Raw genomic sequence first — 111,123 nt, 5'->3', positions numbered from 1 at the left:
CTTGAGCTTCGGCGCGAGCATCGTGCCGCGGCACTTACGCGCCCCGCATCGGCACGCATATTCCTTCTTGAGCTTCTTCGTGTGCCGCTCGTCGATGACGAGACCGTAATCGTAGAAAAGCTCTTCGTCGGCTGTGACGTCGCGCAGCGCGTGGATGAAAACGCGCCCGTCGATTTCCTCGGCCTCGCAGTTCGGCGCGCACGAGTGGTTGATCCAGCGCGCGCTGTTGCCGTTCACATTGCCGTCGATCACGCGCCCGTCTTCGAGCGCGAAATAGAACGTGTGGTTCGGCTCGTCCGGATTATGGGGATGGCGGCGCACGGCCTCCTTCCACGAGATCCGTTCGCCTTTGTATTCCACCAGTCGCTCACCGGCTTTGATCCGCGCAGCGGCAAAAACGCCCTTGCCATGCACACCCGAGCGGCGCACGGCCAACTTGCGTGAACTCATCGATGAATCCTCTGAATAGCTTCAATGCCGCTACCGCGGCGCGGTAGTGTCGCTGCACAAGCGAGCGTTTCGATCACGGGATATGAAACACGGCGCCGAGCGGCGCCGCGTCGACAAGTGACTGGCAAACGTCACAAAACGAAATCGTACACGTTGACGATATGTTCGTTCAATGCTTCGTTCAATGTTTTCTCACAAAAACACCCACGCCGTGGCGCTCACGCTTGCTCCGAGAAGATCTTCCAGATCCTTTTTTGCGTGGCGAGGTCGGCTTCCACGTGCCGTTCGCAATCGAGCCGCAACTCGATATTGTCGATAGGCTGATCGAACGAGATGCATCGATGCGGCACCTTTCTCGCGTTCTTGCTCGGATCGAAATGGCTGCAGGACATGCACATCCGGTTGGCCGGCATATCGCCTTGCACCTCAAGCTGGCGAATCATCTTGAGCAGCGTGCGATAGAACACCGCCTGCTCGTCGTCGCCGAGCTTGTCGATGGCCGCGTTGAGGAACTCCGGCCATTGCTGCGCGCGCTTGGCCGCACTACGGCCTCGCGCTGTCAGGCGCACGGCGAGCGCACGGCCGTCATCGAACGCGCGACGCTTTTCGATCAGCCCCTTGGCCTCCAGCGTGCTGACGGCATCGCTGGTCGTCGCCGCTGTCAAAGCCGTCTCGCGAGCAATCTCGCTCAGGCGCAGCGGCGTCTTGCGTTGCACGAGAAGCATCAGGATCTCGCCTTGCGTCGGCGTCAATCCGACACTCTCGGCCCATTCCCACGCTTGGCTGCGCATTGCCGTGCCGAGCCGCAGCAGGCTGTGGGTCACGCGCCCTCTCGCCTGCTCTTCGTATAAACCTTCGCTCATAGTTTTTCTTCGCTATTTCGCCATTGGCAGCGTCGCGCTGCTGGTTCCGATTGCCGGCATGCGTTGCCTTGCGACATGCCGCAACCACCGTGGGTCCCTCGCCTCTCTCTCAAGCGAGCCGATTTTACGCTTCGAACTGCATTGCCCGATCGAAGAGAAATCGCATTCATGCAACGCGGTTATCGACGACACGTGATATGTCAGATACATGTCACGTCGATACGCATTCCGAACGTGGCCGCAGCTTACGCGCATCAATCAGCCAAGAACGACAAAGGCGCTATTTTAAGCGAGTCAGCAATCGCACAGCGAAGTTATTCGCGAAAATCTGTGGATAACGCATGTATAACCGCAGGGAGCGGCTGTGATGCTTTTCTGGATAACGCGAGACCGAGCCGAATTCGGCAGCAGGTTATCCGCTCGTCAATCCGTCTGCGCACCGCGGTACCACTGGGTTATCGATTCGGCATCTTGCTGATTAGACAACGTATTCCCGGGTTATCCACAGACGGACCAGCTTATTGTTAACCACTACTACAAATGTATATGAGTAAACATTAGAAAAGCTAAGCCGTACGCCACCGCACACACTGTTGGCGCACCGCTTCATGCAGAGACTTCTCTTTCGCGACCACGCTGCGCAACCAGCTCGCATCGTTCATTTGCTCTTTTGCGATACGTCCGATTTCCAGTAACGCCGCTTCCGATTGAAGCGCGCGCGCATGAGGCGCAATCACATCGAGCGTCGCGAGGATATCTTCGAATATCGTGCGCCGTTCACCGGTTTGAGGGTTGATACAGGTCCCGCCCAGGCCAAATCGGCACGCTTCGAACCGATTGAACGTGTAGACGAGGTAATCATCTTCCTTCGGCACAAACGGCTTGTCGGTCAGCAAATGGCGCGCGAGTGCCTGGATATAGCAAGCGATCGCGGCCGCGCGGTCGATGGAAAGCGGCGTATCCATGACACGCACTTCGATGGTGCCGTAGCCTGGTTTTGGGCGGATGTCCCAGTAGAAATCCTTCATGCTGTTGACGACGCCGGTGGCGACCATCTTCGAAAAATATTGTTCGAAGCCTTCCCAGGTGAGGACGAACGGCGCCCGGCCCGACAGCGGAAACGCAAACACCGAGTTCAGCCGCGCCGAATGAAATCCGGTGTCGACGCCTTGTACATAGGGTGACGAAGCCGATAGCGCGATGAAATGCGGAATGAAACGCGACATGGCGTGCAGCAGGAACAGCGCGCTATCGGGATCGGGACAGCCGATATGCACGTGCTGGCCGAACACCGTGAATTGCTTCGCCAAGTAGCCGTAAAGCTCCGAAAGATATTGAAAGCGCGGCGCGTCGAAGATCTGCCGCTCGCTCCATTGCTGAAATGCGTGCGTGCCGCCGCCGCCCAGCCCCACGTTGAGTTGATCCGCCGCTGCAACGAGCGTGTCGCGAATCGAGCGCAACTGCGCCAGCGCTTCCTCGTGTGACGTGCAAATGCCCGTCGAGAGCTCGATCATGCTTTCGGTGATCTCGGGCGTGATGTTGCCCGGGCCGTCGTAGTCCTTGACGAGCCGCATCAGATCCGACGAGGCTTTGGTGAGATCGTAGTCATGCGTGTTGACTATCTGGATCTCGAGCTCCACGCCGAACGTAAATGGTTTGGAATTAATGAAGGGTTCAAGTGCCATATGCGTTTCCTCTTATGCGTACCTTCATTCGCGCCGCTCGCCGACAAGCGTCAAGCTACGATAGACAATCCAAGGCCCCACGAGCTGCAGCACCACGATCGAGCACATGACGACCGCACGCAACGTTGGGTCGAACTGCGGATAGAGCTGATAGGTATCGTCGACGAGCAGATAGGCCAGCGCGGACATCGGTGCAAGCGACAAGCCCAGCGCCATGCCCTGTTTCCAATCGAGCCCGCTCGGCTTGGCGAACGCGAGCACGCCAACGAGCTTGGCCACGAAGCGCGCGGCAATCAGGCCGAGCGCTGCAATGCCGCCCAGCGCGACGTGGTGCCATTCGAACGATGTCAGCGTCAGCACGAACAAAATGACGGTCAAGAGCCAGCCAGCCGTGCCGAAATGCTGCGGCCACAACTGCGGTTTTTCTTCGAGATTTTTGACGATGATGCCCGCGGCCAGCAAGCTCAGTATCGTCGAAAGCTTGAAAACGTTCGCAATTGCAATCGCGAGCAATACGAGGCCGAACAATGCCACGAACGAATGTTCGTCCTGCATGTTCATGCGCCGGTAAAAGAACATGCAGGCGCGCGCCAGCAGATAGGCCACGATAAGCGAGCCGGCCAGCAGGTAAAGCGGCTGCAAGATCGTCGCGAAGACGTTGCCATAGACTTCCTGGTGCAGCCAGCCCGATACGAGCTTTTCGACGACCACCGCATACATGCTGTTGAGCGCCGTCAGCGTAAGCAGCCGCTGTGTTACCTGCCCCTCCGCGCGTAACTCCGTTTTCAGCTGTATGACCATTGCCGGCGAGGTCGACATCGAGATCGCGGCCAGCACCGTGGCAACGGGCGGCGTCACGTTCGCGAACAGCAGTACGACCAGCACTAGCACGAACGTCAGCGTCGCTTCGGCAAGACTCGACGCGATCAGCCACGGGTTGCGATGAATCCAGCGCAAATCGAGACGGCTGCCGAGTTCGAAGAGCAGCAGGCCGAGTGCCACGTCGAGCAACAGTCGCGAGGTGGCGCCCATGGCGGCGTCGATTGCGCCCACCCCGGCCGCGCCGGCAATGAGGCCGATGACGGCATAGCCCGAGATGCGCGGCACGCGCCACGCACGGTAGCAAAGCTCGCCGCACAGGCCCGCCACGAGCAAAGCGAGTCCTGCCCAGAAGACCGCATTGGGTGCGAACGGCCAGCTCGGAAGGAAGGAAAACGCCGATTTCATGAGATAGCTTCTCCTTTGCAGACAGGCCACCCCTCTCCCATTGGAGCAGCGGCATGTCGGATGCGTGTGCTTGCCCGATCGAGCGAGAACGCCGTCGGACTCGGTGATGGTTGCCGGCGCCCGGCGCAAAGCCGGATGGCGGCGTCGATGTGCCAGCTTGCTTGACGCACGCCCGGCGCGCTCGCAGCTTTAGCGAGATGAAAGGAACGGACGCGGCCGCTCTGTCTGTGATTCCGATCGGGCTAATGCCGTTCCGTTGACGTACCGTCGTTCGGCGCGTCAGCGTGCAACTCGTGCAGGAAGAACGCGGATTGTGCCACAGCTTGTGTGATTGGGAACGAATTCAGATGGTACGGGCTTTCATTTCGGTAGAAATGAACGACAACGCGGTTCAACCAGCAAAAATTATCCGATGACTACGAAGTCGCGCAGCGTGATTCGGACAGTTTGCAGGGAGAAACGGTCGATGCCGGCCGTTTTCTTCGCCGACTGGACGGTTTTAGGATTTTCGAATCGGGGCGGGTCCGAGCGCTGTCGGTTAGGGTTTACTCGTTTACGTATGTATACATGTAGTAGCAGTTAACAAAGGCCCGGCAATTCTGTGGACAACCCGTGTTTACCGAGGCGAATCAGGTCGTTGCGACACGCATAACCGGATGGGCAGCATGTGCGCGCCTGCTCGCATTCGAGGAACAACTTTTTGCGCCGATGCGGTTTAGCGTGAGTTGTCCCGTTTACGTCCACATGCACTGCACACGAATTGAGCCGCGGTTTCACCCGGTTATCCACAACTTGTAGTGGATAACCGGCCTGCCATCGCCTCGGGTCGATCAATTGATGGGTCGATGGGTCGATTAGTCGAGCAGGCGCTGTCGCAAGGCCCGCAACAGGTAGCGTGCGGGGTCGAGATGTTCAGCCAAATCGCGTTCCAGCGGCCACGGTTCGCCTTCGAGTTGAGAGACGACGAGTTCGGCGGCGAGCGTGGACCAGACGAGCCCGCGCGAGCCGAGCGCAAAGAGGCCAAAGAGCCCCGTCGAACGCGGCAGATCGAGTGGCCATGCGCCATTGAGCGAGCCGGCTTGGCGCACGCATTCGGCTTCGTCGGCCAGAGGGCCGGCCATCGGCAAACGGTCGCTCGTCAGACAGCGAAACCCGACGCGCGCACGCAGCGTGGAGGCGTCGAGCCGCGTCAGCTCGTGCGCGAGATGCGGCAGCAGACGTTCAAGCCGGAGCAGGTTCTCGGCGTTGCCCGATGCGCGGACGGTGGTATCGGTATCGTCGAGCTCGTAGGTGGCACCGGTGAGCAAGCCGTCGGCGAGCGGCACGGCGTAACCGTCGCCGATCAGCGGGACATGCAGATCCGCTGCCGTCTGTGCCGACAGGCGGGTCAGTTGGCCGCGCACGACATGCGTAGGCGCATGACGCAGCCCTGCTACCCGCGCGGCTTCGTGCGCATTGGCGAAGATGACAACGCCCGCGCGCGCGAGCGTCGCGCCGTTCGCGTCGAGCACGGCCCATGTCTGGCCGTCGCGTTCGATACGTGCGGCGCTCGCGCCGGTCCGCCATGTCAATGCATCGCCTGCCTGCGCGCACAGCGCGGCACACAGCGCGGCGGGGTCGAGTGAGCCGCCTTGTGGGTAACACCACCCGCCGCGCTCGAGCGGCACGCCGGCAAGCTCGGAGCAATCGGCGCGCGATAGCGGTTGCACGAAGGCGTTCGGGTAGCCTTGTGTGCCAATGGCTTCCGTTAATCCACGAGCCTCGTCATCGTCGCTCGATATCTGCAGCAGGCCGTGCGTGCTGCGTTTGAAGTCGTGGCCCGCGGCTTCGAGCGCCCGCCAGCGCTGCAGTGCCATCAAGAACCCGGCGCGTGTAATGCGCGTCGCCACACTTTCGTCGCGCGAGAGCAAAGGATGAAATACACCGGCTGGGTTACCCGATGTTTCATTGGCCACCCGCGCGTGGCGTTCGAGCAGGGTAACCCGCCACCCGCGTGCAGCCAAACGTTCCACCAGCGCGCAGCCGGCAAGCCCCGCTCCGATGACGATCGCGTGACGTTCGTCGAGCGCAAGCGGCACAGGCGGCTCGTGCCGGCGCACACGCCAGCGCGGCGCGAAGCGGCCGACCAGCATTTCGCGCTTGTCTGCGAACCCGGGCGCCTTGGCGCACACGAAGCCGACCGCTTCGAGGCCGCGTCGAATCTGGCCGGCGCAGCTATAAGTGGCAAACGTGGCCTGCTCGCCCGCCAGACGCGCCATCGCCTTGAAAACCGGCTGTGACCAAAGTTCGGGGTTTTTGGCCGGCGCAAAGCCGTCGAGATAGAAGGCGTCCGCGCGCAGCCAGAGTCTGGGCAGCATGTCGAGCGCATCGCCGAGGGCGATCGTCAGCGTGACGCGTCCGCCGTCGAACTCGAGGCGATGAATGCCTGGAACGAGCAGCGGCCAAGCATCGGCAAGTTGCGCCGCGAGGGGCGATACGGTTGCGTCGACAACGAAGCGCGCGTGTAAGCTTCGCAGATCGTCGGCCGAGAACGGATGTTTTTCGATCGAAACGAAGGCGAGCCGCTCGGCGTGCGCCGGGTCGGCGCGCCAGGCGGCCCAGGTCGCGAGAAAGTTGGTACCAATCCCAAAACCGGTTTCCAGCACGGTAAAGAGGCGTCGGCCGCGCCAGCGTTCGACGAGCCGATTGCCATCGACGAAAACATGGCGAGCCTCAGCCAACGCGCCTGACGCGCTGCGGTAGATATCGTCGTAGCGCGGCGAATACGGTGTGCCGTCGCCGCGAAAGGCAAGCGTGGCGGGCGCGAGCGGTTGCGTCATAGTAAAGAGATCATGCGTCGAAATGTGACACTCAAGGCCCTGGGATGACCGGCCCACGGCAAACCATCCGCACTTTCCCAAACGTTGGCAAAATCCAACGTCCGCGCTGCTAACGACCCCGAAAGCCCTTGGCAGCGGGGGTTTGCGAGTACGACAATGCGTGAAACCCAGCGCCGATAAGGTTAAGAAGCGTTAAATTCTTCCAGAGCCTTGCCGTTATTGGGTTTGCGCTGAGCTATCATAGCAAGCGCCGCATGACGGTCGCACGGGGCATTCGCGCGACGGCCGGTGGCGCTTGCTTCGCCACTGCTACTCGACGGCACAGCTTGCGTACGTATAATCGGCGCGTTTTCGCGCTGTCCGTGTCACATCAATCTGATAAAGAGGAACCTTAATGAACAAACAGGAACTGATCGACGCCGTCGCAGCGCAGACGGGCGCTAGCAAAGCTCAAACGGGCGAAACGCTGGATACGCTTCTCGAAGTCATCAAGAAGGCTGTGTCGAAAGGCGATGCGGTTCAGTTGATCGGCTTCGGCAGCTTTGGCTCGGGCAAGCGCGCAGCTCGCACCGGCCGCAACCCGAAGACCGGCGAAAGCATCAAGATTCCCGCTGCCAAGACCGTCAAGTTCACGGCTGGCAAGGCATTCAAGGACGCCGTCAATAAGCGTTGAGCCTTTGCGGCCAAGCGCTTGGTCGACACCCGCCCAAGGCGGGTTTTTTTCGCAGGCCTCACCGATAGCGTGTCGGTGTCGGCGCTGGTGTCGGCTTCGCGCGAGTGTCGAGCGCAGCTATGCGTTCGGCCCTAACGGGTGCGTCGCATCATCGTGACGCACCGCTCGCCGCATAGCGGGCGTTCCCTACCGTACGATCTGTCCGGTACCGCCGTGGTCTTCGTCTTCAGCATCGAGGTCCCACGCCGGGAACGGGTCGGCGAAATCAACCCAGCCCGCCGCGCCGAGCGCGTATTCATCGTTGGTCAGCAAGCATGCATCGAGCTTCGCGCGCCAGTGCGCCGCATCGAGCCCGGTGCCGATCATCACGAGTTCCTGACGCCGGTCGCCCACCGAGGTGTCGTCGGCCGGGCCGTACCATTCGGCCGCGATCTCGTCGGCCATCGCCTCGTCTTCAGGCCATTCATCCCTCGGTTGAGCCGCCCACCAGAAACCGGCCGGCCCGTGCCGGCATGCGCCGCCTGCCTGTGAAAGCGAGCCGGCAACATCGTTACGCGTAGCCAGCCAAAAAAAGCCTTTGCTGCGAAGCACGCCGCGCCACTGTCCTTCTTCATGCAGCAACGCCCACATCCGTTCGGGATGAAACGGCCGCCGTGCGCGATAGACGAAACTGCTGATGCCGTATTTGTCGGCTTCGCCATGTGGCGCGTGGCCATCGGCGTGCTGATGGTCGTGGTCGTGCTCGTGATTGAGCGAAGCCAACCACCCGGGCGCGCTTGCCGCCGCATCGAAATCGAAACGCCGCGTGTTCAGCACCTGATCGAGCGCAACGGTGCCGAAACGGCTCACGAGTTGCACAGCACGCGGGTTGAGCCGCGCGAGAATGCCCTGTAAGCGCGCGAGCGCTTCGCTCTCGACGAGATCGGCCTTGTTGACGACCAGCACATCACAGAATTCCACTTGCTCGACGAGCAATTCGACGAGCGTGCGATCGTCCTCATCGTGGCTGGCCAGGCCGCGTTGCGCAAGCGCATCGGACGACTCGTAATCGCGCAGAAAATTGAACGCATCGACAACGGTGACCATGGTGTCGAGACGCGCGACATCGGCGAGTGCGGTGCCGTCGTCGCCATCGAATGTGAAGGTTTCGGCAATCGGCATGGGCTCGGCGATGCCGGTCGATTCGATAACGATCGCGTCGATTCGGCCTTCCGCGGCCAGACGCCGCACCTCGATCAACAGGTCGTCGCGCAACGTGCAGCAAATGCAGCCGTTCGACATCTCGACGAGGCGCTCTTCCACGCGCGAGAGCGTGGCTGCTTCGCGCACGAGCGCGGCATCGATGTTGACCGCCGCCAGATCGTTGACGATGACGGCCACACGCAGTCCGGCGCGATTCGCGAGGATATGGTTGAGCAAGGTGGTTTTGCCCGCGCCGAGAAAACCCGACAGGACGGTGACGGGCAATGGGGGCTGTTTCATGACGGTGGACATCGAGTGCGCGAAAAAAGCGGAAGACGCCCGAAAGAGGCGCGGCAGTGCGCATTGTGCACCAAACGTCGGCCCCGCGCGTCACGCGCGGGTTTAGCGCTTGGCGTCGAGCAGCTTCCAGCGGCTCAGGATGTCGGTGATCTGGCGCGCGTAGCGATCGCGCAGGGCGGGCGTTTCGGAATGGTAGGCGCCGACAGCATGCCAGCTGTTGCCGTATTTGTTCATCTTTTGGCGCAAATGCCAGGCGGCGATATAGACGTTCTTGCAGGGCTCCATCAGCGTTCCGGTGGAGATGCCGTATTGAGAGAGCGTGGGCAGATGAATCGAGTTGATCTGCATGAGCCCGTAATCCACCGAACCATTGTCGTTCTTGTGCAGCGCGTCGGGGTGATTATGCGATTCCTGCCAGGCAATGGCGCGCAAGATCAGCGGATTCACCTTCTGGTAACGGGCCGCTTCGTCGAAACAATCCGCGCGCGCGCCGGCGCTCGCGAGCGATGCGCCGATGCTTGCCGCCAGAACGAGAATTGCCCGTTTCATTGCCGAATCGATCCGCCGATGGTTATTCTTTCGAGTTGACCGGTTAGGCGTCGTGCCTTTCAGCGCGCTTGCGACATTAGCCATTCAAGTATTCGGCTATTCGGGGAAAACCCGGGTTGGTGGTGCCGGTAACATCCACAAACCCGCTCGTATCATAGCGGGTGGCACAATGCGCGCAAAGTCGGCCGGCGGACATAGGACTGTTGGCTACCGACAAAATTGTCACCGCGTTTTTTCGTATAGTGGCCCGCGTCCATTGCGAGCCAGTTAGGCTACCCGGCAATTCAGTGGGTGAAAACGAACGGAGGCTCCAGGTTTTGTGATTATCGGGACATAAAAAGCTGCTAATGTTCGTTTCTCGAAACGGCAGCGACCGAGCCGGCGGCGTGCAGGGCTGCCGCGAGCCGGCGGCCGCCACCTGGCACTTTCGCATTGAACTCCTATTCCATGATAAGAAATCGTAAGGCACTGCGCCGGATCGCAACCGCGTTGCTGACGGTTGGTTTAGTCACGGCGCAAAGCGCGTATGCCGAGGTCACGCTCAATTTCGTCAACGCCGACATCGATCAGGTCGCCAAGGCGATCGGTGCGGCGACGCGCAAAACGATCATCGTCGATCCGCGTGTGAAAGGGCAACTGAACCTCGTATCGGAGAATCCCGTTCCCGAGGACCAAGCGATCAAAACGCTCGAAGCGGCGCTGCGCATGCAAGGCTTTTCGCTCGTGCAGGATCACGGCGTATTGAAGGTTGTGCCCGAGGCCGACGCGAAGCTTCAAGGCGTGCCCACCTATTTCGGCAATACCACCTCCGCGCGCGGCGATCAGGTCATCACGCAAGTGTTCGAGTTGCACAACGAATCGGCCAACAACTTGCTGCCGGTGCTGCGCCCGCTGATCTCGCCGAACAATACGATCGCCGCGTATCCAGCCAATAACACGCTCGTCGTCACCGATTATGCCGACAACGTAAGACGTATCGCCGCAATCATCGCAGGCATAGACAGTGCGGCCGGGCGGCAGGTCGAAGTCGTGGCGCTCAAAAACGCTAATGCAATCGATGCCGCTCAGCAACTCTCGAAGCTGCTCGATCCCGGCTCCATCGGCAGCACCGACGCAACGCTCAAGGTATCGGTCACCGCTGAGCCGCGTACTAACTCGCTGTTGCTGCGCGCGTCGAACAAGGCGCGGCTGCAGGCGGCGAAAAGGCTGGCGCTGCAGCTCGACGCGCCAAGCTCCGAGCCCGGCAACATGCATGTGGTGCATCTGCACAATGCGAATGCCGTGCAGCTCGCGAAGACGCTGCGCGGCATGATGGGCAAGGGAGGCTCCGAAGGCACGAGCGGCGCGAGCGCCGAGTCGAACAATGCGAGCGGCATCAACGAAAGTTCGGCGGGTGGCAATGCTTCTTCGACCGGTACGGCCGGTATGCCGCCGTTGCCCGGGTCGTACGGCAGCTCGCAAGGCAGCACCGGCTCGTTATCGGGCAGCGGCAGCGGCAGCGGTAGCGGTAGCGGTAGCGCGGGCCTCGGCAACCGCAGCTTTTCGTCGAACAAACAAGGTTCCGGCAACGACGATAACCCGCCGGGAGGCATGATCCAGGCCGACGCGGCCACCAATTCGCTGATCGTCACGGCCTCGGACCCGGTCTACCGGAACCTGCGGTCCGTCATCGACCAGCTCGACGCGCGTCGCGCGCAGGTCTATATCGAAGCGTTGATCGTCGAGCTCACGGCCACGCGTTCGTCGAACCTCGGTATCCAATGGCAGGGTGCGTTGCTTTCGAATAACAACGGCGTCTATGCCGGGTCGAACTTCGGTACAGGCAACAGCAACATCGTCAACCTGACGGCGACCGGTGCCGGAATTGCCACATCGGGTAATTTGTCGAGCGCGTTGGCGGGCTTGCAGACTTCGGGCAACAATTCGCTGTTGGGCAACGGGCTGAACATCGGCCTGTTGCATCGCTTCGGCAGTATCTTCGGGCTCGGCGGGTTGCTGCAGGCGCTTAGCTCGACCACCGACGCGAACGTGCTGTCGTCGCCGAACCTGATGACGCTCGATAACGAAGAAGCCCGCATCATCGTCGGCCAGAACGTGCCGATTCCGTCGGGGTCGTACACGACAAATACGAGTTCGGCGAGCGGCGTCAACGCGTTCAATACGTTCGATCGGCAAGACGTTGGCACGGTACTGCACATCAAGCCGCAAATCACCGAGGGCGGTTCGCTGAAACTGCAGCTTTACACCGAAGTCTCCGCGATCGACCAAACGACGCTGAACAATAGCGCGTCGAATGGCGGCGTCTCGATCAACAAACGGTCGGTTCAATCGACGGTGTTGGCCGACGACGGTTCGATCATCGCAATCGGCGGCCTCATTGGCGACAACTACAGCGCCGGCAATTCCAAAGTCCCGCTGCTGGGCGATATCCCCTGGCTCGGTCAACTGTTTCGCTCCGAAAGCAAATCGCGGCAGAAGGACAATCTGATGATTTTCCTGCGCCCGATCGTCGTGCGCGATCAGGACGACAGCACGACGATTGCCGGAAATCGATACGGCGTGATGCGTGAGGAACAGCAGGGCTATCAGACCGATAACCGGCTCATCAAGGACAACAACGTTCCGGTCCTGCCGCCGATGCCGCCCGGCCCAAGCCAAGGCGCACGGCCGGCAGACAACCTGTTCGATATCCGCGGCATGACGCGGCAGCCGGACACGACCGCTTCCGGCGCTACGGCCGCACCGGTGCAGCCGCAACCACAGCAGCAACCGCAGCAACAAAGTCCCGCAGCCGCGCCAGGAGGTAATTGATGAGCACGCCCGGGCCATCGCAAGCGGTGGGCGAGCGCCAAGCGCCTTCACCGCTTGCCGCTCGCCTGGTGCCCTACGGCTTCGCGCGTAACGGCCAGATTCTCGTCGCACAGCAGCGGCCGGACGGCATCGAGGTATGGATCAGCGAGCGCACGAACGGCGCGGCGCTGGCAGAGGTCGCGCGCAATTTCGGCACGCTCACCGCGCATCGGATGCCGGCCGACGAACTCGCGCAGGCCATCAACCAAGCCTATGCGCGCAATGACGGCAGCGCGGCGCAAGTGGTGGGCGAAGTCGAGGGCGAGGTCGATTTATCTCGTCTGATGCAAGACATCCCCGAGGTCGAGGATCTACTCGAGTCGGAGGACGACGCACCGATCATCCGCATGATCAACGCGCTGCTCACGCAGGCCGCGCGCGAGCACGCCTCCGATATCCACATCGAGCCGTTCGAGAATGCGTCGGTGGTGCGGTTTCGCGTCGACGGCACGCTGCGCGACGTCGTGCGGCCCAAAAAAGAGCTGCATGGCGCGCTGATCTCGCGCATCAAGATCATGGCGCAGCTCGATATCGCCGAAAAACGGCTGCCGCAGGACGGGCGCATCACGTTGCGCGTCGGCGGGCGCGCGGTCGACGTGCGCGTGTCGACGCTACCGACCGGGCATGGCGAGCGGGCCGTGCTGCGCCTGCTCGAAAAGGACGCACAACATCTGAACCTCGAAGCGCTGGGCATGGCACCCGATACGCTTGGTCACTTCGATAAGCTGATCTCGCGGCCGCACGGCATCGTGCTCGTGACCGGGCCCACGGGCTCGGGCAAGACGACGACGCTCTACGCCTCGCTCTCGCGGCTCGAGACGGCATCGACGAACATCATGACCGTCGAAGATCCGATCGAATACGATTTGCCCGGCATCGGCCAAACGCAGGTCAACGAGCGCATCAGCATGACGTTCGCGCGCGCGCTGCGCTCGATTTTGCGGCAAGACCCGGACATCATCATGATCGGCGAGATCCGCGATCTCGAAACGGCACAGATCGCCGTGCAGGCGTCGCTCACGGGCCACCTCGTGCTCGCGACGCTGCACACGAACGATGCGGCATCGGCCGTCACGCGGCTGACCGACATGGGCGTCGAGCCGTATCTGCTGGCCTCGTCGCTGCTCGGCGTGCTGGCACAGCGGCTCGTGCGGCGGCTGTGCCCGGTCTGCAAGGAAGAGCATGTCGAAGAGGGGCGCACGCACTGGCATCCGGTAGGTTGCGACAAGTGCGCCCGCTCGGGTTATGCGGGGCGGCGCGGTGTTTACGAGCTGCTCGTTCTCGATGATGCAATCAGGGCGATGATTCACCGCAATGCATCGGACGCCGAGATCCTCGCCGCCGGGCGCGCGCGAGGCATGCGTTCGCTGCGTGAGGACGGCGACCGGTGGATTGCCTCGGGTGTGACATCGCTCGAAGAACTGATACGCGTGACGGGCGGGGCCTGAACGCATGCCGGCATTCCGATTCGAAGCGATCGATACCGCTGGGCATACTCAAAAGGGTGTGCTCGATGCGGACAGTGCGCGCTCGGCGCGGGCTCAGTTGCGCACGCAAGGCTTGACGCCGCTCGTCGTCGAGCCGGCCAGCAGCGCCGCGCGCGGCGAACGCACGCGGCGTCTTGCGCTCGGGCGCAAGCTCTCGCAGCGCGAGCAAGCCATTCTCACACGCCAATTGGCAAGCCTGTTGATCGCGGGGCTGCCGCTCGACGAAGCGCTCACGGTGCTGACCGACCAGTCCGAGCGCGATTACATCCGCGAGCTCGTTGCCGCCATTCGCGCCGAGGTACTGGGCGGCCATTCGTTCGCGAATGCGCTCGAGCAGCATCCGCGCGATTTTCCGGACATCTACCGTGCACTCGTCGCGGCGGGCGAGCATACCGGCAAACTGGGGCTCGTGCTGTCGCGGCTGGCCGATTACATCGAGCAGCGCAACGCGCTCAAGCAAAAAATCGTGCTCGCTTTCACGTATCCGGCAATCGTGACGATTATCGCGCTAGGTATCGTGACGTTTCTGCTCAGCTACGTCGTGCCGCAAGTCGTGAACGTGTTCGCCAGCACGAAACAGCACTTGCCGTTTTTAACGGTGCTGATGATGGCGTTGTCCGGTTTTGTGCGGCATTGGTGGTGGGCCATCCTGATCGGCGTGGCGCTTGCCGCGTATAGCGCGCGCACGGTGTTGGCGCAGGCCGGCCCGCGCCTTGCGTTCGACCGCTGGCTACTGACCGCGCCGCTTGCCGGCAAGCTCGTGCGCGGCTATAACACCGTGCGCTTCGCAAGCACGCTATCCATTTTGACGGCGGCCGGCGTGCCGATCTTGCGTGCGCTGCAAGCCGCCGGCGAGACGCTCAGCAACCGCGCGATGCTGACCAACATCGACGATGCGATCGTGCGGGTGCGCGAAGGTACCTCGCTCTCGCGCGCGCTTGGCAATACGAAGGCGTTTCCTCCGGTGCTCGTGCACTTGATTCGCTCGGGCGAAGCGACCGGCGACGTGACAACCATGCTCGAGCGCGCGGCCGACGGCGAGGCGCGCGAACTCGAGCGGCGCACGATGTTTTTGACGAGCCTGCTCGAGCCGCTTTTGATTCTCGCGATGGGGGGCGTGGTACTGGTGATCGTGCTCGCGGTCATGCTGCCGATCATCGATCTGAACAACATGGTGCAGTAGCGGACCGGCTCAGCGCACGTAGATGGTCGGGCCGCTGCCGTTGGCCGGTAAAAAGACTTCGGAGCGCGCGCCGTTGTTGTCGATGATGATCGAGCGGGCGCGTACTTCGGCGAGCTTGCCGCCTTCCCCGATTCTGTCGCCGAGCGCAATCGCATGCGGCGGCTCGTCGCCGACGCTGACGATTGCCGCGGCGCCGGCGTGCAGTGCGAGGATGCCGAAGAGCTTGATGCTGCGGTTCACGTCGCGTGTGAGCCTGCCGCCGAAAAGCGTGGTGGCATCTTCGACCGACACGCTCGGGGCGACCGCCGCGGCGCTCGGCGCAGCGGGCGGCCGGGCGGTAAGCAAGATGACCCAGTAGGTGAGCGTTGCGCAAAAAATCGCGAACGTCACGAATGACAGCAGGCGAACTTGGAGGGTATTCATGCGCGCCATTGTACGGACTATTCGTCAATTTGAGCACGTGCGCGGGCATAGGCCGCGGGGAGTAGTGCTTGAACAGACATTACAATCACCGGCCGGATGAAGCGCCGCGCACGCGGTGTTTTTCGGCAATCTTTTTCGGATGAGGTAGGAATTATGCATATGTGGAACCGTCCTCGAATGGAGCTCGCGGCGTCGCGGGCGGGACGCCAGCGCGGCTTCACGCTGATCGAAATCATGGTCGTCATCGCGATTCTCGGCATCCTGGCCGCGCTGATCGTGCCGAAGATCATGAGCCGTCCCGACGAAGCGCGGCGCGTGGCGGCACGGCAGGATATCGGCTCGATCCGGCAAGCGCTCGATCTGTACCGTCTCGATAACGGCCGCTATCCGTCCCAGGATCAGGGCTTGCAGGCGCTCGTCGCCAAGCCGACAACCGAACCGGTGCCGAACAACTGGAAAGATGGCGGCTATCTCGATAAGCTGCCGGGCGACCCGTGGGGGCATCCCTATCAGTACCTGAACCCCGGCGTGCATGGGGAAATCGACGTCTTCAGCTACGGCTCGGACAGCAAGGCCGGTGGCGAAGGCAACGATGCCGACATCGGCTCCTGGCAGTAGGCGCACCGTCGTCATGCTCCGATCGAGTAGCCGCTCCTGTCTGTCCCGCTCGCGCCGCTCAAGGCCCGCGTGCGGTCATGGCACGGCCGGCTTTACGCTGCTCGAAATGCTCGTGGTGCTCGTCATCGCGGGGCTCGTCGTATCGCTTACGTCGCTTTCCATATCGCGCAATCCGCGTACCGATCTGAACGAGCAGGCCCAGCGCCTCGCGTTGCTGTTCGAATCAGCTGCTGACGAAGCGCAAGTGCGGGCACGGCCCATTGCTTGGCAGCCGGTGGCAGGCGGGTATCGGTTCGACATTCGCACCGACGACGGCTGGCGGCCGTTGCAGCGCGACACGTTCTTGCGCGAGCGGCGTTGGGAAGGCGGCGTCACGGACGTCGCCATTGCCTATCCGGGCACGGACCTGCATCCCGATCGGATCGTCTTCGGTAAGGAGAGCATTAGTGCAGCGGTAACGGTCACCCTTTATTCGGCAGTCGGCCGCGCGACGATCGTCGGCACCGGCAACGGCCGCTACGACGTCCGATGACCATGCGCCGAGCGTCCTCACGGCTTCTTCCTCGCCCTCTTGTGCGTGGTTGCTCTCGCCGTGCCAGCCTCGCTACGCGCGGCTTCACGATGATCGAGGTGCTCGTCGCGCTGGCGATCATCGCCGTTGCGCTCGCGGCCGCCCTGCGCGCGAGCGCGATGTTGGCTACCGACGAAGCGGGTCTGCATCGGCGTCTGCTTGCCGGCTGGAGTGCGGAGAACGCGCTGGCGCAGCTTTATTTGTCGCGCCAATGGCCCGACATCGGCTCGCGCAGCTTCGATTGCTCCCAAGGCAACCAGCCGCTGCTGTGCACCGAGCGCGTGAGTGCCACGCCGAACCCGGTGTTCCGGCGTGTCGAGGTGTCGGTTGGGGTGCCGGACGAAAATGGCGTGCTCGCGCAGCTTGTCACGGTGGTTGCCAATGAAACGAACCGCGCGCTCTGACGGCGCCAGGCGCGCGAGGCGCCCAGGCGGCTTCACGCTGATCGAGCTGATGGTGGCCATCGCTATTCTCGCTGTGATCGCGGTGCTGTCGTGGCGCGGGCTCGAACAAATCATCCGCGCGCGCGCGACGATCACCAATGCGATGGAAGACGAACGCGTCTTCGCGCAGTTCTTCGATCAGGTGCGCATCGACGCGCGCGAAGCGGCCACCGACGATGAAGTGGGTCAGCCGGCCGTATCGATCAGCGGCGGCACGCTGCAGATCGTGCGGCGCTTCGAGATGGCGGGTGCGGCGCTGCGGCTACAGGTGGTCCGCTATCAAGTGACGAATGGGCGCATTACGCGTTACGCGTCGCCACCGGTGGCGATGGTCGGCGATTTACGGCGGCTGCTTTCGGGCTCCGCCGGCGGCGGGGAATGGAGCGCGGTGCCGCTGATCGGCGGCGTCGGCGCGATCACGGCGCGGCTATACGTGCCGCGTGTCGGCTGGACGACAGAGATGGCGCAAGTCAGCGACGAGATCGCGCGCAATGCGAACAACGTCAAGGTGCCCCAGTTCGGCAATGCGCCGCTCGAGCGGGCGGTCAAGGGGCTCGAGATCGGCATTGGAGCGACCTCGCTGCATACGCGTATCACGCGTGTCTTTCTGGTGGGGGAATGACGATGCGCGCGCGTCGGTTCATCCTTCAACTTGCTGCGAAACGTGTGCCCAAGCACGTGCCCAGGCGCGGGCGCGAGCAAGGCGCGGCGATCATCACCGCGCTTTTCGTGGTTGCGCTCGCGGCCATTCTGGTCGCGGGCGTGCTCTGGCGGCAGCAGGTGCAGGTTCGCCGTATCGAAAATCAGCGTCTGCTTGCGCAGGCGCAGTGGGTGTCGCGCGGTGCGCTCGATTGGACGCGGCTCATCTTGCGCGCCGAAGCGGATACCGCGCCGACCATCACGTATCTTGGCGGCGTCTGGGCCGTACCGATTGCAAGGACGCGCCTGTCCGATTTTCTCGGCAAGATCGGCGTCGCGCAGCGAGACCAAGCCGACGAAACCTATTTGTCGGGATCGATCGAAGATGCGCAAAGCAAGTTCAATCTGCGCAACCTCGTTGCCGTGCCGGCGCCGGGGCAATTGCAGCTCGACATGTCGCAGACGCTTGCGTTCGGGCGCTTGCTGCGCTCGCTCGGCTTTAACAGCCAGCTCGCGCAAAAGGCTGCGCTTTATGTCCGGAGCTCGCTCAGGCAGTCGGCCACACGCTTTCAGACGCCGAACAATCTGCTTGGCGGTGCGGCGCCCCCGCAGCAGCTCGGCGGTGCTGTCGGCGGCAGCGACTATACCGACAAGCCGGGCTTGCAAGACGGCAATGACGATTCCCAAGCGGCGCCGTTGCAGATGGTCACGGCCGATTCGCTGCTGAACGTGCCCGGTTTCACGCCTGAGATCGTCGCGCGGCTGCGCCCGTTTGTGACCGTGTTGCCGACCCAAACGGCGATCAACATGAATACGGCATCGGCCGAAGTCATTGCTGCGATCACACCGGGCATGTCGGTGTCGAGTGCGCAGGCGCTCGTTTCGCGGCGCGAAACAGTCTTTTTTCGCAATACCAGCGATGTCACGCTGGCATTGCGCGGGGCCGGTGCTCCGCCTACGCTTGCCGACACCAGCCAGATTCCCATCGACGTGACGACGAGCTATTTTTTCGTGCATGGCCGCGTGCAGCACCAGCGGGCCGAAGTGGACCGCACGACGCTCGTCTATCGCGATCCGCTCACGCATTCGACGCGCATCGTGCGCGTGAGCGATGCGTCATGAGTCGGATCGGGGAAACGCTGAGCCAACCAGGAGAAAACGGCCTTTGAGCACGTTGATCGTTTTTTTGCCGCCGCGAGACCCCGCGGTTCCGTCGCAGGAATGGCAACTGCCCGACATGCCCTTTGTGCTGCTCGACAAGAGCGGCCGCAAAGAGCGCGCAGGACGGGCCGCGCTCGCCTTTTTGCCGCGCGCGTCGACGACGATACTGATCGTCGCCGCGCGCGACGTCGTGATGCTGGCCGCCTCGCTGCCGCCGCTCAAGGGGCCGCGGCTCAAGCAGGCGTTGCCGAACATCGTCGAGGATCAGCTGATTCAGGACGCGCAGACCTGCCATATCGCACTTGATCCGCAACCGCTTCCGAGCGGCGCGCGCGTGCTTGCGGTGATCGATCGCGGGTGGTTCCGCTTCATCGTCGAAGCGTTTGCGGCGGCCGGTCACCGCAATCTGCGCGCGGTACCGGTCACGCGGTGTTTGCCCGCCGTAGCGGATGCGGATCACGCGGCTGCGTTAGCGGCGCGCGAGCCGGTGCACGGCGAGCCTGCCCTGCCGCCTCAAGAAAGGCGCGAGCCGCAGGCGTTGAAGGCCGTTGCCGAGCATCCGCCGCTGGTGGCGGCGCTGCTCGGTGTGGCGGGCGAAACGGCACCGGCGATTCTTGCTGAGTCGGCGGCGGCCGCCGCGACGCCGCCGCTCGCGGCGAGCGAATTGCGCATCGAAGTGGCGATTGCACGCGGCGCGCTCGGCGAGGGGCTCGCCGTGCCCGCGTCGATGCTGGCGAGCACGCTCTCGGCCCTCGCAGGCGACGCCGCGCTCACGCTGTTCGCGCTCGTCGGGCTGCCTGGCGAGCCTCATCTCGAAGGCGAGGCGTCTGCGGTTGATGACGCTCACCTGGCAGCGATGGTCGACGCGCAGCCGCTGCCGTTCGACACGGTCGCGCTCGCCGCGCTTGCTTGCCGCTTCGACCTGTGCCAATTCGATTTCGAGTCGCGGCCCTGGCGGCTCGATCGCGCGACGATGCGGCGGCTGCGCGTGCCCATTGCGTTGGTGGCGGCATCGCTCGTCGTCGCCGTCATCGGCGCGAACGTGCACTGGCTCATGCTTGTGCGCGAGCGCGATGCACTGAACGCGCAGATGACGGAACTGTTGCTCAATGCGTTTCCAAAGACGGCGGCCGTGCTCGACGCGCCGGCGCAGATGAAAACGCAACTCGAGCGACTGCGGCTCGCGGCGGGCCAACTGTCGCCCGACGATTACCTCTCGCTTGCGGCGCGCGTGGCGCCTGCGCTCGGACCCCTGCCCGTCAACGGTATTGCGGCGCTCGATTACCATGATCGTCGGCTCGATCTGACGTTCAAGCCGCAGGTGACGGCGGACCCGGACTTCACGAAGCGTCTTGCGCAAAACGGCCTGGCTGGCGAGCTCGACAGTAATACGGGCAAATGGACCATCAGAAACCGGAGCGGACAATGAAGAGCATGACGGTGCTGACCGATGTGTGGGGCGGCTTCTGGGCCGCGCGCACGGCGCGCGAAAAGACGCTGTTGACGTGGGGCGGCCTGGCCATTGGTGTGGTGCTCGCCTATTCGGTGCTGTGGTCGCCCGCGCAGGAAGGCCGGGCTCAGTTGCGCGAGAGCTTGCCCGCGATGCAGCGTGAACTGGCACAAATGACGGCCGAGGCGGATGAAGCCCGTTCGCTCGCCCCTGCCGCGCAGAGCGCGGCGCCAACCGGCAACGCGCTCAAAGAGGCGCTCGCCGCTTCACTCGCACAAGGCGGTTTTGCGGGGGCGCAAGTCCAGATAGCGGGCGATGCTGTGCGCGTCGAGATGAAGAACGCGTCATTCCCGACATGGACGATGTGGCTCGACGACGCGCGCAAGCAGTTCAAGGTGAAGGTCATCGAGGCGCATGCGAGCGCGCTCAAGGTCGATGGGCAAGTGGATGTCACCGCGACGCTGCAGCCAGCCGTGGCCGTGCGCGCGGCGCACTGACAAGCCCCCGCACCCGATGCCTTATTCCCGAGAAAATTGCGCATGAACATCCGGCTGGGGCGAATGGCGGCCTTGCTGCCATGGCTTGCCATCGCGTTGGTATCGAGTGCTGCTGTGCTGCTCGCGCTGCTGCCGGCGTCGTGGGTGACGCCGCAGTTCGCTCGCGCGACGCAAGGTCACGTCAACTTGATCGACCCGGCGGGCTCGCTGTGGCACGGCTCGGCGACGCTGATGCTTGCCGCGGGCACCGATGCGAGCGCGGCGACGGTTTTGCCCGGCCGCGTCGAATGGCAAACGGCGTTCTGGCCGCTATTACGCGGACGGCTGCAGATGAGCATGCGGCAAACCGTGGCGATGCCGGAGCCCGTTGCGCTTGACGCATCGTACGACGGCGCCACGCTGTCGCCGGGCAACATCGCCGTGCCAGCCGCGTTATTGACGGGCCTTGGGGCGCCGTTCAACACGCTCGATCCGCAAGGCGATGTTCGCCTGGGCTGGACGCAATGGCACCTGATTCGCACGAACGCCTTTGGCCGCCTCGATATCACGCTTGCCGACATGGTCTCGCGCGTATCGCAGGTCAAGCCGCTTGGCTCCTATCGGGTCGTCTTCCAGGCACAAGGCGCGACTTCGACGATCGATCTGTCGACGCTGAAAGGGCCGCTGCTGCTAAGCGGCCATGGGTCGGTCGCCGGGAGCGCCGTCTCGTTTCATGGCGAGGCGAGCGCCGCGCCGCAAGCGCGCGACAATCTTGCGGGGCTGCTGAATCTGCTCGGCCGCCCGACGGGCGCTGGGACCGTGGCGCTCGATTACATGCGTTGACCAGCCGGCCGTGCGCGAGGCCGGCGCGTTATTGATGTTGATGCGCCGCAAGCGGCGCCGAAGCCGGCAACGCGGCCGAAGCGGCCTTCGCGTTACCGGTTTCATTGCCGATCTGAGCCACATCCCATCCGCCGCCGAGCGCCTTGACGAGCCCGACCGATGACACCATTCGCTGCCCGGCCAGGCTGGCCAGTTTCTGCTCCGCCGAAAATGCCGTTGTCTGCGCCGTTAGCACGTTGACGTAGCCGACGGTGCCCGCTTTGTACTCGTTGGTCACGATGGCAAGCGCCTGGCGTGCCGAATCGACCGCCTGCCTTTGCACGACGATCTCGCGCGCCAGAATGCGCTGAGACGCGAAGTTATCCTCGACGTTCTGAAAGGCCGCAAGCACGGTTTGCCGGTAGAGCGCCACTTGTTGATCGTAGGCGGCGCGTGCGGCCTCCGTCTGCGCATGCCGCAGGCCGGCATCGAATAGCGTCGCCGCGAGCGAGGGGCCGACGGTCCAAAAACGCGACGGCAACGTGAGCAGATTCGAGAGCACCGAACTTTGGAAGCCGCCTTGCGCGGAAAGGGTGAGCGACGGAAAGTACGCCGCCATCGCCACGCCGATCTGCTCGTTCGCCGCGGCAGCGCGGCGTTCGGCGGCGGCGATATCGGGGCGCCGCTCCAACAGCACGGACGGCAATTCGACCGGCACTTCCGGCGGCTGGGCATCGAGCGGATCGGGGGCCATCGCAAACGTCGAGGCCGGTTCGCCCACGAGCACGGCGATCGCATGCTCGTCTTGGGCACGGGCCACGCCGTTGTCGATTGCGGCCGCCTGTGCCGACTGCAGTTGTGTTTGCGCCTGAATGACGTCCGAGCGCGCCGCGACGCCTTGCGCGTATTGATTCTGAGCGAGCTTGAGCGCCTGCTCGTACGCCGTGACCGTATCGTCGAGCAGCTTTTGCTGCGAGTCGAGCGCGCGTAACTGGAAGTAGGTCTGCGCGAGCGTGGCTTGTGCCGAAAGCCGCGCATTCGCGAGATCGGCCGCCGCGCCTTCGGCGCCTGCGCGCTGGGCACTGACCGTACGGCTGACCTTGCCCCAGAGATCGGGCTCCCACGAAGCGTCGAGCGAAAGATCGAAATTGTTCGACACGCGCGAGTTTGTCGTACCGAAGGCGCTGCTGCCCGATGAGCGCGACAGTTGCTGACCCGAGCGCGTGGCCGAAGCCGAGAGCCCGAGCGTCGGAAAATACGCTGCGCGCGCCTCGGAGACGAGCGCGCGCGCCTGCCGATAGGCGGCGGCGAATTGCGCGACCGACTGATTGGCGGTGTTGAGCTTCGTCATCAGCGCGTCGAGTTGCGGGTCGTCGTAGATGGACCACCAGGCGCCGCGCTCGGCACGATCGGCCGGCTGCGCGACCTTCCAGCCCGGCGGCGCTTCCTTGTACGAGGCGGGTACGGCGGCATCCGGCCGCCGATAATCGGGGCCGACGGCGCAACTGCTGAGCGCGAGCACCGCTGCCGCAGCCAGCGCGGCGGAGATGCAATTTCGAGATGGCAACATGCTGATCGATGTTCGTACGATGCAGCGATGGTAGCGCAGCGCCGCCGTTGCCTGAGTTACCGGGCATTACATCGGGTTAGCGGCGTTACCCGCGGAGCATACCGATTACCGATATCGCCATCAAAATGACGTTGAACGCCGCCTTGCCCTCATTGCGTAGGCGCATGTTCCGCCCCCGCTTTCACGTATTGTTTGAAATCGGCGCCGGCTTTCCACGGGTCGGGTTGGCAGCCGACCATGCTGTCGCAATGGGCGGCGAAGCCGATCGTGGCCGAGCCGTCGGCGTTGAGCGTCTTGGTGATCTGATAGGCCAGTTTGCCGCTGCCGCCTTCCGGGCCTGCTGTCTCGATCAGCGTGTCGTTGGCGGTTTGCAGCTTGTAGGCGCCATGGCGGGTCACCCACTCCTGCGCGCGGGTCCACCAGCGGTCGCATTCGTCTGCGTTGCGGCATACGAGCGGCGTGGTGGCGATTTGCATTGTCTCGGGGCTGACATGGTCCGCGCTGGAGCAGCCCGCGAGGAGCGCGCAGGCGGCGGCCCATCTGATCGATTTCATGGCAACGCCCTCTTTTCAGTGGGAATACCGGTTCGACGCGCCGCGCCCGCGTCCGTTCGCACGGAATCGATCGAAGAAAGAAGCTTCAGACGCTGAAGCGCTCGAGCGTGTAGCCGCGATACGCTGCAACGAAAGCGTCGAACGAATCGGGTGCCTCGTCGCGCTCGAGCTCGGCTTGCTGTGCGAGCGAACGCGCGGCGAGTTCGTCCGCAGCGCGGGCCGTGGCGGCGTCGAGCGGGCGCGCGCGAAAATAAGCGGCATGCGCCTCGCTTTGCGCCAGACCGAAGGCGAAGAAGCTTTGACCGCGTTCGCGCATCGTGCGCAGTACACGTGCCGATGGCGTCGCTTCCGGGTCGGCAAGCTTGGCGCGCTGTGCCGCTAGCGCGCGCACGTGGGCGTCGCCGCCCGAAACGACATCGAGCGCGCGCGCGGCGCGTTCCATTTTGTCGAGCAGCTCATTGCCCCATTGGACGAGAGGTACCTCGTGGCCGTCGCGCGTCAGCGCGAGGCCGGGTTTGCGGCCCTCGAGCGTGACGCGTCCGAAGTTCGCGTTCGCTTCGGCTTGGGCCTCGCCGGGCAGCGGCGGGCTATCGTCGAGCGCACAAACGAGCGCATAGGCATCGAGAAAACGCGCCGCTTCGAGTGAGATCCCGCATGGCTCGAACGGATCGATATCGAGACAACGAATTTCGACGTATTGGACGCCGCGCGCGGCTAGCGCATGCAACGGGCGCTCGCCCGATTGCGCAATGCGCTTCGGACGGATCGTCGAATAGAACTCGTTTTCGATCTGCAGCACGTTCGTGTTGATCTGCATCCACTCGCCGTTGCGATGGGTGCCGATGGCCTCGTATGGCGCATAGGGTTCGCTGACCGCGCGCGCCAGCGCATCGAGGTAGCCGCTCAACGTGTCGTAGTCGGGCCGCAAGGCCGCCTGCGCCGTCGTGTTCGAATAGCCGAGATCGCTCATGCGCAGGCTCGTCGCGTAGGGACGGTAGAGCGTGTCGGCATCGAACGTTTCGAGCGTGTGCGGCTTGCCGCGCAAAAAGCCGCGATCGAGTGCCGGCGAGGCGCCGAACAAGTACATGAGCAGCCAACTCGTGCGGCGGAAATTGCGGATCAGCGCGAAATACCGTGCCGATTGGTAGTCGATAGCGGTCGCGGGCGACGGCTCAGCCGCATGAAGCAGCCGCCACGCTTCTTCGTTGAGCGAATAGTTGTAGTGGATGCCGGCGATGCACTGCATCGTGCGGCCGTAGCGCAGCGCGAGGCCTTGACGATAGACATGCTTGAGCCGGCCGATGTTCGAGGTGCCGTATTCGGCGATCGGTATTTCGTTGTCTTCGGGGAGCCGGCCGGGCATCGAATGCGTCCACAGCAACTCTTCGCCGAGGTGCGCATAGACGAAGCGATGCAGTTCGTCGAGTTGCGCGAGCGTCAGCGCCGCATCGTGCTCGGTCGCGGTGATCAACTCGATCAGCGCTTCGGAATAGTCGGTCGTCAGCAACGGATGCGTCAGTGCCGAGCCGAGCTCACGCGGATGCGGCGTCATGGCGAGCGAGCCGCCCGGCACGACGCGCAAGCTCTCCTTTTCGATGCCGCGCAGGCCGCGCGCGAGCACGTCGCCTACGGCGGGCGACGTCAGCACGTGCAAGCGCCGCGCGAATGTCTCGGAAACGGTGGGGGATCGGTTGTCTGACATCGAAGCGGGCCTGGGCGCCGCGCGAGTGCACGACGCCCTCGAGCGCAAGTGTTTTTAAGGTAGCGGGCACTTTAACACTGCGCCGGGAAGTGCGCTTGAGGCCCCGCCCGCGGGCGGTTTCGCGAACGTGGGCCAAGGCTGGGCGGGCATTGGCGACGTGCTTCGAGCGGCGCCGACGTGAGCTGTTTTATCCGCCGCGCGCACCGCTTGCGCGGTCCGCTATTTCATTCCACAGATGCATGGCCGCGTAGGCGCGCCAGGGGCGCCACGGCTCGGTGCGAGTGCGCTGTGCCGCCGCTCGTGTGCACGCTGCATCGCGTGCGGCGATCGACTGCATCAGCACCAAGTCGCTCGCGGGCCACGCGTCGGCGTCGCGCCACGCGCGCATCGCGATGTATTCCACCGTCCATGGGCCGATGCCGGGCAATGCAAGCAACGCGGCGCGCATGGCCGTAAGCGACGCGGCGTTCAACTCGACAGCCGAGCTTTCGCGTTCGATGACGAGCGCACCGGAGGCCACTGCCTGCGCGAGGCCTTGCAGCGCCGCTACGCGCTTGCCGGGCATGCCAATTTGGGCTAGGTCCGCAGCCGCAAGCGCGGCCGGGGTCGGGAAGCGCCACGCCGTTCCGGGATGCGGATGATCTTCGATCAGCGCGCCGGCGCGCACCACCAGCCGGCCGATCAGCGTGGTCGCCGCTTTTACGCTGACTTGTTGGCCGACGACCGCGCGCACGACGAGTTCGAACGCGGACCAGGCGCCCGGCACGCGCAAGCCGGGCGCAGCGTCGACTAGCGGTGCGAGCCACGGATCGCGCGCGAGATGCGAGCCGATTGCGCGTGGGTCGGCGCCGACGTCGAACATCGTTGCCACATGCGGCGCGAGCGTGTCCGCATGTTCGCTCGCAGGGCCTTCGACATCGACGACGAGGGTGCGTCTGCGCGCGTGCCGCCGCACCGTCAGCGTACCGCTTTCGCCTTGCCATTCAATGGCGCGCCGGTAAGCGCCATCCGCCACGGCTTCGACGCCCGGCGTCGCGCGGCCGGCGAAAAAGCGCAGCACGCGTGGCCAGTCGTAGGGCGCCTTGAACGGCAACTCGAACGTGACCGTCGGCGTGGTGCTCAAGCGGCGTCGTCCAACTCGGCGCTGCCGGTACCGGTATCCGTGCCTGCACTCGTCGCACCCGTCGTGCCGCGACGGGCCTCGGCTTCGAGCAGCACGGCCTTGCGCGGCAAACCCCAGCGATACCCTGCCAGCGCACCGCTCTTTTGTATGACCCGATGGCACGGAATTGCCAGTGCGATCCGGTTCGACGCGCAGGCGCTGGCGACCGCGCGCACCGAGCGCGGCTCACCGAGCGCTTCGGCGATCTCCGTATAGGTTCGCGTTTCGCCGTAGGGAATGCGCCGCAGCGCGTCCCAGACTCGCTGGCGAAACGCAGTTGCCGCAACGTCGAGCGGCAAGTCGAACGTTTCGCGCGACCCATTCAGATACGCATCGATTTGTGCGATGAAAGGCGCCATGCGGGCTGCGTCCTCGTGCAGCTCGGCGTGGGCGAGCGTACGGCGCAGCTCGTCGATCAGCGTGGCATCGTCGTCGCCGAACGCGATTCGGCAGATGCCTTTGTCCGTGGCGGCAACCAGCACGTGTCCGAGCGGCGTCTCGGCGCAGGCGTAGTGCACGGCGACGCCCGCCCCTTTTTTGCGATAAGCGGAAGGCGTCATTCCGAGTTCGTTGGGAACATTGCTGTAAAGACGTGACGGCGAACCAAAGCCGGCATCGACGGCTGCGCGCGTGACCGCGCCGCCTCGCTGCAGCGCATCGCGCAGCGCGCCGCCGCGCTGCAGCGCATCGCGCAGCGCGCCGCCGCGCCGGGCAGCTTGATACTGACGCGGCGAAAGGCCGATCACGCGTGTGAAGAGCCGCTGCAGGTGAAACGGACTGACGTGCACGACTTCGCTCAGTTGAGCGAGGGTCATGCGGGTATCGGGGGCGGCGTCCAACGCGGCGCAGGCGCGCTCGATGATGGCAAGCTCGCGCGGCAGGCCGCCGGGCTGACAGCGTTTGCATTCTCGATATCCGGCGGCTCGTGCCGCATCGACGGTCTCGAAAAAGGCGACGTTTTGCCGCCGCGGCACCCGCGACGCGCAAGACGGCCGGCAAAACACGCCGGTGGTCGCGACGCCGTAAAAGAAAGCACCGTCCGCGCGTGCATCGTGCGAGAGCACAGCGCTCCAGCGTTCGTCGTCCGTTGCGTAAGCGGGTTCGGATAGATAGGTGGATTGCATCGTATTCCTCGGCAATGGAGCGGTACACGAGCCTTACTGTAGGCGCCGGTGCACCCGCTGGCGCGCCGAATCTTGCGGTCTGATTCGGGCCTTTGCGCTAGGGTTCGGCACCTCGCCTCGCTCCTGCTTCACGCACATTTTTAATTCTCCGACAAAAACATAGGTCGCGGACAAATAGGCCTGTCCGGTTTTGGAGCAAAATGTCCGCATATTGGTGGGGCGGCAAATCGACGTAAGGCGTAGCCCAAAGCCAGTTGTTGCCGCCGCAGCTGTCTGGCAGACCCTCACGCAGCCAACTGGATTGGTGCGTTGACGTTTGTCCTGCCAGTCCGTGTAGACCTCTTCGAATCTCATTTTCCGGGTGTCCTGTAACCAGCGTGCCCGGCTTACGGGTGAGTCCATACCGCACCCAAAAACCGGACACATTACGCGCTACAGACCCGGACAATTCATTTGCTCGCGACACGACCCAGAATTAGGCTTGCCTAACCCGACCATCGGCTCCATAATTACCGATAAGTGGACTGGGAGTGCCCGGTCGGCGTCGCAGCCTCGGTGAGTTTCATCGGGGCTTTTCGCTTTCTGGGGCCGGATAAATCTTGAGTCCCCAATTCTCGTACCCTTCGCCTAGCCGCTCACGGCCGCCTGAACAATAGAATTTCCGTTTGAGGCTATCGAAAGCCCGGTTCGGCTGATCCGGGCGCATGACGTTCATGCCCACCGGCCGAGCGACCAAATCTGCAAGCTGCAGCCCGGGTGAGTCGACTTTCTTGTCAGCGAAAATGACATCGAACGGAAGCTGAATCCCGAGCCGGTTGGCACCATCGCAGATACGCCTGAATTCCAGTTCCAGTTCGTTGTCCTCTCTCTTCCCGCGGCATTCGACGATGACGTGAGTCAACGCCGTATGCTGCTTCTTCTCCTCGAGAAATTCATACAAGGTTTCAAGACAAAAACTGAGCGCCAGATGATAGGGATTGTCGCTTGTCTCGCCCTTGTCACGCAGACGCCCTTTGTCGACCACGCAGCTAATCAGGATAAAGTTGCTCTCCTCGATGATCCGGGTGAGTTCGAAAATGAAGCGCTTCTTGTGCCCCTGTTCGCAAAAAACCTAAAGGCGCCTTCTTCCTTACGGATCTCACGCTCGTGCAAAACAACCAGATCGTGCCCGAAATGATTGAACTTGAACTTGTGTAGCGCCGGTACGATCTTCTCGCTGTAGTGGCGCTTATAGAAAACACAGAATGCGAGAACGAAAACGGGGTAGTTTGCATCGAGCGTCTGCATCCCATGGTCGCCGCTTTCGTCCACGTACACCACAAAATTGCTGTATTTGCCGACTGCGGAAGGATCGTCGGCAGCCCCATCCGTTGGAGGCGCCTCCATTTCGAACAGAGAGAACTGCTGTGGCACCAGCAGGTCCGAGCTACTCATCGACCGTTCTTCCCTTCACTGTTAGTCCTTCTGTTCATTGACGATTGCTTACGGATCTTCTGGCGCGCAGTCAATTGGATAACGCATGCTGCACCACATCTGGCAATTTAACGTCCACGCGCCGAGTTATCCAGTGGAATGCCGCCCTCGGATTATGCCCCGCTTGCGTTTCGGTTTGCGCACGGGATGTCTCGCCCTGTAATGCAACTACCTCGAAGCTCGCGATCGAAGGCTGTATACCACCAGCGGAAAGCGCGACGTAGGCGTCAGGAAGCGCTTCAGCAGGGCTGCGCGACTAGGGCGGGGACGTCTCGAGGCCGTGCACCAGCCGCGCCTGCGGCCGTACAGTATCTCGCGTATGGGACTGCATTTGCTGCGCCACGCCCATGCCAACCATGCTTTCGGAACGCCGGCATACGATTTGCTCGCGACACGCCGACAAAAAAACATATTGCATTGCACCATTGTTTTGTGTATAGTTTGTCTTGTCTCCTCCATGTCTCCTCCTGATATGGATTCACCCGCTCTTATTAGAGCGGGTTTTTTTTGCCCGCCATATTTGTCCTGTCTCGCGGCGCTTCGCCTTACCCTCTACACTCCACAAGCCGGGCGATATTCGAGTCATACGCGCATTCAGCACAGTACGTTCAGCGCACTCGGATCGCCACGGCCATTCCGACACGAAGGAGGAATCGCAGGTGAAATCATTGACCATTCGTGGGCTCGACCATGTCGTGATCCGTTGCGCTGACGTGGACGTCATGAAGCGTTTTTATTGCGACGTGCTTGCGTGTACCGTTGAGAAAGAGCAACCAGAGTTCGGCCTCACTCAACTGCGGGCGGGCGCTTCGATGATCGATCTGCTCGCCGTCGGCGGCAAGCTCGATCGGCCGGACAGTGGCGCGCCGGGTGCCGGGCGCAACATGGATCACTTCTGCCTGCGCATCGAAGATTACGATGTCGACGCATTGGCTGCCGAGTTACGCGCATGCGGTGCGCGCGTGGGTGAGCGCGGGCGTCGCTATGGCGCCGATGGCTACGGCCAGTCGCTTTATCTGTTCGACCCGGAGGGCAACATGGTCGAGCTGAAAGGGCCGCCCGATGCAAGCCCGCCTGGCTAGCAAGCGCCAGCCTTCCCCGCTGCGACGCTTTCACGCTTACGCGGCGGGCGCCTTCAGCACCGTCCATTCGATGGCAACCGGCTCGGCATCGGTGCTGCCGACCCATGCGGCGCCGTCTTGTATCGTCACCTGAAGACGCATCGTGCGCGCGGCCAGGCTCGCGAGCGCCTCTGCGGTACCGGGCGCGAGCGACCACACGCGCACGTTGCGCAGGCGTTCGATTTTGCCGCGTACCGCTTGCCACCAAATGTCCGACGTCTTGCCGCCGTACGCGATGACGACCACATCGTCCGCACGTGAGCTCGCTTTCGCAATGCGCTTCTCGTCCGGCTGGCCGGCTTCGATCCATTTCTGGACGGCGCCGGTGAGGTCCTTTTGCCAGAGGTCGGGCTCGTCCGTATCGGAGAGCCCTTTGGCAAATTCGAGTCGTTCGTGCGCAAAAAGGGCGAATGCGACCAGGCGCACCATCATGCGTTCATCGGTTTCCGAGGGATGACGCGCGACCGTGAGTGCGTGATCGGCATAGTAATGCCGATCCATGTCTGCAATTTGCAGTTCCGCTTTATAGATCGTGGATTTGAGAGCCATACGGCACCGTGAGAGAACGTTTCGCGGGCCGCTCAAGCGCTTCTTCCCTGCAAACGAGGAAAGAGAACGCACGACGCCGCGCCGGCATGGCACGCCGGCGCGTGATGATAGCGAATTACGAAAGGCCGCCGCTATTTTGCGGCTGCTGTGTGCTGTCTTGTTTTCGGTTTGCTATTGCTTGATAAACCGATCGTGAGCCCAAAGACCTTGCGTATCGCTATTGCCCGCGTTCACGAATTCGACGTCGTGGCCGACCACGCGCACTACGCGAAAATCGGACTGCTCGGGCGTCGATAGCGACAGACAGTCGTAGCCGGTGAAGTATTGCTGCATTTTCTGCTGTTCGCCCGCTTGTGCGTGCTGATCCGCTGCGTCGAGCTTATCTTTCGACAAGCACCCATAGGCGCCTTGTCTGAATTGGATTGTTTGCTGGGGCTTGAGAACCACATCTTGCGCTTGCGCAACCGAAGCCGCGGCGGCAAAACCAACCAACATAAAAAGCATCCCGACTTGTTTTCTCATGTCCTGCCTCCATGCGGGTTTTTACTTAGGTTAGCTATGTGTTTAAATGCAATTTAAAACCCGCGCGTTTGAGATTAGAACATTCGTGTGAAATCACAAGCACATTTTGTGTGCACTTGCAAAAGCGACGGATTGTCGCACCGCTGCGCGGCAACAACCGCATGCGAATCGCGTGGTCACAGGCCCCGCACGGCGGGTAGCCGTTGGCATCGCCCAAACGACAAAGCCATGATGGATAAGGCGGATTAGGGTTGACCTTAGTATGCGGCGAGAAATGCAATTAAGCAGTTTAATAAATAAAAACGGTATTGATGCAGCGCACACAAAGCACTGCTTCCAGCCGCATGTCCGCGCTAATAAAAAAGATCAGACTACGCGCCAAAAATAATGCCAGCTTCGGCTTGATCCCCAATATAGCGTTCCGAATACGTACCCCGAACGATTCGCAGCAAACGTGTGCGCCGCGCTTTTTGCACTTGCGCGCGACACCGGGTCGTGGATAAATCGGGTTTTCGTCGAGGAGCGTTTCCATGAGTCTTGCACATTGGCTGCCGTTTGCTATTGCTTCGGCCATCGTCATCATCATTCCGGGGCCGACCGTCTTGCTCGTCGTTTCCTATGCGCTGGGTCACGGCCGCCGTTACGCGTTCGCGACGACAGCAGGGGTTGCGTTAGGCGATCTCACATCGATGACGGCTTCGATGCTCGGTCTGGGTGCCGTGCTGGCCACATCCGCCGCCTTGTTTACCGCACTCAAGTGGGTCGGCGCGGCGTATCTTGTCTATCTCGGCGTCAAGCTATGGCGCGCGCCGGTGAGCGACGCGCAGACACCCGACATTTCGGAAACGCGCGCGAGCAAGGTCTTCGCCCACGCCTATGCTGTCACGACGCTGAACCCGAAGAGCATCGTGTTCTTCGTCGCGTTCGTTCCACAGTTCATGGATCTGCACGCAAGCGCATGGCCGCAAATCCCGATTCTCGAGGCCACCTTCATCGGGCTCGCCACGCTCAACGCATTTGGCTACGCGCTGCTCGCATCGAGTGCACGCCGCGCGATCAAAAGCCGCACGGTTCAGCGCGCCGTCAATCGCACCGGCGGCTCCATGCTGATCGGCGCCGGCGTGCTGGCGGCGACCTGGAAGTCCGCCAGCGTCTGAGTCAATTGGAACGCGCGCTGCGAATGCGCGCGGCGCCACGTGCGCCGTAGGAAGCGTCACGTCCAATCGCCCGGCTAGTTCTACAATGACTTTCATCGTCGCACTGATGCAGCACGGGAGAGTGATCGTGATCGAGCGTTTGATACTGGGTGCCTTCCTCATGCTGCCCCTGCTGATCGTTGCGTTTCTTTTTTCCGACGAACTCTGGCAGGAACATCAAAAACAAACGCGCGTGGACAGCGCGCGGCGCATCGACTGGCGCCATCCATTGCGCAGCCTGTTGCATCGGCATTGATAGTTTTTATATCCGCAGCGTTCAAGCATCCAATCCCACTTACCTCCCGCCGCTCGATCGTTAGCACACCTAAATGCTGACTGATCGCAGCCGCGCGCGTCGATTTTGCGTCAGGGTCATGTAGGCGGAGTCTTACATAGCCTGGCGTTTTATTCTGACGCCGCCCCGCCTTAAGATTTTTTCGTCATTTAGTCGTACTAAATGCTCAAGGCGCTGTATCCGCCTGCCGTAGACCTGCCTGTAGCCGAGAGAGCGGCTGCCACGCCCGATGACGCTGAGAGAGCGGCGGTCACGGATTTAGCGTGCTCGCAGGGACTTTTAAAAAAGGTTGCAGAGATGAACTTATCCCACATGAAGGTGGCGACTCGGCTCGGCATTGGTTTCAGCCTCGTGTCGTGCCTGTTGGTTCTGGTTACCGCGTTTGCGCTTGTTCGCATGGCTCAACTCGAGTCATCCATGAGCGACATCACCGATGTCAACGCAGTGGAGGCCGGCTTGGCGAACCGGCTCGATCAGAGCATTTCCAATCGCGCGCTCGCGTTGCGCAACTTGATCTTGCTGCAGGCCGATCAACAAGACGAGATTACGACCGAGACCACGCGCTTCGAGAAGGAAACCAAAGCATACGACGACGCGCGCGCCAAGCTCGTCACCATGTTCCAGAGCGCGGACGCCAAGCCAGACGAGCGCACGCTGATCGAACAAATTCGTCAGCAAGGCGAAGCGGCGCTCCCATTGATGCTCAAGGCCAAAGAGCTTGCACTGTCCGGGCAGCGCGAGACGGCTTATCACTTGCTGCGTTTCGAACTGCGCCCCGTGCAAGCGAAGTGGTGGGGCTATGTGCGCGCACTGCGCGAATTCGAGCGCAATCAAAACGATGAGGAAACGGCCGCGGCCAAGCAGCTGTATTCGGCAAGCCGCACGCTGATGATCGCACTGGCGACGCTGGCGCTTGCGCTCAGCATCGTCTCGGCACTCATCATCACGCGCAGCATTCTCAAGCAACTGGGCGGCGAACCCGCCGTTGCGGCCGATGCGGCCAACCGTGTGGCCACCGGCGATTTGACGGTCGAACTCGTGACGAGCGAGGATAACCCTACGAGCCTCATGTATGCGATGAAAACGATGCGCGAAAGCCTCGTCGGCATCGTGGGTCAGGTTCACCACAGCACAGGCGCCATTGCGACGGCCGCGGGGCAAATCGCGAGCGGCAATCTAGATTTGTCCTCGCGCACCGAACAGCAGGCTGCTTCGCTCGAAGAAACGGCGGCGTCGATGGAAGAACTCACGGCCACCGTGCGTCGCAATTCGGAGCACGCGCGCCAAGCCAATGAGCTCGCCTCGTGTGCGTCGAGTGTTTCCGAGCGCGCCGGCTCCGTCGTGGCGCAAGTGGTAAGCACGATGAGCGCCATCAACGATGCGTCGCAAAAGATCGTCGAAATCATCGCTGTGATCGACGGCATCGCGTTCCAGACCAATATTCTCGCGCTCAACGCGGCAGTGGAAGCCGCGCGCGCCGGTGAGCAGGGCCGCGGCTTTGCGGTGGTGGCAAGCGAAGTGCGTTCGCTCGCGCAACGCTCGGCCACGGCCGCCAAAGAAATCAAGGCGCTGATTGGCGGCTCGGTCGAGCAAGTCGGGCACGGCAACAAGCTCGTGCAAGAAGCCGGCTCGACGATGAGCGAAGTGATGGACAGCGTCAAGCGCGTGACGCAAATCATGGCCCACATCATGAGCGCAGGCGAAGAGCAGACGAGCGGAATCGAGCAGATCAATCAGGCGCTCACGCAAATGGACCAGGTGACGCAGCAAAACGCTGCGCTCGTCGAAGAGGCGGCCGCGGCGGCCGAATCGATGCGCGAGCAGGCTGCGGCGCTCGTGGAGGCCGTCGGCGTGTTCCGCCTTGGTTCGAGCGACGCGCCGAGGCTCGCCGTCACCGAACGGAGCGCGATGCATGCTCCCGCACGCGCACGTCTCGAGCAGCCGGCCATGCGCCGCGCGCTCCCGACGCACGACATGCACGACGCTCAGCCCGCGTAACGCCGCAGGCCACCCTCTCTTATTCTGACCAGCACCGGCGCCGCCGCAGCGAAACGCTGCGGCGTGCCGCGACCGCGCTCGTCTTGAATGCGAATTCATAAAGGGACCGCTCATGAGTTGCAAAGCGCCGCCTTATTCGTTGCGTGCCGAGAAAAACGTGTCGGACGTGCATGTACCGCACGATGCCCGCACCGAGCCTTATCCGCCCACGGCGTCCTCCAATGTCTTTTGGCATGCCGGCAGCGTGCCCGGAGACGCGCGTGCGCGGCAATTCTGCCGGCAACCGTTGACGTTCTGGCTGACGGGCCTAAGCGGCGCCGGCAAATCGACGATTGCCTACGCGTTCGAGCAACTGCTGATGCGCGAGCGGCAGCCGTGCGCCGTGCTCGACGGCGACAACTTGCGGCATCGGCTGAACTGCGACCTCGGTTTTTCCGAACGCGACCGCCGCGAGAACGTAAGACGCGCGGCCGAAGTCGCGAGATTGATGAACGAGGCCGGTCTCGTTGTCGTGGCCTCGCTCGTTTCGCCTTATCGGGAGGACCGTGCCGCGGCCAAGGACATCATCGGTGAGGCAAGCTTTGCCGAGGTGTATGTCAGCACGTCGCTGGCCGTGTGCGAATCGCGAGATCCGAAAGGGCTGTATCGCCGCGCGCGCCGTGGCGAGATTGCGGATTTCACCGGCATCTCTTCGCCTTACGAGCCGCCCGGGGCATCGGCTTTGATGCTCGACACCGCTGCGCTGTCCACGGACCGCGCAGCTTCGATATTGCATGCCTACTGGCGCGAGCGTAATGGCATGGGAGCGGTCGATCATGCTTCGCGCTGAAACGCAGCCTGCGAGCGCAGCTTACGATGTCTTCAACGGCGATGCCGACGGTATCTGCGCGCTGCATCAGCTGAGGCTCGCGTGCCCGCGCGAGGCGGTGCTCGTGACGGGCGTGAAGCGCGATATCGCGCTGTTGCAGCGGGTGCCGTGTGCTTCCGGCACCGCAGTCACCGTGCTCGACATCTCGCTCGACGCGAATTACGCGCCACTCGTCGCACTGCTCGACGCCGGCGCACACGTGACCTATTACGATCATCATGCCGCGAACCGTGCATTTGCGCATCCCGGTCTGCGCCTTCGATGGGACGACGCGCCGGACACCTGCACGAGCCTCATCGTCGATCGCGAACTGAAGGGCCGGTTCCGCCGCTGGGCGATTGTGGCGGCCTTCGGCGACAACCTCGATGCGCGTGCATACGCGCTCGCAGCCGAAAGCGGATGCTTGGCACACGAGACCGATACGCTCGCAGCGCTGGGGCGCGCGCTCAACTACAACGCATACGGCGAAAACATTGCCGATCTGCACGTGCCGTCCGAGCGGCTCTATCGCGAACTGCACGCCTATGACGCGCCGCTTGCTTTCATCGCGCACGCGGCCTGCTACCGGGCGCTCGCCGATGGCTATCAAAGCGATACGGCGCAAGCGGCCTCGATCACGCCACATCACCGCTTCGATGGCGGTGCTGTCTACGTGCTGCCCAATGCCGGCTGGGCGCGTCGAGTGTCGGGTGTGTTCGCCAACGGCCTCGTTCAGCGCGAGCCCGGCAAATCCTTCGCAGTCCTAACTGAATTGGGCAATGGCGCTTACACCGCGAGTATCCGCTCGGGCGATCCTGCATTGCTACCGGCCAATGCGTTTTGCGAGCGCTTTGCGAACGGCGGCGGCCGGCGCGCCGCGGCAGGCATCAACGGCTTGCCGGCTAGCGAAGTCGAAGCATTTTGCCAAGCATTTCGCCGATGTGCGGGCGACCAAGCGGTATCTCTTCATCACACCATCCGTAACGAACGATAAGGACTCCTGTCCATGAACACGAGTACAAAGACCGAGGAAAACCGCAACCGGCCGATGCCGGTACTGATGATTCCGCTGCGCCGCTGCGGCTCGCATGCGCTGCGGCTGAGGCTCAATTTCAATCCGCAGTTCTATTCGCCCTATCCGCTGCATATCGTCGATTTCGTGCCGATGCTGCCGCTGTACGGCGATCTCGCCGATGATCGAATGTATTTTCGCCTGGTCAGCGATGTGATCGGCCTGCAGGCTGTCAGCATGGTCAAATGGCCCGGCATGGTGTTCGATCCCGTGGAGATCTTCGAGGCAATTCGCCATGAGCCGCGCAGCGTGCACCGGGTTGTATGGGAGCTGCTGCTGCGCGCAGGCGAAGGGCAGGGCGCGCGCGTCGTGATGGACAAGTCGCTGGACAGCGTGCATTACGCCGACGAGTTGATGCAACTGATGCCGCAGATGCGCTTCTTGAACGTGGTGCGCGACCCGCGCGCGCAGATTGCTTCGATGAACAAGGCGATCATTCACGATTTCGACACCCTGCTCAACACGCGCGCATGGATCGAAGCGCATCGTGCGGCAGATGTGCTGATCGAGCGATATCCGGAGCGCGTGATGACGATTCGCTACGAGGATTTTCTCTACGATCAGGAAGCGACGCTCAAAAAGGTGTGCGCGTTTTTGGCCATCGACTATTTGCCCGCCATGCTCGACATTTCGCGTTCGGCCGAGGCCAAGCAGATTTCGCAGATGTCGGCACTGTGGTCATCGAACTGCTTCGCACCGATTGCCGCGAACATCGACAAATACAAGCGGCAGCTATCAAACGAGGAAATCGCGCTGATCGAAACGATGACCGCGCGCTACATGCAGCGTTACGGCTACGAGCGCGCGACCGAGGGTGTGCTCGATATCGAGGCTGCGGCATACGATAGTGCACGTCGTCGTTCCGCGCTTGCGAAGGATGATGCATGGCGCAGGCTCGAAGCGGCGAACTTCCGCGACTTCGTGCTGCGCCAGCATCGCGCCGAGTATTTGCATGCGGTTCGCGAGCGCATGGAGCGTCACGCCGCTGCGCGAGCAGCAGGCGGCGCGGCGGCCTTGGCGTTGAGCTCGGCCTCGACTCAGCTTGACGAACTCGACGCCCCGTTCGAAGTGACCGATTGATCCAGAGCGAACCCATGTCTTTGTCATTGTCGTGGTTCAACGCGCAGATCATGCTGGCAAGCATGTCTGGCTTGTCGATCGGGTTCATGCTCGGGCTCGTTGGCGGCGGCGCCGGCATGCTGGCGGTGCCGTTGCTGTTGTATGTCGTGAAGGTCGGCGATGCGCATCTGGCGATCGGCACTACCGCTGTCTCGATCGCACTGACCGCGTTGGCGAACCTCGTGACGTATGCGCGTGCCGGGCTCGTGCGATGGCGGGTGGCGTCGCTTTTCGCGGCGGCCGGCGTGAGCGGTGCGTTCGCCGGATCGACGTGGTCGCTGCGTGTCGGCGGGGGCGGGCTGATGCTGCTGCTTGCTGGCATCGTCGCGTCAGTTGGTGTGCTGATGTACGCGCGTGCGCATCGTAAGACCGAGGTGCCACTCGGCCCCGCGCCGCTTGGGCGCGGCTTTGCCACCGCGGGCGCGGGCGTGGCTGTCGGCAGTATGGCCGGATTTTTCGGCGTAAGCGGAGGCTTTCTTTCCGTACCCGCCCTGCATTTGATTGCGCGTATTCCGATGCTCGAAGCGGTGGCATCCTCGCTACTGTCGGTGGTCGTTTTCGCCTCGACGACGGGCCTGAATTATGCGAGGGCGGGCAAGGTAAGCATGCCGCTCGCGTTGGCGCTCGTCGCGGGCGGCATGCTGGGCGGACGGGGCGGAATGTGCGCAGCGAAGCTGCTGGCGCATCGTGGACCTACGCTGCGGCGCACGTTCGCCGTTATGCTGATGATCATTGCCGTGTACATCGCCTATCGTAGTTTGAAGGTCGTCTGAGTGCAGCCCTGAGTGCGCTCGGACACGACCAGCTAGAGAACAATAGAACCTGAGAGATGACCGATGAACCTATCTTGTGAAGCGGCCAACCCCGCAACGACCCCGCTCACCGTAAGCTCGACCCGCATGGATCACCTCGACTGGCTCGAAGCGGAATCGATCCACATTCTGCGCGAGTTGGTGGCCGAGTGTGCCAAGCCTGCACTGCTGTTTTCGGGCGGCAAGGATTCGGTGGTTGTGCTGCATCTGGCGCTCAAGGCGTTCGGCCTGGGCGCGCACCGCAAGACGGCATTGCCGTTTCCGCTTGTGCACATCGACACGGGCCATAACTACGACGAGGTGATCGACTTTCGCGATCGGCGTGCGCAGCAAATCGGCGCGCAACTCGTGGTCGGGCATGTCGAAGATTCGATCAAGCGCGGCACGGTACGCCTGCGCCGCGAGACCGATTCGCGCAACGCCGCGCAAGCGGTGACGCTGCTCGAAACGATTGCGCAGCACGGGTTCACGGCGATGATTGGCGGGGCGCGGCGCGACGAAGAAAAAGCGCGCGCCAAAGAGCGCATCTTCTCGTTTCGCGACGAGTTCGGCCAATGGGACCCGAAGGCGCAACGCCCGGAGCTGTGGAGCCTGTATAACGCGCGTTTGCATCAAGGCGAGCATCTGCGCGTGTTTCCGATTTCGAACTGGACCGAGCTGGATGTGTGGCAGTACATCGCGCGCGAGGGGCTCGAGCTGCCGTCGATTTACTACGCGCATCGCCGCGAGATCGTGCGACGCAATGGGCTGCTCGTGCCGGTGACGCCGCTCACGCCGATGCGTGAGGGCGAGGTGAGCGAACAAGCGCTGGTGCGCTTTAGGACGGTGGGCGATATCAGCTGCACATGCCCGGTGGAAAGTGATGCGGACGACCTCGAGAAGATCATCGCCGAGACGGCGGTGACCGATATCACCGAGCGCGGTGCCACGCGCATGGACGATCAGGCGTCGGAAGCCGCGATGGAGCAGCGCAAGAAGCAGGGCTACTTCTGATTGCTCAGGACTGCTAACGAACGCTTAAGCGAAGTCGCGCACACGTACACGCACACACATGCACACGGAAACACACAAGGCAGGACCTATGAACACACATGAACCGGCGGATCTCGGCGTGCTGCGCTTTATCACCGCGGGCAGCGTCGACGACGGCAAGAGCACGCTGATTGGGCGCCTGTTATACGACAGCAAGGCGATCCTCTCGGACCAACTCTCCGCGCTCTCGCGCGCGAAGATGAAGCGCACGGTGGGCGACGAGATCGATTTGTCGCTGCTGACCGACGGCTTGGAAGCGGAGCGCGAGCAGGGCATCACGATCGATGTGGCGTATCGCTATTTCGCCACGGCCAAGCGCAAGTTCATCATTGCCGACACGCCGGGCCACGAGCAGTACACGCGCAACATGGTGACGGGCGCGTCGACCGCGCATGCGGCGATCGTGCTGATCGACGCCACGCGCGTGACGTTCGAGCAGGGCGCGGCCGTTTTGCTGCCGCAAACGAAGCGTCATAGTGCGATTGTGAAGCTGCTGGGTTTGCAGCATGTGATCGTCGCGATCAACAAGATGGATTTGGTGGAATTCAGCGAGGCGCGCTTTAACGAGATTCGCGATGCGTACGTGCAGCTCGCGCAGCAATTAGGCTTGGTGGATGTGCGGTTCGTGCCGGTATCGGCGCTCAAGGGCGACAACATCGTGACGGCGAGCGAGCGGATGCCGTGGTATGCGGGCGAGCCGCTATTGGACGTGCTCGAAGCCTTGCCGGTGGCGCAGCCCACGGGTGAGGCGCTGCGCTTTCCGGTGCAGTGGGTGGCGCGTCAGGACGGCGCGAGCGCGGACGATTTCCGCGGCTACATGGGCCGCGTGGAAGCGGGCGAGGTGCGCGTGGGCGATGCGCTGACCGTGTTGCCGGCGGGGCGCGCGGCGACGGTGGCGGAAATCATCGCACCGGTGCCGGGCGGCACGGCCGCGGTGACGCGCGCGTTTGCGGGGCAGACGGTGACGATCCGTCTGACCGAGGACGTGGACGTATCGCGCGGTGACACGTTCGTGGGCGCGCAGGCGGCGTTGCAGCCGGCGAAGAAGTTGGAAGCGGATTTGTGCTGGTTCGACGAGGAGCCGCTCTCGACGCAGCGCAAGTATTTGCTCAAGCAAACGACGAATACGGTGTTCGCGCGCGTGTCGGCCGTCAACGAAGTGCTCGACGTGCATACGCTCGCGCATTCGAGCGAGCGTCACAATCTGACGATGAACGATATTGGGCGTGTGGCGCTGACGCTGCAAAAGCCGGTGGTGTGCGATGCGTACGACGAGCATGCGGGCACCGGTGCGTTCGTGTTGATCGACGAAGCCACACATCATACGGTGGCGGCCGGCATGATTCGTCGGTTCGAATCGTAGCGCAGACGTTCCAATAAAGAGGGGCGCCGTTTATGTGCGCCCCTCGCGGCTTTTTTACCATCGACATGATGGTTTTATTTGCCCAACTCATAGCCGACAATACCGCCTGCGACTGCGCCGCCGACCGTGCCGGCCGTGCTGCCATGCGTCAGTTTATTGCCGGCATAGCCTCCCACTGCGGCTCCGCCGAGCGTGCAACCGCACAATAACGACAGCACTGCTATCACAGCACCTGTCCGTATTCGTGTAAGTCGTCTCCATTGCATCATGATGCAGCCTCCGCATCGATAAACCCATTACCTTCAAAGCAAGGTGCATGCCGTCGTCGATGAATTCCTTCGACGAATCATTAGTTCGGACTCCTATGCAATGCAGTGGGAATGCAGAAAAAGCGTTGCACGCACCCTTGCCAATCAGCATCGAGCGTAGGCCGCCTGTTGCAAACGCGGTAAATCGAGAATACGCACTTCCTTGCCGTTGACTTCGATAAGCCCGTCCTTTTGGAAGCGCGACAACGTGCGGCTGACGGTTTCAAGCTTGATGCCAAGCAAGCTGCCCGTTTCTTCGCGGGTCATGCGCAACATGAACTGAGTCGGCGAATAGGCGCGCTGCTGCCAGCGACTCGAAAGATCGAGCAGGAAGTTAGCCACGCGTTCGTCCGCCGTCATCGTACCGAGCAGCATCATCCAGCCGCTTTCGCGCACGAGTTCGGCGGAAAGCAGGCGATAGATGTGGTGCTGCACCGCCTTTACTTCACGGCTCAGTAGTTCGAGCAATTCGAACGGCATGACGCACACGCTGCTGTCTTCGAGCGCAACGGCGTCGCTTGCGCACTGACCGGTCGAAATGCCATCGAGGCCGAGAGGCTCGCCGCACAGATAAAAGCCGGTCACTTGCTCGCGCCCGTCCGCAAGCAGTGTCAGTTTTTTGAAGGAGCCGGTGCGCACGGCATAAATATTCTTGAAGTCATCGCCGACGCGATAAAGTGCCTCGCCCCTTTTGACGTGGCGATGACCAAGGACGAGATCGTCCATTTCCTGCGTGCAGGCAAATTCGTCTGGGTTCATCGTGCAGAACTGGCGCATTGCGCAGCGCTTGCATGGATCGCCGTTGTTGATTGTTGCCGGCATTGACCCCGGCATCCCGCGCGGTAGCAACGCGTTATGCCGGGCGGACTGGACCAGGCGTTCACTTGCAACGGACATTTCGTTCTCCTTATCAACTCGCCCAGCTAGCTTCGCTCTTCCCCTCACCGTTGTCACTCGACGAGCCGCGGCGAACCGTCGCACGACCGATATCAAAAAGGACCCGGTGCGTTCTCGCGCTGCCGTGACCGCCAGGCGGCCCGTGGCTTTGTTGCCGAACCTGCGGCAAATCGGCGCGACCCATGATTTGCATCAAAGAAGCGCGACGGCGGTCTTGGTCTAATGGCGCAGTTTTGCTCAACGGTCGCATTCCGGTCTGGTACGTGCTCTGCGCCATGGACGCGACGTGCCGGCGAGCTATTTGCAGGTGGGACAAGCTTTTGCTGTTGCCATGCCATTGACTACAATCGTTCGCACAGCCAGAAAAAGTAGCATTGCCATTCCGGTTCGCACCGCTTGCGAGCATCCAGCTTCGCACGCGTATTGCGTATCGAGCCGTCGCCGGAGACGATGACTGATGCTGAGAAGAATTGGTGTAATTGCTTTGTCGTGCCTCGTGGCAATGAGTGTTGCCAAAGCGCAGGACGCCGCTGCAGAGCGCGCGCCGGACACGATGGAAGCACGCGTTCTCGGGTGCGCCGCCTGCCATGGTGCGCACGGTGAAGGCACCAATAACGATTACTTTCCCCGCTTGTCGAGCAAACCGGCCGGTTACCTTTATAACCAGTTGATCGCATTTCGCGACGGGCAGCGGCAATACCCGCCGATGAACTACCTGCTCGCTTACATGCCCGACGCCTACTTGCATAAGATCGCCGAGTATTTCGCACAGCAGCGGCCACCCTATCCGCCGCCGGTAGCGCCGAGCGTCTCTGCGGCGCTGGTCAGGCGCGGCGAGCAGCTAGTCAAGGAGGGCGATGCGGCCAACCAGATTCCCGCCTGCACCGCCTGCCATGGCGCGGCGCTGACCGGCCGAGAGCCCGGCATTCCGGGTCTGCTCGGTCTGCATGCCGAGTACGTTAGCGCCCAGCTCGGTGCTTGGCGCTACGGCACGCGCAAATCGATCGCCCCCGATTGCATGCATGATGTTGCTTCACGCCTGTCCAACGACGATATCTCGGCCGTGGCAGCTTGGCTTGCGGCGTCTCCAGGGCCGGCCAATCCTGCGCCGGCGGCACGGGGCAGCATGAAGCTGCCGCTTGCCTGCGGGAGTGAACCGCAATGACGGCGCACTCGATCTCCGCTTTTCTTTCGTTTCGCCGCATCGGCGCAGGCTTGGCATTAGTTGCATCGGCCACGCTTGCGCTCGCTCAGGCGCCGAGCCCGTCGTCCGCCGATACGATCAAACGCGGCGAATATCTGGCTCGTGCGGGCGACTGCGTTGCCTGTCATACGATGCCCGGCGATAAACTCTTCAGCGGCGGCCGCGCGATGCCCACTCCGTTCGGCACGCTCTACTCGCCTAATATCACGCCCGACGGCGAGACGGGCATCGGACAGTGGAGCGCCGACGAGTTTTACGCAATGATGCATACGGGCCGTTCACGCGACGGTCAACTGCTCTACCCGGCGATGCCGTTCGGCGCGTATACCAAAGTGACGCGAGGCGATTCCGATGCGATCTTCGCGTACCTGCGCTCGGTGCCACCCGTGCGTCAGCCGAATCGTCCCCATGAACTGCGCTTTCCCTACAACAACCGACAACTGCTGATTGGCTGGCGCACGCTCTATTTCCGTGAAGGCGAATATCGACCCAATCCCACGCGTTCAGTCGAGTGGAACCGCGGCGCTTATCTCGTCGAAGGACTGGGCCATTGTTCGATGTGTCATACCGCAATCAATGCGCTGGGCGGTAGTTCGGAGTCCAAAGCATTCGAGGGCGGCCTGATTCCAATGCAGGACTGGTACGCACCCTCGCTTACCTCGAACAAGGAAGCGGGCCTTGGCGATTGGAGCATCGCTGACATCGCCGATCTGTTGCAAAAGGGCGCGTCTCGACGTGGTGCTGTGTATGGGCCGATGGCCGAGGTCGTTTACAACAGCTTGCAGTATCTCTCGGACGAAGATGTGCGCGCCATGGCGGTCTATTTGAAATCGTTGCCGCAGCATGGCGGATCAAGCGGTGGTTCCAGCGCATCGATGTCAAAAGAGGAACAGGGGCTGCTGTCGTCGCTCGGCAGCAAGGTCTATCAGGCGCAGTGCGCGAACTGCCACGGCAAATCGGGCGAGGGCAAGCTGCCCGAGTTTCCTCCGCTCACCAACAATCAGTCCATCCAGATGACCTCGGCCGTCAATCCGATCCGAATGGTGCTCAATGGCGGCTACGCGCCGGGCACGATTCGCAACCCGATGCCGTATGGCATGCCGCCGTTTGCACAGTCGTTGACTGATGATGAAGTGGCTGCTGTCGTGACCTATATCCGCACCGCCTGGGGTAATCGCGGCACGCCTGTGTCGGCGAAGGAGGCCAACGCATTGCGCTCGTCCCCTTTGTACTGACTGGAGAGAAGCCATGAACACAAGCAACGACGCACGAGCGCCGGCCGAGCCGAGTGACGCGCACCGAGTCGACGAGATTGTCCGCTCGGGGCCGGCAGGCGCACTTGCTGTTGCCGGCATTGCGACAGCGATCGTCGTCGCGCTCTGGTTCGCTTTCTATTTCCTGGTTTTTTTGCCTCGCGGCGTCATTTACTGATCGGGCGGATCGAGCGATATGTCGAACCTTCCACATTCGGACCATACGCATGGTGCCGACGTCGCGGTGCGCGTCGAACGCACATGGGCGATGGTCGCTGTCGGCATCATCATCTTGCTCATTGCGATGGTCATCTACACCGGCGTGCATTGGTCGATGATGCCGCCATCGCGCGTCGAGCTCGCCGATCCAACGACGCTGCACGTATCGGGCGAATTCATCGAGAGCAACCTGGGCACCGCGCGCGAAGCCGATGGCTCGGTCACTGTGCGCGTCGTCGCGCAGCAATATTCGTTCACGCCGCAGTGCATTCTCGTTCCCGCGAACACGCCAATCACGTTTCGCGCGACGAGCGCCGATGTCGTACATGGTTTTCTCGTGATGGATACCAATATCAATTCGATGGTCGAGCCGGGTTTCATTTCGACTTTCAACACCCGGTTTAACCGGCCCGCGGAGCATTTGATGCCTTGCCACGAATACTGCGGTACCGGGCACGAAGCCATGTGGGCCAACGTGAAGGTCATCGATCCCGCCGAATTCAATAAGCTCGCGGCCACTGCCCGGAGACTCAGCTGTGTTAAATAACCGACGACTCGTGCTCGCGCATTTCTGGCTCGCGTTCGCAGCATTTGGCGTTGCGGTGTTACTCGGCGCGTGGCAGATGTATGTGCGCAGTCCGCTGCATCCGTGGCTCCGCCAGCCCGAGCTTTACTATCGCTCCGTAACGGCGCACGGATCCGTGATGGCCTATGTGCTGCCGACGCTCGTCGCAATGGGCTTCGGCTATGCGATCACCGAACTCTCGCTCGAGCAGACGTTACGCGGCAGGCGCTGGGCCTGGGCTGGCTGGTGGCTGATCGTCGTCGGCGCGGTGATGGCGATGGTGCCCGTTTCGCTCGGTCAGGCCTCGGTGCTCTACACGTTCTATCCGCCGATGATTGGCAGTCCTTACTATTATCTCGGTGTCGTGCTCGTCGTCGTGGGATCGTGGATCTGGGTCGCGCTGATGTCGATCAACCTGCACGTGTGGAAGCGCGCGAATCCGGGTAAGCCGGTGCCGCTGCCGATGTTCGCGAATGTCGCCGGTTCGTATCTCTGGGGCTGGACCGCCGTGGGGGCCGCGCTCGAAATTCTTTTTCAGATTCTGCCTGTGGCATTGGGTCTCAAATCGACGATCGATGCCGGGCTCGCGCGCGTGTTTTTCTCGTGGACGCTGCATGCGATCGTTTATTTCTGGCTGATGCCTGCTTATATCGCGTATTACACGCTCGTGCCGCGGGCCGTCGGTGGACGGCTATATAGCGACGGCATGGCGCGTATCTCGTTCATTCTATTTCTCGTCGTGGCGATGCCGATCGGCATTCATCACCTGTTTGCCGACCCGCAGGTCGGTTCGGGCTTCAAGTTCCTGCAATCGGTGTTTACTGGGCTCGTATCGGTGCCCACACTTTTGACGGTCTTCACCATTTGTGCCTCGGTGGAAATTGCCGGGCGGCTGCGAGGGGGGCGCGGCGCATTCGGCTGGCTACTCGCGCTGCCGTGGCATGAGCCGATGATGCTTGCCGTCGCGTTCTCGTTCGTGATGCTTGGTTTTGGCGGCGCGGGCGGCTTGATCAACATGAGCTACCAGCTCGATTCGACGATACACAACACGCAATGGATTACGGGGCACTTCCACCTGATCTTCGGTGGCGCCATCGTCATCATGTACTTTGCGATTGCCTATGAACTGTGGCCGCAACTGACTGGCCGCGTGCTGGCCAGTGTGACGCTGATCAAATGGCAGCTATGGCTTTGGTTCATCGGCATGATCGTGACCACATTTCCTTGGCACTACGCGGGCATCCTCGGCATGCCGCGGCGGATGGCCTACTTCGACTACAGCAATCCGGCGATTGCGCCCGAAGCGTGGACCGTCATCATGTCGTTGATTGGCGCACTTGTTCTCGTCGTATCGACGGCCCTCTTTTTGATCGTTCTGGCTCGCGGGCATCGAGGCGCGCGTGCCGTTCCGCCCAAATTCGAATTCGCTACCGCGGTGCATCCGCCCGTCACGCTGCCTGTCGCGCTCAACGGATTCGGGCTGTGGATCGCGCTGATGATTGGACTGACGGTGGTGAACTATGGCTATCCGATCGCACAGTTGCTGGTCTTGAAGCAAAGCTCGGTGCCCGCTGTCTGGATAGGAGGCCCGCGATGACGACGGAACGTCTCTTCTCGCTGCGCAATCGCTGGTTCACGATCAGCGTTGCATTGACGCTCGGCGTGGCAGCTATAGCGTTCGTCATCGGATTCGTCTGGTTACCCTCTGTGCAACGTGATGCGTCGTTCACCGGTGTGTGGAATGCCATCTGCAGCGCGGCGGGCGTACCGCGGAAATGGTTGATCTCCACACCGGCGAGCTCGAGGGTGAAGACAAGCGACGTCGTACTGACGCCCGCGACGTTTGCGAATGCGGATGCCTTGTCGATTGGGCGCGGGGCGACGCTCGCGTTGCGTTGCACGATGTGTCATGGGGCACAGGGCGTGAGCCAGGCCAATTCGCCTAATCTCGCGGGGCAGTACGCGCCAATGATCTACAAGCAGTTGCGAGATTTTCAGACCGGCGCGCGCACGAACGCGGTGATGGCGCCGATGGCAGCAACGCTCAGCGATCAGCAGATGCGAGAGCTCGCCGCCTACTACGCTTATTTGCCGCGTGTGACGGGGTATCATCCCGCGGCGCAACTGGTGCCCGATATCGTCGCCGTTGGTGCGCCGATGCGCAATGTTGCGCCGTGCGCGTCGTGTCATGGAGCAGCCGATCACAAGGTCGGCGCACCGTGGCTCGAAGGACAGCCCGCTGTTTATCTCCGTGCGCAGTTGCAGGCGTTCGCCGCGGGCGACCGGCACAACGATACGAGCCAGCAAATGCGCAATATTGCCAGGCAGATGACATCGGCGGAGATCGAGGCGGCCGCGCGGTATTACGCAAGCCAGCAGCCGTAGACCTCATCATTCGCTGCGCGCCATGCTCCGTGTTTTTGCGTTTGCCGCAACGTGATCGAGCGGCAGGGCCGTGGTCTGTTTGACGACTTCCATTGCAAAGCTCGCGCTGACGTCGAGCAGTTCTGCCGCCTTGATGAGCCGTTTGTAGACGCTGTCGTAGCCCGCGATATCGGGCACGACGACTTTGAGCAGATAGTCGACATCGCCCGTCATGCGATAGATTTCGACGATTTCCGGCACTTCGGTCACGCCTTTCAGAAATCGCGCAGTCCATGCGTCGTTGTGCTGATTCGCGCGAATCGTCACGAATGCCGTGAGCCCGAGGTTGAGTTTGGCGGGATCGCACAATACGACTTGTTTGCGAATGACGCCTTCTTCGCGCAGCTTTTGAATGCGCCGCCAGCAAGGAGTGGGCGATAGATTGACCGCGCTTGCGATTTCATTGAGCCCAAGCGAAGCGTCCTGTTGCAAGAGCGTGAGAATCTGCGCGTCTATTCTGTCCATGACGGCCCCATTGAAAAAGATTTCCAAGTATAGGGTAGCCGTGATGCGAGTTATCCGCTATTCGAGTCATTGATGCAGCGGTATTGCAGCAGCGGTGACTTTTGAGCATGCATTGCGTCATGCGTTCGCAAACTTATATTGCCTTTCGCGCGAAGGGGCTAGTCGGGCCGGGACCACGCGTAAATTCCGCGGCATCGCAATCTAACCGTACGAGAGGAAGACATGACCAATGTAAGTGGCGCTGGGGGCTCCAATCATGCTGATTGGTCCTCGGCCGTGCAGGGAGACGCGGATCAGTCATCAGCCACTGGCGCACCCGCTGAGGGCGAAGCGCGACCGCAGAGTCGCGGATTTACACTCGACGCCCTCGCCGCATTGGGTGGAGAACTCGCAAATCGGATGGGCCGCCTCGCGACGGGCGACGGCTCTGATGTGGAAAGTGTCACAGTAGCAGGCATGGTGGAACTGCCGTCTCAGGACGGTGGCCCCGGGCCGCAAGTACGAGTCAAACTGCGATATGACGCGGTGCCGCCGAAAGAGGCAGACCCGGTAGAGCCGGCCGACACCGAAGCTGAGGGCCAGGGATAGTCTGCTTGCCTACTCGGCGGTGCTGATATCAGACTTTGATGCACACTGCCAAGCCTGCGCTAAATGCAGATGTCAACGAACCCATGGAGGTGAATGATGTCGTTCTCGGTCTATTGCGCGTTCTTGCTAGCTTGCATCGTGGTGATGATTGTTCCAGGGCCGGCTGTGACAGTGGTGCTGGCAAACGGTCTGCGACACGGCCGCCGCGCGGGTCTGCTCAATGTGGCTGGCATTCAACGCGCTGGCATTGCCCTTTCGCGCCGTCGCGTGCGGTTGATGACGCGCGCGAGCGGCGTCACGCTGATCGGCGGCGGCCTGTGGCTTGCGCTTTCTCGCGCGAAGTGAGCGCTTGGCTCAGTCCGTGAGCACCGCGATATTGCTGCTGCTTTGCCTCGGGCAGGCGCTCGTCGGCGGCGTGTTCTTTGCGTTTTCGACCTTCGTCATGAAGGCGCTCGCACGACTGCCGAGGCAGGAGGGCATCGCCGCGATGCAACAGATCAACGTCGTCGTGCTCAATCCGTTATTTCTCGGCGTCTTCATTGGCGCCGCGCTGTTTTCTTTGGGATGCGCCATTGCCGGGCTGGTGCTTTGGAGTGCACCGCGCGCAGATTTATTGATGATCGGCTCCGCATCCTATCTGGTCGGATCGTTCGGCGTAACGATGCTATTCAACGTTCCGCGCAACGAGCGGCTCGCGCGCATGGCAAGCGAATCCGACGAGGCGAGCGCGTATTGGCCGATCTATCTGCGCGAATGGCTGAGGTGGAATCATCTGCGCACGGTCGCGTCCGTTTGCTCGGCTGCGTGCACGGCGGCCGCGGCGGTGATTTAGCCGGATGGTAGCGCGCAGTCGATGCGCGGCCACGATGCGCAAGAGGGGCAATGAGCGCTTACGCTGCCGGAAGGCTCGAATTGACAATAATCGCCACAACCAATCAGCACGCGTTTGGTGCGTCGGTCGCAGCCTCTTAGCGGCGCCTGCCCGACGTATCGCGCAGCGTTTCCCGCACCCGCTTGGCGACGAGCACGCTCATGTAATCCATGATCCGTGCGTCAGCGCTGTACTCGGCCCACGTCTGCGCATACATTCGTTGGACGATTTCCTGCGGCGTGCGGGTATCCGCGGCGATCGATTTGACGATGTCGTCGACGTTCGGCTGGCGCATGACTTGCTCCTTCTGTCGCAAATGAACCGGCGGGGGAACGCACATTAGACGCCGTTGTCCGCGACGACGCAAGACTGCATTCGTTCGATCGTAAACGGTATATACTGTTTGTATCGTTTAACTGATAGGAGATGCTCATGGGCAATGCCCCCAGCGGAAAAACGGCAGTCAAAAAGTCGGCGCGCGTTGCCAAGCATGTGAACGGACAGGCCAGCATGCCGATAGGCGCCGGTGTGGCCGCGGCGGTCGAAACAGCGAGCGCAAAAGCAACGCGCAAGGCAGCACCCGTCAAGTCAGCGACAACGGCTGCGACAGCCGCTCCGGCGACACCAACGGCATCGGTGAGCGACAAAGCGAAACGTCAGAAGAAAGAAAAGGTGGTGCGCGACAGCTTTACGATGCCGAAAAGGGAGTACGAGACGATCGCCAAGCTCAAGCAAAAATGCCTTGATGCCGGCATCGCGGTGAAGAAGAGCGAATTGCTGCGTGCCGGGCTGCTATTGCTCGATGCGCTACCGGCCAAGCGGCTGGCCGCAGCGGTGGCGCATGTCGAAACGGTCAAGACCGGACGTCCGTCGACGAACTAATGCTGGCGCATCACTCGCTTAATTAGACTCACTTAGTTAGTTCTCCTATCGAACTCCATCGCACCTGACCGATGCGCACGCAACGATAAAAAAACGGCAGCCCGCTGTAACCGCACGTATGCCGGACGCGAATTAACTGGCGGTACCGCTCGCCATACGTGCGCCATCATCGGAAATGTCGGTATGAAAACGCTCAAAGCCGTTATCGCATTGGCGACATATGCCGCCAGCGTCTTTGTGTATGGGTTTGCGTATGCGGGTCACGCTTGTTCTGCCACGAGCGGTGCGCTCACGGCTGCACTCGTCGAGCTTTACACAAGCGAAGGCTGCTCGAGTTGTCCGCCGGCCGACCGGTACTTGAGTGAATTGAACGTGAAACCCGGGATGGGTCTCGTGATTCCGATAGGGCTGCACGTCACCTACTGGGACGCGCTGGGATGGAAAGATGTGGCGGCGCAACGCCTGTTCGACGAGCGGCAGGCCGCCCTCGTCGCCGCGCATCGTGGCCGGCTCGTTTATACGCCGCAGTTCTTTCTAAACGGTGTCGAGTTGCGTGCGTGGCAAGATGCGTTGCCCGCAGCCATTCATCGCGCGAATGCGCGCTCCGCTCCGATCGTCATCACGTTGCATGCGGCGGCCGAAAAATCGAGCGACACGCTCGCGCTCGATGTTCATATCGCACCACATGGCAGCGCTCGAATCGACGGGGCGCTCTATTTGGCGTTGACCGAAAGCGCGCTGGTATCGCATGTCGTGCGTGGCGAAAACCAGGGCGCCACGCTGTCGCACGACAACGTTGCGCGTGTGCTGATCGGGCCGATCGCTCTCGATCAAACTCAAACTCAAGCTCGAGCTGCGGGTATCGACATACGAAGGCGTGTTCGGCTCTCGCCGCAATGGCAGCGCACACATCTGCGCATCGTCGCCTTCGTACAGGACGCGCGCGGCGATATTGTGCAAGCGCTCAGCGTGGGGCCATGCGAATCAGAAGGCTGACGCTGCGCGAATTTTCGCCGCGAGCGCTTTGAGACCGCGATGCACGCCGACCTTCACCGCGGATTCGGACAGGCCTGTGAGCCGCGCGGTTTGCGCCACCGAAAGCCCTTCGAGCTTCACATGGACGATCGGCAGCCGCTGTTTGTCGGGCAATTGCTCGAGTAGCTTGCCGACGTCGTGGCGCGCCGCAGCGGGTTCGTCATCGGAGACCGCGAAGATATCGATATAGTCGTCGATAGGTTCGTTGAGCGACTCGCGCCGTGCGTGTGCGCGGAAGAAGTCCATCAGCTTGTAGCGTGCAATGGCATGCACCCACGCAGTCAGCGGCTCGTCGGGCCGATAGGTGTGGCGTCCGTTGTGAACGGCGAGCAGAATTTCCTGCACGAGATCTTCGACGTCTTCGGGGCGTTGCGGAATGCGTCTGCGCAAGAAGCCGCGAACATGCCGGGTCAACTCGCTCAGAAATGTTTTGTATGCCGCGGCATCGCCGGCCAATGCGCCGATCAGCAATTCCCGCAGGCGGTCTTCTACCGAGTGCACGATGTGTCCTTCATGGTCACGGCGCGGCGCATTGAAGAAGGAATTCGAAACGCAGCGCTCAAGCATAGCGCAATGCCGGAGGCTGTCTATTGTGACGCCGGGGAATGCATGACATGAAATGAATGGCGCGCGCAGCGAAGCGGGGTTTTATAGTTGAAAACGAGATGCCTGCGGAGGTTGATGAAAAACGGCGCGGGCACGCCTCACCAGCGCAACCAGTGTGGGCCTGCGAGCGCGCCTGCCGCGGTAGGCAAGAGCATGCCGAGCATATACCAGACGCCCCAGAACGGCACACCCATTTCGGGGCAGTGAAGGCAGTAGGCGATCGTTGCTGTCGCGCCGGCCATCAGCCCGGCTGCGGCGCCTGCCAGCCGTAGACGGGTTGGTGCCAGCCCTCGGAGCGCGACGAATGCGGCGACGAACCCGGGAATCGACAGGAACGCGATGTTAAATGGGCATGAGCGCCACGTTTGCCCCATGATCAGCGGGAGGCGCGTTCCGGCTGGTGCGGCGAACAAGATCGCGATGGCCGCGAGCCAGACGATGGCGGCCGGTGCGCCGATGCCCGACCATGCAAGCCCGACGGTAACGCCGGGGCGCGACAAACGCGCCGTGACGGCAACGGCGCCGGCAGCCAGCGTGAGGGGAAGCGCCACCTTCGCCCAGAAAAGCGGGGTCGCGAACATGGTGCCGATATCCGGGCGCACGCCGTAGAAGAGCACGACGAGCAGCGTCGCGCCGAGCGCGCCTGCGGCGAGCGCCCAGCTAAAACGGCGGGCGAGGACGTGCGGAGCGGTGGGGGTTACGCCGGTCGCGAGCAGCGAGACCAGACGGTCGGTTTCCATATTCGTTGTACCTCGGTTCATCCAAGTAGTTCGGCGCTGGTGCCAATTCGGTTACAGATTATCGTCTGAAAACGTTTTGGCGGTCCTCGGGCGCGTGTCTGCGTGGATCGGGGGTCCGACCATCCATATGAGCCGATATCGCTTGCATGCATCGCCTAGACTTAGAAATGCCATTCATCGGCCGCGTTGACGGCTTCGACGAATCGGGCGCCGTGGCCGACCCGACGCGCCAAGCCGGCGAATGACGACGGACGGTATCCACAAGGACTGTCCGGGCTCATCTGGAACTAACGTCAGAAGGAGTCAAATCATGCTGCAAACCAGCGAGATCCAGAAGCGCTTCAGTCATATACAGCAAACCATTGGCGAGGCTGCGCGCACTTGCCAATCGCAAAGCTCCGTTCCGCAAGAATTGGCGGATTGCGTTGACGAGTTGAACAAGCAGTGTCAATCGGCTCAATCGATCATGAGCTCGCAAGATCGCGATCGCATGCGCCAATGCGTGGACAAAATGGAAGCGCTCGGCGACAAGGCTGAACGTGCGTGCAAGAGTGCGAGTGGAATCGATGCGAAGATGAAACAGTGTGTTGATTCGGTCCATTCGGAGTTGTCCGAGTTGAAGCATCAACTGCATTGACGCGCGTCGAGCGCGAGAGGTTCTGTCACCGCGCCGTTCTGGTCTTGAGTTGCTGTCGATTGGAGCGCGGTGACGGAGGTGAGGTGACTTTCCCGTACCACTGATAAAATTCGCAATCTATTCGAGCCTTGATACCACCGATATTTGCCATGAGCCAGAAGGTTGCGCTTGTCACTGGCGCCGCGAAGCGTACTGGAAGAGTTATCGCCGAGCATCTTGGCGCGCAGGGCTACGCGGTTGCGGTTCACGCCCATCGATCCATCGGCGACGCCAGCGAAGTCGCTCGCGGCATCGAAGCGCGCGGCGGTAGAGCGTTTGTTGTTGCTGCGAATCTATCTAATGCTGATGAGGCGGAAGGGCTCGTCGGAAAAGTTTTTGCAGAGTACGGCGGACTGGATCTATTGGTGAACAACGCCGCCGTTTTTTGGCAGGAGCATTTCCCGGACTTCACGATCGAGCAACTCGACGAAGCTTGGGCCGTGAACTGCCGTGCCCCGATTATTCTCACTCGCGCATTTTATAGGCTGGCGAAAGAGGCGTCGTCGACGGGCGCGGTGATCAATATCGTCGATCAAAAGGTGAAGCAGAATTTTCATCGCGATCATTTCAGCTATACGGTGGGTAAGACGGCTATTGGCAATCTTACTGAGATGTTGGCTATCTCGGCCGACCCGGTGCTAAGAGTGAATGCGATATTTCCCGGTTTGATGCTGCCAAGTGACGATCAGACGCAAGCCGACTTCGAATATGCAAGCAAGGCCGGGAACCTGCTGGGCAGAGTGGCGGGGCCGCAGGATATCGCCGACGCTGTTCTGCTTCTCGCTTCGCCTGCGTATAACGGCACTGATTTCGTCGTCGATAGCGGCCAGAATTTGATACCGGTTGCCAAGGACGTTTTGTATTTGCATAAGGCGCCGTTGGGGTAGGCGTTGGCTGGACATCGTTGGTTGTTCATTAGGCGACATGATCCCTGGCACTGGCGGGCTTCGCAAAGTGCGTTGGTCGCGCGCGGGCACGGGGAAGCGGGGCGGTGCTCGCGTGATCTACTACAACGTATCCGTCAGCGCATCTCATCTTGAACGCACGTAATCGCGGTGCGAAGGTGTTGCCATCGTAACGAACGGCGTCTGGGTTGACCACCGCGCCGGCGGTCGTGTTCGAGTTCGCCGAATTGCGCTCGGGCTCGCATCTGCTGCGGTACCTGCAAAAATACAAAGGCTATCTGCAGGCGGACGCGGACAGTGGACATGGCGCGCTTTACGAAACCGGAAACATCGTCGAGGTCGGATGCTGGGCACATTGCCGGCGACGCTTCTTCGAAATCGCGAAGGCGCGGAGCAAACCGGGACTTGCGGCGCAGGCTCTGCAGTGGATTGCCAGTCTGTATGCGATCGAGTCGCTGCTGTCGTATCCTGTCAATCGCGCGCACGAACTGTTGCCGCTCGCCCGTTAAACGCCTTCACGTTCATGGACATTCTCGACTCGCTTCGGCAGGCGCCCAGCGCTGAGCTGTATCGCCTTTATCTCGCTATCGGAAAAATGCTCGATGACCCTCGGCGCATTCTGGAAGTACGTCAGCGTCTGCACCTCGGAATGGCCGTCAGTTATATCGGTGACAATCCGCTAGGATCTCCGTCGCAGGGCACCGTCGTCGAGCTTCGACACGCACAGGCGATCGTTCAGGACAGTGTGGGCCAGCGGCGCTGGGCGCTACCGTATGCGGCGATCGTTCCCGATAGCACAGCCGCCCCGATTCATCCCGAACCGGCACCGTCATCGCGCGCACGACGCGCAGAGTTCTTCGTCGGCGACACCGTTGGTTTCACCGACAAGCACCTGAGCGAGCGGGTTGGCACCATCGTCAGGCTGAACCCGAAAACTGCCTCGATTGCCGTGACAGATTCCGAAGGACACTGGCGCGTTTCCTACGGCCTGCTTCGGCGTATCGTCGACCTATAACCCCATCTTTTCCGATCACCGTACAAGATCATGGCCAGGACCAAAATCAACGCGGAACGTGAACATCGCATCGCGATGGAGGTGGTCGTCGACGCCTATACCGAGGAAGAGCAGGCGACGTCGTGGCACGGCTATCTGGAAGAACAACTCTCGTTTCCATTCGAGGCCGGCATTCGCAAAGCAATGGCCTCTTCACCCCTGCGCCCGGGTGAAGACGTCTCGGTCACAGGACTCGCTCATGAAGACCTGTGTCGGGTTGGCATCTTCGTCTGGGTTCGGTGGGGCCAACGCGACGTGGTGGCACCCCTGGCCCAGATCGCTCCCGCGAGCTGCGATGAACCGACACAAGTAGCCGTCGCTGACTGGCACTACTGGCATGATCAAGGTTACGCGTTCTGACATCCAGAAAGCCGTCGCACTGTCGCAGTGGGATCTCGCTCACCTCGTCCTGATCTTTCGCAGCGTTGTTCGTCCCGTACTAAATTCCAACTTCTGACAGGTTACGCTGACGGATGCCGCAAAACGATTCGTTTGTGACAATTAACCCGAAGTAACATCATCCCGTGAGGTAGCACGGCGGCGGTTGTAGTTGACGTCGGACAGATGTAGGCGGCAGCCCTTACGGCACCGACATCCACGCGCGCTATAACCCGTGGGTTTCGGCCGATTTTGGCTGGATGGCCAACGACGATTGACCCTCCCTAGCCCTACCGCTGCATGTTGCCTCGGCGAGTGAATGACCGTTCCACGCCGAGACGCTATCATCGCGAGTTAGTCGAATGACCAGCGATGGAATCCAGGAGCCCCCCGGTGAACGACACCTCAGCCCAGTCCCAACATAAACGAGAAGCGGTGCAACGTCCTGGCCTGCCGGACGTAACGGGCTTGAACATTTTCAGCTCGGGCAACATGGAACAGGAGTCGGCCGAAGGAGAAGACCTGCCGCGCGGGATGCTTGACATGGACCACGAGCCACATATTTTGGAGGTGGCGTAATGGCCATCCTCGAAGGGATTCAAATCCAAAATTTCCGGGCCTTGCGAAATGTCACTTTGGGCAAGACCTTCGACAACGACAAAGATGCTTTGCCACGCCTGATGGCAGTAATTGGCCCAAATGGTTCTGGAAAATCCAGCCTAATGGATGCATTAGGATTCGTTGGTGACTGTCTGCAAGAGGGCGTGCAGGTGGCTTGCGATAAGCCATATAGAGGTGGATTCGAACGCTTGCGCACTCAAGGTGCGACCGACCCAATCAAGATTGAGATTCGATACCGACAAAATTCGGACGCGCGGCCAATCAGTTATTCGCTGCACATTAATTGCGATAAACATGGCCGCGCACAGGTGGTCTATGAACGTCTACGCCAAAGGCGCAAAGGTCAGAGTTCGGGGTGGCCTCACTCTTTTCTGCAAATCGAAAACGGTATCGGCACTGTATGGGCTGGCGAGGCCACAACCGAGCAGGAAGGCACGCGCCATGATGATGTGAAGATGAGTGACCGTCAGGTTCTTGGCATCGCGACGCTGGGTACCCTGGCAGACCACCCGCGAATTTCCTCGTTTCGAGCTTTTTTGTCGGGATGGTACTTGTCGTATTTTGTTCCACAACTTGCGCGAACTCAGCCAATTTCTGGAGCAGAACCGCATCTCGACCGCACTGGGGAGAATTTGGCCAAGTATCTACAGTACATCGCACGCGAAAATCCGGAAAATTTCCGATTGATGCTGAATCGCATCGCCAAGAAAATCCCAGGCATCATGGAGATTTCCGCAGTTGAAGCGCCCGACAAGAGGCTTTTACTGGCATTCCACTCCAAAGGATATGCCGAGCCGTTCTATCAGCAAGATATGTCGGACGGTACGCTGAAGATGCTCGCCTATCTGCTGATGATGGAAGACCCCGACCCCGCGCCATTAATTGGTATTGAAGAGCCGGAGAACGGCCTACACCACCAACTTTTGGCCGACCTTGCCACTGAATTCAAGGATTTCGCCAAAAAATCAAAAGGCCCACAGGTTCTGATTACCACGCATGCGCCAAATTTCGTCGATGCGCTATCTCCAGAAGAGGTTTGGATTCTGGACAAGGGAGAAGATGGTTACAGTCGATTGACCCGCGCGGCGGACATAAATGGCGTTCGTGCCATGTTCGATGAGGGGATCCCGATGGGAAGCCTGTGGTTCAGCAATCACTTCGGTATCGGTAACCCATGAGCTACTTCGAGGTTTTGGTTGAGGGTGGCTCTGACGTGCCTACCCTCCGGGAGATTATGATCCGCAAATTCAATCTTGAAGAAAACACTCATTTTCGAATTCACCCACACAAGGGGCGCGGAAAGCTACCTGCGAATTTGTTGGCGCAACCGAACCCCAAGCATCAAGCATTGTTGGAACAGCTTCCGGCTAAGCTGCGTGGATTTGGTCGGTATCTTGGCGATGACGCTTGTGTGCTGGTGGTCTTGGATGCGGACGAGACACCCAGCGATGAGCTATTGGCCGATCTGCAAGCAATGTTGGAGCAACTGCCAACGCGTCCTCGACGGGTGTTGTTCCGTCTGGCAATAGAGGAAACTGAAAGTTGGTTCATTGCGGACGAAAATGCAATTGTTGCTGCATTCCCAAGGGCCAAGGTGCAGAAGTTACGCAGTATCGAGCCAGACGCGGTAGTTGGCGCCTGGGAGGCTTTGGCAGATGCCTTGAAGGTCAACAAGAATGCAGTGACAGGCGCGGAAAAGCACGCATGGGCCGCTGCTATTGCGCCGCACCTCGACTTGGATAACCCTCGCTCGCCCAGCTTGCAAAAATTGCTTGATGGCGTTCGTATAGAAATAGAGCTAAATGCAACGTGAATCAAATCAATGGGGTGCCCGACGATACACCTGGATCGCGTAGTCGGATGCGGACTGCCCCAGATTCACCTTGTTTCGCCTTGATTTTGAGTTTGCGAGCCGCGTAAGAGGTTTGTTGTGCCGGGAAAACTCCGAACACAGGCTTGGTGGCGCGAGTCGGGAGGCGCTGAGGCGTGGTGCCTGGTAGCGGCGTAAATGGGCGTCTCAACTCTCAACGGGAGCGCAGGGATAGCGCCGGATATTAGACGCCGTCTAATATCGCCGCTGCGGCGGCAAAGAAAAAGGGCTTAGCATCGCTGCTAAGCCCTTTGAATTCTTTGGTGGGGCGTGAGTGACTCGAACACTCGACCGACGGATTAAGAGTCCGCTGCTCTACCAACTGAGCTAACGCCCCGACAGACCGCAAATTATGCAGGACTTTTTTGGCCTTGCCTAGTCCCTTTTCGTCGTTTTCCCACGAATTCGGCCTTCGCCTGCTCAGGTAACCAGCTTCCCGAGAACACCCCTCTTCGCTCCGTTTTCCCGCGCCCGGTATGATGGCGCCACCCAGCGTCCTGCGCGGAGAATCCACATGAATCAACCGGAGATCGCCGCTCTGCTTCCGCGAAACCGAACGCTTCGATGACGACGGCAATATGGCTGACCACGCCACCGCGAACCACGACCTATGCTCTCGTCACCCGATACGCTCCCCAACAAAAACACAAAGGAATACCCGCATCATGTTCGATCAAGTCGTCTTGGCGGGCGGTGGTAACCGCTGTTGGTGGCAGGCCGGTTTCTGGGACGTCGTCCAGCCCGAGATCGGGCTCAAGCCGCGTGTGATCGCAGGTGTGTCAGCCGGCGCTGCAACCGCCTGCATGCTTTACACACGCGATTCGCGCTGGGTCATGCGCTATTACGAGCAAGCGCTGCGGCACAACGCAAAGAACGCCTACTGGAGCAACCTCTGGCGGCGCGGCGCGCCCGTGTTTCCGCACTATCGAATCTATCGGCAGGCACTCGTCGACATCTTCGGCGAACCGTTCGCGAAGCTCGCCGATGCGCCCGAAATTCGCGTCGGCGTCTCGCACCTGCCGCGCTGGCTAGGCGCGCACGCGTCAGTCGCGGCGGGCCTCATTGCTTACAACATCGAAAAGTACCTGCGCAAAACGCTGCATCCCACGCTCGGCAAAACGCTAGGCTTTCGGCCCGAATATGTGCGCGTGCAAGACTGCGCAGACGTCGACGAACTCGCGGATCTCATTGTCCAATCGTCATGCACGCCGCCCTTTACACCGGTGTTGCGCCGCGACGGCAAACCGGTACTGGACGGCGGCATGGTCGATAACGTGCCGGTCGGCGCACTCGACGCGTCGCCAGGGCGAGTGCTCGTCATGGTCACGCGTCGCTACCCTCGCCCGCAGACCTTCGTGGTTTCGCATGGTGACCAGCAGCGCCTTTACGTGCAGCCCTCGCGTAAAGTGCCGATCTCGAGTTGGGACTACACGCAGCCTGCGTTGATGCAGACCGCCTACGATCTGGGCCGCACGGACGGCGAAGCATTCGTGCGTCGTCTGCCCGACCTGCTCGGGATTGCCGCGCGCGCATGACGTCACGTTAGATCACATCATGCACGCAACCGCAAAGGCTGCTCAGCGGCGCCGCACGACCGACAATGCCTCAGGATTCACGACGCTCGACATATCCCCTTCACCGAACGCGAGTACGTTCTTGAACGCGCCGCTGAAATAAAGCTCGTAGCTTTCGCGCTCGACGTAGCCGATATGAGGCGTGCAGATCACATTCTCCATGCGCAGCAGCCCATAGCCTTGCAAGATAGGCTCGCTTTCATAGACATCGACAGCCACCATGCCAGGCCGATTGTGCGAGAGCGCGTTGACGAGCGCGTTTTCCTCAAGCAGCTCGGCGCGGCTCGTGTTGACGAATAGCGCTGTCGGCTTCATGCGCAGCAGATCGGCCTGCGTCACGATGCCGCGCGTATCGTCGTGCAGCCGCAAATGCAACGAGAGCACATCGCTTTGCTCGAAGAGCGCTTCGCGGCTTTCTGCGGGTTCATAGCCGTCGGCTTTCGCGGCCTCGAGCGAATGCTCGCGGCCCCAGACCAACACGCGCATGCCGAACGCCTTGCCATAGCCAGCAACGAGCCGGCCGACCTTGCCATAACCCCATACGCCGAGCGTATGGCCGTGCAACAACTGGCCGAGCCCGAAGTTCGGCGGCAGCGCCGATGTCTTCAACCCGGACTGCTGCCACGCGCCCTGCTTCAAGTTCGAGACGTATTGAGGAATGCGTCGCTGGGCGGCCATGATGAGCGCCCACGTCAACTCGGCCGGAGCCGTCGGCGAGCCGACGCCCTCGAGTACGGCAATGCCGCGCTCGGTACAGGCGTCGAGATCGATGTGACTCGAGACCTTGCCGGTCTGGCTGATCATCCGTAGATTCGGGCACTTGTCGAGCAGCTGCGAGGTGACGCGCGTGCGCTCGCGAATCAACACTAGCGCATCGACTTCCGCCAGACGGCTTGCCAGTTGCCCGAGGCCTCGCACGGTGTTGTTGAACACCTTGACCTCGTGATCGGCAAGCATTCGAAAGCAATCGAGTTTGCGAACTGCGTCTTGGTAGTCGTCAAGAATGGCAATTTTCATATGGGGCAGTGTGTTTTGCAGTGCACGAAGAACGCAATAGACGCGGTGATATCCTTATCGGTTCCAACCTATCGGAGAGTTAAGGGCTGGCACGAACGATGCGGCAGCCCTAGTCACGATGTTCATAGCAGCCTCCATTAGGCAGGATCGTTTCTTTTTAACAGCTTGCTGTGGCGACGCGCAAGCTCCGAAGCGCCTGACACCCCCACCCATCATGCCCGCACGCAGCGTACGTTTGTGCATGCGCCCGACGTGTCTTGTATGCCTTTATGCCTCTCGCCCGCCGCGTCAGCGAGCGCACACCGTTTTCCCCTAACGAACATAAAACGGAGACAGCTCCATGAATCAATCATCTGCCCTTGGCGGCGCGCCGATCTCGGAAGCGCCCACATTTGTCAGACATCGCAAACTGCTTGCCTGGGTCGAGCAAGTTGCTGCGTTGACGAAACCTGATCGCATTGTCTGGTGCGACGGCTCGCAAGACGAATATGATCGGCTCTGCCAACAGATGATCGAAGCCGGAACGCTCAAGCGCCTCAATCCCGCCAAGCGGCCCAATTCGTATCTGGCCTGCTCTGCGCCGTCCGATGTAGCGCGCGTCGAGGACCGCACCTTCATTTGCTCGCAGCATCGCGAGGACGCTGGTCCGACCAACAACTGGGTCGATCCGCAAGAAATGCGCGCGACGCTCGATGGTCTTTTCGATGGTGCAATGCGCGGCCGCACGATGTACGTCGTGCCGTTCTCGATGGGCCCGCTCGGCTCGCCGATCGCCCATATCGGCATCGAGCTGACGGATAGCCCCTATGTGGTCGTCAACATGAAGATCATGACGCGCATGGGGCGCCAAGTGTACGAGGTGCTGGGTACGGACGGCAACTTCGTGCCGTGCGTGCATTCGGTCGGGGCGCCGCTCGTCGATGGAGCCCGTGACGTGCCGTGGCCCTGCAACGACACGAAATATATCGTCCACTTTCCCGAGGCGCGCGAAGTATGGAGCTTCGGCTCGGGCTACGGCGGCAACGCGTTGCTCGGCAAGAAATGCTTCGCGCTGCGTATCGCTTCGACAATGGGCCGTGCGCAAGGCTGGCTCGCCGAACACATGCTGATCCTGACCGTCACGTCCGACCAAGGCCGCAAGTACCGCGTGGCCGCCGCGTTCCCGTCGGCATGCGGCAAAACCAATTTCGCGATGCTGATTCCGCCGGCCAGCATGAGCAACTGGTCGATTTCGACGATCGGCGACGACATTGCCTGGATCAAGCCGGGCAAGGATGGCCGCCTTTACGCGATCAACCCGGAAGCCGGGTATTTCGGCGTGGCCCCGGGCACAGGCGAAAAGACGAATTACAACGCGATGGCCACGCTCAAGGCGAACGTCATCTTTACGAATGTGGCGCTGACGGACGACGGCGATGTCTGGTGGGAAGGCATGACCGATACGCCGCCCGCACACCTCATCGATTGGCAGGGCCAGGACTGGACGCCCGAGATCGCAAAGCAAACCGGCCGCAAGGCAGCGCATCCGAACGCACGCTTTACGGCGCCGGCCGCGCAATGTCCGTCGATCGACCCCGACTGGGAAAACCCCGAAGGCGTGCCGATCGACGCATTCATTTTCGGCGGACGCCGCTCCAGTACGGTGCCACTCGTGACCGAGGCCCGCAACTGGGTCGAGGGCGTCTACATGGCGGCGACGATGGGTTCCGAAACAACAGCCGCCGCTGCCGGCAAGCAAGGCGTCGTGCGTCGCGACCCGTTCGCCATGCTGCCGTTTTGCGGCTACAACATGGCCGATTACTTCGATCACTGGCTGAAAATGGGCGAGCAGATCGACACACTTGGCGCGGAGTTGCCCAGGATCTTCTGCGTGAATTGGTTCAGGAAGGGCACCGACGGCAAGTTCGTCTGGCCAGGGTTCGGCGAAAACATGCGCGTGCTGCGCTGGATGGTCGATCGCATCGAAGGCCGCGCGACGGGCACCCAGCATGCGTTCGGCGTCTCGCCGCACTATGAAGACCTGGACTGGGCGGGACTCGACTTCACGCGCGAGCAGTTCGACCAAGTGATCTCGGTTGACGCTGCAGCATGGCGCGAGGAATTGGCGCTGCACGCCGAACTCTTCGACAAGCTGAGTCACCGGCTGCCGGCCGCACTGACGCGCACGTTGGCAGGCATCGAGGAGCGATTCGCCACCGTCTGAATTCTGAATGCACGCTTTCCGAAAAGCGCCGTTCGGCGCGTTTTCGCGTTGACACAGAAAAACCGCCTGCGCTTGCTGGCGGTTTTTTGCTCCTACTGCCCACCAAGCTCAACGATTTTCCTCGGTTAGTGATCCGGCACCGATTATCTATCGTAAAAAATGCGGATTTGAGGCAACTCTGCGTCGATTTCCAAGTCGTAGGACAATTACGAATTGGCTCGGGAATTTTTTTCTGAGTAATACCAAGCGGCAGGAGTCGTCAATGGATCATTTGCAGTCGATGCGCGTATTCGTGAAAGTGGCGGATCTCGGCAGTTTTGCTCGTGCAGCGAGCGCCATGGATATTTCCAACGCAGTCGCCACGCGCCACGTCGCCGATCTGGAGGCAAGGCTTGGCACGCGTCTGCTCAACCGTACTACCCGCAGCCTTTCGCTGACCGAATCGGGCCAAGTTTATCTCGAGCGAGCCCGGCAGATCCTGGACGAACTCGAAGACGTCGAGCAGATGGTCGTCGCGCGCAATCACGAACCGGTCGGCACGCTACGTATCGTCGCGCCGGTGGTATTCGGTCTGCACAATCTTGCGCCGGTACTGCAGACCTATGTCGAACATTATCCGAAGGTGCTGCCTGATCTGACGCTCGTTGACCGCAGCGTCGATCTCGTTGAAGAAGGGTTCGACGTCGGCATCGTCATCGCGCAGAAAATGCGCAGCGCAAGCATCGTCACGCGCCGCCTCACCACGGGCTGCATGATCGTGTGCGCTACGCCGGCGTATCTGGAAAAGCACGGCACACCGACGCGCCCTGAACAGCTCGTCGATCACGCCTGTCTGAGTCTGCCCTCCGAATACTGGGGCGACGAGCGCGTCTTCACGGGGCCGGACGGCGAAGTGCGCGTGCGCCCGTCGAACGTGATCATTGCGAACAATACCGAAATGCTCCGGCAGTTCGCGTTGTTGGGCATGGGCGTCGCTATCTTGCCGAGCTACCTGATCGGCAGCGATGCAACGCGGGGCAACCTCGTGCGAGTGCTGGCAGATTACCGGCTGCCGCAAGTCGAGGTGAACATCGGCTACCCGAGCCGCCGCCATCTGCCCGCTAAGGTTCGAACGTTTATCGATCACCTCGTCGAACACTTCAGCCAAACGCCGAATGGCACGCTTGGCGAGCTGTGGCTCAACGATGGCAGGGCGTTGCCGATTGCATCGGCTGGGCAGGCGGTGCAGCAAGAACCCGTGACGTCCACCCGCTACGAAGCCGATGGCAGGCCCTCGCATGCGGTCGCGCGTCACGACGGTGCGCTGGGAAAGGTGCCCCGCTCGACGCGTCCGCGCGTCAGTACACCCTCGCCGCTTTGACGCGCTGAGCTTGGTTTGATTGCTTAACGTCAAACGGGCAGGCAGCCTGATGGCATGCCTGCCCGTTTTGTTTTGTTGCTCCGGCAGTTCTCTCTTCCGTTCTTTGCTGTCAGGCGTTGACTTTCCGTGGGGCGGCCTTCCGTGGGACGGCCTTCCGTGGCACCGCTTTTTTTGCCGCCGGTGCCTTGGCTGCCGTCTTTTTGGACGGCGCTGCTGAGGGTTCAGTGCCGTTAGCCGTGCCCGCGGTCGACGCGGCACTCGACGCCGCTTTGCCTGCCGCTTTCGCGGCTGTCTTAGCCGACGGCTCTTTCTTCTCGAATTCGAAGCCGATCTTGCCGTCGCTTTGCTTTACCAGAAACGCCTTGAAGTTGCGGCCGGTGCGGGACGACTTGAAGCCGGTCAGCAAATCGGTGCGGCCGTTTTCGAGCAGCTTCGCCATTTGCTCGCGCGCGATTTCCTGCTGCAAGATGACCTTGCCCGAACGGAAATCGCAGCTCTTCGGATTGGCGACCGAGTTCTCGCAGACATAGCTCATGCCGTGCTCGAACACACGCGCGCGACATTTCGGGCAGGCGCCGACGGGCTCCTGTTCCGAAAAGTCGGGCGCCTCGCCGTCTTCGCCGCCCTGGTCCTGGCCGAAATCGAACTCGAGTTTGTAGTTTTTGATCTCTTCGTCGAACGAGAGCTTGAGGATGGCCGAAAACGGTCGGCCCATCTTGCTGCGAAATCCCGAAAGCGGTCCGATTTCCTTCTTGGAAAGCAGCGTCTCCACTTCGTCGATTTCGAATTGGCGGCTGCCGGGAATCTTCGAAATCGAAAACTCGCATTGCGCGCACGCAAAACGGCGATAGTTCTCTTTGACTTGGCCGCCGCAATTCGGGCACGGCGTGACAAGCGTCGCATAGTCGCCGGGGATGGTGTCCGAGTCGTATTCCTTCGCCCGCTTGACGATCGTTTGCGTCATGCGTGCGATTTCCTGCATGAACGCATCGCGCGGCAGATTGCCGCGCTCCATTTGCGCGAGCTTGTGCTCCCACTCGCCCGTCAGCTCCGGCGCCGTCAGCTCTTTGACGCCGAGCCCACGCAGCAGCGTCATCAGCTGAAACGCCTTGGCGGTCGGGATCATCTCGCGGCCTTCGCGCACCAGGTATTTTTCGCCGAGCAGGCCCTCGATGATCGCGGCACGCGTGGCTGGCGTGCCAAGACCCTTGGCCGCCATCGCTTCGCGCAACTCGTCGTCCTCGACGAGCTTGCCGGCGCCTTCCATCGCGGAGAGCAGCGTTGCTTCGTTGTAGCGGGCGGGCGGTTTGGTCGTAAGGGTATGCGCGGCGATCTTGTCCGTCTTGACTTTTTCGTCCTTTTGCACGGGCACGAGGTTCGCCTCTTCGCCGCCTATCTCACGTCCGTAGACTTGCAGCCAGCCAGCCTCGACGAGCACCTTGCCCTCGGTCTTGAATTGATGCCCGGCGACCTCGGTGATGCGAGTCGTCACGCGGTATTCGGCGGCCGGGAAAAAGACCGCCAAAAAACGCTTCACGACGAGGTCATAGAGCTTCTGCTCAGGCTCGGACAGCCCCTTGGGCGCCTGCAGTGTCGGGATGATGGCGAAGTGATCGCTGATCTTCGAGTTGTCGAAGATGCGCTTGTTCGGCTTGACCCAGCCCTTGTCCAACACCTGCTTGGCAAATGGCAAATAGTTGTTGCTCTCTTTGAGCATGTCGAGCGTGCTTCTCACCGTATCGAGATAGTCTTCCGGCAGCGCGCGCGCGTCCGTTCGCGGGTAGGTGAGCACCTTGTGTTTTTCGTAGAGCGCTTGCGCGAGCCCGAGCGTGTTCTTGGCGGAGAAGCCGAAGCGCCCGTTCGCCTCGCGCTGCAGGCTCGTCAAATCGAACAGCAGCGGCGAGAGCTGCGTCGAGGGCTTCGATTCCTCAGTTACCGTGCCTAGGTGGTCGCGACAAGCCGCTACCACCGATTCGGCGGCCGGCAAGCTCCACAGCCGGGAGTCGCGTTTTTCCGGGTCGAACTCGTCGCGCTTGAATTTGGGATCGAACCACCGACCTTCGTAGAAACCGCCGGCGCAGACGAACTCTGCCCGCACTTCCCAATAATCGCGCGGCACGAACTTGCGAATCTTCTCCTCGCGCTCGACGACGATCGAGAGTGTCGGCGTTTGGACACGCCCGACCGTAGTCAGGAAAAAACCGCCGCCTTTGCTGTTGAACGCGGTCATCGCGCGCGTGCCGTTGATGCCGACCAGCCAGTCGGCCTCCGAGCGGCAGCGCGCGGCATCGGCAAGTGGTTGCATCTCGGTGTCGCTGCGCAGGTGGGCGAACCCCTCGCGAATGGCCGCCGGGGTCATCGATTGCAGCCAGAGCCGCTGTACCGGCTGCTTCGCTTTCGCGTGCTGCGCAATCAGACGAAAAATGAGTTCGCCTTCGCGCCCGGCGTCGCACGCGTTGATGAGACGCTCGACGTCCTTGCGTTTGATCAGCCGCGTCAGGACCTTTAGCCGCGATTCGCTTTTCGCGATCGGGTTGAGGTCGAAATGCGGCGGAATGACAGGCAGATGCGCGAAGCTCCATTTGCCACGTTTCACTTCGTATTCTTCAGGGGCGGCGATTTCGAGCAGATGGCCGACGGCCGACGAGAGAACGTACTCGTCACTTTCGTAATACTCGTCATGTTTGGTGAAGCCGCCAAGCGCTCGCGCGATGTCGTTCGCGACAGAGGGCTTCTCAGCAATGATCAGTGCTTTGGACATGACAGGATCTAATAGTGTCCGGGGTCAAAACCCGTATAGTGTTTCCTTTAACGACCGCTTTATAGCACACGGCGCGTTCAAGGCGTCCTTCCGTCGGAAAACGGGCGTTGTTTCGCGCTGGTCTGCGAATATGTGGTGACGCGCTCTGGTCCCAGCATTGCCCATGCCGCCAGCCGTTGTGCGGCGCCGGAGCGAGGTGGGACGAAAATGATCAGACCAACGCCAGGGTCGGACGCAATTTGGGGGCGCGCACGGCGTCCGGCAATGCGCTCAGGTCAGACAGCAGGCGTTCGGCGATGGAAATGTGCGGCAACACGGTGCCGAAAAACCGTGTGGTTACGGCGTCTTCGATCAGAAGCGTTGGAAAGTTTTCAACATCGAGATCGTCAAAGCGGTCCGCATGGGTCTCGATGTCGATCCAGGCGAAGCAAATCTCGGGATGGGCGTCGGCGAGGCGGTCGAATGCGTCCTGGTATTCGCGGCACGTGCCGCACCACTGCGCACACAGGCACGCGACGAGTAACGTGTTGGTGTCGTTGACGCGCTCGGCGATCCGTTCCCGGTCGGTATCGAGATTCAGCGCGGGCATGCGTTATTTCCTTGATGTTGTCTATCGATCTGTCGATGTGGGTTCCAGGCGAATGTAGCACGATGGATGCATTGGCGCGCTAAGCGCTAACGGGCGCGCCGTATTGCGCGGACGAAGCGCCCGCCGGGCAACGCGTCGACACGGCCGGCCAACTCCAGTTCGAGCAATGCGGCTTGTACGGCCGCGCTTGCCATATCGGTGCGCCGAACGAGCATTTCAAGCGTCGCCGGTGCGTGGCCAAGCGCCGCAAGCAGTGCTCGCGCGACCGAGCCGGCCCGGCTGCCCGGCGTAAGCGCGCTGCTGGGCTCGCGGGCGACGGCTGGCGACGCCGCGGAGGGCGCCAGCCCCAGCTCCTCCAGGATGTCCTCCGGCGCTTCCGTGAGCTTCGCGCCTTCCTTGATGAGCCGATGACAGCCACGCGAGAGCGGCGCATGGATAGAACCCGGCACGGCGAACACATCGCGCCCCATTTCATTGGCAATCCGTGCGGTGATCAGCGAACCGGAGCGCAGTGCGGCCTCCACCACCAGCACCCCGCGCACGAGGCCGGCTATGAGCCGATTGCGTTGCGGAAAATGCGCCGGCCTGGCGGGCGTACCCAGCGGCCATTCGGACACCAGTGCACCATGCGCCGCCAGCGCGTGAGCGAGTTCGCGGTGTCTGGCCGGATAGACGATGTCGATGCCGGTGCCGATGACCGCAATCGTGCCGCCGTCGGCATCGAGCGTGGCGCGGTGAGCCGCCGCGTCGATGCCGAGCGCGAGTCCCGACACAATGGCGAGCCCCGCTGCTGACAGCGCCCGTGCGAAACGGGCGGCGTCCTCGAGGCCCTGCGGCGTGGCGCTGCGGCTTCCTACGATGGCAACGCCTGCGGCATGCAACAAGGCGAGATGCCCTTTTACATATAGCAGCGGCGGCGGGTCGGGCATGGCAAGCAAGCCCTGCGGGTAGGCCGGATCGGCCAGCGACACCAGCGCGTTGCCCGGCTCGCCGAGCCAGGCGCAAACGCGACCGACATCGTCGTCAAAAGTGGGCGGCGGCGGCGCCAACACCGCCCGCGCCGCCGCCTCGCCGGCGACGGTAGCCAGCGTTTCGAACGATTGCGCGCGCAGTGCCTGCGGCATGCCGAACGCAGCCAGCAGCGTGCGCAGCGCGGCCGGCGTGAGGCCACGCGCGTGAGTCAAGCCGAGCCACGCGCGCAGTTCGTCGCCGCTCATTGGAAGCGCATTCATCGGCCGCCGTCCGTGCGCCAGCGAATACGCGAGCGGCATGCTAAAATTTTCACCATCCGAAATGATCTCCAAGTCGCGCGAACGCCCAGCCGTCGTGGCTTGAGGCGTGCTCTGCGCGCCAGGTATCTTCGGTATGTGGCCCGGGCTGCACAAGCCAGCCGAACGGCCTATCGACGAATACGGCAATTGACTTGATGATTAAGCATGAGACGAGCGACATGGGTCGCCGTCCGCGCTCCAGCGACTTTCACACCATGGCCTTACTGAGCATCCTGCACTACCCCGACAAACGCCTGCACAAGATTGCGAAGCCCGTGGCAGTCGTCGACGAACGCATCCGCACGCTTGCGGCCAACATGGCCGAGACGATGTACGGCGCGCCCGGTGTCGGCCTCGCCGCGACACAGGTCGACGTGCACGAGCGCGTGATCGTGATCGACGTATCCGAAACACACGACGAACTTCGCGTGTTCATCAACCCCGAAATCGTCTGGTCGAGCGATGAGCGCAAGCTGTCCGAGGAGGGGTGTCTGTCCGTGCCCGGCGTCTATGACAGCGTCGAGCGCGCGGATCATGTACGCGTACGAGCGCTCAACGAGCGCGGCGAGACGTTCGAACTCGATTGCGAGGGCTTACTGGCCGTGTGCATTCAGCACGAGATGGATCATCTGATGGGGCGTGTATTCGTCGAGTATCTCTCCCCGCTCAAGCAATCGCGCATCAAAGTGAAGATGAAAAAACTCGCGCAAGCAATGTAATGCACGACTTCAATTTCAACGCATTGAGTTCATGACACATTCATTGCGCGTCGTTTTCGCCGGCACGCCGGAATTCGCGGCCGCGGCGCTTGAAGCCATCGACGCGGCCGGTTTTCCCATTCCGCTCGTCCTGACGCAGCCGGACCGCCCGGCCGGGCGCGGCATGAAGTTGCAGCCGAGCGCAGTCAAACGTTACGCCCTCGAGCATGAGCTAGCGCTTGCTCAGCCGCCGTCGCTGCGCCGCGGCGGCAAGTATCCGGCCGAAGCCACCGGCGCGATTGATCAATTGCGGGCCACGCCGCATGACGTGATGGTCGTAGCGGCGTACGGGCTGTTGCTGCCGCAGGAGGTGCTCGACATTCCGCGGTACGGCTGCATCAACATTCACGCGTCTTTGCTGCCGCGCTGGCGAGGCGCTGCGCCCATTCACCGCGCGCTCGAGGCGGGTGATGTGGAAACCGGTGTCACGCTGATGCAAATGGACGCGGGCCTCGACACCGGCGCCATGCTCGGCGCAGGCCGCGTGCCGATCGAGGCCAGTGACACCACCGCAACATTGCATGACAAGCTGGCCGCCGAGGGCGCACGGCTCGTCATTGACGCGCTGATCGAACTCGAACTCACGGGCCGGCTCGCAGCCACACCGCAGCCTGAAACGGGCGCGACTTACGCGGAAAAAATCGGCAAGCACGAGGCGATGCTCGATTGGCGCAAGCCAGCATTGGTGCTCGCGCGTCAAGTTCGGGCTTTCGATCCCTTCCCGGGGGGCGCCGGCACGCTCGAAGATGGCGCGGTGCTCAAGATATGGGCTGCGGAGCCTCTCGCTGAGGCGTCTCCCGGCCAGCCTCCGGGCACGATCGTGGAGGTCTCGCCCAACGGCGTGATCGTGGCCTGCGGCGATGGAGCATTGCGTTTGACGCAACTACAAAGGCCCGGCGGCAAGCGTCTGCCGGTGCGTGAGTTCGCGGCGGGCGCGGCGCCCCGCGCCGGGCAACGATTTCTGCTGCCGCAGCAGTCCTGATATCCACCCCCGGCATTCGTTGCAAAGGAGAAACCGAGCATGTTCGGCATTGTTCATTTCCCATTTTTTGTAGCTGCGGTTTTCTTGCTGAACGTGACGCCGGGCCCCGACACGGCATACATCATTGGCCGCAGTGTGGCGCAGGGGCGCAGCGCGGGCCTGATGTCGGCGCTCGGCATTTCGGCCGGCTGTTGCGTGCACTCGCTCGCCTGCGCATTCGGGCTCACCGCTTTGCTTGCCGCATCCGCAACGGCGTTTACCGTCATCAAATTCGTCGGCGCCATTTACCTGATTTATCTGGGCGTGCGGCTCGTCTTCTTCTCGTCGCCGGCAAAAAGTGAAACGGATTCGAACACGCGTGCTGGAACAGCAGACGGGCGCAAGCCGCTCAAACAGCTTTTCGTGCAAGGTTTTTGGACCAATGTGTTGAACCCTAAGGTCGTGCTGTTTTTTGTCTCGTTCTTTCCGCAGTTCGTCACGGGCGGGAGCGATCACAAAGCGCTCGCGTTCCTCTCGCTCGGGGTGGTGTTCGTGGCGATGAGTACCGTTTGGAACGGTTTCGTGGCTTGGGCCGCCGGGAGCGTCACGCGGCGGCTCGGCGGCAAGCCGGCTATCAAAAGATGGCTCGACCGCGCGGTCGGCAGCGCATTCGTCGGCCTCGGGCTCAAACTCGCCACTGCGCAGCGCTAACCCGGACGGAAGGCGAAGGGGTTGAATTTTTAGCGCACACCCCAAGCTAACGAATCGCTTACAATCGACGGGTGGCTGCGCGGCAACTTGGCCGGCTGCCGCGTCAACTTTGTGCGAAACAACGGCAAAACGGGAAAAGGAGTCGACATGTTCAACTGGGTCAAAACCGCAATGCTGATGGCGGCGATCACGGCCCTCTTCGTCGTGATCGGCGGGATGATCGGCGGCACGCGCGGCATGATGTTCGCCGCCGCCATTGCCCTAGCGATGAATTTCTTCTCGTACTGGTTCTCCGACAAAATGGTCCTGCGCATGTACAACGCACAGGAAGTCGACGAGACCAGTGCGCCGCAGTTCTATCGGATGGTTCGGGAGCTCGCCACGCGTGCGAACCTGCCGATGCCGCGCGTCTATCTGATCAACGAAGATGCGCCGAACGCTTTCGCCACCGGCCGCAACCCTGAGCACGCAGCGGTTGCCGCGACCACCGGTATCCTTCGAGTGCTCTCGGAGCGCGAAATGCGGGGCGTCATGGCGCACGAACTCTCGCACGTGAAGCACCGCGACATTCTGATCTCGACGATCTCCGCGACGATGGCCGGTGCCATTTCGGCACTCGCCAATTTCGCGATGTTCTTCGGCGGCCGTGATGAAGAGGGGCGTCCGGCGAACCCAATTGCGAGCATTGCGGTGGCGTTGCTCGCGCCAATCGCAGCAGCCATGATTCAAATGGCGATCTCTCGCGCACGCGAATTCGAAGCCGACCGGGGCGGTGCGGAAATTTCGGGCGATCCGCAGGCTTTGGCGTCGGCGCTCGAGAAAATTCACCGTTTTGCATCTGGCATTCCGTTCGCCACGGCACAAGCGCACCCGACGACCGCGCAGATGATGATCCTGAATCCGCTCTCGGGCGGCGGCATCGCCAATCTGTTTTCCACGCACCCGGCGACCGAAGAGCGCATCGCGCGGCTGATGGAAATGGCCCGCACGGGCCGGTTCGACTAAACGGCGCGCGGCCACTGCGGCAAGCGTTTTCACGCGCGCGGACAAACGCGCGCCGCGTCGCGGTAAAATGCGCCGTTTATCTCGCGCGCCGCTCGATGCGGCGTGCCCGGTCGGCCCGCCTTGCCCGTTCCCATGACTCGACCTTCCTTAGCGCGCCGTCGTTCGGCGAAGCCGGCGGCTGGACGCGAAACACGTCTGCCGGTGTTGCCCCTCGTGCCCGATTCGCTTGGCTTCGCGCTTGACGCGGCGGCGCAAGCCGTTGCCGCCGTGCGTGCCGGCAACGCGTTGCCGGCTGCGCTCGCGGCAGTCCAGGCCGGCATGCCGGCGGCTGCCACGGCGTTGGCGCGCGGTGCTGTGCAAGACATCGCTTACCGCACGCTGCGCCGTCTAGGCACGGCCGATTGGCTCGTCGCCCATCTCGTGCGCAAGGCACCGCCGCCGCATATCGGTAATCTGCTGGCTTGTTCGTTCGCGTTGTTGATCGACGACCCGGAGCACGCCGCTTACGCTGCCCACACGGTCGTTGATCAGGCCGTCGACGCGATAGGCGCGCGACGCGATCTGGCGTTCGCCAAGGGGCTCGTCAATGCGGTGCTGCGGACGTTCTTACGCGAGCGCGAGGCGCTGCTCGAAGCGGCCGCGGCCGATCCCGTTGCGCGTTGGAATTACCCTCGATGGTGGATCGAAGCGGTCCGCCAAGCGTGGCCGGACGCGTGGGAGAGTGTGCTTGCGGCCGGCAACGAGGCTGGTCCGCTTACCTTGCGCGTGAATGCGCGCCTGGCCGCCGTCGATGCTTACTTGCAAACTTTGCGCGAGGCCGGCATCGAAGCCACGGCGGTCGGCGAGCATGCGGTCCGGCTTGCGGCGGCGATGCCTGTCGAGCGCATTCCCGGCTTCGCCGATGGCGTCGTCTCGGTTCAGGACGCCGGCGCGCAACTCGCCGCCGAGTGGCTGGGCGCGCGCGACGGCATGCGTGTGCTCGACGCATGCGCGGCTCCGGGCGGCAAGACCGGGCATGTTCTCGAATTGGCCGATGTAACGCTCGTCGCGCTCGAAAGCGATGCGATGCGCGCGCGGCGCATCGGCGAGAATCTCGCTCGACTGCATCTATCGGCCGAAGTGCGTATCGGCGACGCTGGCAGGCCCGACGAATGGCACGACGGCGTGCAGTTCGATCGCATTCTGGCCGACGTGCCCTGTACGGCCTCGGGCATCGTGCGGCGCCACCCCGATATCCGGTGGCTACGTCGGCCGAGCGACCTCGCGGCGCTCGCGGCCGAGCAGCAGCGAATTGTCGACGCGCTGTGGCCGCTGCTTGCACGCGGCGGCGAACTGCTTTATGTGACGTGCTCCATCTTCCCCGAGGAGGGCGAGGCCCAAGCCGCGCGGTTTGAACGCGCGCATGAAGATGCGGTACGATTGGACGCGCCCGGGCAGCTGGCGCCGGCTGCCGCCGGTGCGACGCACGCGGGGGCGGCTTTCGTATCGGCCGGAATGCGCGCCGCTCGGCGCATCGGGTCAGACATCGACCACGACGGTTTTTTCTACGCGCGCTTTCAGAAACGGTGACGATCAGCAAACGCTTTTTTCCGCTCCGGCTTATGGCCGTGCTCCTGATCGGGCTGGCCCTTTGCCTTGCCGCAGCGGCGCCGGCGCATGCCGATCCGATTTCCGTGCAGCGCGCGTCGCTGCAAGCGGACGGCTCCGGTTGGAATCTCGATGCGCGGTTCGATTTCGAACTCAACAGCAGTCTCGAGGATGCCGTGAACAAGGGCATTCCGCTTTACTTCACGACCGAGTTCGAACTCACGCGCGCCCGGTGGTACTGGTTCGACGCGCTGCCCGTGTCGATTTCGCAGACGTTGCGTTTGTCGTTTCAGCCGCTCACCCGGGAGTATCGCGTCTCGAGCGGCGGGCTGCAGCTCGGCTTCGCCTCGCTTGCCGACGCGCTTGCCGTGATCAAACATGTGAGCGCTTGGCACGTGATCGATCGCGCGCAGGTGCAGCCGGGCGAAACCTACACGGCGTCGGTGCGGATGCTGCTCGATACGGCGCTGATGCCGAAGCCGTTTCAGGTCGATGCGGTCAACAATCGCGACTGGGCGCTCGCCTCCGACTGGAAGCGCTTTACTTTTACGGTGACCGAACATGCTAAGTAGCGTGCGCCGTGCCACAAACATGAAGAGCATCGTGTTGCGCGTGCTCGTCTCGACGGTCGCCGTCACTGCGCTGTTGCTGCTTGTCTTGCTCGCCGCGGCGAGTGCGAACACCGAGTTTTTCGATCGCTACTACTCGTGGCTTTATGCGGCCAACATCGCGGTCGCGCTCGTCTTTTTGCTCGTTGTCGTGGCGCTCGTGGCGATGATCCTCGTGCGCTTGCGCAAAGGGAAATTCGGCACGCGGCTGCTTACAAAACTCGCCGTCTTCTTCGCGCTCGTGGGCGTCGTGCCCGGGGGCATCATCTACGTCGTTTCGTATCAGTTCGTCTCGCGCAGCATCGAATCGTGGTTCGACGTGAACGTCGAAACGGCGCTCACGTCGGGCCTCAATCTCGGCCGCGGCATGCTCGACGCGTCGCTTTCCGATTTGCAGACCAAGGCGCGGCTCATGTCCGAGCAACTGGCCAGCGCTGACCCCGCGAACACGACGATCACGCTGCTGCGCTTGCGCGATCAGTTCGGCGTGCAAGACGCGATGCTGCTCGAATCGGCGCGCGGCGTGGGTGCGTCCCCCGATCTGCACGTGGTCGCGCAGGCTTCGAGCAATATCGCCTCGCTGATGCCTGACGACATGCCGAGTGCGCTGATGATCGAGCAGGCGCGCCGGCGCGGCTTTGCGGGCGTGGAGGGCGAAATCGACGGCGACCCGCGGGCGAAAGGAAACAAGGGGACGCTGCGGCTGCGGGTGCTCGAGCGTGTGCCGAGCGCGAGCACATCGCTGTTGCAGCCGACCGAGCGTTTCTTGCAGCTGACGCAGCCGGTGTCGCCGACGCTCGCGCGCAATGCCGATGCCGTGCAGCGTGCTTATCGCGAGTATCAGGAGAAGTCGCTTGGGCGCACCGGGTTACGCAAGATGTATATCGGCACGTTGACGCTCGCGCTTTTTCTGGCGACGTTTATCGCGATGATGCTGGCGCTTGCGCTCGGCAACCAGCTTGCCCGGCCGCTCTTTTTGCTGGCGCAGGGCACCAAGGAGGTCGCCGAAGGCGACTACACGCCCAAACGCGAGATCAAGACGCGCGACGAGCTCGGCTTTCTGACGCAGTCGTTCAACGCGATGACGCGGCAGCTTTCGGAGGCACGTGCAGCGGTCGAACGCAACCGCGTCGCACTCGAGCATTCGAAAGCGTATCTCGAAAGCATTCTGGCGAATCTGACGGCGGGTGTGTTCGTGCTCGATCGGCAGTTCAGGCTCACCACGGCCAACCGCGGCGCGGAGCGAATCTTCCGGCAACCGTTCCAATCGATGCTCGGGGCGTCGCTCGAACATATCGGTGTCGTCGCCGAATTCGGCGCGATGGTGCGCAAGGCGTTCGCGGACCGCGAAGCGGCCAATATGGGCGGCCCGGACGACGGCCATTGGCAGCAGCAGTTCGCGGTGCCGGTGCCGGGCGAGACTGATCCGCTCACGCTGTTGGTTCGCGGCTCCCGGCTGATGTCGGCTGCAGCGAACAGCGACGCCGACGAAGCGCTGACAGCGGGCTATGTCGTCGTCTTCGACGATATTTCTGATGTCATTTCCGCCCAGCGTTCGGCTGCCTGGGGTGAGGTGGCGCGGCGGCTTGCGCACGAGATCAAGAATCCGCTGACACCCATTCAGTTGTCGGCCGAGCGGCTGCAAATGAAGCTGGCAGACAAACTTTCGCAACACGACGCCGACGTGCTCAGGCGCGGCGCGACCACGATCGTCAATCAGGTCGCGGCGATGAAGCAGATGGTCGACAATTTTCGCGATTACGCGCGCACGCCGCCGGCTGTGCTGGCGAATCTGCAGTTGAACGATCTCGTGACGGAAGTGCTGACGCTCTACGGCATCGAGGAAGGCAAAAGTTCGATCGTGGTGGACTTGCACGCGTTACCGGTCATACGGGGTGACGCGACGCAGTTGCGCCAGGTCATACACAATCTGCTGCAAAACGCGCAGGATGCGGTGGCTGACGTTGAAAATCCTCGTGTCGTGCTCGAAACCAAGACAGTAGAATATGGCGACCCGGACGCGCATGGCAAAGTGCATGTCGCGGTGCGCCTGACCGTATCGGACAACGGAGCGGGCTTCCCTGCGCGCATTCTGACGCGCGCATTCGAACCCTATGTCACAACCAAGGCGAAAGGAACGGGGCTCGGGCTTGCAACGGTCAAGAAGATCGTCGACGAGCATGGGGCACGCATCGACATTCGTAATCGCATGAAAGGCGAGACGATCGAAGGTGCACAAATCTCGATCTTGTTCCTGCAACTGGCAGACGATAGCGCCCCTCACGCAGCGGGGCATACGGCAACGCGCGGCAGCGCATCGCCGGGAACGACAAAAGCAATAGCGCAGACAAGGGCAGCATAAATGGCAACCATCCTGGTGGTAGACGACGAAATGGGTATTCGGGAGTTGCTCTCGGAGATCCTGAGCGACGAGGGACATGCCGTGGAGGTCGCGGAGAACGCGCAGCGTGCGCGCGAGTACCGCTTGAAACAGCCGCCCGATCTGGTGTTGCTCGATATCTGGATGCCCGACACTGACGGCGTGACGCTACTCAAGGAGTGGGCCGCTCAGGGGCTTTTGACGATGCCCGTCATCATGATGTCGGGCCATGCAACGATCGATACCGCTGTCGAGGCCACCAAGATCGGCGCGCTCAACTTCCTTGAAAAGCCGATCGCGCTGCAAAAGCTGCTCGCGGCTGTCGAGCACGGGCTCGCGCGAGGTAGCGCATTGCCTGTCGCCGCGGCCGCCGCGAAACCGATCGCGCCGGCGAACGCTGCTTCGGTAGCCGCGGCGGTCGCGTTGCCGATGCTCGCGGCCGATAATGTCGGCGGTGCCGCGCTCGCGACGCAGGCGGCGTCGATCTCGTTCGATATTCCGCTGCGCGATGCGCGCGACGCGTTCGAGCGCGCCTATTTCGAATATCACCTCGCTCGCGAAAACGGCAGCATGACGCGCGTGGCGGAAAAGACGGGGCTCGAGCGCACGCATCTTTATCGCAAGCTCAAGCAGCTCGGCGTGGATCTCGGCAAGAACAAGGGCGAATAAGCACGGCGCGCCAAAGGCACTTGAGGTCGACGGTAGTCTTTGCTACAATCTCGCTTCTTCGTGGCCCGGTAGCTCAGTTGGTAGAGCAGCGGATTGAAAATCCGCGTGTCGGTGGTTCGATTCCGCCCCAGGCCACCAGCAGTATCCAACCCCAAGAATCGCAAGGTTCTTGGGGTTTTTCTCTTGGCTGCGGATGCTGACGGGCAGTATAAGCGGCGCGCGGCCTGTCCCCTAAATGCCGGGCATATACTGCGGGCATGGCGCGTGGGCGCACGTCTTTCTCATCGCTCAGGAGTACTAACGGTGGTTCAGGTGGTTCAGCAAGACGCTCAGCGCGGTGCGCTGGTGCTGTTTTCGGGTGGTCAGGATTCGGCAACCTGCCTTGCCTGGGCGCTTGATCGCTACGAGAGCGTCGAGACGCTCGGCTTCGACTATGGTCAGCGTCACCGCATCGAACTCGAGTGCCGCGAAAGCGTGCGGGACAAGCTCGCGCAGGCATTCCCCGCGTGGGCCGGGCGTCTCGGCGACGACCACCTGATCGACCTGTCGGTGCTCGGCTCGATCAGCGATACCGCGATGACGCGCGAGATCGAAATCGAGACGGCGGCGAGCGGTTTGCCCAATACGTTTGTGCCCGGGCGCAATTTGATGTTCCTGACGATCGCGGCCGCGCTTGCCTACCGGCGCGGGCTGCGGGTGCTGGTCGGCGGCATGTGCGAGACGGACTTCTCAGGCTACCCCGATTGCCGCGACGATACGATGAAGGCGCTGCAAGTCGCGCTCAATCTGGGCATGGCGAGCCGCTTTGTGCTCGAGACGCCGCTGATGTGGCTCGACAAAGCCGATACCTGGCGCCTTGCCGAGACGTTGGGCGGCGCGGCGCTGGTCGAGTTGATCCGGGTCGAGACGCATACCTGCTATGTCGGCGAGCGCGCCGAACTGCACGCGTGGGGTTTCGGCTGCGGCGAATGCCCGGCCTGCCGCTTGCGCAAGCGTGGCTATGAAGCGTTTCGTGCGGGCGGCAAAGTCACGCAGCCGACGTAATCGCGCGACGAGCATTCGAACGCAGCAGAAACACGCCAACACGCAACGACGGAAAGATGTAATGACATACGCGGTCAAGGAAATCTTCTACACATTGCAGGGCGAGGGCGCGAATGCGGGCCGTCCTGCGGTGTTCTGCCGTTTCGCTGGCTGCAACCTTTGGTCCGGCCGGGAAGAAGACCGCGCGAGCGCCGTCTGCCGTTTTTGCGATACCGATTTTGTGGGCACCGACGGCGAAAACGGTGGCAAGTACCGCGATGCCGCTACACTCGTTGCGAAGGTTGCGTCGTTGTGGCCGGCGGGCGAAGCGCACCGGTTCATCGTCTGCACGGGCGGCGAGCCGATGCTGCAACTGGACGAGCCACTCGTGGACGCCTTGCACGATGCGGGCTTCGAGGTGGCGATCGAAACGAATGGCTCGCTGCCGGTGCCCGACTCGATCGACTGGATCTGCGTGAGCCCGAAAGCCAACGCGCCGCTCGTGGTAACGAAGGGCAATGAGCTGAAGGTGGTGATTCCGCAAGACAACCAACGTCTCGCCGACTATGCGTCGCTCGATTTCACCTATTTTCTCGTGCAGCCGATGGACGGGCCGGCGCGCGAGCTCAATACGCGGCTCGCCATCGATTGGTGCAAGCGCCACCCTAAATGGCGCTTGTCGATGCAAACCCACAAGTACCTGAATATTCCGTGACCCAGCCGTGCTGACGATTACCAGAAAACTCGAATTCGATGCGGGCCACCGCATTCCCGACCACCGCAGCCAATGCCGCAATTTGCACGGGCATCGCTATGTGCTCGAGATCACGCTGCAAGGCGACCTGGTGGAGACGGAAGGGGCGCCCGATCGCGGCATGGTGATGGATTTCGCCGACGTGAAGTCGCTGGCGATGGAGCGTCTCGTGACCCGCTGGGATCACGCGTTCATCGTGTACGCCGGCGACACGCAGGTCCGCACGTTTTTGGAATCGATGCCCGACCACAAGACGGTAGTGATCGATCGCGTGCCGACCGTCGAAAACCTGGCGGCTATTGCGTTCGAGACGCTCGCGCAAGTCTACGATGCGCATTACGGCGTCAATCTGCGGCTGGAGCGCGTGCGGCTCTATGAAACGCCGAATTGTTGGGCCGACTTCGTGCGGAACGCCTGATCCGCCGCTGCGGCATGCAGGAAAGGCGCTCCCTTGGCGCTTGATGTCACGGTATGATCGGACCGAGCCTGGCGAGGCGCGTCGCGCGTCGCCTGCGGCGAATTCGGGAGCGAAACATGCCGAGCATCGCATCGCATAAACCATTCGTCGGGCGTGCGCGCGCGGCGCTCGCGCAGGGAGCCCGGCGATGAGTGCGTTTTCCAATCCCCTCAAGGCGCGGTTCAAGGACACGGAGCCGCTTTACGGCTTGTGGCTTTCGCTTGCCAGCGCCAATGCGGCCGAAGCGCTCGCGCATGCCGGCTTCGACTGGCTTTGCGTCGACATGGAGCATGCGCCGAACGATACTGCCGAAGTGACGGCCCAATTGCGGGCGATTGCCGCGGCGCATCTGCCGAGCGAACCGGTCGTGCGCGTACCGGCGTGCGAACCTTGGCTCGTCAAGCGCGTGCTCGATGCGGGCGCACGCACGCTGATGTTTCCGAATATCGAATCTGCTGAGAGCGCCGCGCGAGCGGTGCGCCTCACGCGCTACCCACAAGCGGATTCTCCGGACGGGCTGCGCGGCGTGGCCGGGGTGGTGCGAGCCTCGGCGTTTGGGGCGCGGCGCGACTACCTGCAAGGCGCCAACGCGCAGATTGCGACGATCTTGCAGATCGAATCGGCGCGTGCGCTTGACGAGATCGATCTGATCGCGGCCACTCCCGGTGTCGACTGCCTGTTCGTTGGTCCGGCCGATCTTGCCGCGAGCCTCGGGCATCTTGGCGACGCCAAACACCCGGAAGTCGAGGCGGCGCTTGGGCGCGTGCTCGGGGCGGCCAGCCGCGCCGGTGTGGCTGCCGGCATTTTTGCGCTCGATGCGGCGAGCGCTCGCCAGTATCGCGACGCCGGCTTTCGCTTCATTTCACTGGCAGTCGATGTGGTATGGCTCGTGCGCGCGGCACGCGCAGCATTACAGGAGGCCCGATCATGAAAGTTGCGATGCGAACGGTGGCCCTATGGGGCGCCGCCGTGCTCGGCACCACGGTCCTGACAGCGTTGACGGCCGCGAGCATGGTGCACGCGCAAACGGCGGTGCAGCATGATGCAGAGAACACCGGCAATGCCACGACCGACGACGAAACGCAGGGTGCAGTGGCTGACTACAACGCCGGCAATTTCGATGGGGCGCTCAAGGCGTTTCGCGTCGCGGCCGAGCGTGGTAACCGGCTCGCACAATTCAATTACGCGATGATGCTGATCAACGGCGAAGGGGGGCCGGTCAATGCCGACGAAGGGCGCAAATGGTTGCGCAAGGCGGCCGATGCCAATATGTCGCATGCGCAATACGTGTTCGGCAAGATGTACGACGATGGCGAGTTCGTTGCGCGCGATGCGCGCGAGGCGCATCGGTGGTTCCTCAGAGCCGCGCGACAAGGGCACGTGCAAGCGGAGTTGGCGCTCGCCAATCAGTTTCTCGATGGGCGCGGCACCGCGCGCGACAACCGGCAGGCGTTTTACTGGTACGAGAAGGCTGCGAAAGCCGGCGACGCGACGGCGCAATACGTGGCAGGCTCGTTTTACGAGCGCGGAGGCGACGGCGTCACGCGCAACCTGAATATCGCGCGCGCCTACTACGCGGCGGCCGCCGCGCAGGGCGACCCGGCGGCGCGCCTCAAATTCAAGGAGCTCAGCTTGCAGTTGCAGCGCGAGGCGCCGGCTCAGCCTGTGTCGAAGTAAGGATATAACCGTCGCGAGCCGGGGTTCAGCTTTGCATCAGCCGTTTTTGGCGCCCGACGCTCATGATGAGGCCCATTGCGATGCCGAGCGTCGTCAGCGCCGTACCGCCGTAACTCATGAACGGAAGCGGCACGCCCACGACGGGCAGGATGCCGCTCACCATCCCGATGTTGACGAACGCATAGGTGAAAAACGCCATCGTCAACGAACCGGCCAGCAAGCGCCCGAAAAGCGTTGCGCCGTTGGCCGCAATAAACAGCCCGCGTGCGATCACGGCTGTGTAGAGCGCGAGCAGCACCAGTTCGCCGACGAGGCCAAACTCCTCCGAGAACACCGCGAAAATGAAGTCGGTGTGCTTCTCGGGGATGAAATCGAGGTGAGCCTGGGTGCCTTTGAGCCAGCCTTTGCCGAGTGGGCCCCCCGATCCGATGGCGATCACGGCTTGGATCGTATGAAACCCTTTGCCGAGCGGGTCCGAAGTCGGATCGAGCAGCGTGCAGATGCGGTGCTTCTGATAATCGTGCATCAGTGGCCACTGCACTTCGGGCTGGCAGATTTTATCTTGGAAGATGCCGATCGAACCGACCGCAATCACGACAGCCACGAGCACCGGCACGATCAGTTTGAACGAGAGGCCGGCGAAATAGATGACGAAAAGCCCCGCCGCAAAAACGAGCATCGCGGTGCCGAGATCAGGCTGTTTCGCGATGAGCGCGACGGGCAGCAATAGCAGCGCGAAACCCACTACAAAATCGAACCAGCGCAGGTTGCTCTCGCGCTTCTGGTAATACCAAGCCAGCATCAACGGTGTCGCGATCTTCAGAATCTCCGATGGCTGGATGACGATGCCGACGTTGATCCAGCGCTTTGCGCCCTTCTTCGTGATGCCGAACACAGCCACACCGACCAGCAACGCGATGCCGAACGTGTAAAGCGGCACGGCAAAGCGCATCAATGTCGTCGGCGGCACGTTCGCGAGTACCCACATCAGCAAGAAAGTGAGCACGATGTTGCGCATCTGGTCTTCGACGCGCCCCGGCACGTCGATGCTCGCGCTATACAGCGTCACGAGGCCGACGCATAACAGCAGAAAGACGGTCAGTGCCAGCGGACGGTCAAAGCCGATGAACATCTTCTTGATGCGCTCGGCCCATATGCGTTTGTCGGAGTTCATCGCTTTCTCCCTCCGTTAGTCGTCGCTGCCGGGCGCGGCCGGCGGAGTGGGTGTCGCGCCCGACGCGGGCTGCGTGCGGTGTTCGCGCGCCGGCGCCAGTGTGTCGGCAGCGGGGGCGGCGGGTGCCTTCGGCGCGGGCGCGCGACGTCCGTTCTTGACGATTGGCGGCGCTGATGCCGAAGCGGCCGGCGGACTAGCCGACGCAGCCGGAGCAGCTGTCGCAGGCTCGGGCGCCGAGGCTGCCGGGTCGGACGCCGCCGTCGCTGCGGAAGCGGGCAAAACAGGCAGCGGCAACGCCTTGAAACCGGGGGCGACCTTGACGGGAAGCGCGGCGCGTTGTGTCTCGGGCTGACCGATGATAGGCACCGACGCCTCTTGCGTGGCCGAGGCAGCCGTTGCCACGGCCGCCGCGAGCACCCCGGGCTTGCGGCGCTGCAGCAGGTAGTAATCGAGCACGCGCCGCACCATTGGCCCGGCCACGCTCGCGCCCCAGCCACCGTTTTCAACGATGACGGCGACGGCGATCTGAGGGTGATCGGCCGGTGCGAACGCGATAAAAAGCGAGTGATCGCGCAGCCGTTCCGCGAGCGCGCCGCCGCGATATTTTTGTCCTTGCAGCGAGAAGACCTGCGCGGTGCCGGTCTTGCCGCCGACCAGATAGGCCGCATCGCGAAAGGGTTGGTAGGCCGTGCCCGACGGGTTGCTCGTCACGTTGACCATCGCGCGCTTGACGAAGTCGAGATCGGCTTGCGTAACGGTTGTGATGCGTGCGCTTTCATGCGGCACGGTCAGCCGTGTTTGCTTCGTAATCGGGTTTTCGATCTCTTTGACGAGGTGCGGTCGCATCACGACGCCGTCGTTCGCGAGCGTTGCCGTCGCATGTGCGAGTTGCAGGATCGTGAACGAGTTATAGCCCTGGCCGATGCCAAGGCTGATGGTCTCGCCTTCGTACCAGCGCTGCTGCTCGGGTTTGCGATAGGCTTTTTTCTTCCAGTCGGTGGACGGCAGAATGCCGCGCGCCTCGCCCGCGATGTCGATGCCGGTGATCTGCCCGAAGCCCCATGGCTTCATGAAGTTGGCGATCGCATTGACGCCTAGATCGTGCGCGAGCATGTAGAAATAGGTGTCGTTCGACACCATGATCGCGCGATTCATGTCGATCCATCCCTGACCCTGCGGGACGTCATTGCGGAACGTATGGCCGCCGAACGTGTAAGAGCCCGGATCGTGAAATCCCCACTCGGGTGTGCGTTTTTTCAGCGCCAGCGCGGCCAGCGCCATGAACGGTTTATAGGTCGAGCCGGGCGGATAGGTGCCGTGCAACGGGCGGTTCAACAGCGGATGATCGGGCGAATTATTGAGCGCATCCCAGGTCGGTTGGTCGATGCCGTCGACGAACGAGTTCGGGTCGTAGCTCGGTGCCGAGACGAACGCAAGCACATCGCCCGTTGAAGGTTCGATGGCCACGAGCGCGCCGCGCTTGCCCGCAAACGCCTGCTCGGCCACTTCCTGCAGTCCGATATCGAGCGACAACACAAGATTGCTGCCCGAGGTGGCCTGCGTGCGCGAGAGCGTGCGAACCGGCCGTCCGCCGGCCGTGACCTCGACTTCCTCGAAGCCAGTGAGCCCGTGCAGCTCCGTCTCGTAGCTTTGCTCGACCCCGGTTTTGCCGAGGTAATCGGTGCCCTTGTAGTTGTTCGCGTCGATGCGCGGATCGTAGTGTTCGGGGTCGCTGTCGTTTTGCTCGCTGGCCGCGTCGATACGCTCCTGATCGCGCTGCGAAATGCGCCCGATATAGCCAATCACGTGCGCAGCGGTCGGGCCGAGCGGGTACTGGCGAAAGAGTCGAGCGCGCACATCGACGCCCGGAAAACGAAAGCGCTGTGCCGTAAAGCGTGCGACTTCCTCATCGGTGAGCCGGGTGCGGATCGGCAGGCTTTCGAAGTTTTTCGAGTCTTCGAGCAGTTTCTTGAAGCGCCGGCGATCGACGGCGTCGATGTTGACGACGCTGGCGAGCTTGTCGATCACGTTATCGAGCGAGTCGTCGAGCTTCGATGGCGTGATTTCGAGCGTGTAAGCCGAATAATTGCGCGCGAGCACCACGCCATTGCGATCGGTGATGATGCCGCGGTTCGGCACGATCGGCGCCACCGAAATGCGGTTTTCGTTCGCTTGCAGCGAGTATTTGCTGTAGTGCCAGACCTGCAGATAGAGAAAGCGCAGCACCAGCAGCCCGAAGCAGACGAGCACGAACAGCCCCGTCGCCGCGACGCGTACGCGAAACTGCGCGACTTGCTGTTGAGTGTTTTTGAATTCCGTCATGCGTGGCGCCTGGCGCGCTCAGATAGGCCGTGTGTCGTCGGGATCGGCTGGGCGCCGTTGCGGCATCAGCAGCAGCGTGCAGGCGAGCGGCCAAAGCGCCGCCTCGACGAAGCCATGCACGAGGTAACCCCAGCCCGGAAACGCCGCGCCGGTAAGCAGGCGCGTGATGAACGGCACGAGTTGCGCGATGACAAGCAACGGCGCCACGGCGAACACTTGCAGGCCGCGCGGCATCCAGAGCACGCGCCGATGGATCGTGATGGCGCCGTACGAGAGCAGCGTGTAAGCCAGCGCATGTTCGCCGAGCAGGCTCGCGTCGTGCACATCCATCAACAGCCCGAGAAAAAACGCGATGCCCATGCCGACTTTGCGCGGCTGGTGCACGTTCCAGAAAAGCAGGACCAGCGCGACGAAATCCGGCACGCCGATCAGCCGGCCCCAGGGCATCAGATTCAGCAGGAACGCCGCGGCCAAGCTGAACGCGATGAAGTAGGGATTCACCGGCAGCAGGATGTATTGCGGTCGGTTCATCGTGACGCTCCGTGCGCAGCGGCGGCTGCTTGCGGCTTCGCGCCTTGCGCTGCCGCGGGCTTTTCCTTGTCCGCCGCCTTGGCCGCCGCGCCCTTTTCGGCGGCTTTCTCGCCTTTTTGCGCTTTTTCCGCGTTCTTCGCCGCTTTTTTGCCTCGGCCATCCTTGGCGTTCGTCTCGGCCTGTGACTCAGGCCGTGGCGGCAAGTTGCTTTCGTAGTGCAGCACGAGTACATCGCGCGCGCCGCGCACGGCCGCAACCGGCACGCAGATCACGCGGGCGAAAGCGGTGTCGGCCTGCTTGTCGACGCGCATGACTTTGGCGACCGGCAGCCCCGGCGGATACACGCCATCGAGCCCGCTCGTGACCAATTCGTCGCCGGCGGTGATGTCGGCGCTGGTCGGCACAAAGCGCAATTCGAGCGCATTACCGGCCGGCGTGCCATAGACAACGCCGCGCAGCCCCGTGCGGACGATCTGCACCGGCACGGCTTGATCCTTGTCGGTCAGCAGCGTGACTTCCGATTGCATCGGAAACACGCGCGTCACCTGCCCGATCATGCCGTCCTCGCTCACGACGGGCGAGCCGTTTTGGATACCTTGCTGCGAGCCGCGGCCGATCACGACCTTCTGCGTAAAGGGATCGCGCATGTCGTACTGGACTTCGGCCGGTGTGGTTCGCGTGCCGGCGTTACGAGCGAGATCGAGCAGCGCGCGCAGGTGGGCATTTTCTGCCGCCAGCGATGCGTTGCGATGGGCCTCGAGCGAAAGCTGTAGATTTTGCGTCGTCAGCTTGCCGTTATCGCTGCGCAAGGTGGCCGTGGAGATGACGAAACCGGTGGCGCCGAGCGCGAGATCGCGCGGCACGAGCGCCGCGCGCTGCAACGGATAGAGGCCAACATCGAGCACGTCACGGACGATCTCGAGCGTTTTGAAACGCGCGTCCGAGACGAGCAGCACCAGCGCAAGTGCAACGAAGAAGATGAGCCGCGCGAGTGCGGAGGGGCCTTGCTTGAACAGAGGCGGCGGACTGTATTCCATGGTCGACGCCGAGGGCGTGATCGTCAGCGGGCTAGCGGGCTAGCGTGGCGCGCACGGCCGATTCCGGCGACGTTGCCGGATAGGCCGCACGACCCAGGTAGGCCCCGCCCGCGAGACACATCACTCGTACGAAAAGATACTACCGAGCTTGTCCATCCGCTCGAGCGCCATGCCCGAGCCGCGCACCACGCAGGTGAGCGGATCTTCCGCGACGAGCACGGGCAAGCCCGTTTCCTCGGCGAGCAGCCGGTCGAGATCGCGCAGCAGCGCACCGCCGCCCGTCAGCATCATGCCGCGCTCGGCGATATCGGCGCCGAGTTCGGGTGGCGTTTGCTCGAGTGCGATTTTGACCGACGAGACGATTTGGTTCAGCGGATCGGTCAGCGCTTCGAGGATTTCGTTGCTCGAAATGGTGAAGCTGCGCGGAATGCCTTCGGACAGATTTCGCCCTTTGACTTCCATTTCCTTGACTTCGGAGCCGGGAAACGCCGAGCCGATTTCCTTTTTGATGGCTTCGGCCGTTTGCTCGCCGATCAGCATGCCGTAGTTGCGGCGAATATAATTGACGATCGCTTCGTCGAATTTGTCGCCGCCGACGCGCACCGAGCCTTTATAAACGATGCCGCCCAGCGAGATCACGCCGACTTCCGTCGTGCCGCCGCCGATGTCGACGACCATCGAGCCCGTCGCTTCCGACACCGGCAGGCCCGCGCCGATTGCCGCGGCCATCGGTTCTTCGATCAGGTAGACCTGCGAGGCGCCCGCACCGTGCGCGGCTTCCTTGATGGCGCGGCGCTCGACCTGGGTCGAGCCGCACGGCACGCAGATGATGATGCGCGGCGATGGCGAAAACATCCGCGATTCGTGAGCCGTTTTGATGAACTGCTTGATCATCTGCTCGGTCACGGTGAAGTCGGCGATCACGCCGTCCTTCATCGGGCGAATGGCCTCGATGTTGCCCGGCACCTTGCCGAGCATCTGCTTGGCTTCGCGGCCGACGGCCTGAATCGTCTTCTTGCCGTTCGGCCCGCCTTCCTGGCGGATCGAGACAACGGACGGCTCGTCGAGGACGATGCCTTTGCCGCGCATGTAGATGAGGGTGTTGGCGGTGCCGAGATCGATCGCCAGATCGTTCGAGAAGTAGCTGCGCAAAAAGCCGAACATGAAATTCCTGTCTCGCCGGAAAGCCGGGCTTCGCCATCTTGGCGCCGCCGCGGCAGCGGAAAAAATAAAAGCTTCGGGATCGGTGTGGGCGGTGAGCCTTGACCGGCGCGCCGCCACCGCGAGCGCGAAGCTGCGATGAATTCGACCGGAGGCCGCAACATGCGCAGGCGGCGGCTTCAATTAGCGCCGAATGGCTGCGCAAGGGCAGTCCGGGTTTGGTTCGAACGCGTAATGATACCTTATAATTTCGACCTATTTGTAGTAAATGGACGGTCCTTTTTGCCGTTGCCGGCCTGCTCCTCAAGGGTCCGGCCCGAGTCGCTAACTCTCTGGCGCAGCACCGTTTTTCCGCGCTGCGCATGGCCCTTTTTTCTCCGGTGAGACGCATGGCTTTGACCTTGATCGATGTGAAACGCATCGCCCACCTCGCGCGGCTCGAATTGCCCGATGCCGACGCCGAGCACACGCTCGTGCAACTCAACGAGTTCTTCGGGCTCGTCGAACAGATGCAAGCGGTCGATACGGCCGGTGTTGCGCCGCTGGCGCACCCGATCGAGCAGATCGAGGATGTTGCGCTGCGCTTGCGCGAGGATGCCGTGACGGAAGCCGTCGATCGCGACGCCTGCCAGCGCGTCGCGCCCGCCGTGCAAGACGGGCTTTACCTTGTGCCGAAGGTGATCGAGTAACCGTCTTCAAGACAGGAACGAATCAGACATGCATGCCAAAAGTTTGACCGAGCTCGCGAGTGCGCTGGCGGCGAAGCAGATTTCCGCCGTCGAACTCGCGCAGCTTTACCTTGCCCGCATCGAGGCCGCGCGGGCGCTGAACGCCTTTATCGAGGTTGCGCCCGAGCGCACGCTCGAAGCCGCTCGTGCCGCCGATGCGCGTATTGCCGCCGGCGAGGCCGGCCCGCTGACCGGGGTGCCAGTCGCGCACAAGGATGTGTTCGTCACGCGCGGCTGGCATTCGAGCGCCGGCTCCAAAATGCTTGCCGGCTATGAAAGCCCGTTCGATGCGACCGTCGTCGAGCGGCTTGCGCGCGCCGGCATGGTGACGCTCGGCAAGACGAACATGGACGAATTCGCGATGGGTTCGTCCAACGAGAATTCGGCGTTCGGTGCGGTACGCAACCCGTGGGACACGCGCGCAGTGCCGGGCGGCTCTTCGGGCGGCTCCGCTGCCGCTGTCGCTGCCCGCTTGGCGCCGGCCGCCACGGCCACCGACACCGGCGGCTCGATTCGCCAGCCCGCATCGTTTTCGGGCGTGACCGGCATCAAGCCGACCTACGGCCGCGTGTCGCGCTACGGCATGATTGCTTTCGCTTCATCGCTGGACCAGGGTGGCCCGATGGCGCGCAGCGCCGCGGACTGCGCGCTGTTGCTCAACGCGATGGCCGGCTTCGACGAGCGCGATTCGACGAGCCTGACAAGGCCCGACGAAGACTTCACGCGCTATCTGGGCATGCCGTGGTCGGCGGACGCTGCCGCCGCCCAGCCGCTGGCCGGGCTACGCATCGGCTTGCCGAAGGAGTATTTCGGCGCGGGACTGGCCGATGCTGTGCGTGCCGCCGTCGACGCCGCGCTCAAGCAATACGAAGCGCTCGGCGCGACGCTGGTGCCGGTCTCGCTGCCGAAGACCGAGCTGTCGATTCCCGTTTATTACGTGATCGCGCCGGCCGAGGCATCGTCGAATCTCTCGCGTTTTGATGGCGTGCGTTACGGGCATCGCGCGGCTGAATATCGCGATCTGCTCGAAATGTACAAAAAGTCGCGGGCCGAAGGGTTTGGCCCCGAGGTCAAACGCCGTATTCTCGTCGGCACCTACGTGCTGTCACATGGCTACTACGACGCCTACTATCTGCAGGCACAGAAGATTCGCCGCATCATCGCGCAGGATTTTCAAGAGGCCTTTGCGCATTGCGATGTCATCATGGGGCCGGTCGCACCAACGGTTGCCTGGGATCTCGGCGCGAAGGGCGACGACCCGGTGCAGATGTATCTGGCCGATATCTATACGTTGTCGGTGAGTCTCGCGGGCCTGCCCGGCATGAGCGTGCCGTGCGGTTTCGGCGCCGGTGCGTCGGCGCGGCGTCCGGTGGGCTTGCAGATCATCGGCAATTACTTCAACGAAGCCCGGATGTTGCAGATCGCGGATCAATTCCAGCGCGCAACGGCTTGGCACCAACAAGCGCCGGAGGCATGACGATGCAATGGGAAGTCGTAATCGGTCTCGAGACCCATGCACAGCTCTCGACGGCTTCGAAGATTTTTTCGGGGGCCTCGACGCGTTTCGGCGCCGAGCCCAACACACAGGCTTGCGCCGTCGATCTCGCGCTGCCCGGCGTGTTGCCGGTGATGAACCGGGGCGCCGTTGAACGCGCGATTCGCCTCGGGTTGGCCATCGGCGCGACCATCGCGCCGCGCAGCATCTTTGCCCGCAAGAACTACTTCTACCCGGACCTGCCGAAGGGCTATCAGATCAGCCAGTACGAGATTCCGGTCGTGCAAGGCGGGCATGTCACCGTCCAAGTGCCCGCCAACGAAAAAGCTGGCACGGCCGCTTACGAGAAGACCGTTCAGCTCACGCGCGCGCACCTCGAAGAGGACGCCGGCAAGTCGTTGCACGAGGATTTCGCGGGCATGACGGGCATCGATCTGAACCGGGCCGGCACGCCGCTGCTCGAAATCGTGACCGAGCCCGACATGCGCAGCGCTGCCGAAGCCGTGGCTTACGCGAAGGCGCTCCACGCGCTCGTCGTATGGCTCGGCATCTGCGATGGCAATATGCAGGAAGGGTCGTTCCGGTGCGATGCGAACGTGTCGGTCCGTCCGCTCGGTCAGGCGAAATTCGGCACGCGCGCGGAAATCAAGAACCTGAACTCGTTTCGCTTTCTTGAAGAGGCCATCCATTACGAAGTGCGCCGTCAGATCGAGTTGATCGAAGACGGTGGCACGGTTGTGCAGGAAACGCGCCTTTACGATCCCGACAAGCGCGAGACGCGCTCGATGCGCAGCAAGGAAGACGCGCACGACTACCGCTATTTCCCCGATCCCGACCTGATGCCGCTCGTCATCGACGCCGCTTGGATCGAACGGGTGAAGCACGAGATGCCCGAATTGCCCGCCGCGATACAACAACGTCTGGTCGAGCAATATGGCCTCACGCCCTACGATGCGGCGGGGCTGACGTCGAGCAAGGCGATGGCCGGGTATTTCGAGGCCGTCATCGCGGCGGCGGGTGCGTCGCAAGCCAAGGCCGCGGCGAATTGGTTGATGGGCGAGGTGTCGTCGCAGCTGAACCGCGATGGGCTCGATATCGCGCAATGTCCGGTGTCTGCGCCGCAACTGGCGCTCGTGTTGCAACGCATTGCCGACGGCACGATCTCGAACAAAATTGCGAAGGATGTTTTCCTGGCGATGTGGGACGAGAAGGCCACCGACGAGGCTGCGGCGGACCGCATCATTGAAGCGAAGGGCTTGAAGCAGATTTCGGATACGGGCGCGCTCGAGGCCATCCTCGACGAAGTGCTGGCCGCCAACCCGAAGTCGGTGGAGGAGTACCGAGCGGGCAAGGAAAAGGCGTTCAACGCGTTGATTGGTCAGGCGATGAAGGCGACCAAGGGCAAGGCGAACCCGCAGCAGGTCAACGAGCTTTTGAAAAAGAAGCTTTCATAACAGCATGATCAAACGCGCGCAGTTGGACGATTTTCTTGTCCCGTTCGTCGATGAGGGCAACCGCAAGCGGGCTAAACGATTCGCGCTGCGCGACTCCGATGCCGGCGCGAAGCCGTTTTCGGCGGGCTCGAAGCAGGCTGATCGCGAGCGCCTTTCGGAATTCGCCGTGCGGCTCGACGAAATGCAGGAGCGGCTGCACGCGCAGCGGCGCGAGCGCGTGCTGCTGATCCTGCAGGGCATGGATACCAGCGGCAAGGACGGCACGATAAGGGCCGTGTTTCATGAAGTCGACCCGCTTGGCTTGCGCATTGCGTCGTTCAAAGCGCCGACGCTGAACGAAGCGGCGCACGATTTCCTTTGGCGCATTCACTCGCAGGCACCCGAAGCGGGCGAACTGACGATCTTCAATCGCAGCCACTACGAAGATGTGCTGGTGCCGCGTGTGCTCGGGCAGTTAAGCGATGAGGAGACAGCGCGCCGCTATTTCCACATCCGCCGTTTCGAGGAACTGCTGGCCGACTCGGGCACGGCCATTCTCAAATGTTTTCTGCATATTTCGAAGGACGAGCAGCGCGCCCGGCTGCAGTCGCGCATCGACGATCCAACGAAGCATTGGAAGTTCGATCTGGCGGATCTCGAGGCGCGCAGCCATTGGGACGCCTATCAGGCGGCCTATGGCCACGCGCTCGCGGCTACATCGACGCCCTGGGCGCCGTGGTACGTGATACCGGCCAATTCGAAGTCGCACCGCAACCTGATGGTGGCGGCGCTGTTGTTACGCGTCTTTGAGGGGCTAGCGCTGGAATATCCGCCTGCCAAGGAATCGTTGACCGGCATCACCATTGCTTGAGAAAGGAACACTATGCTGCGTGTGATTACGGCGAATCTGAACGGTATCCGTTCTGCCGCGAAGAAGGGGTTTTTCGAATGGTTTGGCACGCAGAACGCCGATGTGATCTGCGTGCAAGAGGTGAAATGCTCGCAGGAGGATATGACTCCAGAGTTTCTTGCGCCGCACGGGTTTACCGGTCATTTCCAGCACGCGGTCAAGAAGGGTTATAGCGGTGCGGGGGTTTATACACGTCATGAACCCGACGAAGTCATCATCGGTTTCGGCAGCAAGGAGTTCGACCCGGAAGGCCGCTACGTCGAGGCGCGTTTCGGTGAGTTGTCGGTCGTCTCGGTGTACGTGCCGTCCGGCTCGAGTGGTGACGAGCGCCAGCAAGCGAAATACCGGTTCATGGGCGAATTCATGCCGCATCTGGCCGCGTTGCGCAAGGAGCGCGAGGTCATTCTGTGCGGCGACGTCAACATCGTCCACAAGGAAATCGACATCAAGAACTGGAAAAGCAATCAGAAGAATTCCGGTTGTCTGCCCGACGAGCGCGCGTGGCTCACGCAGCTCTTCGACGAAGTGGGCTATGTCGATGTGTTCCGCACACTCGATGTGCGTCCTGAACAGTACACCTGGTGGAGCAACCGCGGACAAGCGTACGCGAAGAATGTCGGATGGCGGATCGACTATCAAATCGCCACGCCGGGTATCGCCGCCAAGGCCCGTGCCACGTCGATCTTTCGCGACATCAAGTTCAGCGACCATGCGCCGTTGACGATCGACTACGAGCACGACGTGAGGTGATCGCAACGGCACTGGGCTCGGCAGCACGTTGGCTGCCGAGCTGGCCTGTTGCTGTTGCTGCTGATGCTATCGATTCGCTGGCCCACTCGAGCGAGTGTTTTCGAAGTAGCGCTGCAAGAACGCGTGCCGCGGCCCCGTGTCGTCGATGTGCGTATGCGTTTGCGACCCGATGATTTGCCGAGTGAACCCAGTGCGCTCGGCACGCACGGCCGGCCAGTCCGGCAGCGTGCCCGGTTTCGCTCCGCTCGGCTGACCCGTCTTCACGAAGCTCGCCAAATAGCCCGAAAACACGCGTGATACTTCGCGATCATGCGCCGTCCAGTCATATTGCTGTCGCTTATCGAGGCTGCCCAACGCATATTCGATTTCGACGCTGTGTTCGGCACCAGGCACAGGTTGCTTGAGCGCGGCATCCCGCTTCGGCGGACGCGGGTGCGTGTAAAGGTAGTAGTAGACGGGTGCGTGTCCCGTTTGCCGATGCGCGTCCATCCATCGCCACGTGCTGTGACTGATGAAGAGATCGGAGGCGAGGGCGGTGGCCGAGCGCACGACCTCGTTCTCGTCGTTGCCAGGATAGAGATTCAACGCTTCGTTGCGCTGATCGCGGAACATCATCTGCACCGCGCTGCGCCAGTTTTCGGGAGTGGGTGCGGCTTTGGCGAGCACCGTGTCGGCATGACCTTCATGCGAATTGGCACCCACGAGCAGCGGCACCTGCGCTTGCTTGCCCGCACCGAAGACGGTCGCTGGGCTCTCCGTCAGAAAATATCCGTCGATGTACGGCCAAAACATCGAGGTGGCTGTGCCGTATGTCGACTCCGTGGCGGTAAGCAATGTACTGGCCGGCTGCGCGCGTAACTGCTGCAGCGATGCCGCGTTGGCCTTCGCCGCAAACCGCTCGGCCGCGCGTTCGGCTTGCGCGCGCGTCCACAATTGGAACGGCGAGAATGCTGCGCCGCTGGCGCCAAAGGCTCGTGCGAAAAGCCCGCGCGAAAGCGGCGACGCCATGTGAGCGCTGACCGAAATCGCGCCGGCCGAGTTGCCCCCAAGGGTGACCTGTTGCGGGTCACCGCCAAAGCGCGCGATGTTGTCTCGCACCCAGCGCAGTGCAGCCACCTGATCGAGCAAGCCGTAGTTGCCCGCGCTACCGTGCGGCGATTCCCGCGCGGCTTCGGGGAGCGCCAGAAAGCCGAACGCGCCTAGCCGGTAATTCAGCGTCACGACAACGATGCCTTGTGCGGCAAAGTTCGCGCCGTCGTAGCGATCCTCGGACCCGTCACCGAACACCAATCCGCCGCCATGGAGATACACGAGTACCGGTAGATTGTCGTCGCGCTTGTTCGCCGGCGCCCAGACATTCAGATAGAGACAGTCCTCGCTCATTTCGCTGGTGCGCGACGCCGGCCGCGAGGCCGCCGCCTGCATGCACCGTGGGCCAAAGCGCGTTGCGTCGCGCACGCCTGCCCAGCGGGCGACTGGCTGCGGTTCGCGCCAGCGTAGCGAGCCGGTCGGCGGTGCGGCGAAAGGAATGCCGCGGTAGACGTTCAAATCGCTCGCGCCTACGTGTTCTCGCTCCCCTTGAATGGCGCCGTCAAGCAGCTGTACGCGCGGCTCACTAAGCGTGTTCGCGGCCGAGGGCGACAGAAATAGCAGCGATGTCAGTAATGCCAAGCATGCCGGGATGGCATTGAACCGTCTGTCGCGTATTAAAGGATGTGTCATTGCGTTGCCTCCAGATTGGGTGGTTGCGGGCGGCTTACGCCGCGCCCGCGTTTTGCGTTTAGCGTTTCCGTTTGGTATCAATGGACTGAGACGGGGCGGCCGCTGTGTTGGCGAAGAACCGAGCCATGAATGCATGTCGAGCCGTATCGCTGACCCACGTCGTGCGTGCGCGCGAGCCGATCTCCTGTTGCGCCACGGCACCGCGCTGTTCGGTGACGGCGGGCCAAGGCGGCGCCGCGTTGCCGCGCTCGGCGTTGCCGAAGGCGGATTGCGCCGCCAACGCAGCATCGGGTGCCCCGTTGGGGGCGCCGGTTTTGACGAAGCGCTCGATATAGCGCGAAAAGGTCTTCGAGACGTCGTGGTCTTCGGCGGTCCACGCGTACTGTCGTTCGTGTCGCAAATTGCCGAGCGCGTAGGGGACATCGGCGCCATGCTCGGCGAGCGGCGTCCAGCCATGTCGTGGCGCCGTGCCGTTCGCGGGCTCGACCGTCGCCGGGCGCGGATGAACGTAGCGGTAGGCGTACACCGGTGCGGTTCCAGTCGAGCGATGCAGGTCCATCCAGCGCCGAATGCTGTGATTGACGAACAGATCGCCCGCGAGCTCGGTACCCGAGCGCATCACTTCCTCGGCCGTGCCGCCCGGGTAATGTGTCAGCGCTTCGTCCGCGTGAGCGCGGAATAGACGTTTTAACGCTGTGCGCCAATTTTCTGGAGTGGGAGGTTCGCCGTTGAGTACGAGATCGAAGTGCTGCTCGCGCGAATTAGCGCCCAACAACAGAGGTACCTTGGCTTGCGCGCCCGCACGGAAAACTGATTCGGGCGTGTCCGTCAGGAAGAATCCGTCGATGTGAGGCCAGAACGGATAAGCCGGCTTTCGTTGTGGCCCCGTCGCGTTCAAAATCTGCTCGGCGGACATGGCGCGCATCGCGTCGAGCGACGCGGCGCCGACATGCTGCGCGAACTCGTCGGCGGCTTGTTCGGCCTCGCTGCCGTGCCACAGTTCGACTGGAGCGAACGCGCCGCCGCTTGCGCCGATGGCGCGTGAAAAAAGACCACGTGAAAGCGGTGAAGCCATGTGAGCGCTGACGGAAATCGCACCGGCCGATGAGCCGCCAATCGTGATCTGCTCAGGCGCGCCGCCAAAGCGCGCGATGTTGTCCCGCACCCAGCGCAGCGCTGCTTGCTGATCGAGCAGCCCGTAATTGCCCGCGCTGGCGTGCGGCGACTCCCGCGCCGCGTCTCGATGGGCCAGGAAGCCGAATACGCCGAGACGGTAGTTAACGGTGACAACCACGATGCCGCGCGACGCAAGATGGCCGCCGTCGTAGCGCCCTTCGGAGGCATCTCCCGCGTCGAACCCGCCGCCGTGAAAGTAGACGAGCACAGGCAGCTTGGCGCGTTCGTCAGCAGCCGGCGTCCAGATGTTCAAGTAGAGGCAATCCTCGCTCATCGCGGTGGAGCGGAAGACTTGCTCGGGCGCCGACAATTGCATGCAGCGTGAGCCGAATTGCTTTGCCGCGCGCACGCCTGCCCACCGAGCCGTGGGTTGCGGCTCGCGCCAACGATACATGCCGGCGGGCGCGGCGGCATACGGCACGCCCAGGAAGACTCGCAGCGTTGCATCGCCCTGCTTTGCAGAGGCACCTTCGATGATGCCGTCGGGCAGTTCGACCTTCGGTGCCGACTGCTGTGCAACGGCCGTCGCGGGCAGCACCGATAAGCAGCAACACGCTATGGCCAACGATGCAGCGATCGCGGACGTTGCCGCGCCTTTGAACCCGTGTCTCATCTTGATGCCCTTATCCGTTCGACGCGGTGCTATTGCGTCATGTGTTGCAGGAGGGGCGATCATCGACTGCGCCGAATTTGAGAGAGTCTCTTTTGCGAAAATAGGACCGACGCACGGGTTCACGCGGCAACCCCGCGCAAACAAAGGGCGGATGGCGGTGATTTTTGCGACACGGTATCCAATAAATGACCGGGTTAATCAACCGCACAGGGCATGGCGTGGCATGGCATGGCACCGCGCTTGCGCAACGCCATATGTGTTCTGTCTTAGAGGCTGTTGCGAAATGCGTTAAACAGATGCTGTGGAGCGTTCCATATCGCCTAAATGGCCGTGGATATATCGCGCTGATAGATTGTGGAGGCGGTATCGAAATGCATGGTTCGACAAACTAGCGTCTTAATCGCTCGCGGCCCGTTGGCGACGCCCATGGCGTTTGAACCCAACGGGCCGCGGATCAGTTAGCGATACAAACCCGCCGTCAATGGAAAACGCGCTAGGTAATTCAGCCAAAACTGCTGTCGAGGCGCGCTGGCATCCCATATCGTTTTCGTCTCTTTGCCGATTGCCTGGCGCAAGAATCCGTCCCGTTCCTCGCGAACCGCCGGCCAGTCCGGTAACGCCTGCCCCGATTGCTGCATGACGTTGCCGGTGTCCGCCGTGTTGGGGTTGCCCGTCTTGATGAATTGCGTGATGTAAGTCGAGAAGATCCTCGATACTTCCCGATCATCGGGCTGCCACGCGTAGCGATGCGCATCCTCGAGGTTACCGAGGACGTATTCGATCTCCGCGCCTTGCACGGCACCCATCACCGGCAACGGCTCCGGCGTGCGCGCTCGTCGCTCGCCGGACGGCACCTCCGGCGGACGCGGGTGCGTGTAGAGGTAGTAATAGACGGGCGCGCCGCCGCTCGTGCGTCGATGCAAGTTCATCCACCGCCACATGCTGTGCCCGATTATGTGATCCGTCGCGAACGCGGTCGCCGAGCGCATGACCTCTTGTTCGTCCCGGCCTGGATAAAGTGCGAGCAATTCGTCGGTGAGTTCGAAGAACATTTCGTCCAATTCTTTGCGCCAGTTTTCGGGCGTGGGAGGGGCGAGCTTGAGGATGCTGCTGAAATGGCTCTCTTGCGAGTTGTTGCCCAGCAGCAGCGGCACGTGCGCTTGCGCGCCGGCGACAAAAATCGACTCAGGCATGCCCGGCAGAAAATATCCGTCGATGTTCGGCCAAAATGAAAACGTGTTCGCTTTGTCGGGAGACGTGGCTTGCAGCAGACGCTCGGCGGATACGGCACGCAGCTCGCTAAGCGTCGTGGTCACGAGATGGCCGCCGAACTTGGTCGCCGTTTCTTCGGCGAAGTCTTTCGGCCAGAAGTTCACCGGTTTGAACGCGCTGCCGCTTTCACCAATGGCCCGCGCGAAGAGCCCGCGCGACAACGGGGAGGCCATATGCGCGCTGACGGCCACCGAGCCGGCCAACTGGCCGGCGATCGTCACCTGATCGGGGTCGCCGCCGAATAATGCGATGTTCTCCCGCACCCAGCGCAGCGCGGCGTGCTGATCGAGGAAACCATAGTTGCCGGCCGCGCCCTGCGGGGATTCGCGGGCCGCATCCTGATGCGCGAGAAAGCCGAATACCCCGAGGCGGGAATTGAGCGTCACCGTAACCATGCCGCGCGCGGCCAGGTTCGCGCCATCGTAGCGCGGCTCTGAGCCGTCGCCCGTCTCGAAGCGCCCGCCGTGGAAATAGACGAGCACAGGCAGCTTGGCGCGTTCGTCCGCAGCCGGCGTCCAGACGTTCAAGTAAAGGCAATCTTCGCTCATTTCCCGTGAACGGAACGTCAACTCGTCATCGGACGGCTGCATGCAGCGAGGCCCGAACTGAGCCGCGTGGCGCACGCCTGCCCAGCGCGCCACCGGCTGCGGTTCGCGCCAGCGGAACTCGCCCGTCGGCGGCGCCGCGTAAGGAATGCCGCGAAATACACGCAGGGTCGTTTGTGCAACGCGCTCGCTCGTCCCTTTAATGACACCGTGCGGCAATTTAACCTTGAACACCGGCTGCTGCTGCTCTTCGCCCGCATTGGAAACGGCGCACCTCAGCAATACGGCGACCATCAAGGCCGCCTTGACCACCGCTCGCGACCTGGCGTCTAACGTCAATTTCATCGTTGCCTCTTTGTTTTCGAGAGGCGCCAATGATCCAGCTCTTGCAATATGAGATGAGTTATTTCGAAAGAATCGGACCGAATAACGGTGCGGGTCGGCGCGAGCGGCTACCGGTTGCGCGCGGGTCGGCTCGTCGAGGATTTGACGCCGGCATAGTCCGGCAATCGTTCAGCGGGTATGCCGCGCGCTTTGGCGTAGAGCGCCAGCATATCGGGCAGCCGCTTGATGATGTCGAGTCGGCGCGCCTCGCTGTATGGGTGGGTATGGATGAAGCCATTGGGCTTGTCCGCGCGTGTCGCGGCGGCGAGTTTGTCCCAGAGCGTTACCGCGGCGCGCGGATCGAAGCTCGCACGCGCGGCGATATCGCTGCCGATGACATCGGCCTCGGTCTCGTCGGTCGCGTCGTACTTCATCGGAACGATCGGCGCGCCGATTCCCGATGCGGGCGTTGGCGTACTGTCGTAGTTTGTCACGCCGAAAAGTTGCGGTATCGGATTCGTGCCGAGCAATGTCGGCGGCGCGGCGCCAAGCCGCTCGCGGGCCTGCTCGCGTAGCGCGTGTGCGATTTCGTGCCCGAGCAGCACGCCGAGCTCGTCGTCTTTAAGATGAATGCGATCGAGCAAGCCGCTATAGACGATCAGTTTTCCACCCGGCAAACACGCCATGCCGATTTCGCGCGAACGGACCACGTTCAGTTCCCAGCGCCAGCTCTTGACGCGATCGCTCCACTTATCGGCGAACGGTGCGATGCGTACAGCAATGGTGCGCACGCGTTCGACGCGCGGGTCGCCATCCGGCAGCAAGCGCCCCTCGCTGCGCGCGCGCTCGACGAGCTGCGCATAGTCGGCCGCCGATTGCGCTTCGAGCAGTTGCGACGAAACCGGGTTGCGGAACATCGGACCGTTGCCGAAGTGTAGCGACTCGCCGGGTGAATAGGCGGATGCCGATGCAGCGGCGGGCGGCACGCTTGCATTGCTTGCGCCAGTGAGTGCAACGGCAGCGACAACATGCGCGGGCAGCGCCGCGCAGGCAAGCGCGGGCCCGAGCACAGCCGCCGCCCAGCGTCTGGCTGCGCGCATCGCGGTTTTTATGCGCGCTGTCGCCATGGCGCGATCTTTGGCAACAACAGCATGCCGGGCACCGCGAGCACGGCGCATGCGATGAAATAATCGAACCAGCCCAGCTTCGCGACGATGAAGCCGCTTCCCGCTGCCGCCAGCGTACGCGGCACGGAGGCCAGGCTCGTGAAGAGCGCGAACTGCGTCGCGGTGTAGCGCGGGTCGGTCGTGCTGGCGATATAGGCCGTGAACGCGGCCAACGTCAGCCCGGTGGCGAACGTCTCGAACCCATAGATGAGTGCGAGCCCGGCCGGCGACGGCCCGAGCTTCGCGAGCCAGGCGAAGCCGAGCGTGGAGACGATCTGCGCGATGCCGAAAATCCATAAGCCCCGCGCGATACCGATCTTCACGAGCCACGCCCCGCCGACAATACCGCCCGCGAGGCTAGCCCAGAATGCGGTGGTCTTGGCAATCACGCCGATTTGGGTCTTGTCGAAGCCCACATCGAGAAAGAACGAGGTCGACAATGTGGTCGCCATCGTATCGCCGAGCTTGTAGAGAAAAATGAACGCAAGCACGACGAGCGCCGTCTTCCAGCCATCGCGCGAGACGAATTCGGCCAGCGGCTGCACGATGGCTTCGCGCAGGTTCTTGGGCGGCGTGCCGTGGACTTCCGGCTCGCGCACGACGAGCGTGAGCACCATGCCCGGCACCATGAACGCGGCCGTGACGACGAACACGGTCGTCCAAGGTAGATGGTCGGACAGGATCAGCGAGAGCGAACCGGGAATCAGCGCGGCCACCTTGTATGCGTTCACGTGGACGGCATTGCCCAGCCCTTGCTCCGTATCGGCGAGCAGCTCACGGCGATAGGCGTCGATGGCGATGTCCTGGCTCGCGCCGAAGAACGCGACGAGCGCGGTCAGCGCGGCCACGGTCCAGATCGCCTCGCGGGGCGAAAAAAAGCCGAGCGAGGCAATGGCGAGCGCGACGAGCAGTTGCGTCGCCAACATCCAGCCGCGCCGCCGCCCCGGGCGCCAGCCGGGCAGGCGCGGCACGTAGCGGTCCATCAACGGTGCCCAGACGAACTTCCAGGTGTACGGAAATTGGATCAGCGCGAAAAGGCCGATTTCCTTCAAGTTGGCGCCTTCCGAGCGCAACCAGGCCTGCACGAGATACACGAGCGTAAAGAGCGGCAATCCCGACGTGAAACCGAGAAAGACGCAGATCAACATGTGCCGGTTAAGGAACGCCCGCCAGCCGGGATGCTCCTCGTGAGCGCTCAGCGCAGGAGGCTCGTGCGGCGGGTTCGGCATATCTCGTTTGATGATCGGTCCTCGTTTGACTGGCGCAGCTTCAAACGGAGGACGATGCCCCCGGCCGACTGCGTTTGACGCGATAGACCGCAAGACTACCACGCCAGTTCGCCCCCCAGCGCACCGTGCGGCCGTCGTGCAGCGCGACGCGATCGAGAATTTCGATCCCGACCTCGGGCGCGAGCGCCTCGAAGTCTTCGATCGTCAACACGCGCACGTTCGGCGTGTTGTGCCACTGATAAGGCAGCGCCTTCGACACCGGCATACGGCCGCCCAATACCGACAGGCGGTGCGGCCAATAGCCGAAGTTCGGAAACGAGACGATGCATTCCTTGCCGACGCGCACCGTCTCGCGCAAAATCGCGGCCGTCTGGTGAATCGTCTGCAGCGTTTGCGAAAGAATCGCGAAATCGAAGCTGTCGTCTTCGAACAGACGCAGGCCGTCTTCGAGATTCTGTTGAATGACATTGACGCCGTGTTTCACGCACGCGAGCGCGCCGGCGTCATTGATCTCGATGCCGTAGCCGCGCACGTCGAGCTCCTGGGCCAGCAGCGCAAGCAGCGAGCCGTCGCCACAGCCGAGGTCGAGCACGGTCGAGCGCGGCTCGACCCAGCGCGCGATCGCACGAAAATCGGCTCGCGTGGAGAGTGAATCGATGGCGGTCTGATTCATGCGCCCACCTCCTCGGCAATGCGTTCGAAATAGGCGCGCAGCAGGTTGTGATAGCGCGCGTCGTCGAGCAGGAAAGCGTCGTGCCCGTGCGGGGCGTCGATTTCCGCGTAGGTGACCTGTCGTTTGTGATCGAGCAACGCCTTCACGATCTCGCGCGAGCGTGCCGGCGCAAAGCGCCAGTCGGTCGTGAAGCTGACGATCAGATATTTCGCGCTCGTATGCGCGAGCGCGGTGGTCAGATCGCCGCCGAATGCGCGGGCCGGGTCGAAGTAATCGAGTGCCCGCGTGATCAGCAAATAGGTATTGGCGTCGAAGTAATCGGCGAATTTGTCGCCCTGATAGCGAAGGTACGACTCCACCTCGAATTCGACATCGAAATTGAAGTTATAGGCCGCGTCGGCCGCGCCGCTTTCGCGTCGCAAGGCCCGGCCGAACTTGGTCGCCATGTCGTCGTCGGACAAATAGGTGATATGGCCGATCATGCGCGCGACGCGCAGCCCGCGCCTCGGCTTCACGCCGTGCGCGTAGTAGTCGCCGCCATGGAACTCGGGATCGGAGAGAATCGCCGAGCGCGCCACCTCGTTGAACGCGATGTTTTGAGCCGATAGCTTCGGTGTCGATGCGATATCGATGCAGTGCGCGATGCGCTCGGGGTACATCATGCTCCAGGCCAGCGCCTGCATGCCGCCGAGGCTGCCGCCCATCACGGCCGCGAAGCGCTCGATGCCGAATGCGTCGGCCACGCGGGCCTGCGCGTTGACCCAATCTTCGACCGTGATTACCGGAAAGCTCGCGCCGTAGGGCCGTCCCGTCGCAGGGTTGATGCTCATCGGTCCGGTCGAGCCGAAACACGAGCCCAGGTTGTTCACGCCGATCACAAAAAACCGGCGCGTGTCGAGCGGTTTGCCCGGCCCGACGAGGTTGTCCCACCAGCCGATGTTTTTCGGCTCGTCGGCGTACATGCCGGCGACATGGTGCGAGGCATTGAGCGCATGGCACACGAGCACCGCGTTCGAGCGCGCGGCGTTGAGCGTGCCGTAGGTTTCGACCATCAGGTCGTAGCCAGCCAGCGCGCTGCCGTTTTGCAGCGCGAGCGGCTCGTTGAACTGCATGCGTTGGGGCGCGACGATACCGATCGATTCCATTCATTCCGCCTTCTGACTGGGCGGCTAAACGGTGTCGGCTGTGCGCGAAGGAAAGGACAAATGCGCCGCTGACGACCTCTTTAGCCGCATTTGTACTGAACCCTCCGAGAGGTTCGCGCGCCCGCAATCAAGTCGACAAATCGGCGCGCAGCGGGGTGCTCGAACGAATCGAGCCGGCCCGACGCTAACGGCAGAGAATAGCCGAAAACGAGGGCTCGCGCTATTGGAGAATCAGGCGGAGCTGGGCGTCGGCGTGCTCGGCCGGCGCGCGCGTGAAGCCGCTTCTTGCATAGCGGTGCCAGCGCCCAAGCACGTAGCTCATCAACAAACTTGCCCGCACGGCGGGATCGTAGTCGGCCGGCGGTACTGTGGCACCGGTGCTTGCGCCCTGGTTGGCTTCCATCAGCGCGAGCCGCAGGCACTGTTTGACCGACGCCTCCACGCGTTCGAGCATTTGCGTCACGCGCTCCGATAGCCGTTCGCGCTCGCCAACGAGCGCCTCGCCGGTCAGCACTCGCGTCATACCCGGGTTTTTTGCCGCGAAATTAAGCAGCATCGTGGCAATTGCGCGGGCTTGCAGCATGCCGTTCGGCTCTTTGGCTGCGATCTGGTTGATGAGTCCGAAAAAGGTGGTCTCGATGAATTCGATCAGCGCCTCGAACATCTGCGCCTTGCTCGCGAATTGGCGGTAAAGCGCCGCTTCGGAGACGCCGAGCCGCGCCGCGAGCGCGGCCGTCGTGATTTTTTCGCCTTTGGGCGATTCGAGCATCGACGCGAGCGTTTGCAGGATATGCACACGCCGCTCGCCGGGTTTCATGCGCGGCCCGCGGCCGGATTGGGCGGGCTGCGCGCCAGTCTCGCCGTCCGGCACGTCCGGGATGATGGCTTCTGGCCGTTCAGTCGACTGCATGTGCGCTCCTCGAGGTGGCCCGACGAAGCGATTTTAACGAACGAATCCGCCGATCGACGTAATGTGGCCGCCCCGTACCCGGCATCCGCGCATTCGATTGCTTCGCCCGTGCGGGCGCGACCAAATGTCCGACGATCCAAACGGTGCCGATGCCGAGGCGCCGATAACGCTTCAGATGCCCACGCGTGTCTTCGACCAGCACCGCGTCGGCGAGCGGCACCTGCGCTTCGCGCAGCACATGGCGCAGCATCGCGATGTCGGGCTTCGCGTGCCACTGACCGCGCCGGCACATGTGTTCGATCGCGATCACGCGCTCGAACAGGTGCTCGATGCCGAGCTCGTTCAGCACGGCGCGCGCGTAAGTCTGTGGTGCGTTGGTCAGCACGAGCTTGCGGCCCGGCAGTGCGGCAATCAGCCGCGCCAGGCCGCGCTCGGCGCGCAGCATCGCGCGCAGATCGGGCATCGTGTGCACGACACGCAAAAAATCGTGCGGATCGATCGGATGATGGCGCGCGAGGCCGAGCAGCGTGGCGCCGTAACGCCTGACATAGCCGAGCCGCAGGCGATCGGCCTCGGAGCGTTCGACGTTGAGCGCGTCGATGATGTAGCGCGTCATCGCCTCGTTGATTGCCGGAAAAATCGCGTGCGAGGCGCGATGCAGCGTGTTGTCGAGATCGAAGAGCCACACCGGGCCGGGGGCGGTATGGCGGGGCCTGCGGCGACGCGAGAGAGGTCTGGGCATGGGAGGGAGGGGCACGGCGCGCGCCGCGCCACGCCTCAATGTGAGCGGATCATCGTACCGAACGGCTGCTCGGTCAGAATTTCGAGCAACACCGAGTGTTCGATGCGTCCGTCGATGATGTGCACCGAATGCACGCCGCTTTTGGCCGCGTCGAGCGCCGAGGCGATCTTCGGCAGCATCCCGCCCGAGATCGTGCCGTCGGCAAAGAGGGCATCGATTTCACGCGCGGAGAGATCAGTGAGCAGATTGCCGGCCTTGTCCATCACGCCGGGGATGTTCGTCATCATGACGAGCTTCTCCGCATTCAGGACGACCGCCAGCTTGCCGGCGACGAGATCCGCGTTGATGTTGTACGACAGCCCGTCTTCGCCGAAACCGATCGGCGAAATGACGGGGATGAACGCATCGTCTTGCAGCGCGCGCACGACGGCCGGGTTGATCGCATCGACCTCGCCTACCTGCCCGATATCGATGTACTGCCCCGGGTTATCGCGGTCCGGCATCATCAGCTTGCGGGCGTGGATGAGCCCGCCGTCCTTGCCGGTCAATCCGACGGCGTGGCCGCCAAAGTGGTTGATCAGGGTGACGATGTCTTGCTGCACTTCGCCGCCGAGCACCCACTCGACGACCTCCATCGTCTCCTCGTCGGTCACGCGCATGCCTTGGATAAAGGTGCCTTGCTTGCCGATTTTCTTGAGCGCTTGATCGATTTGCGGACCACCGCCATGCACGATGACCGGATTGATGCCCACCAATTTCAGCAAGATCACATCGCGCGCGAAGCCTTGCTTGAGCCGCTCTTCGGTCATGGCATTGCCGCCATATTTGATGACGACGGTCTTGCCGTGGTACTGACGGATATAAGGCAATGCCTCGGCCAGTATTTCAGCCTTCAGGCTGGGCGAGATATGGGCGAGGTCGAGAGGCTCGGACATGGCGGCAAGCTCGGCGGGCAACGGGGTTGAAACGGGCCGGTACGGCGCGAAAACAGGGCGAATTGTACAGGACTGAGGGCACGCGCCGCGGTTTTTGGTCGCAGGCGCAACGGCCGCACGGCCTTGGCGGCCAGTGACGCATGCGGCATGCCATGAAGGCTGGCATGATGCACGTATCATTCGTATTTCTGGCGGTTACCGGCTTTTGCCATGAGCTTTTCGACCCACGTCGCACCCGAGCGGGCACAATCGCGTTGCCCGCGCTGCGGGGCCGCGTTCGAATGCGGCCGCGAAGCCGGCCGCACCGGCTGCTGGTGTGCCGACGCACCGAAAATCGACGCGGCGCGGATCGTGCCCGGCATGCCCTGCTTATGCCCGCGATGTCTGGCCGCGCGGCCGTCTTCGCTCTCCTCCCATTCCACCGGTTGAATGTGCCGATGTACCGTTTCACCAATACTGGCCGCGTGAATCTGAGCCATCTTTTCTGGCTGCGCTGTCTGGCAATCATCGGCCAGCTCGTTACGATCGCCGTCGTCGAGCAATTTTTCGGCGTGCATCTACCGCTGCCGGCGATGCTTGCCATCATCGCGCTCGAGGCCGTTTTCAATGCGCTGACCTGGCTGCGCGTGGCGAGCGCAAGGCCCGAAACGGATCTCGAACTGCTCGGCCAATTGTGGGTCGACCTCGCCGCCCTCTCGGGCTTGCTGTTTTTGTCGGGCGGCACGACCAACCCGTTCGTGTCACTTTATCTGCCCTCGCTGGCGATTGCCGCGGCGGTGCTGCCATGGCGGCACATGATCTGGCTCGCCATCTTCGCCATGTGCTGCTATGTCGCGCTCGGGTTCGATTCCGTGCCGCTCAACATGGATAACCCCGCGAACCTGTTCGATTACTACCGCGCGGGCATGTGGGTCAACTTCATGGTGAGCGTGGGCTTGATCGCCTGGTTCGTGGCGCGCATGTCGAGCGCGTTGCGCGAGGGCGACGCGGCGCTCGGCGAAGCGCAGCAGCGTTTGCTGCGCGATGAACGCGCGGTGGCGCTCGGCGTGCAGGCCGCGACCGTGGCGCACGAAATGGGCACGCCGCTTTCGACGATCGCGATGCTGACCGAAGAGTTGCGCGACGCCGCGCAGCGCGACAAGGGGCTCACGCCCTACGCGGCCGATCTCGATGTGCTCGAGCAACAGCTGACGCTCTGTACCTCTGCGTTGGCCCGGCTGCGCACGCGAGCCTCGGTTTCCTCGCAACGCGAAAAGCTCGATGCGTGGCTCGCTGGGTTTTCCGAACAGTGGCGCTTGCGCCATCCTCACGTGCACTATGAGCGACTCGCGACGCCAAGCACCGACGCGTGGCTCGAAGACACGACCGCCGTCGGCCAGATTCTGACGATCTTGCTCGACAACGCCGCACGTGCGAGCCGCGACAGCGTGACGCTTGCCGCGCGGGTCGCCGACGGGCTGATCGAATTCGAAGTGCGCGACTGCGGCCGCGGCATTGCGCCGGGGTTGCGCTCGCAGCTTGGCGCGACACCAGTGGACAGCACGCTGGGCGGCCATGGGGTGGGGCTTTATCTCGCATTCGCGGCCGCTGCGCGTCTGGGCGGCTCGGTCGAGCTGCTCGATAGCGAGCCGCACGGAACGCGGGCTATCTTGCGCGTGCCGGCGGCTGCCGGTGCTTCATCATCACCATCCGATTCATCCGATTCAAGGGAGACCAAACGATGAGCGATTCGAACTTTCTCGTCATCGACGACGACGAAGTCTTCGCCGGCGTATTGGCGCGCGGCCTGACGCGTCGCGGCTACAACGTCTATCAGGCGCACAACGCGTCCGACGCGATCAAGCTCGCCAACGAGCACCGGTTCGAGCTCGTGACGATCGACCTGCATCTGGGCGGGGATTCCGGCTTGAGCCTCGTGGCGCCGCTGCGCGAGTTGCAGCCCGATGCGCGGATGCTCGTGCTGACGGGCTATGCGAGTATCGCGACGGCCGTGCAGGCGGTGAAGGACGGCGCTGACAACTATCTTGCGAAACCGGCCAACATCGAATCGATTCTCGCTGCGCTCAAGGAGGAAGCGAGCGCCGAGCAGGCCGAGGCTGCGATCGAAAGCCCGGCGCTGCTCTCGGTTGCACGGCTCGAATGGGAGCACATCCAGCGCGCGTTGGCCGAGAACGGCGGCAACGTTTCAGCGACGGCGCGCGCGCTGAACATGCACCGGCGCACGTTGCAACGAAAGCTCGCGAAGCGGCCGGTGAGGCAGTAGAGCGCACGCGCGTGTTCTGCTAGCGCATGATTACGTCGCGACAGCAAGGTTCGGTAGCGCTGTGGAGGACTTGACCGGCGGGCCGATGACATCATTCTCGATGGCATAGACGTAGAGCGCGGGTTGGTCCTTCGCGCAAGCGATCAAAAGATTTGAACCGGCTCGGGCAAGCGTGAAGTTCGCCGAACCGCAGTCTTGATGATTCTTCTGATCGATGCTGCCATTGCTCGGCGCGATCACGTACGCCCTCACCTGGCCGGACACGCTTGCGCCGGCGGCCGTGGCCGCGCTATAGCCGAGGTAAAGATATGCTCCGCTGCTGCCGGCAATCAACGTGGGATGTTGGGGTTTGAACCTTAGTTCATACGCGTTCGAGGTCGGGGATGCCGCCTGAAATTTCCCCGCGTTGACTTTATAAGTGACGATCTGCGACGTGCCGTCCGCTGTTGTGGTGAGCGCGAACACGTACTCGGGCGTCGCAGCCAGCGCCTCGATCGGGCCGTCAACGTTCATTTCATCGATTTGATCGACAGTGCCAAACGCCGTGATCTGGAACGAGGAGATCGTCGAGATAGCCGTCTTATCCTTCCCGGTGTTGATCACTGACGCAACGTACACAATATCCAAGCCGTTTTTGGAGGATGCGGCCGTGGGCATTGCTGTCGGCGCGACGCGGGAAATGGTCGTACTGCCGCTATTACCTAGTTGATTTCCGGTGTCGAATCGGTAGCCGTTGACCAAACCGACTCGCAGGTCTTCCGTTTTTGCGCCGATACCGGCCACGTATACAACACTTTGTTTATTGGCGCTGCATGCGGCGGCTAGTGGCCGGCTCGGCAAAGTGAGGTCAGGTGCGTCGCCGCCATACTCATGGAGCACGCCGTTTTTCATGTCGTAATAGACGTCGATACGAGCGTTGGAACCGCTAGCGTCCGCGCCCACAATGGCGAACAGATACTTCCCGTTCCATTGAATGAGCTGCGCGCCCTTCGACGGAGTCGGCGTTGTGCCCGGTACGGCTTTGCCGTCATCTCCGATCGTGTAAGGGGTGATGTTTTGCTTGTCGAGAATGAAGGCAAGGCTGCTCACTGGGGAACTCCTACGTGCCGGGGGAATGAGGGGATTGTAGGTATCGGGCGGCACGCCATGCCTATCAGAACGAATGGGAGGATCCTCAGTGCTGCTTTGCCGCTGCTATGAATAGCAACACACTGCACGGGCTATCTGTCGAGTTGTTCCATCCGTGAAGCGTGGACCGCTGGATGAAGATGTCACCCGTTTTCAGCGTGACTGCGCCTGCTTCCAGAACGGCCTCGATCTGCCCAGACAGGACGACCGCGAAGTCGATCGTCGGTGTGGCATGCAACGCATATTCGCTATGCGCCGGGAAAACAATATGGCGAACATTGAACCCGCCCAGATTCGATTCGATGTTCGGGCCGAGTGTGTGAGTATTCGCATCGGTGGGAATGTCCAACGATGTCGGCAAGCGGCTCGCCTTCCATATATCGGTGATGCGTATGCCCTGGCATTCCGGATAGTCTTTATAAGAGGATATGAGAGCATCACTCGTTATAGTAGATTTACCGGCCGCATCGCAGCCGCTGATAACTAATCGCGGCATTTCAACTTGATTGTCCATGACGCTAGATAGTCCGTCGTTTCGAATGCGGTATCGGGGATTGTAGATAGCCGGCTTGCAGCCATGCCTATACGAACGAATGGGCTCATTTGGCAATCGCCCCGTACAATGCGAAGTCTCACGCTTCGGAGGCTTGGCAATGACGCCGCAGTCAAACGAATACATGCTGTCGCCGATCGGCTCTATCCGCTCCGCGCTTGCCGAGCTGGCGGACGCACCGCGTCAAGGCGTCGAAGGTGCGCCGGACGCTTGGCTCGAACTCGACCCCCGATACAGCGACGGATTGCAGGGCTTGGCGAACGGCGACGAAATCATCGTCGTTACCTGGTTTCATCGCGCCGATCGCGGCAAGCTGCTCGTGCATCCGCGGGCCGACCACGAGCAGCCGCTCAAAGGTGTATTCGCGACGCGCGCGCCGCATCGTCCCAATCCGCTCGGCTTACATCGCGTGACGGTGCGCGAGATGCGCGGCCATCGTCTGTTGATCGGGCCCATCGAAGCGATCGACGGCACACCGGTTCTCGACATCAAGATCGCGATCGCAACAGACGATCAGGCTTAAAGCCAAGCAATGACGGAGCACGCCATCGGCATTAGCCGAAGGCGCGCGGTGGGATGATCAAAGCACGTAACGCGACAAATCCTCGCTTTGCGCGACATCGTCGAGCGCGCGATCGACATACGCCGCATCGATCGTCACTTTTTCCCCCGCATGATTGCCGGCCGAAAACGACACTTCCTCGAGCAGCTTTTCAATCACCGTATAAAGCCGTCGCGCCCCGATGTTCTCGGTGCGCTCGTTGACCGAATAGGCAATCTCGGCCATGCGCCGAATGCCGTCGTCGACAAATTCGAGCTCGACGGCTTCGGTGGCCAGCAGCGCTTGATACTGCTTGACCAGACTCGCATCGGTTGCG

112 protein-coding genes, 2 tRNA genes and 2 pseudogenes (3 of these 116 running past the window's edge) are annotated in these 111,123 nt (G+C 62.2%); 69 read left to right on the top strand and 47 right to left on the bottom strand.

Annotated elements, in window-relative coordinates; genetic code table 11:
- Positions 1-5 carry the end of a sensor histidine kinase N-terminal domain-containing protein gene (locus tag ACSQ20_RS19045; RefSeq protein ID WP_436022697.1) on the top strand. It extends 1,486 nt beyond the left edge of the window, so the window shows 5 of its 1,491 coding nt (coding positions 1,487-1,491); the start codon falls outside the window, past its left edge; it ends in the stop codon at positions 3-5.
- Here the strand turns inward: ACSQ20_RS19045 and ACSQ20_RS19040 are convergent.
- From ACSQ20_RS19040 to mnmC, 5 genes are all read right to left on the bottom strand, one after another.
- A protein-coding gene (locus ACSQ20_RS19040; RefSeq protein ID WP_436022695.1) for an SET domain-containing protein crosses the window boundary here: on the bottom strand, positions 1-450 show its 5' portion. The gene continues 18 nt to the left of window position 1, outside the view; the window shows 450 of its 468 coding nt (coding positions 1-450); it begins with the start codon at positions 448-450; its stop codon lies beyond the left edge, outside the window. The two genes, ACSQ20_RS19045 and ACSQ20_RS19040, sit on opposite strands and share 23 nt — an antisense overlap.
- Before the next feature lie 218 nt (positions 451-668).
- Positions 669-1,313, bottom strand: coding sequence for a MarR family winged helix-turn-helix transcriptional regulator (locus ACSQ20_RS19035; RefSeq protein ID WP_436022693.1), 645 nt, complete (start codon positions 1,311-1,313; stop codon positions 669-671).
- Between the two features lie 566 nt (positions 1,314-1,879).
- A complete protein-coding gene (locus tag ACSQ20_RS19030) occupies positions 1,880-2,998 on the bottom strand; it encodes a YbdK family carboxylate-amine ligase (RefSeq protein ID WP_436022691.1) in 1,119 nt (372 codons plus the stop codon).
- Between the two features lie 24 nt (positions 2,999-3,022).
- The gene (locus ACSQ20_RS19025; protein ID WP_436022689.1) at positions 3,023-4,225 is read right to left on the bottom strand and encodes a cation:proton antiporter; all 1,203 of its coding nucleotides are present in this window, start codon (positions 4,223-4,225) and stop codon (positions 3,023-3,025) included.
- A gap of 854 nt (positions 4,226-5,079) precedes the next feature.
- Positions 5,080-7,044, bottom strand: a complete 1,965-nt coding sequence (gene mnmC / locus ACSQ20_RS19020) for a bifunctional tRNA (5-methylaminomethyl-2-thiouridine)(34)-methyltransferase MnmD/FAD-dependent 5-carboxymethylaminomethyl-2-thiouridine(34) oxidoreductase MnmC (protein ID WP_436022687.1) — start codon at positions 7,042-7,044, stop codon at positions 5,080-5,082.
- 394 nt (positions 7,045-7,438) lie between these two features.
- Between mnmC and ACSQ20_RS19015 the strand changes: the two genes are divergently transcribed.
- Positions 7,439-7,717, top strand: a complete 279-nt coding sequence (locus tag ACSQ20_RS19015) for an HU family DNA-binding protein (protein WP_008352404.1) — start codon at positions 7,439-7,441, stop codon at positions 7,715-7,717.
- A 186-nt stretch (positions 7,718-7,903) separates the two neighbouring features.
- On the opposite strand, the gene ACSQ20_RS19010 is transcribed toward ACSQ20_RS19015, so the two are convergent.
- The gene (locus ACSQ20_RS19010; RefSeq protein ID WP_436022684.1) at positions 7,904-9,199 is read right to left on the bottom strand and encodes a GTP-binding protein; all 1,296 of its coding nucleotides are present in this window, start codon (positions 9,197-9,199) and stop codon (positions 7,904-7,906) included.
- A 102-nt stretch (positions 9,200-9,301) separates the two neighbouring features.
- Complete coding sequence (locus ACSQ20_RS19005; protein ID WP_436022682.1) at positions 9,302-9,748, bottom strand: lytic transglycosylase domain-containing protein; 447 nt, start codon at positions 9,746-9,748, stop codon at positions 9,302-9,304.
- Positions 9,749-10,195: 447 nt separating this feature from the next.
- Here ACSQ20_RS19005 and gspD point away from each other — a divergent pair, with 447 nt between their 5' ends.
- Genes gspD through gspF form a run of 3 tightly spaced genes read left to right on the top strand, consistent with a single transcriptional unit; the run spans position 10,196 to position 15,268 of the window.
- On the top strand, positions 10,196-12,559 hold the full coding sequence (gspD, locus tag ACSQ20_RS19000) for a type II secretion system secretin GspD (RefSeq protein ID WP_436022680.1): 2,364 nt from the start codon (positions 10,196-10,198) through the stop codon (positions 12,557-12,559).
- Complete coding sequence (gene gspE, locus ACSQ20_RS18995; protein WP_436022678.1) at positions 12,559-14,046, top strand: type II secretion system ATPase GspE; 1,488 nt, start codon at positions 12,559-12,561, stop codon at positions 14,044-14,046. Before gspD ends, gspE begins: the two co-directional genes overlap by 1 nt.
- A gap of 4 nt (positions 14,047-14,050) precedes the next feature.
- The gene (gspF, locus tag ACSQ20_RS18990) at positions 14,051-15,268 is read left to right on the top strand and encodes a type II secretion system inner membrane protein GspF (protein WP_436022676.1); all 1,218 of its coding nucleotides are present in this window, start codon (positions 14,051-14,053) and stop codon (positions 15,266-15,268) included.
- 9 nt (positions 15,269-15,277) lie between these two features.
- Here gspF and ACSQ20_RS18985 read toward each other — a convergent pair whose 3' ends face one another.
- Entirely contained in the window at positions 15,278-15,691 is a 414-nt protein-coding gene (locus tag ACSQ20_RS18985; RefSeq protein WP_436022674.1) for a type II secretion system protein N, read from the bottom strand.
- Positions 15,692-15,868: 177 nt separating this feature from the next.
- On the opposite strand from ACSQ20_RS18985, the gene gspG reads away from it, so the two are divergent.
- Genes gspG through ACSQ20_RS18945 form a run of 8 tightly spaced genes read left to right on the top strand, consistent with a single transcriptional unit; the run spans position 15,869 to position 21,892 of the window.
- Positions 15,869-16,309, top strand: a complete 441-nt coding sequence (gene gspG, locus ACSQ20_RS18980) for a type II secretion system major pseudopilin GspG (RefSeq protein WP_436023234.1) — start codon at positions 15,869-15,871, stop codon at positions 16,307-16,309.
- A 13-nt stretch (positions 16,310-16,322) separates the two neighbouring features.
- Positions 16,323-16,841: a GspH/FimT family pseudopilin gene (locus ACSQ20_RS18975; RefSeq protein WP_436022672.1), complete on the top strand. Its 519-nt coding sequence runs from the start codon at positions 16,323-16,325 to the stop codon at positions 16,839-16,841.
- Entirely contained in the window at positions 16,838-17,284 is a 447-nt protein-coding gene (gene gspI, locus ACSQ20_RS18970; protein ID WP_436022670.1) for a type II secretion system minor pseudopilin GspI, read from the top strand. Before ACSQ20_RS18975 ends, gspI begins: the two co-directional genes overlap by 4 nt.
- Positions 17,262-17,945 (top strand): PulJ/GspJ family protein, encoded by a 684-nt coding sequence (locus ACSQ20_RS18965; protein WP_436022668.1) that lies wholly within the window; start codon positions 17,262-17,264, stop codon positions 17,943-17,945. Before gspI ends, ACSQ20_RS18965 begins: the two co-directional genes overlap by 23 nt.
- A 2-nt stretch (positions 17,946-17,947) precedes the next feature.
- Entirely contained in the window at positions 17,948-19,084 is a 1,137-nt protein-coding gene (gene gspK, locus ACSQ20_RS18960; RefSeq protein WP_436023232.1) for a type II secretion system minor pseudopilin GspK, read from the top strand.
- A 43-nt stretch (positions 19,085-19,127) separates the two neighbouring features.
- On the top strand, positions 19,128-20,552 hold the full coding sequence (gspL, locus tag ACSQ20_RS18955) for a type II secretion system protein GspL (protein WP_436022666.1): 1,425 nt from the start codon (positions 19,128-19,130) through the stop codon (positions 20,550-20,552).
- A complete protein-coding gene (gene gspM, locus ACSQ20_RS18950) occupies positions 20,549-21,070 on the top strand; it encodes a type II secretion system protein GspM (protein ID WP_436022664.1) in 522 nt (173 codons plus the stop codon). Before gspL ends, gspM begins: the two co-directional genes overlap by 4 nt.
- A 42-nt stretch (positions 21,071-21,112) precedes the next feature.
- On the top strand, positions 21,113-21,892 hold the full coding sequence (locus ACSQ20_RS18945; RefSeq protein WP_436022662.1) for a type II secretion system protein N: 780 nt from the start codon (positions 21,113-21,115) through the stop codon (positions 21,890-21,892).
- Positions 21,893-21,920: 28 nt separating this feature from the next.
- Here the strand turns inward: ACSQ20_RS18945 and ACSQ20_RS18940 are convergent, their stop codons facing one another.
- The 7 genes from ACSQ20_RS18940 to ACSQ20_RS18910 form a co-directional block, all read right to left on the bottom strand.
- Entirely contained in the window at positions 21,921-23,441 is a 1,521-nt protein-coding gene (locus tag ACSQ20_RS18940) for an efflux transporter outer membrane subunit (protein WP_436022660.1), read from the bottom strand.
- Between the two features lie 149 nt (positions 23,442-23,590).
- Positions 23,591-23,995 carry a hypothetical protein gene (locus ACSQ20_RS18935; RefSeq protein WP_436022658.1) on the bottom strand — a complete coding sequence of 135 codons (405 nt, stop codon included), beginning with the start codon at positions 23,993-23,995 and terminating at the stop codon, positions 23,591-23,593.
- Between the two features lie 85 nt (positions 23,996-24,080).
- Positions 24,081-25,697, bottom strand: a complete 1,617-nt coding sequence (gene gshA / locus ACSQ20_RS18930; RefSeq protein WP_436022656.1) for a glutamate--cysteine ligase — start codon at positions 25,695-25,697, stop codon at positions 24,081-24,083.
- Positions 25,698-25,884: 187 nt separating this feature from the next.
- Positions 25,885-26,820 (bottom strand): DNA-3-methyladenine glycosylase family protein, encoded by a 936-nt coding sequence (locus tag ACSQ20_RS18925; protein WP_436022654.1) that lies wholly within the window; start codon positions 26,818-26,820, stop codon positions 25,885-25,887.
- Positions 26,817-27,983 (bottom strand): bifunctional DNA-binding transcriptional regulator/O6-methylguanine-DNA methyltransferase Ada, encoded by a 1,167-nt coding sequence (gene ada, locus ACSQ20_RS18920; RefSeq protein ID WP_436022652.1) that lies wholly within the window; start codon positions 27,981-27,983, stop codon positions 26,817-26,819. Before ada ends, ACSQ20_RS18925 begins: the two co-directional genes overlap by 4 nt.
- A gap of 562 nt (positions 27,984-28,545) precedes the next feature.
- Positions 28,546-29,016: a DUF3800 domain-containing protein gene (locus ACSQ20_RS18915; protein WP_436023230.1), complete on the bottom strand. Its 471-nt coding sequence runs from the start codon at positions 29,014-29,016 to the stop codon at positions 28,546-28,548.
- Complete coding sequence (locus ACSQ20_RS18910; RefSeq protein WP_436022650.1) at positions 29,016-29,417, bottom strand: DUF3800 domain-containing protein; 402 nt, start codon at positions 29,415-29,417, stop codon at positions 29,016-29,018. The genes ACSQ20_RS18915 and ACSQ20_RS18910 overlap by 1 nt, the downstream gene beginning before the upstream one ends.
- Positions 29,418-30,124: 707 nt before the next feature.
- Here ACSQ20_RS18910 and ACSQ20_RS18905 point away from each other — a divergent pair.
- Positions 30,125-30,538, top strand: coding sequence for a VOC family protein (locus tag ACSQ20_RS18905; protein WP_436023228.1), 414 nt, complete (start codon positions 30,125-30,127; stop codon positions 30,536-30,538).
- Between the two features lie 36 nt (positions 30,539-30,574).
- Here ACSQ20_RS18905 and ACSQ20_RS18900 read toward each other — a convergent pair whose 3' ends face one another.
- The 3 genes from ACSQ20_RS18900 to ACSQ20_RS18890 all read right to left on the bottom strand — a co-directional run bounded on the left by ACSQ20_RS18900 (position 30,575) and on the right by ACSQ20_RS18890 (position 32,180).
- A complete protein-coding gene (locus ACSQ20_RS18900) occupies positions 30,575-31,126 on the bottom strand; it encodes a YaeQ family protein (protein WP_436022648.1) in 552 nt (183 codons plus the stop codon).
- Positions 31,127-31,297: 171 nt separating this feature from the next.
- Positions 31,298-31,648, bottom strand: a complete 351-nt coding sequence (gene sap1, locus ACSQ20_RS18895; RefSeq protein WP_436022646.1) for a surface attachment protein Sap1 — start codon at positions 31,646-31,648, stop codon at positions 31,298-31,300.
- Between the two features lie 289 nt (positions 31,649-31,937).
- A complete protein-coding gene (locus ACSQ20_RS18890; RefSeq protein ID WP_436022644.1) occupies positions 31,938-32,180 on the bottom strand; it encodes a hypothetical protein in 243 nt (80 codons plus the stop codon).
- On the opposite strand from ACSQ20_RS18890, the gene ACSQ20_RS18885 reads away from it, so the two are divergent.
- The 9 genes from ACSQ20_RS18885 to ACSQ20_RS18845 all read left to right on the top strand — a co-directional run bounded on the left by ACSQ20_RS18885 (position 32,179) and on the right by ACSQ20_RS18845 (position 41,382).
- Positions 32,179-32,805 carry a LysE family translocator gene (locus ACSQ20_RS18885; RefSeq protein WP_436022642.1) on the top strand — a complete coding sequence of 209 codons (627 nt, stop codon included), beginning with the start codon at positions 32,179-32,181 and terminating at the stop codon, positions 32,803-32,805. The genes ACSQ20_RS18890 and ACSQ20_RS18885 overlap by 2 nt on opposite strands.
- A 127-nt stretch (positions 32,806-32,932) precedes the next feature.
- A complete protein-coding gene (locus ACSQ20_RS18880) occupies positions 32,933-33,100 on the top strand; it encodes a hypothetical protein (protein ID WP_436022640.1) in 168 nt (55 codons plus the stop codon).
- 336 nt (positions 33,101-33,436) lie between these two features.
- The gene (locus tag ACSQ20_RS18875; RefSeq protein ID WP_436022638.1) at positions 33,437-35,137 is read left to right on the top strand and encodes a methyl-accepting chemotaxis protein; all 1,701 of its coding nucleotides are present in this window, start codon (positions 33,437-33,439) and stop codon (positions 35,135-35,137) included.
- 112 nt (positions 35,138-35,249) lie between these two features.
- Entirely contained in the window at positions 35,250-35,966 is a 717-nt protein-coding gene (cysC, locus tag ACSQ20_RS18870) for an adenylyl-sulfate kinase (protein WP_436022636.1), read from the top strand.
- Positions 35,953-36,978, top strand: a complete 1,026-nt coding sequence (locus ACSQ20_RS18865; RefSeq protein WP_436022634.1) for a hypothetical protein — start codon at positions 35,953-35,955, stop codon at positions 36,976-36,978. The genes cysC and ACSQ20_RS18865 overlap by 14 nt, the downstream gene beginning before the upstream one ends.
- Positions 36,979-36,990: 12 nt before the next feature.
- The gene (locus ACSQ20_RS18860) at positions 36,991-38,136 is read left to right on the top strand and encodes a sulfotransferase family protein (RefSeq protein ID WP_436022632.1); all 1,146 of its coding nucleotides are present in this window, start codon (positions 36,991-36,993) and stop codon (positions 38,134-38,136) included.
- 14 nt (positions 38,137-38,150) lie between these two features.
- A complete protein-coding gene (locus ACSQ20_RS18855; RefSeq protein ID WP_436022630.1) occupies positions 38,151-38,948 on the top strand; it encodes a sulfite exporter TauE/SafE family protein in 798 nt (265 codons plus the stop codon).
- A 63-nt stretch (positions 38,949-39,011) separates the two neighbouring features.
- Positions 39,012-39,980, top strand: coding sequence for a sulfate adenylyltransferase subunit CysD (gene cysD, locus ACSQ20_RS18850; RefSeq protein WP_436022628.1), 969 nt, complete (start codon positions 39,012-39,014; stop codon positions 39,978-39,980).
- Between the two features lie 88 nt (positions 39,981-40,068).
- Positions 40,069-41,382, top strand: a complete 1,314-nt coding sequence (locus tag ACSQ20_RS18845) for a sulfate adenylyltransferase subunit 1 (RefSeq protein WP_436022626.1) — start codon at positions 40,069-40,071, stop codon at positions 41,380-41,382.
- Between the two features lie 74 nt (positions 41,383-41,456).
- Here the strand turns inward: ACSQ20_RS18845 and ACSQ20_RS18840 are convergent, their stop codons facing one another.
- Both ACSQ20_RS18840 and ACSQ20_RS18835 read right to left on the bottom strand, forming a co-directional pair.
- Positions 41,457-41,648 (bottom strand): glycine zipper 2TM domain-containing protein, encoded by a 192-nt coding sequence (locus ACSQ20_RS18840; protein WP_436023226.1) that lies wholly within the window; start codon positions 41,646-41,648, stop codon positions 41,457-41,459.
- A 147-nt stretch (positions 41,649-41,795) separates the two neighbouring features.
- On the bottom strand, positions 41,796-42,587 hold the full coding sequence (locus ACSQ20_RS18835; protein ID WP_436022624.1) for a helix-turn-helix domain-containing protein: 792 nt from the start codon (positions 42,585-42,587) through the stop codon (positions 41,796-41,798).
- A gap of 502 nt (positions 42,588-43,089) precedes the next feature.
- On the opposite strand from ACSQ20_RS18835, the gene ACSQ20_RS18830 reads away from it, so the two are divergent.
- The 6 genes from ACSQ20_RS18830 to ACSQ20_RS18805 are packed head-to-tail and all read left to right on the top strand — an operon-like array spanning position 43,090 to position 48,213.
- Positions 43,090-43,752 (top strand): c-type cytochrome, encoded by a 663-nt coding sequence (locus ACSQ20_RS18830; protein WP_436023224.1) that lies wholly within the window; start codon positions 43,090-43,092, stop codon positions 43,750-43,752.
- Positions 43,749-45,026: a c-type cytochrome gene (locus ACSQ20_RS18825; protein ID WP_436022622.1), complete on the top strand. Its 1,278-nt coding sequence runs from the start codon at positions 43,749-43,751 to the stop codon at positions 45,024-45,026. The genes ACSQ20_RS18830 and ACSQ20_RS18825 overlap by 4 nt, the downstream gene beginning before the upstream one ends.
- 13 nt (positions 45,027-45,039) lie before the next feature.
- Positions 45,040-45,222 (top strand): hypothetical protein, encoded by a 183-nt coding sequence (locus ACSQ20_RS18820; protein WP_436022620.1) that lies wholly within the window; start codon positions 45,040-45,042, stop codon positions 45,220-45,222.
- An 18-nt stretch (positions 45,223-45,240) separates the two neighbouring features.
- Positions 45,241-45,810: a cytochrome C oxidase subunit II gene (locus ACSQ20_RS18815; RefSeq protein WP_436022618.1), complete on the top strand. Its 570-nt coding sequence runs from the start codon at positions 45,241-45,243 to the stop codon at positions 45,808-45,810.
- A complete protein-coding gene (locus ACSQ20_RS18810) occupies positions 45,800-47,425 on the top strand; it encodes a b(o/a)3-type cytochrome-c oxidase subunit 1 (protein WP_436022616.1) in 1,626 nt (541 codons plus the stop codon). The genes ACSQ20_RS18815 and ACSQ20_RS18810 overlap by 11 nt, the downstream gene beginning before the upstream one ends.
- Positions 47,422-48,213, top strand: coding sequence for a c-type cytochrome (locus tag ACSQ20_RS18805; protein WP_436022614.1), 792 nt, complete (start codon positions 47,422-47,424; stop codon positions 48,211-48,213). The genes ACSQ20_RS18810 and ACSQ20_RS18805 overlap by 4 nt, the downstream gene beginning before the upstream one ends.
- Before the next feature lie 6 nt (positions 48,214-48,219).
- Here ACSQ20_RS18805 and ACSQ20_RS18800 read toward each other — a convergent pair whose 3' ends face one another.
- Positions 48,220-48,717, bottom strand: a complete 498-nt coding sequence (locus ACSQ20_RS18800) for an Lrp/AsnC family transcriptional regulator (RefSeq protein WP_436022612.1) — start codon at positions 48,715-48,717, stop codon at positions 48,220-48,222.
- 222 nt (positions 48,718-48,939) lie between these two features.
- Between ACSQ20_RS18800 and ACSQ20_RS18795 the strand changes: the two genes are divergently transcribed.
- The 3 genes from ACSQ20_RS18795 (at position 48,940) to ACSQ20_RS18785 (ending at position 50,137) form a co-directional block, all read left to right on the top strand.
- Positions 48,940-49,305 (top strand): hypothetical protein, encoded by a 366-nt coding sequence (locus ACSQ20_RS18795; RefSeq protein ID WP_436022610.1) that lies wholly within the window; start codon positions 48,940-48,942, stop codon positions 49,303-49,305.
- A 93-nt stretch (positions 49,306-49,398) separates the two neighbouring features.
- Positions 49,399-49,650 (top strand): hypothetical protein, encoded by a 252-nt coding sequence (locus ACSQ20_RS18790; RefSeq protein WP_436022608.1) that lies wholly within the window; start codon positions 49,399-49,401, stop codon positions 49,648-49,650.
- A 16-nt stretch (positions 49,651-49,666) separates the two neighbouring features.
- Entirely contained in the window at positions 49,667-50,137 is a 471-nt protein-coding gene (locus ACSQ20_RS18785) for a DUF1772 domain-containing protein (RefSeq protein WP_436022606.1), read from the top strand.
- 136 nt (positions 50,138-50,273) lie between these two features.
- On the opposite strand, the gene ACSQ20_RS18780 is transcribed toward ACSQ20_RS18785, so the two are convergent.
- Positions 50,274-50,471: a DUF3562 domain-containing protein gene (locus ACSQ20_RS18780; RefSeq protein ID WP_436022604.1), complete on the bottom strand. Its 198-nt coding sequence runs from the start codon at positions 50,469-50,471 to the stop codon at positions 50,274-50,276.
- Positions 50,472-50,608: 137 nt separating this feature from the next.
- Here ACSQ20_RS18780 and ACSQ20_RS18775 point away from each other — a divergent pair, with 137 nt between their 5' ends.
- The gene (locus tag ACSQ20_RS18775; RefSeq protein WP_436022602.1) at positions 50,609-51,058 is read left to right on the top strand and encodes a hypothetical protein; all 450 of its coding nucleotides are present in this window, start codon (positions 50,609-50,611) and stop codon (positions 51,056-51,058) included.
- Between the two features lie 183 nt (positions 51,059-51,241).
- Positions 51,242-52,054, top strand: a complete 813-nt coding sequence (locus tag ACSQ20_RS18770; RefSeq protein WP_436022600.1) for a DUF1223 domain-containing protein — start codon at positions 51,242-51,244, stop codon at positions 52,052-52,054.
- On the opposite strand, the gene ACSQ20_RS18765 is transcribed toward ACSQ20_RS18770, so the two are convergent.
- The gene (locus ACSQ20_RS18765) at positions 52,043-52,660 is read right to left on the bottom strand and encodes a sigma-70 family RNA polymerase sigma factor (RefSeq protein ID WP_436022598.1); all 618 of its coding nucleotides are present in this window, start codon (positions 52,658-52,660) and stop codon (positions 52,043-52,045) included. The two genes, ACSQ20_RS18770 and ACSQ20_RS18765, sit on opposite strands and share 12 nt — an antisense overlap.
- A 137-nt stretch (positions 52,661-52,797) precedes the next feature.
- Positions 52,798-53,439 (bottom strand): DUF1109 domain-containing protein, encoded by a 642-nt coding sequence (locus ACSQ20_RS18760; RefSeq protein WP_436022596.1) that lies wholly within the window; start codon positions 53,437-53,439, stop codon positions 52,798-52,800.
- A gap of 310 nt (positions 53,440-53,749) precedes the next feature.
- Here ACSQ20_RS18760 and ACSQ20_RS18755 point away from each other — a divergent pair, with 310 nt between their 5' ends.
- The 9 genes and pseudogenes from ACSQ20_RS18755 to ACSQ20_RS18715 all read left to right on the top strand — a co-directional run bounded on the left by ACSQ20_RS18755 (position 53,750) and on the right by ACSQ20_RS18715 (position 58,886).
- Entirely contained in the window at positions 53,750-54,076 is a 327-nt protein-coding gene (locus ACSQ20_RS18755; protein WP_436022594.1) for a hypothetical protein, read from the top strand.
- A 149-nt stretch (positions 54,077-54,225) separates the two neighbouring features.
- On the top strand, positions 54,226-55,002 hold the full coding sequence (locus ACSQ20_RS18750) for an SDR family oxidoreductase (protein WP_436022592.1): 777 nt from the start codon (positions 54,226-54,228) through the stop codon (positions 55,000-55,002).
- Positions 55,003-55,033: 31 nt separating this feature from the next.
- Positions 55,034-55,132: pseudogene (locus ACSQ20_RS18745) on the top strand (transcriptional regulator); the annotation flags it as partial.
- Positions 55,133-55,208: 76 nt separating this feature from the next.
- On the top strand, positions 55,209-55,529 hold the full coding sequence (locus tag ACSQ20_RS18740) for an IS66 family transposase (RefSeq protein ID WP_436022590.1): 321 nt from the start codon (positions 55,209-55,211) through the stop codon (positions 55,527-55,529).
- A 14-nt stretch (positions 55,530-55,543) separates the two neighbouring features.
- Positions 55,544-56,035 (top strand): hypothetical protein, encoded by a 492-nt coding sequence (locus ACSQ20_RS18735; protein ID WP_436022588.1) that lies wholly within the window; start codon positions 55,544-55,546, stop codon positions 56,033-56,035.
- Between the two features lie 30 nt (positions 56,036-56,065).
- A complete protein-coding gene (locus ACSQ20_RS18730; protein WP_436022586.1) occupies positions 56,066-56,434 on the top strand; it encodes a calcium-binding protein in 369 nt (122 codons plus the stop codon).
- Between the two features lie 411 nt (positions 56,435-56,845).
- Positions 56,846-57,031 carry a hypothetical protein gene (locus ACSQ20_RS18725; RefSeq protein WP_436022584.1) on the top strand — a complete coding sequence of 62 codons (186 nt, stop codon included), beginning with the start codon at positions 56,846-56,848 and terminating at the stop codon, positions 57,029-57,031.
- Positions 57,031-58,251: an AAA family ATPase gene (locus tag ACSQ20_RS18720; protein WP_436022582.1), complete on the top strand. Its 1,221-nt coding sequence runs from the start codon at positions 57,031-57,033 to the stop codon at positions 58,249-58,251. The genes ACSQ20_RS18725 and ACSQ20_RS18720 overlap by 1 nt, the downstream gene beginning before the upstream one ends.
- The gene (locus tag ACSQ20_RS18715) at positions 58,248-58,886 is read left to right on the top strand and encodes a DUF4276 family protein (protein WP_436022580.1); all 639 of its coding nucleotides are present in this window, start codon (positions 58,248-58,250) and stop codon (positions 58,884-58,886) included. Before ACSQ20_RS18720 ends, ACSQ20_RS18715 begins: the two co-directional genes overlap by 4 nt.
- A gap of 318 nt (positions 58,887-59,204) precedes the next feature.
- Here ACSQ20_RS18715 and ACSQ20_RS18710 read toward each other — a convergent pair.
- Positions 59,205-59,280, bottom strand: a tRNA-Lys gene (locus ACSQ20_RS18710).
- Positions 59,281-59,608: 328 nt separating this feature from the next.
- Here ACSQ20_RS18710 and ACSQ20_RS18705 point away from each other — a divergent pair.
- Complete coding sequence (locus ACSQ20_RS18705) at positions 59,609-60,478, top strand: patatin-like phospholipase family protein (protein WP_436022578.1); 870 nt, start codon at positions 59,609-59,611, stop codon at positions 60,476-60,478.
- Positions 60,479-60,520: 42 nt separating this feature from the next.
- Here ACSQ20_RS18705 and ACSQ20_RS18700 read toward each other — a convergent pair whose 3' ends face one another.
- The gene (locus ACSQ20_RS18700) at positions 60,521-61,534 is read right to left on the bottom strand and encodes a D-2-hydroxyacid dehydrogenase family protein (protein WP_436022576.1); all 1,014 of its coding nucleotides are present in this window, start codon (positions 61,532-61,534) and stop codon (positions 60,521-60,523) included.
- A gap of 340 nt (positions 61,535-61,874) precedes the next feature.
- On the opposite strand from ACSQ20_RS18700, the gene ACSQ20_RS18695 reads away from it, so the two are divergent.
- Together ACSQ20_RS18695 and ACSQ20_RS18690 are read left to right on the top strand one after the other, a co-directional pair.
- On the top strand, positions 61,875-63,737 hold the full coding sequence (locus ACSQ20_RS18695; RefSeq protein WP_436022574.1) for a phosphoenolpyruvate carboxykinase (GTP): 1,863 nt from the start codon (positions 61,875-61,877) through the stop codon (positions 63,735-63,737).
- Positions 63,738-63,999: 262 nt separating this feature from the next.
- A pseudogene (locus ACSQ20_RS18690) lies at positions 64,000-64,918 on the top strand (LysR family transcriptional regulator); the annotation flags it as partial.
- Between the two features lie 288 nt (positions 64,919-65,206).
- Here ACSQ20_RS18690 and ACSQ20_RS18685 read toward each other — a convergent pair.
- The 3 genes from ACSQ20_RS18685 to dprA all read right to left on the bottom strand — a co-directional run bounded on the left by ACSQ20_RS18685 (position 65,207) and on the right by dprA (position 69,679).
- Positions 65,207-67,858 carry a DNA topoisomerase III gene (locus ACSQ20_RS18685; RefSeq protein WP_436022572.1) on the bottom strand — a complete coding sequence of 884 codons (2,652 nt, stop codon included), beginning with the start codon at positions 67,856-67,858 and terminating at the stop codon, positions 65,207-65,209.
- A gap of 211 nt (positions 67,859-68,069) precedes the next feature.
- A complete protein-coding gene (locus tag ACSQ20_RS18680; protein ID WP_436022570.1) occupies positions 68,070-68,447 on the bottom strand; it encodes a thioredoxin family protein in 378 nt (125 codons plus the stop codon).
- 86 nt (positions 68,448-68,533) lie between these two features.
- Positions 68,534-69,679: a DNA-processing protein DprA gene (gene dprA / locus ACSQ20_RS18675; protein ID WP_436022568.1), complete on the bottom strand. Its 1,146-nt coding sequence runs from the start codon at positions 69,677-69,679 to the stop codon at positions 68,534-68,536.
- A 254-nt stretch (positions 69,680-69,933) separates the two neighbouring features.
- Here dprA and def point away from each other — a divergent pair, with 254 nt between their 5' ends.
- The 14 genes from def (at position 69,934) to ACSQ20_RS18605 (ending at position 82,308) form a co-directional block, all read left to right on the top strand.
- Entirely contained in the window at positions 69,934-70,437 is a 504-nt protein-coding gene (gene def / locus ACSQ20_RS18670) for a peptide deformylase (RefSeq protein WP_436022566.1), read from the top strand.
- 31 nt (positions 70,438-70,468) lie between these two features.
- A complete protein-coding gene (gene fmt / locus ACSQ20_RS18665; RefSeq protein WP_436022564.1) occupies positions 70,469-71,458 on the top strand; it encodes a methionyl-tRNA formyltransferase in 990 nt (329 codons plus the stop codon).
- Between the two features lie 39 nt (positions 71,459-71,497).
- Positions 71,498-72,148 carry a LysE family translocator gene (locus tag ACSQ20_RS18660; RefSeq protein ID WP_436022562.1) on the top strand — a complete coding sequence of 217 codons (651 nt, stop codon included), beginning with the start codon at positions 71,498-71,500 and terminating at the stop codon, positions 72,146-72,148.
- 147 nt (positions 72,149-72,295) lie between these two features.
- Entirely contained in the window at positions 72,296-73,153 is an 858-nt protein-coding gene (htpX, locus tag ACSQ20_RS18655) for a zinc metalloprotease HtpX (protein ID WP_436022560.1), read from the top strand.
- 132 nt (positions 73,154-73,285) lie between these two features.
- Complete coding sequence (gene rsmB / locus ACSQ20_RS18650; RefSeq protein ID WP_436022558.1) at positions 73,286-74,722, top strand: 16S rRNA (cytosine(967)-C(5))-methyltransferase RsmB; 1,437 nt, start codon at positions 73,286-73,288, stop codon at positions 74,720-74,722.
- Complete coding sequence (locus ACSQ20_RS18645) at positions 74,719-75,312, top strand: DUF4390 domain-containing protein (protein ID WP_436022556.1); 594 nt, start codon at positions 74,719-74,721, stop codon at positions 75,310-75,312. Before rsmB ends, ACSQ20_RS18645 begins: the two co-directional genes overlap by 4 nt.
- Complete coding sequence (locus ACSQ20_RS18640; RefSeq protein WP_436022554.1) at positions 75,302-77,710, top strand: ATP-binding protein; 2,409 nt, start codon at positions 75,302-75,304, stop codon at positions 77,708-77,710. Before ACSQ20_RS18645 ends, ACSQ20_RS18640 begins: the two co-directional genes overlap by 11 nt.
- The gene (gene esaR, locus ACSQ20_RS18635) at positions 77,711-78,397 is read left to right on the top strand and encodes a response regulator transcription factor EsaR (protein ID WP_436022552.1); all 687 of its coding nucleotides are present in this window, start codon (positions 77,711-77,713) and stop codon (positions 78,395-78,397) included.
- A 62-nt stretch (positions 78,398-78,459) separates the two neighbouring features.
- Positions 78,460-78,535 (top strand) — tRNA-Phe (locus ACSQ20_RS18630).
- A gap of 174 nt (positions 78,536-78,709) precedes the next feature.
- Positions 78,710-79,441, top strand: coding sequence for a 7-cyano-7-deazaguanine synthase QueC (gene queC / locus ACSQ20_RS18625; RefSeq protein ID WP_436023222.1), 732 nt, complete (start codon positions 78,710-78,712; stop codon positions 79,439-79,441).
- Positions 79,442-79,502: 61 nt separating this feature from the next.
- Complete coding sequence (gene queE / locus ACSQ20_RS18620; protein ID WP_436022550.1) at positions 79,503-80,135, top strand: 7-carboxy-7-deazaguanine synthase; 633 nt, start codon at positions 79,503-79,505, stop codon at positions 80,133-80,135.
- A 10-nt stretch (positions 80,136-80,145) separates the two neighbouring features.
- Positions 80,146-80,592, top strand: coding sequence for a 6-carboxytetrahydropterin synthase QueD (gene queD, locus ACSQ20_RS18615; RefSeq protein ID WP_436023220.1), 447 nt, complete (start codon positions 80,146-80,148; stop codon positions 80,590-80,592).
- A 187-nt stretch (positions 80,593-80,779) separates the two neighbouring features.
- Positions 80,780-81,562 carry an HpcH/HpaI aldolase family protein gene (locus ACSQ20_RS18610; RefSeq protein WP_436022548.1) on the top strand — a complete coding sequence of 261 codons (783 nt, stop codon included), beginning with the start codon at positions 80,780-80,782 and terminating at the stop codon, positions 81,560-81,562.
- Between the two features lie 80 nt (positions 81,563-81,642).
- Complete coding sequence (locus tag ACSQ20_RS18605) at positions 81,643-82,308, top strand: tetratricopeptide repeat protein (RefSeq protein WP_436023218.1); 666 nt, start codon at positions 81,643-81,645, stop codon at positions 82,306-82,308.
- 25 nt (positions 82,309-82,333) lie between these two features.
- Here ACSQ20_RS18605 and rodA read toward each other — a convergent pair whose 3' ends face one another.
- The 5 genes from rodA to ACSQ20_RS18580 form a co-directional block, all read right to left on the bottom strand.
- On the bottom strand, positions 82,334-83,482 hold the full coding sequence (rodA, locus tag ACSQ20_RS18600; protein ID WP_436022546.1) for a rod shape-determining protein RodA: 1,149 nt from the start codon (positions 83,480-83,482) through the stop codon (positions 82,334-82,336).
- A gap of 15 nt (positions 83,483-83,497) precedes the next feature.
- Positions 83,498-85,804, bottom strand: a complete 2,307-nt coding sequence (mrdA, locus tag ACSQ20_RS18595) for a penicillin-binding protein 2 (protein WP_436022544.1) — start codon at positions 85,802-85,804, stop codon at positions 83,498-83,500.
- An 18-nt stretch (positions 85,805-85,822) separates the two neighbouring features.
- Positions 85,823-86,335 carry a rod shape-determining protein MreD gene (gene mreD / locus ACSQ20_RS18590; protein ID WP_436022542.1) on the bottom strand — a complete coding sequence of 171 codons (513 nt, stop codon included), beginning with the start codon at positions 86,333-86,335 and terminating at the stop codon, positions 85,823-85,825.
- Positions 86,332-87,372, bottom strand: a complete 1,041-nt coding sequence (gene mreC / locus ACSQ20_RS18585) for a rod shape-determining protein MreC (RefSeq protein WP_436022540.1) — start codon at positions 87,370-87,372, stop codon at positions 86,332-86,334. Before mreC ends, mreD begins: the two co-directional genes overlap by 4 nt.
- 120 nt (positions 87,373-87,492) lie before the next feature.
- On the bottom strand, positions 87,493-88,536 hold the full coding sequence (locus ACSQ20_RS18580; protein ID WP_017772379.1) for a rod shape-determining protein: 1,044 nt from the start codon (positions 88,534-88,536) through the stop codon (positions 87,493-87,495).
- A 386-nt stretch (positions 88,537-88,922) separates the two neighbouring features.
- On the opposite strand from ACSQ20_RS18580, the gene gatC reads away from it, so the two are divergent.
- From gatC to ACSQ20_RS18555, 5 genes are read left to right on the top strand one after another with little or no spacing between them, the layout of a single operon-like run.
- Positions 88,923-89,222: an Asp-tRNA(Asn)/Glu-tRNA(Gln) amidotransferase subunit GatC gene (gatC, locus tag ACSQ20_RS18575; protein ID WP_436022536.1), complete on the top strand. Its 300-nt coding sequence runs from the start codon at positions 88,923-88,925 to the stop codon at positions 89,220-89,222.
- Between the two features lie 28 nt (positions 89,223-89,250).
- Complete coding sequence (gene gatA / locus ACSQ20_RS18570; protein ID WP_436022534.1) at positions 89,251-90,738, top strand: Asp-tRNA(Asn)/Glu-tRNA(Gln) amidotransferase subunit GatA; 1,488 nt, start codon at positions 89,251-89,253, stop codon at positions 90,736-90,738.
- Positions 90,735-92,210 (top strand): Asp-tRNA(Asn)/Glu-tRNA(Gln) amidotransferase subunit GatB, encoded by a 1,476-nt coding sequence (gene gatB / locus ACSQ20_RS18565; protein ID WP_436022532.1) that lies wholly within the window; start codon positions 90,735-90,737, stop codon positions 92,208-92,210. The genes gatA and gatB overlap by 4 nt, the downstream gene beginning before the upstream one ends.
- Positions 92,211-92,214: 4 nt before the next feature.
- Positions 92,215-93,060, top strand: a complete 846-nt coding sequence (locus tag ACSQ20_RS18560; RefSeq protein WP_436022530.1) for a PPK2 family polyphosphate kinase — start codon at positions 92,215-92,217, stop codon at positions 93,058-93,060.
- 12 nt (positions 93,061-93,072) lie between these two features.
- The gene (locus tag ACSQ20_RS18555) at positions 93,073-93,849 is read left to right on the top strand and encodes an exodeoxyribonuclease III (RefSeq protein WP_436022528.1); all 777 of its coding nucleotides are present in this window, start codon (positions 93,073-93,075) and stop codon (positions 93,847-93,849) included.
- 66 nt (positions 93,850-93,915) lie between these two features.
- Here the strand turns inward: ACSQ20_RS18555 and ACSQ20_RS18550 are convergent, their stop codons facing one another.
- The 10 genes from ACSQ20_RS18550 to argB form a co-directional block, all read right to left on the bottom strand.
- Positions 93,916-95,571, bottom strand: a complete 1,656-nt coding sequence (locus ACSQ20_RS18550; RefSeq protein ID WP_436022526.1) for a carboxylesterase/lipase family protein — start codon at positions 95,569-95,571, stop codon at positions 93,916-93,918.
- Positions 95,572-95,629: 58 nt separating this feature from the next.
- Positions 95,630-97,360 carry a carboxylesterase/lipase family protein gene (locus ACSQ20_RS18545; RefSeq protein ID WP_436022524.1) on the bottom strand — a complete coding sequence of 577 codons (1,731 nt, stop codon included), beginning with the start codon at positions 97,358-97,360 and terminating at the stop codon, positions 95,630-95,632.
- Between the two features lie 458 nt (positions 97,361-97,818).
- The gene (locus tag ACSQ20_RS18540) at positions 97,819-99,522 is read right to left on the bottom strand and encodes a carboxylesterase/lipase family protein (RefSeq protein WP_436022522.1); all 1,704 of its coding nucleotides are present in this window, start codon (positions 99,520-99,522) and stop codon (positions 97,819-97,821) included.
- A 107-nt stretch (positions 99,523-99,629) separates the two neighbouring features.
- Entirely contained in the window at positions 99,630-100,628 is a 999-nt protein-coding gene (locus tag ACSQ20_RS18535; RefSeq protein WP_436022520.1) for a M48 family metallopeptidase, read from the bottom strand.
- On the bottom strand, positions 100,610-101,896 hold the full coding sequence (locus ACSQ20_RS18530) for an AmpG family muropeptide MFS transporter (RefSeq protein WP_436022518.1): 1,287 nt from the start codon (positions 101,894-101,896) through the stop codon (positions 100,610-100,612). The genes ACSQ20_RS18535 and ACSQ20_RS18530 overlap by 19 nt, the downstream gene beginning before the upstream one ends.
- 40 nt (positions 101,897-101,936) lie before the next feature.
- The gene (metW, locus tag ACSQ20_RS18525) at positions 101,937-102,569 is read right to left on the bottom strand and encodes a methionine biosynthesis protein MetW (RefSeq protein ID WP_436022516.1); all 633 of its coding nucleotides are present in this window, start codon (positions 102,567-102,569) and stop codon (positions 101,937-101,939) included.
- Positions 102,566-103,714: a homoserine O-succinyltransferase MetX gene (metX, locus tag ACSQ20_RS18520; RefSeq protein WP_436022514.1), complete on the bottom strand. Its 1,149-nt coding sequence runs from the start codon at positions 103,712-103,714 to the stop codon at positions 102,566-102,568. Before metX ends, metW begins: the two co-directional genes overlap by 4 nt.
- Positions 103,715-103,934: 220 nt before the next feature.
- On the bottom strand, positions 103,935-104,624 hold the full coding sequence (gene slmA, locus ACSQ20_RS18515; RefSeq protein WP_436022512.1) for a nucleoid occlusion factor SlmA: 690 nt from the start codon (positions 104,622-104,624) through the stop codon (positions 103,935-103,937).
- The gene (locus ACSQ20_RS18510) at positions 104,611-105,366 is read right to left on the bottom strand and encodes a pyrimidine 5'-nucleotidase (protein ID WP_436022510.1); all 756 of its coding nucleotides are present in this window, start codon (positions 105,364-105,366) and stop codon (positions 104,611-104,613) included. The genes slmA and ACSQ20_RS18510 overlap by 14 nt, the downstream gene beginning before the upstream one ends.
- 35 nt (positions 105,367-105,401) lie before the next feature.
- Positions 105,402-106,301 carry an acetylglutamate kinase gene (gene argB, locus ACSQ20_RS18505; protein WP_436022508.1) on the bottom strand — a complete coding sequence of 300 codons (900 nt, stop codon included), beginning with the start codon at positions 106,299-106,301 and terminating at the stop codon, positions 105,402-105,404.
- 210 nt (positions 106,302-106,511) lie between these two features.
- Here argB and ACSQ20_RS18500 point away from each other — a divergent pair, with 210 nt between their 5' ends.
- From ACSQ20_RS18500 to ACSQ20_RS18490, 3 genes are read left to right on the top strand one after another with little or no spacing between them, the layout of a single operon-like run.
- Positions 106,512-106,730: a cysteine-rich CWC family protein gene (locus tag ACSQ20_RS18500; RefSeq protein ID WP_436022507.1), complete on the top strand. Its 219-nt coding sequence runs from the start codon at positions 106,512-106,514 to the stop codon at positions 106,728-106,730.
- Between the two features lie 8 nt (positions 106,731-106,738).
- The gene (locus tag ACSQ20_RS18495; protein ID WP_436022506.1) at positions 106,739-108,025 is read left to right on the top strand and encodes an ATP-binding protein; all 1,287 of its coding nucleotides are present in this window, start codon (positions 106,739-106,741) and stop codon (positions 108,023-108,025) included.
- On the top strand, positions 108,022-108,564 hold the full coding sequence (locus ACSQ20_RS18490; RefSeq protein WP_436022504.1) for a response regulator transcription factor: 543 nt from the start codon (positions 108,022-108,024) through the stop codon (positions 108,562-108,564). The genes ACSQ20_RS18495 and ACSQ20_RS18490 overlap by 4 nt, the downstream gene beginning before the upstream one ends.
- Before the next feature lie 30 nt (positions 108,565-108,594).
- Here the strand turns inward: ACSQ20_RS18490 and ACSQ20_RS18485 are convergent, their stop codons facing one another.
- On the bottom strand, positions 108,595-109,707 hold the full coding sequence (locus ACSQ20_RS18485) for a hypothetical protein (RefSeq protein ID WP_436022502.1): 1,113 nt from the start codon (positions 109,705-109,707) through the stop codon (positions 108,595-108,597).
- 31 nt (positions 109,708-109,738) lie between these two features.
- A complete protein-coding gene (locus ACSQ20_RS18480) occupies positions 109,739-110,206 on the bottom strand; it encodes a cupin domain-containing protein (RefSeq protein WP_436022500.1) in 468 nt (155 codons plus the stop codon).
- 139 nt (positions 110,207-110,345) lie between these two features.
- Between ACSQ20_RS18480 and tsaA the strand changes: the two genes are divergently transcribed.
- Positions 110,346-110,768 carry a tRNA (N6-threonylcarbamoyladenosine(37)-N6)-methyltransferase TrmO gene (gene tsaA, locus ACSQ20_RS18475; protein ID WP_436022498.1) on the top strand — a complete coding sequence of 141 codons (423 nt, stop codon included), beginning with the start codon at positions 110,346-110,348 and terminating at the stop codon, positions 110,766-110,768.
- Positions 110,769-110,825: 57 nt separating this feature from the next.
- Here tsaA and hslU read toward each other — a convergent pair whose 3' ends face one another.
- Positions 110,826-111,123 carry the 3' end of an ATP-dependent protease ATPase subunit HslU gene (gene hslU, locus ACSQ20_RS18470; protein WP_436022496.1) on the bottom strand. Its footprint extends 1,040 nt past the window's final position, so only the last 298 of its 1,338 coding nucleotides appear in the window; the start codon falls outside the window, past its right edge — the gene reads right to left on this strand; the stop codon is at positions 110,826-110,828.

The sequence above is a fragment of the Trinickia sp. LjRoot230 genome (genome assembly GCF_964253315.1).
Taxonomy (GTDB): Bacteria; Pseudomonadota; Gammaproteobacteria; order Burkholderiales; family Burkholderiaceae; genus Trinickia.
The sequence above is the reverse complement of the archived record's forward strand: the minus strand, read 5'-3'. Positions and strand labels throughout refer to the sequence as shown.

Excerpts from the sequence above, each read along its gene's own strand:
- ACSQ20_RS18825 (WP_436022622.1), top strand. The coding sequence starts at position 43,749 with ATGACGGCGCACTCGATCTCCGCTTTTCTTTCGTTTCGCCGCATCGGC.
- argB (WP_436022508.1), bottom strand. The coding sequence starts at position 106,301 with ATGTCCGAGCCTCTCGACCTCGCCCATATCTCGCCCAGCCTGAAGGCT.
- ACSQ20_RS18885 (WP_436022642.1), top strand. The coding sequence starts at position 32,179 with ATGAGTCTTGCACATTGGCTGCCGTTTGCTATTGCTTCGGCCATCGTC.
- ACSQ20_RS18605 (WP_436023218.1), top strand. The coding sequence starts at position 81,643 with ATGGTGCACGCGCAAACGGCGGTGCAGCATGATGCAGAGAACACCGGC.
- gshA (WP_436022656.1), bottom strand. The coding sequence starts at position 25,697 with ATGTCAGACAACCGATCCCCCACCGTTTCCGAGACATTCGCGCGGCGC.
- ACSQ20_RS19005 (WP_436022682.1), bottom strand. The coding sequence starts at position 9,748 with ATGAAACGGGCAATTCTCGTTCTGGCGGCAAGCATCGGCGCATCGCTC.
- ACSQ20_RS18530 (WP_436022518.1), bottom strand. The coding sequence starts at position 101,896 with ATGCCGAACCCGCCGCACGAGCCTCCTGCGCTGAGCGCTCACGAGGAG.
- ACSQ20_RS18555 (WP_436022528.1), top strand. The coding sequence starts at position 93,073 with ATGCTGCGTGTGATTACGGCGAATCTGAACGGTATCCGTTCTGCCGCG.
- gspI (WP_436022670.1), top strand. The coding sequence starts at position 16,838 with ATGACCATGCGCCGAGCGTCCTCACGGCTTCTTCCTCGCCCTCTTGTG.
- ACSQ20_RS18800 (WP_436022612.1), bottom strand. The coding sequence starts at position 48,717 with ATGGACAGAATAGACGCGCAGATTCTCACGCTCTTGCAACAGGACGCT.
- gspF (WP_436022676.1), top strand. The coding sequence starts at position 14,051 with ATGCCGGCATTCCGATTCGAAGCGATCGATACCGCTGGGCATACTCAA.
- gspM (WP_436022664.1), top strand. The coding sequence starts at position 20,549 with ATGAAGAGCATGACGGTGCTGACCGATGTGTGGGGCGGCTTCTGGGCC.
- ACSQ20_RS18760 (WP_436022596.1), bottom strand. The coding sequence starts at position 53,439 with ATGGAAACCGACCGTCTGGTCTCGCTGCTCGCGACCGGCGTAACCCCC.
- htpX (WP_436022560.1), top strand. The coding sequence starts at position 72,296 with ATGTTCAACTGGGTCAAAACCGCAATGCTGATGGCGGCGATCACGGCC.
- ACSQ20_RS18580 (WP_017772379.1), bottom strand. The coding sequence starts at position 88,536 with ATGTTCGGCTTTTTGCGCAGCTACTTCTCGAACGATCTGGCGATCGAT.
- ACSQ20_RS18820 (WP_436022620.1), top strand. The coding sequence starts at position 45,040 with ATGAACACAAGCAACGACGCACGAGCGCCGGCCGAGCCGAGTGACGCG.
- ACSQ20_RS18910 (WP_436022650.1), bottom strand. The coding sequence starts at position 29,417 with ATGAGTAGCTCGGACCTGCTGGTGCCACAGCAGTTCTCTCTGTTCGAA.
- ACSQ20_RS18890 (WP_436022644.1), bottom strand. The coding sequence starts at position 32,180 with ATGGAAACGCTCCTCGACGAAAACCCGATTTATCCACGACCCGGTGTC.
- tsaA (WP_436022498.1), top strand. The coding sequence starts at position 110,346 with ATGACGCCGCAGTCAAACGAATACATGCTGTCGCCGATCGGCTCTATC.
- ACSQ20_RS18695 (WP_436022574.1), top strand. The coding sequence starts at position 61,875 with ATGAATCAATCATCTGCCCTTGGCGGCGCGCCGATCTCGGAAGCGCCC.
- dprA (WP_436022568.1), bottom strand. The coding sequence starts at position 69,679 with ATGAATGCGCTTCCAATGAGCGGCGACGAACTGCGCGCGTGGCTCGGC.
- metX (WP_436022514.1), bottom strand. The coding sequence starts at position 103,714 with ATGGAATCGATCGGTATCGTCGCGCCCCAACGCATGCAGTTCAACGAG.
- ACSQ20_RS18495 (WP_436022506.1), top strand. The coding sequence starts at position 106,739 with ATGTACCGTTTCACCAATACTGGCCGCGTGAATCTGAGCCATCTTTTC.
- ACSQ20_RS18830 (WP_436023224.1), top strand. The coding sequence starts at position 43,090 with ATGAGTGTTGCCAAAGCGCAGGACGCCGCTGCAGAGCGCGCGCCGGAC.
- mreC (WP_436022540.1), bottom strand. The coding sequence starts at position 87,372 with ATGGAATACAGTCCGCCGCCTCTGTTCAAGCAAGGCCCCTCCGCACTC.
- ACSQ20_RS19035 (WP_436022693.1), bottom strand. The coding sequence starts at position 1,313 with ATGAGCGAAGGTTTATACGAAGAGCAGGCGAGAGGGCGCGTGACCCAC.
- ACSQ20_RS18755 (WP_436022594.1), top strand. The coding sequence starts at position 53,750 with ATGCTGCAAACCAGCGAGATCCAGAAGCGCTTCAGTCATATACAGCAA.
- ACSQ20_RS18940 (WP_436022660.1), bottom strand. The coding sequence starts at position 23,441 with ATGTTGCCATCTCGAAATTGCATCTCCGCCGCGCTGGCTGCGGCAGCG.
- ACSQ20_RS19030 (WP_436022691.1), bottom strand. The coding sequence starts at position 2,998 with ATGGCACTTGAACCCTTCATTAATTCCAAACCATTTACGTTCGGCGTG.
- gatC (WP_436022536.1), top strand. The coding sequence starts at position 88,923 with ATGGCTTTGACCTTGATCGATGTGAAACGCATCGCCCACCTCGCGCGG.
- ACSQ20_RS18790 (WP_436022608.1), top strand. The coding sequence starts at position 49,399 with ATGATGTCGTTCTCGGTCTATTGCGCGTTCTTGCTAGCTTGCATCGTG.
- ACSQ20_RS18545 (WP_436022524.1), bottom strand. The coding sequence starts at position 97,360 with ATGAGACACGGGTTCAAAGGCGCGGCAACGTCCGCGATCGCTGCATCG.
- gspK (WP_436023232.1), top strand. The coding sequence starts at position 17,948 with ATGCGCGCGCGTCGGTTCATCCTTCAACTTGCTGCGAAACGTGTGCCC.
- ACSQ20_RS18875 (WP_436022638.1), top strand. The coding sequence starts at position 33,437 with ATGAACTTATCCCACATGAAGGTGGCGACTCGGCTCGGCATTGGTTTC.
- fmt (WP_436022564.1), top strand. The coding sequence starts at position 70,469 with ATGACACATTCATTGCGCGTCGTTTTCGCCGGCACGCCGGAATTCGCG.
- ACSQ20_RS18775 (WP_436022602.1), top strand. The coding sequence starts at position 50,609 with ATGGGCAATGCCCCCAGCGGAAAAACGGCAGTCAAAAAGTCGGCGCGC.
- ACSQ20_RS18560 (WP_436022530.1), top strand. The coding sequence starts at position 92,215 with ATGATCAAACGCGCGCAGTTGGACGATTTTCTTGTCCCGTTCGTCGAT.
- ACSQ20_RS18640 (WP_436022554.1), top strand. The coding sequence starts at position 75,302 with ATGCTAAGTAGCGTGCGCCGTGCCACAAACATGAAGAGCATCGTGTTG.
- ACSQ20_RS18965 (WP_436022668.1), top strand. The coding sequence starts at position 17,262 with ATGAAACGAACCGCGCGCTCTGACGGCGCCAGGCGCGCGAGGCGCCCA.
- ACSQ20_RS18700 (WP_436022576.1), bottom strand. The coding sequence starts at position 61,534 with ATGAAAATTGCCATTCTTGACGACTACCAAGACGCAGTTCGCAAACTC.
- ada (WP_436022652.1), bottom strand. The coding sequence starts at position 27,983 with ATGCAATCCACCTATCTATCCGAACCCGCTTACGCAACGGACGACGAA.
- ACSQ20_RS18510 (WP_436022510.1), bottom strand. The coding sequence starts at position 105,366 with ATGCCCAGACCTCTCTCGCGTCGCCGCAGGCCCCGCCATACCGCCCCC.
- ACSQ20_RS18750 (WP_436022592.1), top strand. The coding sequence starts at position 54,226 with ATGAGCCAGAAGGTTGCGCTTGTCACTGGCGCCGCGAAGCGTACTGGA.
- metW (WP_436022516.1), bottom strand. The coding sequence starts at position 102,569 with ATGAATCAGACCGCCATCGATTCACTCTCCACGCGAGCCGATTTTCGT.
- ACSQ20_RS18780 (WP_436022604.1), bottom strand. The coding sequence starts at position 50,471 with ATGCGCCAGCCGAACGTCGACGACATCGTCAAATCGATCGCCGCGGAT.
- ACSQ20_RS18935 (WP_436022658.1), bottom strand. The coding sequence starts at position 23,995 with ATGAAATCGATCAGATGGGCCGCCGCCTGCGCGCTCCTCGCGGGCTGC.
- ACSQ20_RS18685 (WP_436022572.1), bottom strand. The coding sequence starts at position 67,858 with ATGTCCAAAGCACTGATCATTGCTGAGAAGCCCTCTGTCGCGAACGAC.
- cysC (WP_436022636.1), top strand. The coding sequence starts at position 35,250 with ATGAGTTGCAAAGCGCCGCCTTATTCGTTGCGTGCCGAGAAAAACGTG.
- ACSQ20_RS18610 (WP_436022548.1), top strand. The coding sequence starts at position 80,780 with ATGAGTGCGTTTTCCAATCCCCTCAAGGCGCGGTTCAAGGACACGGAG.
- mreD (WP_436022542.1), bottom strand. The coding sequence starts at position 86,335 with ATGAACCGACCGCAATACATCCTGCTGCCGGTGAATCCCTACTTCATC.
- ACSQ20_RS18490 (WP_436022504.1), top strand. The coding sequence starts at position 108,022 with ATGAGCGATTCGAACTTTCTCGTCATCGACGACGACGAAGTCTTCGCC.
- ACSQ20_RS18840 (WP_436023226.1), bottom strand. The coding sequence starts at position 41,648 with ATGCAATGGAGACGACTTACACGAATACGGACAGGTGCTGTGATAGCA.
- mrdA (WP_436022544.1), bottom strand. The coding sequence starts at position 85,804 with ATGACGGAATTCAAAAACACTCAACAGCAAGTCGCGCAGTTTCGCGTA.
- ACSQ20_RS18735 (WP_436022588.1), top strand. The coding sequence starts at position 55,544 with ATGGACATTCTCGACTCGCTTCGGCAGGCGCCCAGCGCTGAGCTGTAT.
- ACSQ20_RS18715 (WP_436022580.1), top strand. The coding sequence starts at position 58,248 with ATGAGCTACTTCGAGGTTTTGGTTGAGGGTGGCTCTGACGTGCCTACC.
- ACSQ20_RS18480 (WP_436022500.1), bottom strand. The coding sequence starts at position 110,206 with ATGGACAATCAAGTTGAAATGCCGCGATTAGTTATCAGCGGCTGCGAT.
- ACSQ20_RS18765 (WP_436022598.1), bottom strand. The coding sequence starts at position 52,660 with ATGCTTGAGCGCTGCGTTTCGAATTCCTTCTTCAATGCGCCGCGCCGT.
- queE (WP_436022550.1), top strand. The coding sequence starts at position 79,503 with ATGACATACGCGGTCAAGGAAATCTTCTACACATTGCAGGGCGAGGGC.
- mnmC (WP_436022687.1), bottom strand. The coding sequence starts at position 7,044 with ATGACGCAACCGCTCGCGCCCGCCACGCTTGCCTTTCGCGGCGACGGC.
- gatA (WP_436022534.1), top strand. The coding sequence starts at position 89,251 with ATGCATGCCAAAAGTTTGACCGAGCTCGCGAGTGCGCTGGCGGCGAAG.
- rsmB (WP_436022558.1), top strand. The coding sequence starts at position 73,286 with ATGACTCGACCTTCCTTAGCGCGCCGTCGTTCGGCGAAGCCGGCGGCT.
- sap1 (WP_436022646.1), bottom strand. The coding sequence starts at position 31,648 with ATGAGAAAACAAGTCGGGATGCTTTTTATGTTGGTTGGTTTTGCCGCC.
- gspG (WP_436023234.1), top strand. The coding sequence starts at position 15,869 with ATGGAGCTCGCGGCGTCGCGGGCGGGACGCCAGCGCGGCTTCACGCTG.
- ACSQ20_RS18805 (WP_436022614.1), top strand. The coding sequence starts at position 47,422 with ATGACGACGGAACGTCTCTTCTCGCTGCGCAATCGCTGGTTCACGATC.
- esaR (WP_436022552.1), top strand. The coding sequence starts at position 77,711 with ATGGCAACCATCCTGGTGGTAGACGACGAAATGGGTATTCGGGAGTTG.
- ACSQ20_RS19010 (WP_436022684.1), bottom strand. The coding sequence starts at position 9,199 with ATGAAACAGCCCCCATTGCCCGTCACCGTCCTGTCGGGTTTTCTCGGC.
- ACSQ20_RS18770 (WP_436022600.1), top strand. The coding sequence starts at position 51,242 with ATGAAAACGCTCAAAGCCGTTATCGCATTGGCGACATATGCCGCCAGC.
- ACSQ20_RS18720 (WP_436022582.1), top strand. The coding sequence starts at position 57,031 with ATGGCCATCCTCGAAGGGATTCAAATCCAAAATTTCCGGGCCTTGCGA.
- ACSQ20_RS18680 (WP_436022570.1), bottom strand. The coding sequence starts at position 68,447 with ATGCCCGCGCTGAATCTCGATACCGACCGGGAACGGATCGCCGAGCGC.
- ACSQ20_RS18900 (WP_436022648.1), bottom strand. The coding sequence starts at position 31,126 with ATGGCTCTCAAATCCACGATCTATAAAGCGGAACTGCAAATTGCAGAC.
- ACSQ20_RS18815 (WP_436022618.1), top strand. The coding sequence starts at position 45,241 with ATGTCGAACCTTCCACATTCGGACCATACGCATGGTGCCGACGTCGCG.
- gspD (WP_436022680.1), top strand. The coding sequence starts at position 10,196 with ATGATAAGAAATCGTAAGGCACTGCGCCGGATCGCAACCGCGTTGCTG.
- cysD (WP_436022628.1), top strand. The coding sequence starts at position 39,012 with ATGAACCTATCTTGTGAAGCGGCCAACCCCGCAACGACCCCGCTCACC.
- ACSQ20_RS18845 (WP_436022626.1), top strand. The coding sequence starts at position 40,069 with ATGAACACACATGAACCGGCGGATCTCGGCGTGCTGCGCTTTATCACC.
- rodA (WP_436022546.1), bottom strand. The coding sequence starts at position 83,482 with ATGAACTCCGACAAACGCATATGGGCCGAGCGCATCAAGAAGATGTTC.
- ACSQ20_RS18535 (WP_436022520.1), bottom strand. The coding sequence starts at position 100,628 with ATGGCGACAGCGCGCATAAAAACCGCGATGCGCGCAGCCAGACGCTGG.
- ACSQ20_RS18540 (WP_436022522.1), bottom strand. The coding sequence starts at position 99,522 with ATGAAATTGACGTTAGACGCCAGGTCGCGAGCGGTGGTCAAGGCGGCC.
- ACSQ20_RS18860 (WP_436022632.1), top strand. The coding sequence starts at position 36,991 with ATGAACACGAGTACAAAGACCGAGGAAAACCGCAACCGGCCGATGCCG.
- ACSQ20_RS19025 (WP_436022689.1), bottom strand. The coding sequence starts at position 4,225 with ATGAAATCGGCGTTTTCCTTCCTTCCGAGCTGGCCGTTCGCACCCAAT.
- ACSQ20_RS18985 (WP_436022674.1), bottom strand. The coding sequence starts at position 15,691 with ATGAATACCCTCCAAGTTCGCCTGCTGTCATTCGTGACGTTCGCGATT.
- ACSQ20_RS18835 (WP_436022624.1), bottom strand. The coding sequence starts at position 42,587 with ATGTCCGTTGCAAGTGAACGCCTGGTCCAGTCCGCCCGGCATAACGCG.
- ACSQ20_RS18500 (WP_436022507.1), top strand. The coding sequence starts at position 106,512 with ATGAGCTTTTCGACCCACGTCGCACCCGAGCGGGCACAATCGCGTTGC.
- ACSQ20_RS18865 (WP_436022634.1), top strand. The coding sequence starts at position 35,953 with ATGCTTCGCGCTGAAACGCAGCCTGCGAGCGCAGCTTACGATGTCTTC.
- ACSQ20_RS18730 (WP_436022586.1), top strand. The coding sequence starts at position 56,066 with ATGGCCAGGACCAAAATCAACGCGGAACGTGAACATCGCATCGCGATG.
- def (WP_436022566.1), top strand. The coding sequence starts at position 69,934 with ATGGCCTTACTGAGCATCCTGCACTACCCCGACAAACGCCTGCACAAG.
- ACSQ20_RS19015 (WP_008352404.1), top strand. The coding sequence starts at position 7,439 with ATGAACAAACAGGAACTGATCGACGCCGTCGCAGCGCAGACGGGCGCT.
- ACSQ20_RS18660 (WP_436022562.1), top strand. The coding sequence starts at position 71,498 with ATGTTCGGCATTGTTCATTTCCCATTTTTTGTAGCTGCGGTTTTCTTG.
- slmA (WP_436022512.1), bottom strand. The coding sequence starts at position 104,624 with ATGCAGTCGACTGAACGGCCAGAAGCCATCATCCCGGACGTGCCGGAC.
- ACSQ20_RS18795 (WP_436022610.1), top strand. The coding sequence starts at position 48,940 with ATGACCAATGTAAGTGGCGCTGGGGGCTCCAATCATGCTGATTGGTCC.
- ACSQ20_RS18855 (WP_436022630.1), top strand. The coding sequence starts at position 38,151 with ATGTCTTTGTCATTGTCGTGGTTCAACGCGCAGATCATGCTGGCAAGC.
- ACSQ20_RS18705 (WP_436022578.1), top strand. The coding sequence starts at position 59,609 with ATGTTCGATCAAGTCGTCTTGGCGGGCGGTGGTAACCGCTGTTGGTGG.
- ACSQ20_RS18975 (WP_436022672.1), top strand. The coding sequence starts at position 16,323 with ATGCTCCGATCGAGTAGCCGCTCCTGTCTGTCCCGCTCGCGCCGCTCA.
- gspE (WP_436022678.1), top strand. The coding sequence starts at position 12,559 with ATGAGCACGCCCGGGCCATCGCAAGCGGTGGGCGAGCGCCAAGCGCCT.
- gatB (WP_436022532.1), top strand. The coding sequence starts at position 90,735 with ATGACGATGCAATGGGAAGTCGTAATCGGTCTCGAGACCCATGCACAG.
- ACSQ20_RS18550 (WP_436022526.1), bottom strand. The coding sequence starts at position 95,571 with ATGACACATCCTTTAATACGCGACAGACGGTTCAATGCCATCCCGGCA.
- ACSQ20_RS18945 (WP_436022662.1), top strand. The coding sequence starts at position 21,113 with ATGAACATCCGGCTGGGGCGAATGGCGGCCTTGCTGCCATGGCTTGCC.